The following is a 115,343-nucleotide window of genomic DNA, read 5'->3' on the forward strand; positions in this document are numbered from 1 at the left end:
AACGTCACTGCCTCGCACACCTTCACGCCAGAGTTTTTCCAATCTGCGGGCATTCCCGCGCAGCCGATCCACAACGTCGGTTGCTGCAAGGCCTACGACACCAAAGTCGGCACCCACGTGTTCATCTCCGAGATCGACCTCGACCACCCGCTCAGCACCCTGCTGCGCAAGATCGAGTTTGGCGCCACCACCGGACGCCAACGAATGGTCGGCTGGTACGACGCCGTCGAAAAGGGCGACGCCCTACGCTACGGCGGCTATCAAGACTTGGTGCTCAATAAACTCGATGCCCTCTCGCACGCTGGCGACTGGCAAGGCGATCTACAAATCTGCACCGCTTACCAAGACGAAGATGGCAGCATCGTGCACCACGTGCCACGCGACATTAAAGTCCACCGCCGCCTCAAGCCGGTATTCAAAACAGTGCCCGGCTGGAGCGAAGACATCTCCGGCGTGCGCAGCTTTGCCGATCTGCCCGAAGCCGCCAAGGTCTACGTGGCATGGCTATTAAAAGCCTTAGTCGAAGTCGCCAACCACGGGGATCAGCACAAAGACAAGATCCCTAACCTGCGCTACATCGGCGTCGGCCCCGAGCCCAGCCAAATCATCAAAGACGTGCCGCCCGTGAAGGAACTATTGAAGCTCGCGAAATAAGCGTAGTGACAAGCTTCCAGCTTGTCTGAGCACTCAACTCGTCAGAACTCAATCTATGATGGAACTCCCAGAATCCCTTCAAAAATGGAGCGACGAGGAATTACGTGCGCTCAACCATGCAATCGTTGACCATCTCAAACAGCGCAGAGCCGTCCAAGCAAGGATGGAAATGACTCGCTTTCAACGCGGCTGCAAAGTCGAGTTCTGGTCCTCGGAAGGCGACTTAATCGAAGGCACAATCATCAAATTCAATAAAAAGACCGTAAGTGTCCTCACCGAAGAGGGCACGCAATGGAACGTCTCTCCTTCCCTGCTGACACGAAAAGCCGGCGATATCCCACCCGCTCAAGAGCAAGAAGTCATCGACTTCAAGGACTAGTTCGAGAGCTATGTGAAGCTCCTACATTTCGTCTGGCCCGGGCATCATCGCAAGCATTTCAAATAGCTGCCCGAGCATCGCAAATTCCTCGAATTGTGCCAACCGTACACCTGCCAGCTTCGCAAATGGGGACAACATTTCATAGGCCTCATGCGTCACCACTCGAATCTCAGTCGGACAATAACCGTGTGCATCAATATTCGCCACCAAACACTCCCACAAGGTCTGAGCCTCCGAAATGTCTACATCCGCGGTAAATTGAGGCTTCGGCGGCACATTACCTGTGCCAATCGAACAAGCCATCGCTAGCACTGGCATGACGGGCCCCGAGGCCGTCATCACACCAGTCGGCATACAAAGCGTGCCCACTTCCCAACTGTCTTCCTGTTGCGGCATTTTGGCCAAGCGTGCGCACTCAAATTCATTCGGTTGATACACCGCCTGCTCCGCATGGCAGCGCTCCCAATCGACCGACACATCTTCCAACTGCCAGCCCTCGTTGCCCTCCGGCTCCGCCCCCGCTGCCAAGCGAAATACTTTTAAGCTCTTAGGCATCGTGCCGGGCACTAAATGCGACAACAAAAAGGACTCAGGATGCTTCGACTGCTGCATCAACTCGACATAGCGCAGCGCAAGCCGCATGCCTCGCCGCAAAACAGCCATGTCCTCAGCTTCCGAAAACCATGGGAAACAACGCGGACGGTAACTACGAAACCGTATCCAACGATGACGCCCACGCGGCGGCGTCTGCTGCCGAGTATATTTGTAAAGCTTGAGATCGGGCGCATCCATCCCTGCCTTGTTTAAAAACTCAACCTCGACCATGCTCGACATTTTCAACACCGACTCTGGGTCCAAGGCCGTAGCCGCCGAAAAAGCCGACCTCCAAAATGCCAGCGCCGTCGGGGCCCGGTGCACATGGATCGAGTAAACTTCCTGACCTCGCCCCAACACGGACACAATGTCCAGCTCCTTCGTTTCTGGATCTTCCACCGCAAAGATATCACGATCCCACAGTTGCTTCCACGGCTCCACAGCATGCACGGTTTCTGCCAACTTCAAGGTTTTGGAAAACTCCAACAAGTCACCCTTCGGTAACTCTTTATAGGGTTCAGGAAAAGTCTCCGATTCCGCCTCATCTTCATCGAAGAACTCATCGCTATCGTCATCATCCAGGTCGATCTTTCCACCCGCCAGCGCCGACATGAATTCCTCAAATCCATCATCCTCGTCTTCCAAGTCATAATCTTCGTCCGAGTCAATAAATGGGCCCCCACCGTGCGTTTCCTCCGCGGCGACAGGGTGCAAACCACCACGCTCGGCCGCTTCACTGTAAATATCGCCTAACTCACGATTAATAAACTTCAGATCCGCATTCTCAAAATCCAGCTCTTCCAGCTTATAATTCTCATACGCCTCCCAATCTGCACTGACAGCCCCGGATTCGATCGCTAGCTTAATCTTTCGCATTTCCATTAATCCGTGAGGCCCGCCACAATCCTCAAGCACGTCGCCCCCCTTGGCCTTGACGCAGCGTAAACAATCCCCCTCATCATGCTTCAAAATCTCCTTGAGCGTGATGCGATGATCCCAGCCATCACCAAAATCGTAGCTGTAGCGGAACCAGTCCTTCTCCTTTTTAAGCACCTCAGAGAGCGCCACCTTCGCTTCGTCCCGCGCACCAGGCAGCGGATCTTCGTAGTCGCTGGGTATGTAGTAAATACGACCTTGCTCATACTGGTGTAAATGGGAATCCGTCCAGCCCATAGACTCCTGGATCACCTCATGCAGCCAGCTCAAGCTAATATTCGCCGGCACCACCAACTCACGCCAAATCGGTGGACGAACCACCTGCTCCAGTTGAATACGAATCAGATAACGAGTATTTGCAGCGTGAGCGGACATACCTATAGATAGTACATCACACGCATTTTCCACCAGCTTATAATCCTAAAACAAGCCACAATTGACATCTACATAGTGCGTCAAATAAAGACATAGCAGTCGTCTCACCAGCAGTGACGCCCCCTTCTCTAAATATACAAATCACCATGAACGCAAAAATCATCGCAGCCTGTGAGGCATTTTCAAAGGGCAAGCCCGAAACCGCCCTTCCTTTTCTCGCCGAAAACATCGAATGGCACATCGTAGGCGACCGCAGCATCGACGGTAACGCCGCCGTAAAAGAAATGTGTGCAGACGCTGCCTCGCAAGGCGAGCCCAACTTCGAAAATGGCCGCGTGATCAAGGCCAAGAATCATGTCGTCGTCGAAGGTGCCGACCACGACACTGGCATGCACTACTGCGACATCTACACCATCGAGAACAACGAGATTTGCGAAATCGCCTCCTACTCCCTAGCCGGACCGGAGTAAGCAAAACTCACTCCCCCTGAAAGCTCAACACGATGCGCCGCTGATGGCTCCGCTGGCGGTGCTCCCAGAGAAAGACGCCCTGCCAAGTGCCTAAGCAGAGTCGCCTGTGGACGAAAGGGATCACTTCTGCCGTGCGCGTGAGCGCCATCTTGATGTGACTGGGCATATCGTCGGGGCCCTCGTATGTGTGAGTAAAATGCGGGTCATTTTCCGGCACCAGTCGATCGATAAAGCCCTCTAGGTCACGTCGCGCAGAAGGATCCGCGTTTTCCATAATCACCAAGCTGCAACTGGTGTGACAGCAAAACACCGTGACCGTGCCCTCACTCAAGCCTGACTCTCGCAGCGCGGATTCAATTTGTTGCGTAAACTCTGCCGTAGCTTTGCCTGGTGCGATGACAACGATCTCTTTGGTATATACTGGCATGTGAAGGGAAGCTGTTAGTGTTTCTTGCGCCTGCTGGACTTGGCGCTTTTCCAAGTCGAACCTTGCACGTCCTCGCATAGGTTTCCCATCCGGTCAAAGGCGCGTGGAATGGTGAGCCACAGATTTAAATAGGCGCCTAGTGTTAAGGAAACGAAAATCGCAATCATTATAGCGAGCTGGTATTTAATCGCCACCATTGGTGTGGCCCCGCCCAAGATTTGGCCGGTCATCATGCCCGGCAGCGCAACGATCCCGACCGTCGCCATGCTTGCAAGGTGCTGACGACAGGCATTACTCATCGCCAACGCCAACCAGGGGCGCAAGGCCTCGAAACGTGTGGCCCCCATTGACAGACGTTGCCGATAGACATCTGCATCTTTAGAGATTCCTGCGTAGAAATGCTGCACCGACAGGATGTTACCCCGCAAGCAATTGCCTAAGATCATACCGACAATCGGAATCAAATAGCGCGCATCATACCAAGGATCGGGGCGTATCAAGCTCAGAATCATCACACCCGCCACGGTCAAGGTCGTGGCACTCAGCGCCCACATACAGGGCAAAACGAAACGGCGCAGCCCAATGCCACCATCCCCCAAGATCCTGAAATTGGCCGCGCTCAGCATCACCAACAGCCACAACAAATTGAGCCATAGCGAGTTGGTCCTAAATAAGAATTCCAGATACAGACCGACCAGAAACAATTGCACCGTCATCCGCACAATCGCCCAGAGTAGACTTCGCGTCAGCCCCAGTCCTAAACTATAAAAAATCGCCAGCGGAATTAACAGCATTGTGTAGTAGAGCAGTAAAGCGCCCCAACCAATGTCGATAAATTGCTTATCCATGCTGTCCGTCCTCCCCGACGCGAACCACTCGGTTGAATCGCGCTAAAAACTCTGCATCATGCGAAATGGCCAACACCGTGCGCTCGGGCGATGCTAGTATGCAATCCATGACCGCTGTCTTAGTTTCCGCATCGAGTGAACTCGTCGGCTCATCCACCAGCCACACAGGACGATCCAGCAACAAGGCACGAGCCAGCGCCAAGCGCTGCTGCTCCCCTCCCGACAAACGACGGGCATCGGCCGCCAAATCAAGCGCGGCGAGCCCGACTGCCTGCAACACTTCATGCAGTTTCACATCCGTAAAGCGGGCGGCCAGAGCCTGATTACGCTTAAATTCCAAGGGCAAACAAAGCGCCTCACGCACGGTATCCGCCCCTGGTTCGGCTTGTTGCGGTAGCCAATTAATACACTGGCGAACAGCCGCCACGTTTGCGGCGTCCACAGCCAAGCCCGCAACCGAAAGCGAACCTGCCGCTGGAACGCAAAAGCCCATCAACGCACGCAGTAGAGTCGTCTTGCCCGCCCCGGAACGCCCCGCTAAGGCAACTTTTTCGCCAGCGCGCAGCTCTAAACTAAAATCACTGAGAAGCGGACGCCCCTCAAAAAAAATACTGAGCTCACGAATCATGAGAGCCGGCACAGAGCTATTCATCAATTTATCCAAAACGCTAAAAGAGCAAGCGCATCTCAGCCACAAGACAATCTAAACCGCGCCACAAAATCGACTATTCGTAGCTGTAATAAATACCCTGCGTATTTATTGTAGCTCGTCGCTCCCCAATCGCATCACTAACTGCCGACTTCAATGGATTATTAGCAAAGGTACGTTACAGTGGGTGCATGCGCACAGAAATAGACTCGATGGGCACTATGGAAGTGCCTGAAAATGCTCTCTACGGAGCCTCGACCCAGCGGGCGGTGCTCAATTTCCCAGTCAGCGGGCACTGCATGCCGGCACTTTTTATTCGTAGCTGCGGCTTGTTGAAATACGCCTGTGCTCAGGCCAATCTGGCGCTGGGGCGCTTGGATGCGGAAAAAGCCAAGGCCATCAGCATCGCGGCACTGGAGATCTACGAAGGCAAACACACAGAACACTTCCCCGTAGATGTCTTTCAGACCGGCTCTGGCACCTCGACGAATATGAATGTCAACGAGGTGATCGCCAACCGCTGCAGTCAATTGAGCGGGCAACCGATCGGCTCCAAAATCCCGGTGCATCCCAACGATGACTGCAACCTCGGCCAATCCTCCAACGACACCATGCCCACCGCTCTGCACCTGAGCACGGCCGCCGCCTTGCAACAACAACTACGCCCGGCACTCGTGCAGCTCTCCAAAGCACTCGCCCAGAAGGAACGCACCTTCAATAAAGTGGTCAAAATCGGCCGCACGCACCTAATGGACGCCACACCGATCACGCTGGGACAGGAGTTTTCCGGCTATCTGCGGCAAGTCAAAAAGGGCATCGCTCGCGTGGATCACGCCATCCTCACCTTAAAAGAGCTCGCGATCGGCGGAACCGCCGTAGGCACGGGCATTAATGGCCACCCGGACTTCGCTCAAGCGGTCATTTCGATTCTCAACGAAAAGACTCAGCTGCATTTCATCGAAGCTAAGAACCACTTCGAGGCTCAGGCCGGCCGCGACGACTGCGTGGAAGTCGCGGGCCAGTTACAAGCCATCAGCGCCAGCCTGACCAAGATCGCCAACGACATTCGCCTGCTCGGCTCGGGGCCACGCTGCGGACTGGGCGAGCTACAGTTGCCCGCCACCCAGCCGGGCTCCTCCATCATGCCCGGCAAAGTCAACCCGGTCATGTGCGAGATGCTGGTCCAAGCCTGTCTCTACGCCAACGGCCAATGCCAGACCGTCGCCGCCTGCGGCCGCGACGGACACTTTGAACTGAACGTCACCATTCCCTTGATTGCTTACTCGCTACACGAAGCGATTCAGGTGCTGGCCCGCGGCACGACTCTTTTCACCGAACGTTGTGTGGCCGGCTTGCAAGTCAATGAGGACGCGATTGCCGATAATCTTGCCAATTCCCTGATGCTGGTCACCGCGCTCAACCCGCACATTGGCTACGATAAAGCTTCACATGTCGCCAAGCGCGCCTTCGCCGAAGGCCGCAGCCTACGTGAAATTGTGCTGGAGGAAAAATTAATGAGCCCCAAAGCCCTCGATAAAGCGCTCAATCCGAAGAAAATGGTCTAACAATCAATAGAGATATGCCTTGAAGATTGAAGCTTTGAATTCAGCCTGTAGTCTGCACCGTCATACAATGCCTTCGCTCTTCAAAGAATTTCTGATCATCATCGCGCTCACACTCATCGGCAGCGCCTACTCACTGGTGCACGAGCTGGCGCCACGCCCTTGGGCGGAGCCCACACTCGCAGCCGGTGAAATACAGCTGGCTGACGCACAAGCTATGAACGTGATCTGGTTAGATGCACGCCCGATTGCAGCATTTGAGGCGGCCCATATTCCAGATGCGCTCTTCTTCGACGAGGGCGATTGGGACTCCGGGCTAATGACACTCATGGATGCCTGGCTGACGCAGCCGCGCCCCATTGTCGTCTATTGTGGCAGTGAGAGCTGCGGCACCAGCCAGCGAGTCGCCGAAAGGCTACGCACCGCACTGCCCGATGCAGAAATTTACAGTTTGAAAGGAGGCTGGGACGCATGGCAGCAATAAATGCAAAGGCATACCTACTCCTGATCGCCCGCCTGGTGCTTTCGGCCGTTTTTTTACTGGCAGCATTTCCCAAAATTCAGGATCCAGTGGCTTTTACGGCATCCATTGAAGGCTTCCGTGTAGTGGGCAACAATGCTGCAACATGGATTGCGCTCGGGCTCCCTTGGCTGGAGCTCGTGACTGGCTTGGGCTTGTTAATCCCGCAAATTCGCCGTGCCAGCGCCATGATCATCGCTCTCTTATTGATCACATTCATCGCCCTGCACGCCAGCGCTTGGATTCGTGATCTCGACATCAATTGCGGCTGCTTCGGTGTCAATGAGGCGCACGAGGCCCCCAATTATCTCTGGCTGATCCTTAGAAATGTGGCTCTGCTCGGCGCTTGCCTCTGCACATTGATCCGAGACTGGAGGAACCCACGCCCCCCATCCGTGACAGATGAAGTGAGCACTTCTTGATTTCCTGTTCCACTATAATATCTCAACTTGTCATGTTTTCACGATTCATACTCATCTCACTGCTGCTCTCTAGTTGCGCCTCCCTATTAAACGCCTCGAGCCTGGTCTGGGACAGCACCGAGGCGCATGTCAAAATGGAGCCTGAACAAGAGCAAGCACGGGCGACCTTTACGGTAACCAACGAAGGCGAAAAAACAGTCCGCATCGCTCGTATCAAAACCAGCTGCGGCTGCACGGGCTCCATCTTGGACAAAAAAATAATTAAGCCCGGTGAAACGACAGAAATCATTGCCACCTTTAACAAAGGCAAACGACAAGGGCTCAATCGCAACCGCTTACAAGTCTTCATCGATAGCCAAGCGGAAGCTGTGGTGACACTCGCCATGAATGTCGAGATCCCCACACTGATTAAAGCGGCGCCGCAAATTGTTTACTGGAGCCCGAGTAGTTCGAAAACAGAACGGCGCGTGCAACTCAGCCTCGACGAACAATACATGGATAGTATCCAGAGCATCGATTACGATGAGAGCCGTCTCACAATCACAGAAGAACCAGGCGACGCCAACAAAGGCATTGATCGCGTGCTAGTGATCGAGCCCAAAGACTACAGCACACTCTATCGCGGCACGATTACAGTATACGGCAGCGGCCCGAACAATCGCAAAGCGGAAACTCGCATCCATACATTCGTGCAACCGTAAATCACTGCGGCCTCAATTCGAGCCGCTGAGTTCAACAGCAACATTCAAACGTCGGGGATCGGCCACAGCAGTCACCTCGCCGCTGTGCGTATCGATCGAAACTGCATTGACGCCTCCAAAATAGTAGCGCGAGGGCTCAACGAAGTGAACATCCCAACCGTAAGCTCGTAGCATGTCCGCTCGGTCTTCTCCGTAACTGGGCTCGATTTCCACGTAGCGATCGGACTCGCTACGCGAGAGAGGCCGCCTCAAATGAAAACGTGGCCCTTTGATCGCATCTTCTAAACTGGAGCCATACACCAAAACCGAACTCAGGATTTGAGCCACCGCGGTCGGAATTCGCTGCCCCCCTGGCGCGCCCAAAGCCAAATAAGGCTGACCATCCTTCAAAACCATCGTAGTGGAAATGGTACTACGTGGCCGCTTCCCCTCAGCGATAAAATTAACCGAACGCGTGGAGTTCACAGCAAAGTTCTTCATTGTATTATTTAATAAGAAGCCCGTGCCCGGCGCGATCACGGCGGCCCCAAAACGACTGCTGAGCGACTGCGTGATCGAAGCGACATTGCCCGCTGCATCCACCACCACAAAGTGTGTCGTCGAACGAAGCCCCGACAGTTCATCAGCGCTTTGTGGGCGGTCGTACGATGCGCTGCTCACAGGCAGTGGCTGATCAATCGCACGCTTCAAGTCTCGTAAGGCGCCCGGGCTGAATGTTTCGGCACGCGCATCATCACGTGTTAAATCATCGCCGAAGTGCCGAAAAACACGCGGATAACTCGCGCGCAACACACGCCCCAATAAATCCAAGCGCTCCGCCGAAAAGTTGTCCGTATCATTGCGCACCTGCTCCATTGCCATCATCGACATCAGCACCGTGGCCCCGCCTGCCACCGGCGAGGCGGCAGTATAAATTTCATATTCATTCCAAGGGCTCGACAGTGGCTCAATACGGTGAGCTTGATAAGCTTGCAAGTCAGCCAAAGTAATCCAGCCCCCACCCTCAGCCATCCCCTTGGCCAGCATGCGAGCCGTGGCACCCGAGCGAAATTCTTCGATCCCATTGTAAGCAAGGCGCTCGAGCGTGAAGGCGAGATCTGCATTCGCCATACGTGTACCGACTTCCGGCGCAGCACCATCGACCGTATACCATTTACGTGCCTCTGCGTTCTTACGCAAAGACTGACGGCTACGACTGTAGATGGCCGCCGAATGTGCATCGATCAAATAACCGGCGCGCGCGACTTTAGCAGCAGGCAACACCAGCTCCGCCCATGGCCGCGTTCCAAATTGTTGATGCAAGTCCCACATACCAGGCACCAGCCCGGGAGTGCCTACCGCTTTGAAAGAGCGCGTCTTAGTTTGATAAGACGCATCGCGATAATCATCTACCGGAAACTGCAGCGGCGCTTGATCCAGACTCTCGATAAAACTCACACGCTCTGTCGCCCTGTCGTAATAAAGAATCACAGCCTTCCCGCCCAAACCAGAGCCAAAGGGTTCCGTAACGCCCAGCGCCATCGATACCGCAACTGCTGCATCTGCCGCATTGCCCCCAGAACGCAAGACCTCAGCACCGATTTCAGAAGACTCCCGACTGCCGGAAACTACCGCAGCCCTCGCAATCGAAGCAGCAGGCGCGAACAGCCTGCTAGCCAATAGCAGGATACAAATATAAGTGAACAAAGACATGAGCGAATGGAGTAATGAGAGCTAATTTGAATTAATCGCGCGAGGGATACTCACCTTCTTTGATGAACTCGACCCGCGCATCAAAGAAAGCGTAATGACGCCCCTCCCACGGAGTCAGCGCTTCGCCATTAACAGAATACTCACTGCCACCTGTCGCAGCACTACTGTAATTCTGACTATCCACATTGGTGATCATCCAGATGTTCGAAGCAGGCTCCGAATCCCCCGAACCCTCGGCAATATTGGCGCGTATACTAACGATGCTGACCGGCTGTGTTATTTTATCCAAGGTGTTGCTTCGACGACCAAAGAAATTGGGCGGCTCCGAATATATTGTATTATTCAACAGGTATCCGTGCCCACTGCCCTCAATTCCGTAATCAACAACTGGCTCCCAAAACGCATCATTAGGCGGCAAATAGTCCATGTCCGCCATCGTCGTTGAAAACCAGCGATCACGCTCGTCATCTTCGACGAAGCTAGGCACACGCATCGCTCGATTAAAACGACCCGGCAATTTCCCGTTGACCGAGTTATACAATAGAACCGCCTGTGCCATAGTGCGAATTTTAGAAACATCCTCTGACTTCAATGCCCTCGACTTAACAGCCCCCACAGTTGGAATCAGGATCGCAGCCAATATGACTATAATACTGATCACCATCAGCATTTCAATGAGCGTAAATGCAGCTATTGTTCTTTTTTTGTGATTCATCACAATCACCTTTAGCACTGGTAATGCCAATTATTCTCAATCGCTCTAAGCCAGAATAAAAATAAATCATAAGCAACTGAACTTATTAGACTTACGAAAGCACATTACAGTCATACCAGTAATATCCACAAATCGAATACTACTTCAAATCGATATAAAACTTGCTCAAAACGGCTACGTTGTCTTTTTAACAACCATGCAGCGCGCACTCATCATTGACGATACTCCCTCTCTCATAAGCGAAATTCGTCACATGTTAAAAGGGGAGTATGCAATCACCTCCGCCCGCAGCCCCATCCGTGGTATACGCCGCGCCATCAGCGAAGAAATTGGCCTAGTCATCACCACCTTAAAGATGCGTGAAATGGGCGGTCTGGATGTAATTCGCCGCCTGCGTAGTCGCGGATACCAAGGCTGCATCGTCATGGTCACTGCATTCGGCGATGCCTCAACCGCGCAGGAAGCGATTCGACTCGGAGCTACCGACTATATCACACGCCCTCTGGTTGCTGCCGAACTCATATCACGTCTAGCCCGTGCGTTAAAGAAAACCGACTCCGACAGCATCCCGCCCTTGCAGTCCATCGAAGAAGACATCTGCACACAAGACCCCGAGATGATCGCGCTCCTTGAGCTCGCACATCTAGCCGCCAACACCGACAGCCGCATACTAATTCTCGGAGAAACTGGCACGGGCAAGGAACTACTCGCGAAAGCGATTCATCGCTACAGCCAACGTGTCAAAAAACCCTTTATAGCAATTAACTGTGCAGCGATCCAGGAAAGCCTGCTTGAGAGTGAACTGTTCGGACACGAACAAGGCGCATTTACCGGAGCACTCAGCCGGCGAATCGGACGCTTCGAACAAGCGGGCACGGGCACGCTTTTTCTAGATGAAATCGGGGAAATCTCCCTAGCTCTACAATCAAAGCTTTTGCGAGTGCTACAGGACGGGGAATACTATCGCGTGGGCGGCAATCAAAAACTAAAATCGCGGGCGCGCATCGTGGCCGCCACCAATCAAACACTCAGGCAAAGAGTGGAAAGTGGCGATTTCCGGGCCGACTTATTTTATCGTCTAAATGTAGTTAGTTTAAAACTACCGCCGCTACGTCAACGCCCTGGAGATGTCAGCTTACTGGCAAATTTCTTCTTTCAGCGTTTCAAAAGCGACAGCAGCCTCGCAAAGCGCTTTTCAGAGCGGGCACTCGAACAACTTAAACGCTACAACTGGCCGGGTAATATTCGAGAATTAGAACATCTGGTCGAACGATCCAATATTCTCATCCGTAAGCATGTAATCGAACTAGAAGACCTTCCGCAGCATATTCAACAAGCGCCGCAAAAAACCAATGTCCCGCTGGGACTCAATGTTGAAACCGCTCTCAATTTTTCTGATGCTAAAACACGCTTCGAAAAAACCTACTTCAATAATATTCTCGAGCAATCTGGAGGCAATTATGCACTGGCTGCGAGAATGGCTGGAATGGAGCGCACCGTCTTTTATCGCAAAGCTAAGAAGCTTTTAGCGAACTAAAGCATCCAGTATCTAAAGGTAGACTGCAGCATAGTATTGTTGCTAAAATAGCAACATCGTTGTTTAATTAGCAACAGTGGCACATGCCTATAGCAGCAAAAACATCTAAAGCATAATCAACTGGTATAAAAGGACTTAAATAACAACTTAGCGTTTTATCGAGAGATATTCAAAGGTTGGCACCACACTTGTTAATAGAGGAAACGCATCCTACAAATATTAACAAACATACAAGCAACAGAATATTCTGCTGATACAGCTAAATTATAATGAGTCTCTCAAAGCCTATTAAAGTCGCCCAATTTGGATTGGGCCCCATTGGAATCTCCAGCCTGCGCCTACTAGCTCAAAAGAACTGGGTCGAAATCGTCGGCGGTATCGACATACGACCTGAACTGATCGATCAACCACTTTCAGACGTAGTGGGCGATCCATCTGTGGGAACAGCTAAAGTCTACGCATCATTTGAAGAATTTATTCTGACCAATGAAGTCGATGCGGTCGTGCACACCGCCGGATCTCGCGCCACGGTATCCTTCGAGCAAATACGCCCAATGCTCGAGAAGGGCATCGCCGTCGTCTCTTCATGCGAGGAGCTACTCTACCCCGCACTGCGCGCACCCAAAGAAACTGCTGAAATCGATCAACTGTGCCAAAGCACGGGGGGCCGCGTGCTCGGCACTGGCGTCAACCCTGGATTTGTGTTGGATGTCATGCCCGCCTTTTTTAGCGGCGTGTGCGCTTCGGTATCTGGGGTCTATGGTGAACGCGTCGTAGATGCCTCGACTCGTAGACAGCCCCTACAAAAGAAAGTAGGTAGTGGCTTAGACCCGGAAGTATTCAAAGCACTGGCAGCCGAAGGCAAGGCTGGTCACGCTGGATTCCAAGAATCATTGGCATTACTAGCCAATGCGCTCGGTTGGGAACTGGGACCGATCACAGAAACAATCCAGCCAGTGATTGCCAAAAAGCCAATACGCACGGACTACTTCAGTGTCGAACCAGGCCAGACTGCGGGACTCCACCAAATTGTATCCGCCGAAAGTAAAGAGGGCTATCCGATCCACCTGGATTTAAAAATGTACCTCGATGCAGAAAACCCACACGACACCATTCGCCTAGACTCCAATCCTCCCATCGAGGCAACCGTCACAACTGGAGTGGCTGGAGATATCGCCACTGTGGCTGCATTGGTGAATGCGATACCGAGCCTGCTAATTGCAGCGCCGGGCGTACGCTTAATGACAGAACTATGCGTGCCACACTGCCGCGAAAGCTTATCTGGCATGCAATCTGCGTGTGAGCTCACCCTTAACCACTAAATCAGTAATTATTCGACTACCATTATGAACACAAAAAACAAGCACCACACACACACACACACACACCATAATCGCAGGCACACTACTCGCTGGCTTACTTGCCGGCAGCCATGCCTCAGCTCAAGTTAGTTATGATACAATTAGCTCCAGCTACACGGAAGACTTCAGCTCAGGGCTTCCCGCTGGAGCGGCGACACCGACCTGGACCGACAATAGTATCTTCACGGGCTGGTACGCCTATGAAACTGCAAACAGTGCAGCACCCAGCAACTACCGCATCACCAGCACTGGCGACTCTTCAGCTGCTCAATTGTATCAATATCGTTCCAGCGCCTCGTCAGTCGATGGAGCCTTGGGCACACGCCCCTCAGGTACAACTGGCGACATGATGCTAGCCCTGCGCTTAACAAATAATACAGGTTCCACACTCACAGAGTTTACACTGGGATACACGGGCGAGCAATGGTTTGAGAGCGTGACCGAACAAAATAATCAATATGTCGTTTCTTACCAAATCGGCACGATTGCCGACATCTCCTCTGGCTCTTGGACTGAAATCGAGGCACTTGAATTCAACACCCCCAAAGAAACGGGGGCCGACGATACGCTGATCGGATCTGATGCTGAAAATCAAGTCGTACTATCCGCTGAAACCGTCGCTTCAATCGTATGGGAAGATGGAGAAGACCTATGGATTCGCTGGTTCGACTCCAATAGTAGCGGCTTCGACCAAGGCATCGCGATTGACGACGTCTCCTTCAGCGCAATACCAGAGCCATCCCACTATGCCATCCTACTAGGCATGGGCGCTCTAGGACTGACGGCTTGCCGACGCCGTATGTAATTAAATCGAAAAGCATTCCGGCCGGGGTAGCGAACTAGACGCACCCCGGCCGTTTTTCTATCTTCAACCAAGGACCTTTCAGCAAATGATCTCTAGACGCCTGATATCCGTTTTTCTTTCTACCTTCGCAGCCATGGCACCAATGTGCGCAGACGTTCTTTACGAATGGAACTTCGACGATCTACCAAGCACCAATTTGACCCAGGCAAGTTCTAGCGGAAAGATCAAAGCGGACTGGAATCTCGATTTTGATGACACAATGACCAATGGTTTCGGGCAACTGATCGTCCGCAGAACTCCTGATGGTGCCGCCAATACATATGTCCCAATCAGTGCCAAAGCGTACCGCGAAATTGCAGATGAAGTGTGGATACAAGCCGATATCGATGGCTGGCATTTCAAAGGAAAATCCGCCTCAGAAACAATGCGCCTGGGCATCGTTCATATCACCGACGAAGAGCGTCCACATGTCTTAGCGCAAATCATCCTCGAGCGCACGGACAGCCACCAGGTATCCATCGCGGCGGAGGCTTTTGGCGAAGCATCTAAATCCATGGCTGCGTTGCCAATATTCGACAGTGAACAAAACGATGCTGTCAGCTTCGTGCTCTACGTAAACAAGAAATCAAATACTTTTAAACTCCACTACAGAATCGACGAAGGCCCTTATCTCTACCTCGGCGAGGGCACAACCAGCCCTAATCGTGAAATACGCTATTTGCGCTTGGGCTTCTCCGGCTACTTCAACGCTTCCGGTGAAGCGCTCCGGATCGATCGTATCGCTTACCTTAGCCATAACCCAATCGAGAGCGCACAGTGAGTCATTTACTGAAATCGATCCCGCTATGGTTCTTCATGGGCGCACTGGCGCTGTCTTGGTGGGCGGGGCGCCATTCGTCAACGGTCTGGGTCGTCGAGTCTTATTCGCTGGATCGGGCGACCGCAGAAAAGCGAATGCAAAAGGTCGGCGCACCTTCGTTTTTAGCCGTCGAAGATTCGATGCTGTGGAAACTTAAAGACGCCTCCATCACACGAGCGCCTGAAGTGACTCAGGAATGGGTGATTGAAAGCAACGACGATGGTGACACCTTCTCTCACCTAGAAGCGCGCTACCACCGTGGCATGTGGTCGCTCTTTCCTGCATTTGTCACGATTGTACTCTGCTTCTTAACTCGCGAACCTGTGACTTCCTTACTCGGCGGCATTTTTTCAGGAGCTTTGCTGCTGGGCGCGTACGACATCATGTCCGAGGTCTTGATTCCCGGACTAACGAGTTCATCCGCAGCACTGATCATTGTGCTCTACCTGGGTCTATTGGGTAGCATGCTGGGTATCTGGTCGCGTAACGGTGCGGCACGGGCCTTTGCTGACTGGGTGACTTTACGCTTCGTGCGTGGCCCCAAGACCGCCAAGCTGACTGCATGGATTCTCGGCGCTTTTTTCTTTCAAGGCGGCACCATTAGCACACTACTTGTCGGCACTACTGTTAAACCTGTAGCTGACAAGGAAAAGATAAGTCACGAAGAGTTATCCTATATTGTGGATTCGACGGCCTCCCCGATTGCGGTGCTACTTCCTTTCAATGCCTGGCCGTTCTATGTGCAAGGGCTCATTTTTGTGGGCGGCATTTCCGCATTGGCGACCGAAGAACTACGTGTCGGTTTCTTTTTCTCTTCGATTCCTCTGTTTTTCTATGCGATCCTGGCAGTGCTATTTACATTCCTGCTCAGTATCGATCGTCTCCCTTGCATTGGCCAGTCTTTCAAAAAAGCGATTCGTCGTTCGCGTGAAACGGGTGAACTGGATCGCCCCGGTGCCACTCCGCTACAAGCTTCGGAGTCGTTGCAAGCATCCGATGTGCCCGAGGGCTACCGTCCGGCCGCCTTTGAATTTGTTTTGCCGCTGGTGCTGATTATAGGGATCGCAGTCGGCACCTACGTGGTGCTCGATTCTCCAAATGTGCTATGGGCTTTTGCCGTTGCGGTCTTGGTCGGCGCACTCACTAGCCGCCTGCGTGGTATGACACTTAAGCACTTAATCGAAGGCGTCACTGCTGGACTGCAAGGCGTCGTCTACGGCGCAGTCATTCTACTCTTGGCGGTCGTGATCGGTGGACTCAGTCGCGAAACCGGCGGAGGTCTTTTTCTGGTAGATTCTCTGGGGGCCGCCCTTCCTTACCAAATGCTACCGCTCTTACTATTTGTACTCACCATCGGCATCGCCTTTTCGACCGGGACAAGCTGGGGCACCTTTGCAGTCACTTTCCCACTGGCCATGCCACTGGCATGGAGCCTCGCCCAAAGCGGCGGTCTGGAGCATCCTGTGCTTTTCTTGCAAATTTGCTTTGCCGCGGTGATCAACGGCAGCGTATTCGGCGACCAGTGCTCGCCCATTTCCGATACCACGGTTCTTAGCTCGCTGGCGACTGGTTGTGATCTAATGGATCACGTTAAAACTCAAATCATCCCCTCTTCGATCGCCGCCGTGATTGCTGTCATCGCTTGGACTTTCTTGACCTTCTTTGTATAGCAATCAGTCCGACCACCAAAACTGTCACCATTTTTTTGATACACTTTTATATGAACCTGTTCAGCCCACGCACTCTACTCTCAGTCAGCGCAATTGGCCTAGCTTCGCATATTTACGCGGATACAGTGATCGTCAATGAATCCGATCCGGAAGTCCGTAGGGAAGTCGATGTTCGATTCGGTCCGGGAGCGGATGCTTCCTATTTCGCACGTAATGGAATGGTGACCTCCTCCTCCAATCACGCGACTTTTGCGGGACTGGAAATACTTCGTGCGGGCGGCAACGCCTTCGATGCGGCTGCAGCGGTGCAGATGGTGCTCTGTGTCACCGAGCCATACGCCAGTGGGCTCGGTGGCGGACTCTTTGCCATGGGCTATGATGCCGACTCGGGTGAAATATTCGCACTGGATGGGCGGGAAGAATCGCCCAAGGCATTTCATGCGGGCCGCTTTAAAGATGATGCGGGTAAAGTAATGCCCTTCCGCGACCGTATCACCGGTGGCAATGCAGTCGGGGTGCCCGGCACGCTGGCGGCTTTTATTAAATTACAAAACGAACACGGCAGCATGAGCCTGGCCGAAATCTGCGAGCCTGCCATTCGTATCGCGCGTGATGGCTTTCGCGTGCCCGAGACTTTTGCCGCCAACTTAAAACACCACTGGGACCGTATTTCGCTCTTTCCAGAGAGCCGACGTTTATTCAGCCGCCCGGATGGCAGCCCCCTGCAAGCCGGCGACCTCCATACAAATCCGGAGCTGGCAGATACCTTGACACTCATCGCACAAGAAGGCGCCAATGTCTTCTACCACGGAGCGATCGCCCAAGACATCGTGCGCGCCGTGCAAACAGACCCAGTTCAAGCGGGCGTACTCACGATGGAAGACCTGGCACGTTACCAGCCGCTCGACCGCAGCCCTGTCGCAGTGAGCTTCGATCAATACTCGGTCTATGGCATGCCCATGCCATCCAGCGGTGGTGCCACTCTCGGCCTGATGCTAAACCTGGTGCAAGCCCATGGCCTCGAAAACTTACGATGGGGCGATGCCGATACCTTCAGCCTCTTGCTCAATATTCAAAACCTGGCCTTCGCCGATCGTAATCATTACATGGCGGATGCGGATTTCGTCGATGTGCCAGTGGATGGACTGCTCGATCCTGCGTACGCCAGCGAGCGCGTCGCACTGATTCAATCCACCCAAGCCATCCCCACCCCGATCAAATATGGCAAGCCTGCTGGTGCCGTTGCGCCCCCCCAAGCACAGCAGCTGCAACACGAAAGCCAATCCACCACCCACTTCTCAGTCGTCGATCGTGATCGTAATGTAATCTCCATCACTTCCACCCTCGAGCAACACTTCGGCTCCGGCGTCGCCGTGCCAGGACGCGGATTTTTACTGAATAATGAGTTAACCGATTTCAATTCAACACAACACGACAAGGCAGGCGAACTCGCCGCCAATCGCCCCACACCTGGCTTACTGCCCCGCCGCACTGCCTTAGGCGCGGCGGCCGACACACTCGGCGGCAAGCGTCCACGCTCCAGTATGAGCCCCACTATTATACTCAAAGACGGACAACCTTATCTGGTAATCGGCTCCCCCGGAGGCAGCCGTATCATCGGAGTGGTCTTCAACGCACTGCTCAACACGCTGGTATTCGATTTCGACCTACAAGCCGCCATCAATGCACCTCGCGTGATCGGCCGCAATGGTCGCCCTGAAATGGAATCGCCGCTCTATCGCGATACAACATTACGCCAAGAACTCAAAGAACGTGGTTTCAAAATGGTGGACGCCCAAGCTGCAGGCTCCGTGCAAGCCATCCGCGTGAATCCAAACGGCTGGCTGGAGGGCGCAGCTGACCCACGCCGCGAAGGCCTCGCGCTGGGGTATTAAAGGCCAAAAAATCCACTTGCTCTCGACGCAGCGTTAACATTCTTTCTGTGCCCGATCTACCAAAATGCTCAGGCACTGCTTCAAAATCCTCTTGCTCCTACTCAGCGGCTGGTTACTTACCGGACCGCTGGCTTTGCTGCAGCTGGGTGCCTGGGGCTGGATGCTAGCGAGCTACTCACAGCAAAGCTCCTTAGAGCAAGCCATCGTAGAAACTTTCGGCGATGAGCGCCCCTGCGACCTTTGCCGTGTGATCGACGCGGTCGAAGAGACGGAATCCAATAACGACACGGCTCAACGCAGCGATAGTAAAGACATCAAACTGATGCTCGGCCTCAGTCGAGCCATTGAAGTGATCGTGCCCACACAGGCCTATGCGCCCAAGGCAGCGATTGTATGTAAACCTGAGAATGCCCAGCAAAGGGTGCCCACGCCCCCACCGCGCGTGGCTTAAAGACACACTAGCATTCTCAAGTTAATTGTCCATCCATGGGGAGACAACGCTCTGTCGTTGCCTGCCAATGGACGGAATGCCGCCCTTTCTGACCGCGGCAATCATCAAGCAGGCCCTGTAATCGATTCAAAACGGGCGCTGCTCAAACATTACAAAACACATACAAAATGAAAACTTCTACCCAATTCATCACACTCGCTCTCACACTCACTGCGGCCACAACCGCGCACGCCGCACCAGCCGCACCGGTCTTTAGCTGCTGCAGCACTGAGGAACATCAACACATCGCCCGCCCCGATGACCACGCCCCGATCTCTGTCATGGGCGACCATACTCACAGTAAAGGCGGCTGGATGCTCTCTTACCGTTACATGAACATGCAAATGGACGGCATGCGCAATGGCACAGAGCGCGTCTCTTCCAGCGATGTGTTTGCGGCCGACGGCGGCTATACCGTAAGTCCGGAATGGATGACGATGGACATGCACATGCTCGGCGCGATGTATGCGCCGACCGAAAAGCTCACTCTGATGCTGATGGCCAACTACATCGAAACCGAGATGGAGCACAGCATTGTCTCACAGATGGCGGCCAACATGATCAACGGCGGCGAAACCGAGTTTACCACTCAATCCAGTGGCCTAGGCGATCTAAAGCTGAGCGCACTCTACAGATTCTATTTGCAGGACAACCAAAAGGCCCACTTCGGCCTAGGGCTCAGCCTACCGACAGGATCCATCGATGAAAAAGATACACTGCCCGCCATGGGAGGTGCAGTCAGCCAGCAAATGCCAGCCTCCATGCAACTAGGCTCGGGCACTTTCGACCTACTCCCCTCACTGACTTACGTGCAACAATTTACAAACTGGTCATGGGGCGCTCAGGCAAATGGCACGATTCGTCTTCAGGATGAAAATTCCAACGACTACCGACTCGGACACAAATTCGAGCTATTGAGCTGGGCAGGCTACAATCTCACCGACTGGCTTGGCTTGAATGGCGGCCTCAGCTACGGATATGCAGGTAAACTTAAAGGCGACCAAAAGGATGTAAATCTAATGGGGCCCAATGGACGTTCCGTCCCCACCGCCTTCAATGAAAATAGCGGTGGCGAGCGTATCGACGTCCTACTGGGCATCAACCTACTCAAGCCCAGCGGTCGCTTTGCCGGGCATCGCCTCTCACTCGATCTGCGCCTACCGCTCTGGCAAGACCTGAACGGCTACCAACTCGAGACCGACTCGACCCTCACTCTGGGCTGGTCGAAGGCGTTTTAAAGTAGAACCACCGTGGCGTGTTCGTAAAAGGACTTCCAGTATTTGCGAACACGCCACCATTTCCCGCTTCTCTAAAGCGTTGATCATAGCGCGATAGATTTGACAATTCGCCAAACTGCCACGATGTAGGCAGCTATGTTACGTCGCTATTCCTGCCTGATCAGCACGATCATGGCCTCCATTACTCTGATTCCCCTCGCCGCAGAGGAAGCAATCTCACCTACCCAAATCACTGAACAGGAATCTTGGAATGGCTCGGTCTTTCGTATCGAAGATACCAAAACCCGCGTCAGTATCGCATCGGTCAAGCTATCCGTAAGCGACCTAAAGCCGGAAGACGGCAACCTGGTCGGCGAATACACCATTCAGGTGCCGCTCATGCAGTCGAAGAACGACAAAGGTAAAATCGTGCTACCACTCGAGTTCAGCATGGACGAGCTTGGGGCCAAAGGCGGCACTCTACGCGGGCAAGCAATCAGCTACAAAGAAGGCACCACCCCCAACTTGATTATCTGCGAAATCATCCCCAACAAAAATCAGCGCGTGCTGCTGGATATCACCACCGACGACCGCACCCTATCCTTTAAGTCTCGCTATTCCATAGTAGAGACCTCCAACGACAGCTAACTCACTGCTCACCTCGACTTAAAATGACAGACACCGACCTCGGCCCTACGGGCGAAATTTGCTTCGACCTGCCCTCTCCTTACGAGCCCCACCCCTGTGGCCTGCTGCACTTGCCGCGCTTCATTGCAAAATGCCGCAAGCACTTGGCAGGCGAACTGCCCAAATCCTATCAGAAAAATTTCTGCCGCGGCTTTGATCGCTTTCTCTGCATGCACCTCGGCATCGACCCGAAAGATGTGCTCGAGGCCGTGCTGCAAGCCGGCGACGACGAAGACCTGCTGGATGAATTACTCGATCAGCTCTTTCCCGAAGACTTACAAGTCGTCAAATGGAACCGCGAAGTCGTGCACAAGGGCCAAACTGAAGCCGGCCGCGAGTTTCTAGCAGAGTCCCTCACCAATATGGGCACTCCGGAAATGATCGGCAAAGTCGACAGCGTGATGGACATGATCGATTTCGACGAAGGCCGCATCCCAGGCTTCTCGGATGAGCGCCGCAAAAAGTGGGAAGCAAAGCAGTGAACGTAGGGGCGCCACTTGTGACGCCCGCGTTGTGATAGCTGCGATGGATCGGCGGGCGTGACAAGTCGCGCCCCTACAATTTGCATTGTAATTTGGCAACGACTCGATCAATTCCAGCACACCATTTGACCTGTTGCGTAAATGGCCTGATCTTTAACACCCTATGCAAGCATTTACCTTCGAAACCTCCAAGGGATCGATCTACATTCGTCAAATCGAACATGGGGACATCCCTCACTTAATCGAGATGAACAAAAAGGCGTTTCCGCTCATGGCGGAAGAAAACGTCGTTTGGAGCGAGCGCCAGCTACAAAACCACCTGCGCCTCTTTCCTCAGGGACAATTGGCAGCCCTGATCGACGGCGTCATCGTCGGAGCCACCGCCTCGCTGATCGTCAACATCGGCCGCGATCCCTATCGCGCCCATACCTACGCCGGCATCACCGACGGCGGCTATTTTCACAACCACGACAGCAGTGGCGACACGCTCTACGGAGCCGATGTTTACGTCGACCCCGACTACCAGGGGCGCGGCATCGGTGCGGCTCTCTACGAAGCACGCCGCCGCCTGTGCAAAAGCCTCAACCTACAACGCATTCTCGCCGGTGGTCGCCTGTCCAGCTACGACGAAGCGCCCGGTGAGCTCTCACCGGAGGCCTATGTGCAAAAAGTCATCGACGGTGAGATCCGCGACCGTGTTCTGAGTTTTCAACTGCGTGAAGGCTTCACCGTGCGGGGCATCTTACGCAACTACATCACCGATCCAATGAGCCGCAACTATGCGAGCCTGATCGAGTGGCTGAACCCGAACTACTCACCCGCAGAGCCCTCCTCCAAGGTGCGGATCGCCTGCGTGCAATACAAAGTCCGAAAAATCGACACCTTCGAGGACTTTGCCAATCAAGTGGAGTATTTCGTCGAAACCGCGGCCGACTATCGCGCCGACTTTGTGCTCTTTCCTGAATTTTTCTCGGTGCAACTACTCTCCGTGATCGAGCCACTGCCAGCAATCGACGGCATTCAAAAACTCGCCGACGAGTTCACCGAGCCCTTTGTCGACTTAATGTCGCGCATGGCCCGCAAATACGGAGTCTACATCATCGGCGGCAGCCACCCGATCCGCCACCAAGATAAATTACAAAACGAGTGCCTGATCTTCGATCCAGATGGGCGCTATATCGCCCAGCCGAAACTGCACATCACGCCCGCCGAAAAACGCTATTGGGGCATTTCCGGCGGACACGAACTCATCGTGCTCCCCACGCCCAAGGCTAAGATCGCCGTGCAAATTTGCTACGATGTCGAGTTTCCCGAAGCCAGCCGCTACCTAGCCGACCAAGGCGTAGAAATCCTCTTCGTGCCCTACTGCACCGACGACCGTCACGGCCAACTGCGCGTGCGCTACTGTGCCCAGGCCCGCGCCATCGAAAACCAGATCTTCGTAGCGACCGCCGGCATCATCGGTAATTTGCCCAGCGTGCCAGCCATGGACATCCATTACGGCCAAGCAGCCGTCTTCACTCCGTCGGACTTCGAGTTCGCCCGCGACGGCATCCAAGCCATCGCCGATTCCAACGTCGAGACCTTACTCGTCACCGACATCGACACCGAAGACCTCTACCGCTCCCGCGCCAGCGGCTCCGTCACCCCGCGCCTCGACCGCCGCACCGACCTCTTCGAGCTCAAAGTGAAGCTCAAAAACCTCGAAACGCACAGCGAGCTCAACGAAGCCCCCGAATTCGAGTTGCCGAAGTAAAAACGTAGGGGCTTCATTGATGAAGCCCGCCAACAAGCGCTGAAGCGCTCACTCGTACCCTAAAACCCACGCCCCCTCCAATCCCAATTCCAATTAGCAACAGCCACCCCAGCCAATAAGCAGGCGTAATCATTGGCCAACTAGGTCGATCTACGCTTCAAACAAGCATAAGATTCAGGCAGCTTAACCGCGCCTTTATCATGGATGCCTTTCTTCTATCACGCCTGCAGTTTGCTGCGAATATCAGTTTTCATATCCTCTTTCCCACCATTACGATTACGCTGGGTTGGTTGCTCTTATTCTTCAAGCTGCGCTTCGCCCGCACGCGTGATCCGAAGTGGATGGAGTTGTATTTCTATTTCACCAAGGTCTTTGCCCTGAGCTTTAGCATCGGGGTGGTCACGGGGGTGACCATGTCCTTCCAATTTGGCACCAACTGGCCGGGCTATATGAATACGGTCGGCAATATCGCGGGCCCTTTGCTGGCTTACGAGGTGCTCACGGCTTTCTTCCTGGAAGCGACTTTTCTGGGCATCATGCTCTACGGCTTTCGCCGCGTGCCGGGCTGGTTTCATACCTTGGCGACTTTTCTGGTCGCGGGCGGCACGACGCTTTCGGCCTTTTGGATTCTGGCACTGGATAGCTGGATGCAAACGCCGGCCGGCCATGTCATGATCGACGGCGTCGCCCATGCCGAAAGCTGGTGGCATATCGTGATGAACCCGTCCATGCCCTACCGTCTGGTCCATACGCTACTGGGCTCGGGGCTGACAGTCGCCTTCCTCGCCGCCGGTCTGCTAGCCTACCGGCGACTCAAAGGCGACGATCGACCCGCCGTTCGCACGGGGCTGCGTTGCGCGCTCTTTCTGGCTGTGTTGCTGGGGCCGCTGCAAGGAATCGTCGGCGATCAACACGGGCTCAACACCCGCGACTATCAACCTGCCAAACTGGCCGCCATGGAAGCGCTGTGGGAAACCACCGAAGGCGCCCCGCTGGCGCTGTTCGCCCTGCCCGATGAAGATGCGCGCGAAAATCACATGGAACTGGCCATCCCCAAACTTGGCAGCTTGATCATTACCCATGATCCCAATGGAAAGATTCTGGGGCTGAATGAATTTGAGGGGCTGCACCCACCGGTCAGTCCAGTCTTTTGGAGCTTTCGTATCATGGTCGGGGTCGGCCTGCTGATGATTGCGGTCGCGAGCCTCGGCAGCTATTTCCTGATTCGCAAAAAGGAGCTGCCTAAGTGGCTCTTACGGGTTTTACTAGGCATGACCTTCGCCGGCTGGGTCGGCACCTTGTCCGGCTGGTATGTGACAGAGATCGGACGCCAGCCTTGGTTGGTCTACGGCATCCTGAAGACCGAAGATGCGGTGGCCGACCTGCCGCCCGCGCACGTGGGTCTGACGCTGACGGCCTACTTGGTCACCTATCTAGTGCTGGGGCTCGCCTACGTGGGCTCGCTCTTCTACCTCGCACGCAAGGCCATGAAAGAAGAACCTCAACAAATTCCGGCATGAACATGGAACAACTCACTCAGGGCGAGCCGCTCGCTTTCATCTTCGCATTTTTAATCGGCCTCTCGATGCTGCTCTACGCGATCCTGGATGGCTACGATTTGGGCGTGGGCATCCTCTCTTCCATCGTCGATGAAGCGCATCGCGACCGCATGATCGCCTCCATCGGCCCCTTCTGGGATGCCAACGAGACCTGGCTGGTGCTCGGCGTGGGCCTGCTGCTGGTCGCATTTCCGGCCGCGCACGGCGTCGTGCTGACCACCCTGTATCTGCCAGTCGCAGTGATGTTGCTGGCCTTAATCTTCCGCGGGGTCTCCTTCGATTTCCGGCGCAAAGTGGCCAAGAAAAAGCAAGCCGCCTGGAATCGTAACTTCTTTATCGGCTCACTCCTGGTCGCTCTCAGCCAGGGCTACATGGTTGGACGCTTCATCATCGGCTTCCAAGAAGGGCTCACCGCTCAACTGTTTGCCTGTTTCTTCGGGCTGCTGGTGGTGGCCGGTTATGTGCTGATGGGGGCTTGCTGGCTGATTCTAAAAGCCGAAGGCGAACTGCAAGAGCGCGCCGTAGGCTGGGCGCGACGTGCGATTTGGACCATGGTGCTGGGCGCCATCCTCAGTAGCCTGACCGCCCCCTTCGTAGATACCCGCATCTACGACCGCATGTTTGCCTTTCCGGAAGTCACCCTGTTACTAGCGATGCCGCTAATCTCGATCATGCTGACACTACTCATGCATTTCATCCTAGGGATTCTGCCCATGGAAAACGACCGGCTAGCGTGGATGCCGCTCGCCATTTCCATCGCCATCTTCGTGCTCGGCTTCCTCGGACTGGTCTACAGCTTTTACCCTTACATCATCCCCGGCCAGCTCCTCATAACCGATGCCGCCGCCGCGCCGGAATCGCTCAAAATCATCCTAATCGGCACCGCCGTAGTCTTACCCTTCCTCATCGGCTACACCGCCCTCGCCTATTGGATCTTCAAAGGCAAAGCCAGCGACCTCAGCTACGATTAAGACCGACACATCTCAAAAATCATCACATCTGCCTTGACTTATCGTATATCTACGATATGCGATAAGTAATATGGCAAGTACCAAACACGCTCTTTTCCCTGAAGAACAAGTCTCGCTGGCGGCCTTTGCGGGTGCGCTGGCACATCCGGCGCGCATTGCCATTATCGGCCTGCTACAGGAGCGCAAAGAGGTCTGCTGCGGCGACATCGTGAAGGAGCTCCCACTCGCACAAGCCACGGTCTCACAACATTTGAAAGCGCTGGACAAGGCGGGACTGCTCCACCTCCGCGAATGCGGTCCCAAGGTCTGCTACTCCCTCAATTGCGAGGCGATTCGCAGCTTCTGCCACAGTTTTCAATGCACACTCGGCACCGATCAAGCGGACCACAGTGCAGAACTTGAGCCTGCCTCGGACTGCGCGAACCGCCGCAGCTGATACCTTTCCCCAAAAAACAAAGACAGTCCATATCATGAATACGCAATCGACTCCACAAACCAACACCAACTCTCCCCGCGTGCTCATCATTGGCGGTGTCGCAGGCGGCGCCTCCGCAGCGGCACGCCTCCGCCGCCTGGACGAGCAGGCTTCTATCACTATGATTGAGCGCGGCCCGGACGTCTCTTTTGCCAACTGTGGACTGCCCTATCATATCGGCGGCGAAATCGAAGAACGCGAAAAGCTCTCGCTACAAACACCGGAGACCTTGAAAGCGCAACTCTCGATCGATGTGCAAGCCCGCACCGAAGCGGTCTCCATCGACCGCGCAGCCAAAACAGTGCGTGTCCGAAATCTGGATACGCAAGCCGAAGAAACGCTCGGTTATGACAAGTTGATCCTCTCCCCCGGCGCATCTCCGCTAAGACCACCACTGGAAGGCATCGACCTACCGGGAATTTACACCCTGCGCAATTTGCAAGACATGGATCGCATCAAAGCGGCGGCCGCATCCGCTCAAAGTGCGCTGGTCATCGGCGCAGGCTTTATCGGGCTGGAAATGGCGGAACAATTGATTCACCTGCAAAAGGACGTCACCCTGGTCGAACTGGTCGAACAGGTGCTCCCACAAATGGATCCCGAAATGGTTCGCCCTGTTGAGCAGGAACTAATGGATCACGGAGTCAAACTTCGCCTGGGCGACGGCATCTCCGGCTTCAAAGCTGCCGAAGGCGGCGGGCTGATCGCTCAACTAAACTCAGGGCAAAGCATCGCAGCCGACCTCGTCATCCTTTCCATCGGTATCCGCCCCGAAAATCAACTGGCGAAAGAAGCCGGACTGGAACTGGGCGCGCGCGGCCACATCAAGGCCAGCCCATACATGCAGACTTCCGACCCCGACATCTACGCAGTCGGCGATGCCAGTGAAACCATTGACCCGATTCTCGGCGGCCCAACCGCCATCGCTCTGGGTGGACTGGCCAATCGACAAGGTCGCACCGCAGCCGACCACATCATCCTCGGCGACCAGGCCAAACCCTACCCCGGCTCGATCGGCACCTCGATCGTGCGGGTGTTCGATGTCGCAGCCGGCGTGACTGGTCACAGCGAAAAGCGCCTCCAGCAAATGGAGGTCGATTACCAAAAGACCATCGTCACCGACTTCAACCACGCCAGCTACTTCCCGGGTGCGACCCACCTCACTGTTAAATTACTCTGGGAAAAGTCGACCGGCCGCATTCTCGGCGGTCAGGCCAATGGCTTCGAAGGGGTGGACAAGCGTCTGGATGTATTAGCCACCGCCATCAAGGGGCAACTCACCGTCGACGAATTGGAACACCTCGAACTGGCCTACGCGCCTCCTTTCGGCGCAGCCAAAGACCCGCTCAACACAGCTGGATTTTCCGCCAACAATATCCGCAGCGGTCGCGTAAAGCCGATCTTCAGCCTGCGCGAAGCCGAAGGTACCCAGCTCATCGATACGCGCCCGGCTGCAATGGCGCAGCTCAAACCGATCCCCGGTGCCCGCAACATTCCTTTCCCTGAATTACGCAGTCGTATTGGAGAACTGAATACAGAAAAACCAGTCACCACCATCTGCGCACTCGGCAAGATGAGTTACTTCGCAGCACGCATACTCGCGCAACACGGCTTCGACGTGCAGGCACATGTCGGCGGCTGGAAAGTCGAGCAGCAGTCACAAGCCCCCCAAGCCGACTCAGACAATTCCCCGGACACGAACTCCGCTAGCAACGAGCAAGCCGCAAGGCCCGCCTCCGAAGCAGCCGCGCAGGAAGTCATCCAACTGGACTGCACCGGCATGGCTTGCCCCGGTCCAATCCTGCGCGTCAAAGAAGCGGCTGCACTGCTAGAGGTCGGTCAAGTGCTGGAAGTGCGCGCCTCCGATGCGGGCTTCAAGAACGATTTACCCGCCTTCTGCAAAGCCAACGGTTACGAATGCCTGAGTGTTGCCAAAGACAAAGGCATCGTCACCGGCCGCCTTGCACGCGGAGCGGCATGCCCGGTCGCCAGCGCCGCACCGGCCAAAGCGGCTAATGGCGCGACGATTGTGGTCTTTTCCGGCGAATTGGACAAAGCCATGGCCGCCTACGTCATCGCCAACGGAGCCGTAGCCATGGGCGGCAAGGCCACCCTCTTCTTCACTTTCTGGGGACTCAATGTCTTGCGTAAAGACCCCGCGCCTCAAATCGCCAACAAGAGTTTCATGGATAAAATGTTCGGCTGGATGCTGCCGCGCGGTGCCAACAAACTCCCGCTGTCTAAAATGCACATGGCCGGCCTCGGCACTTGGATGATGAAAGACCGCATGGCCGGCAAAAACTTGCCCAATCTCCCGGGACTCATGGAAGACGCCCGCAAAGCCGGCATCCGCCTGGTGGCCTGCACCATGTCAATGGAAGCCATGGGCATCCGCGAAGAGGAGCTGATCGACGGCGTCGAGCTCGGCGGCGTCGCCGAATACCTGGGCGCCGCCTCCGAAACCAATGCCAACCTGTTCATCTAATGCAGCGCACAGCCATAGACCTCACGTCAGCCAAAGCATCCAATTCTAAGCAATCTCCTCCACTTTGAACATTATAGCATTTCCCAAAAGTCTTTGCGCTTATACTACAACATAAGAATTTAGAATATGCTTAACGGCTAAAGCCCAATGTCTTTAAGGATTGGTGACTTCTATAGTTTTGACAACTCGTTTTGACTGGGCAACTTTAGTTTTTGGCCAGTCTTTTGTGGGTTGTCGTAGGGTTCTGGGGCAAGTTCTAGGTCTTCGTTTTTTAATAACGGCATCATATATAAGATCATCTAAGAGTCGCTGTATCCACTGAGCCAGCGCTTGCGGGGTGATCAAGTCTGCACCGACTTGCAGTAGCTCGCACAGTGCGGCTGTCTTGTGCAAAACCTTGGCAAAGCTGATGCGCAAGGGCTCAACGCCTGCGGCAGAAGCGACGCTTTGGCGCTGCTTGGCGATCAGCGCGGCCGCTAAGAGCATCGCGAGCACTTCTTGGGCTGCGGTTTGCGGAGTGAGTGCGTCAAGTAGTTCTCCGCGGGCGTGCAGGTGGCTTTTGAGTTCTCGGAAGAATAACTCTTCCTCCCAGCGTGCGGCGTAAAGGGCGATCAGTTCTGTGGCTGGGCTGGTGGTGTCATCGAGCAGACTCGTCCACAAGCGTATTTGAAGACACGAACGGTGACCATTCTGGTCTTCATAGCAGACTCGACCATAGATCTCACGTAGTTCGAGGACCCCCACCTTCTTGCGTGTGGATGGATCAACCGCTTTGACTTCGACTAGCCATGAACCATCCGCGAGTTGCCGCGTGCGCTTGGCTTTGAGATTAGACTTTATCCGAACCAGAACGTGACTGTGTGTGCGCCGGAGCATTGACCAGAGTCCCCAGATCAGCGAAGGATAACCGAACAGTCGGTCGGCTAAAAGCAGACTGCGCTCGGGCAGATCCTGAGCCGCAAACAGTTGCCGCGCGAGTGTCAACTCGCCCTCGCCTTGCCAGCCTAAACGGGTGCCCAAAGGTTGGTGCATACCCAATTCCACCAGGACAACTGCCAGCAAATGCGCGAAAGCAGGTTCACCGCTACCGCGGTTGCAAGCCACTTTTGAAGCCTGTTCATTAATGGTTCCGGTATTACGTAAATTGAAACGAGTCCCGTCGATGGCCACCAACCGATATGCATGATAAAAGGCCTGCACATCTCGCTCACGGTCGGCTAACGGACGTAGCGCGATAGGCAGTATCTCTTCGATCAGCTTCTCGCCAATCGACAAGGCCCGCTGGCTGAGCGCGCTGTCCGAGATGCGCACTCCGGATACGCCTTGGTATTAGACGAGAAAGTACCCGAACGTGCCAACTCATGGTAGACCCTGGACATCAACCATTCCCAGCCATTTAACTTGGCTTGGCCACCACCGCGAGGACCGTGCTGCGCGAAAATCAGAGCGCAACTCTCACGGCTAAATAGCTCCTCAAAGGCAGCTGGAAAATTAGAAAACAACGGGAAACACAAGGAGGTGGATGCGCTCATTCATACAAAAGAAGCAATCGTACTAAAAGTACGAGTCTTAAATGATTGCGCTAACTAAAATCCAATCCTTAAAGGCATTGGCCTAAAGGCGGGACTCCAACGCTTAGCTCTCAGATTTCAAATCCCGGGTCATCAGCTGCTGCATCGCAGTCAGTGGCTCTAGGCCTTCGTAAAGGATCGCATGAATCACAGCAAGAATCGGCGCTTCGACTTTCTGCTCCTGACAGATACGATATAAACACTCGGTCGCCAGGTAGCCTTCGACTACCGATTTTTGACCATCGACAATCGCCTGCGGCGCTTCGCCCTCGCCGACTCGTTGTCCAAAAGTGCGGTTACGACTCCACTGCCCCGCGCAAGTCGCGACGAGGTCGCCGAAGCCGCTGAGTCCAAAGTAAGTTTCCTTTTGCCCGCCCAGCGCGACGCCCATCCGCACCATTTCATTCAGACTGCGAGTGAGCAGGGCCGCCTTGGCATTGTCGCCCATCTCCAGACCATCACATAGACCGGATCCGATGGCATAGACATTCTTCAAGGTGCCGCCTAGTTCGGTGCCACGCACATCATCGGAAAGATACGCGCGCAGGCCGGTATTACTAAAAGCTTCCTGGTAGCGCTCTGGCTGCTCACAGTCGCTGCCCACAGCCAGCACCACTGCGGTGGGCTTGCCAACGGCCACCTCGCCCGCGAAGGTAGGGCCTGAAAGCACGCCACAAGCAAGACCTGGCAATTCTTCGGCGACGATTTCAGCGGGTGTCTTCAGGCTGTCTAACTCCAAGCCCTTACACATAATTAGAGCAAGCTTGAGCTGCCACGCCGCCTGCAAATGCGGCTTGATAGATGCACAAAGTGAGCGCAGCGCCTTGGACGGGCAGGCGAGGAAGATCACTTCCGCCTCCATTAGCACCGGCCCGATCTCACAGCCGATCTGGATCGTGTGTGGCAATTTGTAACCAGGCAAATAATCTCGGTTTTCCCGTCTCGATGCAATGTCGAGCGCGTGTTCGATGCGCCGCGGCACCAATGTGACAGAATGACCACAACGATCGAGATGTAGAGCCATCGCGGTGCCCCAAGCACCGGCCCCTAAGATACAACAATTCATAAAAGTTTGGTTGGTGAATAATTAACGTAAATTTACGCTTATTAACGATTGAAAATGCGGCGTGAAAAGCGAATCTGAATACTTGAACTTCGTTTGACAACCCTTTGTCTTCTCCGAAACCAATGCTCCGTTATATTTACCGTTGGCGCTACCGGCGTGCTCAAAAAGCCGGCTCCTATAAGGTACCGTCGGATCGCAACGGCTACTCAAATGGTCGTGTCAACTTGGGTAGCTACATGTCACAACCTTCTGTGCGCGGACGCACCTTTGATCGCTTCGATCTGCCTCGAAAACGGCGCAAGGGCTTGGCGATCTTGATCGTGATTCTGCTCGCCTGCCTCTTCGGATGGATCGTAGTTGAAAGTATTGCAGCCTTTACGATTTTAAAAAACTAGCGAGGCTCCACCTTCTTAATCTTATCCAACTCCGGTTTTACCTTATTGGTATAGCAGGTAGGACAGACGCTATGACTGAAGCTGGTGCCGGTGCGCTTGGAAAGGTATGTTTCCACCTGCTGCCAGTAGTTGTTATCGTCGCGCACCTTTTTACAGTAGGAACAAATCGGGAGCATGCTTTCCAAATCCTGAATCACGGTCGCATATTTCAAAATACGCTCAGCCACCCGTAGTCGCATCCAAATCTGATCGCGGTCGAGCGGCTTGGCTAAAAAGTCGTCGATGCCGGCATTCATCGCCTCCATATAGGTATCCTTGCCCTGCACATTCGCAGTCAGCAAAATGAAATAAGTGTATTCCGTTGCAGAGCGCTTGCGCACCTTACGGCAAAAGTCGAGCCCGTCCAGTTTGGGCATCAGCCAGTCACTGACGATCACACGCACCGGCGACGCATCAAATGCGTCCCAAGCATCGGCACCATTATCGAAAGCCTGCACCTCATGACCAAACTGCTTAAGCGTCGTGCTCAATAACTTGCGAGAAATTTGATCATCTTCGGCGACTAGAATTTTCATGTAATAGTTAGATTAAAGGCCGAAAGACCGAGGTCAAGTTATCTGGATTTACGAAAGCGCCCCGATCAGCGTCTCAAAATCTGCGGGCAGGGGCGCTTGAAACTGCATCAACTCGTCGCGGTCGGGGTGCTGGATATGTAATTCAGTGGAGTGCAACATGACCCGTGGCACCGTAATGCCCACCAAACGGGCGGGCTTAAAGCCATAGGTGGTGTCGCCTAGCAAAGGGAAGCGAATTTCGCTCATATGCACACGTATCTGGTGGGTGCGCCCCGTATGAATCACACAACTAATCCGCGAAGCTTTCTGCTTATAGCGCTCTTCCACTTTCCAGTCGGTATGCGCGGGCTTTCCGCTATGCACCACTGCCATGCGAGTGCGCACCACGCGATGCCGTCCGATCGGTTCCTGAATCGTACCACGACTCACTTTAGGCTGCCCGAAAACTAAGGCAGTGTAGCGCTTATACGTTCGACGCTCACTAAATTCAGCGGCCAACTTATGGTGCGCGGTGTCATTCTTCGCGATGATGATGAGTCCGCTGGTTTCTTTGTCCAATCGGTGCACGATACCGGGTCGATTGGGCGCACCGATCGTGCTCAAGTTCTCTCCACAGTGGTGAAGCAGGGCATGGACGAGGGTATTATCGCCCGTGCCGCTGCCTGGATGCACGATCATACCAGGAGCTTTATTGACCACTAGGATCGATTCGTCCTCGTAGATAATATCAAGCGGTAAATCGACCGCGATCGGTGAGGCATCAAAAGTGGGCTCTTCTAAAACGGCTCGCAGTACGCCCTCGCGGTTGACTTTAAAACGCTTATCAATGGTCACTCCATCGAAGGTCACTTGCCCGGCATCGAAGGCACGCTGCAAGCGAGCACGGCTAATGTCGTCAAATTCGGAGGCGAAGATCTTATCTGCGCGTCCAGCTTTGGCCCCCGCAGGCACCGTAAATTCTATGATTCGATCAGACATTGATATTATTTAGCCAGCTCTCGCGCGGTTTCGCAATCTTTCGTGATCTGTGCCTTAAGTTCATCCAAGGATGCAAACTGTTGCTCGGGGCGAATGAATCGCAACCACTCGACCTCGATGGCGTCCCCTGCGGTCAAATCGCTCGTTTCCAAGCCGTGCACTTCAATCGCGGGTGCTTGCTCGGTGGCGGCCACAGTTGGTTTCACCCCATAGTTCGCCACACCGGCGTGCCATGCTTGGCTACCGCACTGACGAAAGCGCACATAATACACTCCGAAACGAGGCTGACACTCGGGTTGCCATGGGAGATTCAGTGTCGGAAAACCAATCGTGCGGCCTAGCTGTGCCCCGCTCACGATCACGCCCGTCGCCGTGTAATTGTAACCGAGTAAATCATTCACCGCTAAGATATCGCCAGCTTCCAGCTCTTGCCGAATACGGGTGCTGCTGATCGGCTCGCCGTTATGTTTAATGCGATCGGCACTAAACACCCCCAGCCCCAACTCTCGCCCCGATCGAATCAGGGTAGCCACATCGCCCGCACGTTTCTGCCCGAAGCGGAAGTTTTCACCCACATAAATTGATTTCAATGCTGGCAAAGCAGCTTTCAAACGCCCCAAAAACTGATCCGCTGGTATAGAGGCAAAGTCGTGGTCAAAATGTTTACGAATCACGCAGTCCACTCCGACCTCGTGGAGCATCCTGGTCTTGGTCTCGATCGGCATAATCAGTCGAGTCGGATCTTCCGGACGAAAGAGACGACTCGGATGTGGATCAAAAGTCAGCACCCCACAGAGTCCCCCGGAACGTCGTGCTGAAAACACCGCCGACTCAATCACCGCTTTATGCCCAAGATGGACACCATCGAAGACGCCTATCGCCAAATGCAACTCCCCCTTAAGCTCGGAAAGGGCTTCGAAGTTGTCGACTGCAGCGGGAAAGTTCATGCTGATCAAAGAAAACGCCTGAAGACAGAGCACGCAGCTTACAGCGCGTGGCTCGGCACCGCTTGAATCACGGGGATCAACTGTTTACGCAGAGTGGACGGCGACATGTTCTCCAATTCCTCGATGGTAGAGGCATTTTCAATACGAAATTGTCCAACAGCTGTGCGGCGCAGTTCGTTTAAATGCCCACCACAACCGAGGCGCTCCCCCAGATCATGCGCGATGGTGCGAACATAAGCGCCTTTGCTCGTGCCGACGATGAATGAGATTTCGGGCAGTGCAAACTGAGTAATATCGAAGCGGCTGATATGAATGACACGCGGCTCACGCTCAACCGTCTTACCTTGGCGAGCGAGCTTGTAGAGCTTTTGACCATTGATTTTCTTGGCCGAAAACATTGGAGGCGTCTGATATTGATCACCGATAAAGGTCTTCATTTCCGCTTTGACTTGCACCTCAGTCAGCTCGGGCACGGGTCGCTCTTCAGTGATCTCACCATCGGCGTCCTGCGAGTCGGTGATCACACCGAGCTTCACACGCCCCGTGTATTCCTTGTCCATACTCATCAAATACTGCGAGGCCTTGGTGGCCTTGCCGATCAGGATGAGGAGCATGCCAGTCGCCATGGGGTCCAGCGTGCCAGCATGGCCGACCTTTTTCATGTGAAAGACACGACGCATCTTCGCCACGACATCGTGCGAAGTAATGCCCTGCGGCTTATCGACTAAGAGGATGCCTTCCGGCGCGTCATTGGTGAGTTGAGACATGATAGGTCCTAAATGCTAGGTGCCATTAATCAATGGTATCCAGGTGTGCGCCAATGGCGGCCATCAATTGCGGATAAAACTCTTGGATCGAACTGTCCGCGACATTCAGCCCGGCAGCACATGCATGGCCGCCCCCACTAAATTGCTTGGCGATCTGATCCACGCGATATTTAGGATCTTTAGCACGGAGGCTGCCTTTAAGTGCACCTGCGCAATCTTCAATTAGCACACCGATATCCACACCTTCGATGGAACGGGCATAATCCACAAGTCCTTCAGAGTCGTCGATAGTGGACCCCGTCTCTGCATAAACACCATCTTGAATCAAGCCGACGCATACGCGATTGTCGAACTCCATGGTCAGAGAATCGAGAAAATGCTGCAGCAACTTAATCTTGGCGAAGCTCTCGCGCTCATAAAGCTCGTGCGCGGCGGCAGATGGGTTGGCACCACACTCACATAGGCGACGCGCAATCTCAAACGTGGCTGGAGTGGTGGAAGGAAAGCGGAATTGCCCAGTGTCAGTAGCAATGCCGACATAAAGCGCTTGCGCGGTCACGGCGTCGATTTCGTAGCCATTGTCCAAGTAAAAACCAGCCAAGATCTCGGCGGTGGCACATGCGGTGGCGATCACCAAATTCTCAGCACCATACAGCTTATTGGAAATGTGGTGATCCACATTGAGTGCGACTTCGGGAAAAAGCTCGTTGAGGCGGTCCCCCACGCGCTTGAAATCCGCACAGTCAACCGAGACCGCGATGTGACCATCAGGTGTAAAATCCTCAGCCAATGCCATCGGCGTATCACCGACGAAGGCTTCCAAAGTATTGGGAGTCGCATCGCGGTTGAGGCCGATCGCCTCAATGCCTAGACTCTTCAATACGCGCACAACCGCCACGATCGAACCGATACAATCTCCATCCGGACGTTGATGCCCAAGCACAGCAACCTTTTGGCCTTTGAGTGATTCAATTGCAGCCGCAAAACGTGCGCTGTCTTCGGGATAAAATTTATTGTCCGGCATTTTGGTCTTTATCGAGTTGGTCTAGTATTTCATTGATTTCGGCCCCACGCTCCAGTGAAGGATCGTAGATGAAGTAAAAGGTAGGAAAGTATTTTAAAGTAATCTCTCGACTCACGCGCTGACGAATATCCTTACCGATCTGGCGAAAGAGCTTTCGTGTCGCGCGAATATCTTCTTCGTCGCCTAGAACGGAGTAATAGATGCGTGCGTTGCGCAAATCAGCCGAGCAATCGACTTCACTGATCGTGATAGCGGCGGTATCGGCGCGATAATAGCGGCGCATTTGCTCACTCACTTCACGGCGAAGGAGTGCGTTGATACGTGTGATGCGTTGAGACATGGCGAAGCGCCGCAAGCGGCGAATTAATTTTGACTAATAAATAAGAACTAAGCCGGAGGGAAATGCGACATCCTTGCCATCTATCGGTGAATACCGGCTAGATCTGCGACAATGACGGGGCCCTTCCCTCCAGCAAAAACTTAAAGCGACGGACGCTGCTCTTCGACGGCGAAACACTCGATGTGGTCGCCCTCTTGATAGTCGTCGTAGCCTGCCACGTTGATACCACATTCGTAACCGGCGCGAACCTCCTTAACGTCGTCCTTGAAGCGCTTAAGTGTATCGATCTTGCTCTCGTGAATAAGCTGACCACCACGCATGAGACGCGCGATACAGTTGCGCTTGATGGAGCCTTCGGTGACCATACAACCAGCAACGTTGCGTGTTTTGCCCACAGAGAACACTTGGCGCACTTCGGCCGCACCTGTCTTCTTTTCGGTGTATTCCGCATCGAGCAGATCGGCCATGGCCTCTTCGACTTGGTCGATCAGTTCGTAGATGATTGCGTGCTGTATAATGCGAATGTCGTGGTGCTTCGCGAGGCTCTGCACTCCGTTATCAAGTTTGACATTAAAACCAACAATCATAGCACCGCCCGCACTCGCAAGCGTGATGTCATTCTTGGTAATATGACCGACGCCCTTGCTGATCACATCGAGGTCGACCTTATCACTCTTAATTTCCTTAAGTGCCTGAACCAGCGCTTCTGTGGAGCCGTGCACATCAGACTTAACGATGACACGCAAACACTTCTTCTGCTGGTTTTCGATGGCTGCGAAAAGATCTTCGATGGTCGCTGCGCCCCCTTCAGTATTTTTCTGCTGGGCTCTGGCCGCATCGTGGAGCTTGCGCACTTGCATGTTCTCCTCCGCGTTGCGCTTGGCAGTCTTCTCGTTCTTCTCGGTGTTGAACTTGGTGCCCGATGCAGGCACATCCGACCAACCAGTGACCTTTACAGGTGTCGCCGGTGGAGCCGACTTGAGGACCTTACCATCGGCATCGGTCATCGTTTTAACTCGGCAGTAAACTTCGCCACACAGCAATGCATCGCCGCGCTTTAATGTGCCACGTTCGACGATCACAGTGGCAGTCGCACCGCGACCTTGTTCAACTTGTGACTCGATAATGGTGCCCGATGCGGGGCAACTTGGATTCGCCTTCAGCTCGAGCACTTCTGCTTGCAGCAGAATCATATCAAGCAAGTCGTCAATATTCGTGCCCTTGAGCGCGGAAACTTCCACTGCAATTGTTTCACCGCCCCAATCCTCGGGTGCGATGCCCTTTTCCTGCATCTGTTGCTTCACGCGGTCAACATTGGCCCCCTTCGCATCGATCTTATTGATCGCAACGATGATGGCGTTGTTGGCCTCTTTGGCAAATTTCAGTGCTTCATCCGTCTGCGGCTTAAAGGCATCGTCCGCCGCGACCACAAGGATCGAGACATCGGTCACATTGGCACCACGCTCACGCATCATGGAGAAAGCAGCGTGACCAGGCGTATCAATAAAGGAGATCTTGTGGCCATTGTGCTCGATCTGGTAAGCACCGATGTGCTGTGTGATGCCACCGGCTTCACCACTGACCACATTGGCTTTGCGAATGGTATCGAGCAAAGTCGTCTTGCCGTGGTCCACGTGCCCTAGGATACAAACCACAGGAGGGCGTGGCTTGAGGAATTTAGGATCATCGTCATCCGGCTTTTCCACCTTAGGCTTCGCCGAGCCGGTTTGCTCGTTTTGCTCGCCGCGATGATGGATTTCGAGCTCACAACCGTGACGAGTCGCGATCTGAACCGCCACATTCTCTTCGATGGTTTGATTCATCGAAGCAAAAATGCCCAATTCCATCAACTCGGAGATCAATTTGAAAGGTTTGAGACCGATCTCACCCGCGAAGTCGCGCACGACAATCGGAGGCTTAATGTGAATCTTCTTAAGCTCACTTGCGGGTGCTTCCGCAGTTTCGCCTTCAGCCAATTCAGCGTCCGCAGCAGGTGCTGCGGCTTCTTCCTTCTCTACTGGCTTCGCCGCAGCTGGCGGCTTCGGCGGCCCGGCAGGTGTGGGCGCTGCAGGCGGCTTTGGTGGTCCAGCAGGTTTAGGCGCAGCGGGCGGAGTCGCTGCCACTGGTTTGGGCGCGGCAGGTGGGCTTGATGCCACCGGTTTAGGTGCCACTGGTGGTGTGCTGGGCTTGGGGGCATCCTTAGGTGCCACCACAGCCTGTGCTGGAATCGACGCCGCAGGCGGTGTCGCACTCACAGAGCTTTTCGGCGGAATCGCAGCAACCGGTGGGATTGAAACAGCTGGCGCTGCGGGAGGCTTGGGTGGACCACCAGCCGGTGGACGCGGTGGGCCGCCAACAGGAGGGCGTGGAGGACCGCCTGCGGGAGGCTTCGGCGGGCCGCCTGCCGGTGGTTTCGGTGGGCCAGCCGGTGTCACCACTTTCGGTGCCGGCGGCGGTGTCACTGCTTTCGCGGGCTCGACAGGCTTGGGGGCCTCTGCGGCTTTCGCTGCCTCAGCTGCGGCAGCCTTTTCCTGATGTTCACGCTCGATATCAGCTGCCGATTTGACGAAAACGCCTTCGGGCAACTGAGGCGCAGCTGGTGTCGCCGCTGCAGACGAAGCCTCGGATGCTGAACTTTCGTCAGCTTTAGGCTCCTCGGCTTCAGTCGCGAATTCTTCGCGAAGTGCGTCGGCAGAGATATTATCAATCGTGCTGGATGCGCTCTTCACCTTGAAGCCACGACTTTTCAGGAGCTCAATAAGCTCCTTGTTCTCCATTCCGATATCTTTGGAAAGTTGGTGTATACGAACACTCATAAATGAGTTATTTTTTTAAGTCTGGTTGTTGGTTGGAACGGCGCGCAAGCGACTAACCGTTTTGCTGAAAGAATGCTTGGACCTTCGAGATCACATCGACTGCCTCGTCGCTGCTGAAACCAGCACCTACGAGATCATCCGCGGTAACGCCCTCGAATACTTCCGGGCTGGCGAATCCGATCGCGACCAAGCGAGAGGCGACATCCGGATCAAGTCCGTCAATGGCGTTCAGCCCTTGGACTGCCTTGGCCACCTTCTCATCGAATCCGACCGCTTCCTTCTCTTCCTTGGCGATGTCGAGCTTCCACCCGAGCAGTCGAGATGTGAGCTTGGCGTTAAAACCACGACGACCAATCGCAATCGAAAGATCGTCCTCCGCAACTTCGAAATGAATACGGCGGTCACTTTCGTTGACCTTGATGTTCTTAGGCACAGCTGGCTTCAATGCTTCTTCCAGAAGCTGCAGCGGATCTGAAAAATAACGAATAATATCAATCTTCTCGCCACCGAGCTCACGCACGATGGTTTTGACACGCGCACCACGTGCACCGACGCACGCGCCGACAGGGTCCACCTTGGGATCGCTGCTGTTCACCGCAATCTTCGTGCGATAGCCAGCTTCACGTGCCATCGCCTCGATGGTGACGGTGCCGTCTGCAATCTCAGTGACCTCCAGTTCGAAAAGACGGCGCACGAAATTTAAATTCGAGCGAGAAAGAATAATATCGGGACCACGATTGGTCTGCTCGATCTTCAGCAAGAGACAACGAATGCTCTCGCCCGGGGCGTAATCTTCGCCTGGCACACGCTCACGTGGTGGTAAGATCGCCTCAGCTTTACCCAGATCGACAATTAAATCACCGCGTTCACGACGACGCACGGTGCCAGTGACGATGTCACCGACCGTATCCTTATAATCGTCATAAATACGATCTTTCTCAAACTGGCGAATGCGCTGCATGATCGCTTGGCGAGCCGTTTGCGCAGCAATGCGCCCCAGATAGGCAGGATCGACTTCTTTTTCAATACTGTCGCCAATTTGCGCATTAGGATCGATTTGGCGTGCCTTCTCGATGTGGATTTCAACATCCGCATCCCCAACAGAGTCAACCACTTGCAGCTGGCTCCAAGCCTTGAGAGCACCCGTCTTGGGATTGATCACCACGCGGATGTCTTGCCCTGCGCTAATGCCTTTCTGGGCAGCGCTCGCGATGGCACTAGAGATGGCCTCGATCATGTCTGGACGACTGATCCCCTTCTCCTTCTCCATATATTCTAAAACTGATAGTATCTCGTGGCTCATTTGGGTGCTAAAAATAAAAAAAGCAGGCTATGCCCGCTTTTAAAGTGTTGCTGGGTTTAAAAGTGAATCCGGCACATTAGAGGGCGCTTAGTGCTTGTCAAGGTACCTTGTAAAGCGGTTTTGAGGAGAGGCGGATGAAGGTCGAACATCGAACGCTCAATGTTGAATGATGCCGATGCACCTACAGCGATTCAACATTCGACGTTGGACGTTCGATGTTCGACGTTCTCCTCAAAACCGCTTTGTACTTGCGTCCAAACCACGCCTCAACATCTTCCGCATCATTTACAGTCGCCCTGCTCGCTGAATTCCCAGGGCATCGCCATTCCGGCACTAAACCACTGAATTCATGAAAACTGTCATCGTATACTCTGGAGGACTCGATTCCACCGTCCTGCTTTATCACTTACGCGACGCAGGCCACGAACTGCACGCACTGTCCATCGACTACGGACAGCGACACCGTTGCGAACTGGACCGGGCCGCCGCCATCTGCGCCGAATTGGGCATTCCACAGCCCATGGCCGACCTGTCCGCCATTCAACCGCTCCTAGCTGGCAGCAGCCTGACCTCGCCGGAAATCGAAGTCGCCGAAGGTCACTACACCGAAGAATCGATGAAAAGCACCGTCGTGCCCAATCGAAATATGATCTTTCTAGCCATTGCGACTGGCCACGCACTCTCTATAAAGGCTGGCCAGATCGCCTACGCGGCTCACTCCGGTGACCATGCCATCTATCCCGATTGCCGCAACGAGTTTGCGGACGCGATGGCCACCGCCATCGAACTGGCCGACTGGGAACAGGTCAAACTCAGTCGTCCCTTCGTCGACTGGACCAAGGCCGACATCGTGCGTCGCGGCGCCGAACTCGGCGTCCCCTTCGAAAAGACTTGGTCCTGCTATAAAGGGGGCGAAGTCCACTGCGGCCGCTGCGGCACTTGTATCGAACGCCGCGAAGCCTTCGATCTCGCTAAAGTCGAAGACCCCACCCTCTACGCAGACGATGCTCCTAAATTAGAAACCCTCCGTGCCCACAGCTGGCGACTCTAGGAGGACTGTTTTCCAGTTATCGGTTATCCAGTTTAATTCCCAATTCCTAATTGTTCCTTCAGCCGCCCTAAGGGCACCCACTTCAGTTCCCCCCTTCGGGGCAAACCGTTCAGGTTCACCATCTTCGCGCTCACGCGCTACGTCCTAATTCTCCCTCCGCCGTGCTCACTTGCAAGAAATCCTATCGCGACATCCCGTTCGCCCACCGTCAACACCATCACAATGGCCATTGCGCCCTCATCCATGGTCACAATTGGGCGATCACACTCACCTTCGCCTGCAATCAAACCGATGAAAATGGATTCGTACTAGACTTTGGAAAAGTAAAGTACCTTAAGAAGTGGATCGAAGAGAACCTCGACCACGCTTGCCTCTTTAATGAGAGCGACCCCGAAAAAGACGCCTTACTGCAGCAATTCGGCCACCTATTCAAAGCCTATACCCTCCCCAGTTGCTCTTGCGAAGGCCTCGCCGAGCACATCTATCATGTCTTCGATCCAATGGTGCGCACACAAACCAATAATCGCGCCTGGATCACCGAAGTCGAAATCGATGAAGACAGTAAGAACAGCGCCGCTTACCGCCCCACTTAAGCCAAAAATCTGAAGTTTAAAAACTGGGAAGTTCGCATGAATTTAACAGTCAAATGTCTCGAATAGAAAAGAGATCGCTTCATAATCGCAGTTTCGGCACAATTCTTTCTAATAGGGAGCCATGAAACCGCGCAACAGACTACCCAATACGCAAGCCCAAGGTGGCTTCGCGCTTGTCATAGCGCTCACACTGATGGGCTTCGTCTTGGTACTCTTAGTGACTATCACTGTGCTGGTTAATGTGGAAACTGCCAGCAGTCAGACTGCGCTCACGCAATTACGCGCCCAAGAAAGCGCCCGCCTCGCCCTAATGATGGCCCTCGGCGACCTGCAACGCTACGCCGGCCCCGATCAGCGAGTGACCGCACGTGCAGAAATCCTGGGCAATCGTTTAGTCGACGAAGATCCTCACTGGACAGGCGTGTGGGACACTACATCCCCGACAGCCACACCACATTGGCTAATATCAGGGCAGAATGGATCGTCACAAACTAATGCGACACTATTCGAAATAGTAAGCTCAGGCACCGTCACTTCGTCACAAGACTTCGTCACAGTCCCATCCACACAAATCTTAAGCAGCAACAATACTGTCTCCGATCGAGTAGGCTGGTGGATCAGCGGTGAGGCTTCAAAAGCTAGTATTCAACTAGTAGATAACTCACAAAATTTGGCAGAAGAATTCTTCACAGACTACACTAGCACTGGTCTGAGTATCGAAGAACAGCGACAAATCCGCCAGCAAACATCGCCCAGGAGACATCGAACTGAAATGATTCATGGCACAGACAGTAACTTTATACCTGGTGAAATTGAAGATATAAATAATGCGAGCGTATCAAATAAGATTGACCAGTCACTGTCCTACCTTGAACGCATTCAAAGCTACAGCCAGCTCTCAATACTAGATGGAGTATCTGCTTCTGAAATGTCAGAAAGCTTCCACGACTTAACCAACATATCAAAAGCGCTACTCACAAATACAGAATCAGGCGGCTTAAAAAGAGACCTTTCTGACAAAACCTACAACTCAAGCAGTAGTGGGCTATCAATTGATTCCACCGTCCAAGAATTCCTTTGGTCGAGCCTTCCGAGCTCAAATGGAGACATTCCCCTCAAAGGACTATCAGAAACAATAGTGGAAAACCTTGCGGCAGGCGATGCAATCAACACCACTCCACCAATTATCACTGAATTTGGCCTATTCTTTGTAGTTTCAGGCCAAAGTAAGAGCTCTACAACGGCACGCGCGTTCCTGAGGCTGGAGATTGAAATCTGGAGTCCCTACGGCTTCCGACACAACTTTGAAGGAGCGTCTGGCTCAGATACACCTGAGCTATTTGTAGAATTCGAATCACTCCCTGACATAACACTTCAATTTTACGACAAAGACACAGAAACATACACCAGTTCTACCATCTTGGATTTTGACGATATAAGCCCACGATTCAGCCTCGACATGTCTGAAACTCACAAATCTGGAGAAATTAGAAAAATCATCGCAGACTGGCCAATCAACTCGAGTAGCAATCAATCGAATTTTTATTATACAGACCAATGGAGTTGGACTATTACAGACCCTAGCTATAACTCCTCGCACAGAAATGTAAGCTTCCCAGACGGTGATTCTATAAACTACACGTCCAGTAGCGCTGACATTACACTCACACTAACGAACACAGATGGGGAGATCCTACAAAGGATCGATAATATCCCCGTCGGAGACATCGTTGCCGATTTCTCATACTACGAAGACAGCCCTTCGGGATTAGGCTCTGGAGATGCGCCCATAGTGTTTTCATACAAAATGAAAGACACAAAATATTACTTGGAAAAATGGCTCACTGAAGTTGACCCCAGATCTATTATACTAGATGCGAGCGAGTCTGCAATTTACGACCTATTAGACGTCAACGATATCAATGGAGACGGAAGAAGTGATGCCGACCCCTTGAGTGCTATTTACTTCGACAATTTAGACCTCTTCCACGGGCAAATAAATAACAATTTTTATAGACTCTTTGATCTACCAGCAACAATCCCCCACTCGCTAGGTGTCTTACAGCACCTACAAATCAAAGACACTCGCCCCTTTTCAATTGGCAACGCTTGGGGCGGCGACCTGAACGATCTCTTTGATAAGTTCTTCATTTCAGGCATTCCCAACGATCCCAGCGCAACTTATTGGAATCCTGATATTCACGAAGAACGCGACAATCTACCAAACCCTTTCATTGAAGTCTCAACAATAGATAATCAGTCGCTAAGTCTAACAGATTTGAATAATTCCGAGTCTTCAAAGAATCTACTGATAAAGGGAGCATTTAATATCAATTCGACATCTATTGATGCATGGTCAGCAATGCTAGCTGCAAATTCGATTTACGACTGGGATTACTACGTGAATAAAGGTACGAGCAGCCAAGTAGATTCAAAAAGGATAAACCTTGAAAATGCGTTCTTTCGACTCCCCAACTCGGGACACATGCGTTCTGAATCTTATACAGAATGGAAATTCCCGTTTGAGGATTATGAAAACGAAACCACACTTGGCGACGACTACCCTCGACTTGAAGATGGGGAAAAAGATCTCACCTATAAAAATTCCAACGGTTACAACCCAAACTCTGACTGGCGCCCGAGCTTGTCACTCGGACATCGTGAATACGACATCGCGACAATTAGTAATTTAGCAGCGAAAATAGTTGAGAATTTAAAGTTACACGAACGCCCATTTATCTCGCTTAAAGAATTCATCAATAGCGGCATTCTACAAACAAGCATTGATCAAACTGCGATCAATACGATCGAAGAAGGAAGCAATTATGACAGTGCTGGGGACGATGTAAAAATGCCAATCAATGCAACTTCATATCTAAGTCAGGCTGATATCATTTCTGCACTAAGCCCAGCGATGGTCACTCGCAGTGATACTTTTCGCATACGGGCAATCGGTCAATCCGTTGACCCAGTAACAGGAGAACCCATTGCGACCGCGCAATGCGAAGTGGTTGTTCAACGCACGACAGAACGGTTCGATGGCTCAAGCAGTCAAATTATGGACAACGCCAACGGATTTGGCAGAAAATTCAAAATAAATGATATAAAATGGTTAGATTCATCACAGCTCTAATTACCGCGATTGTATTTGGAGCATCGATTCTCCACTCTCAACAGGCTCCAACTACCATAGAGTTCGAATTCCGTGTATTCGGAGTTGGGAGTGACAGCTTTAAAGGGTTATATTACTTCGATGGAGATACCCACAGAGAATTAAAATTCCACAAATCCAGCCGCTCAATCGACACATATTCCTATAAGGGAATTTTGAATTTCGCACTGTTCATCAGGAATCCTAGCTACGTACCGACTAATCCAAATTCCGAACCATACACACAGATAGCCCAAGCAAAGATTCCAACTAATATAAGAGAGAGCCTCCTCATCATCCAAGCCCATCCAAACAATAATCTTGCCGATCAAACTGATAGAAAATTTGAACTATACTTTATCAATGATGCAGATTCTCATTTCACTAGAAATAGCATATTAATCGTTAACGCCACAGGAAGAGACTTAATTGGCCGTGTGGGAACAACTGACTCAGCCTTTCCGCGCGGAATCTCATCCCCAATCTCTTATCCAGATAAAGAAAAAAGCAAGACGACGCGCTTAGCATTCGCACTAGAAACAGAGCAAGGCCCACGCTTAGTTATGTCTTACGACATCCAGCTATCGAATAATCGAAGAACTGTATTAGTATTGTTGCCACCTCGTGATCCTAAATCAACACGGATTAGCATGCGGAAGCTCTCTCAATCAATCCACGAAGAAGAGGAACCTTCCCAATAAAGCTCTACCCTCGATTCTGAAACTTAGCCCACAGGTGACTGAATGACCAAGCGAAATCACGTGGGCGCTCTTTCAGCCAGTGATTGAGGTGCTTCACATCAATCCATTGCCCCTCCATAACTTCGGTCGGGTCCAGCACGAAAGGTCCCTCCGCCTCGCAGGTATATACCCATACAAATTCGTTTCCCGTCTGTTTGCAGGGTGCCTCCTTAAAGATGCGCTTGAGCCCAGTCGGATCGCTTAAACCAATCTCTTCATACAGTTCACGCGGCGCGGCATCATCATAGTCTTCCCCTGTATCCACGTGCCCCGAACAGGAACTCACCCACTTTCCCGGCGCCGTATCTTTCGTCAGCGAGCGACGCTGTAAGTAGAGTTGCCCCGCTTGATTAAATACAAAAACATGTACTGCACGGTGCAAGAGCTTCTCGCGATGCACCACAGAACGCGGCTCTTGGCGAAGAACGTTATCGTCCATATCGACGACATCGAAAATATCAGTTACGGGCATGATCACAACAAAACAGAATTATATAGGGTATACAGAATGCATAAAACGTGCCGAAAACAGACCTTTGGGCGAGCATAAGAACACGTCATTTCGTTAACAATATGTGAAAGGACTCCAGACTCTAACGTGGCATCCTAAACATCCATGGAATCACACCAGAGTTCACTTTCACCTCTTCTATCCTCAGTGAGCTCCTCCACTCACCCTCCTCATAGCTCTCAACCTGCTTCGCGAGCGGCATGCCTGCCTCCCTCTCGTAATCCCGATAAACCACACTGTTCACCACATTATTCAGCAAGTCGGTACTAACTGATTTAATTGCCAGATGACTCCGAATATCAATATAGTAGTCTACCTGATAATCTGTAGCGAGAGTCACACGGATTTGGTGGCAGATATTCCCATCCGTAGGTACGGTATCGATATACTCGATCGTCTTTCCAAGTGCGAAGGGATACAGTAAATGACTGCCAAAGAAACCATTATGTATAAAGCGCCGCCCCTCAACCTCAGACATAGGCTCGGCCTTCACATTACGCCCCGGCAACTTGCGCCAAGCCACCTCCCCATCATAGCCCAATACCATGTCACGCTGATCACCACGAATAATCAACTTAATCAAATTTGGCTTTTTTTGATAGGCCTTCAACTCATACTCACCACTCTCCAGCTTCAAAGTGCCCACAAGCTTTAAGCTTGAAATTTGCTCCCAAACGGACTTTCCCCCAAGTCCCTCTTCATAATAGCGCTGAATAATCTTAGCCAACTTCCCTTCTCCCAAATCTGGCATAGCCGTCTCACGAGTCGTTGCTGTGATTTGATCGGCAGGCACCTGCAGGAAATTGTCCACAGCTTCTTCAACAGCAGTCGCCACATGGGCCACGCATATAATAAGGGCTCCGAAAATACAAAAGAGAGGTCGCGGTAGAATCATGAGTCTAAATAGGTAAACACCTTAGTTCAGCACAGTGCAATATTTGTTCCAGCAATTCGCAACCATCCCTCCTCGTCGACGATCCTATATTCGATCACGAAAATGGTGGACTTACTGTCTGCTAAAAGACACTCATCAAAATCGTATTATGGCAGTTTTTAACTACAAAGCGCGTAAGGCAGATGGCACCATTGTAAGCGGTTCAATCGAAGCTGTAGAGCGTCGCTTGGCCATGCAACGCCTACAAGCCCAAGGTCTCAGCCCCATGGCACTGAAAGAAGGCAACGCCGAAGCGCCTTCGATTTTCTCCAAACTCAGCGAGCGCACAAAATCTTTGCGAAGCAACAATGCCTCCAAAGACGGCAGCGACCAAGCAGTGAAGCAACGGGGCCCCAAACGCGAAAATATCGGTCTGACCGTATTGAAGCGCCTAATGGAGCTACATAGCTCTGGCCTCCCCATCGGCGATTCTATTCGTATTCTGAGCCAACGCCTCAGCGATAAAGAGCAACGCAGCATCGTGCAAACTCTATGGCGCGATCTAAGCGAGGGCTCTACACTCGCAGGTGCCATGTCACGCCAACCGCGCTACTTCCCCAACTCGATCAGCTATGTGATTGAGGCGGGTGAAGCCACCGGAAACCTCACCCCCATCCTGCGTAAAGTCATCGATTACCTGGAAGAAAAGGAAGCCATCCGCAAGAAGATGATCGCCAGTATGATGTACCCAGCCTTCATCTGCACCGTCGCCGTCGCCGTTGTGGTGCTATTCATGACAGTGCTACTGCCACAAATTCAAGGCATGCTCGATCGCCTCGGGGGTGAAATGACCTGGAGCGCACGTATCTTAATTGATGGCTCTTCACTGGTCGCAACTGCTGGCCCCTTCCTCCTCATCGGCATTATCATTGCTATCATCGGTTTCCAACAATGGCGCCGAACAGAACCCGGCCTACGCCGCTCAGACTCTTGGCTCTTAAAAATTCCCCTGCTGGGTAAGATCTTTCTCTACAGCGATTTATTTCAGGTCGGCAATTTGATCACCACCCTCCTGGAAAGTGGCATCAACACCACTGAAACGCTTCGCCTGACAGAACGCACCGTAAAAAACACCGAACTCAAGGAGCGCTTCAACACCGCCCGCGGCCAAGTCAACGAAGGCCTTTCTATCGCACAAGCCTTTCAGCGCAACCATTTCATGCCCGACCTTGCAGTGGACATCTTAACTGTCGGCGAAAATACAGGCAACCTCGCACATAGCATGAATGAGATCACCAAGGGCTTCCGCAACGAATTAAGCGCACGCCTGAGCAAGCTAACTACGCTTGTATCAACTGGTGCTTTAATTTGTGCCTTCATTCTGGTTGCCCTTATCGCAATCGGCATCGTCACCAGCGTATTCCAAGTCAGCCGCACACTTTCATAGCCGCACACAACACACCCCAATCCGCGACACTCGCAGAGTTTTTATCAGCTTTTTTCTGAATAAGGCGCTAGCCCACAGGGCAGCGTAAACGACATACGCGTCCCCTTCCCCAGCTGACTTTCAGCCCGCACCGTGCCGCCATGTAACTGCACGATATGCTTCACAATACTCAAGCCAAGGCCCGTGCCCCCAGTTTCACGTGAACGCCCCTTATCGACCCGATAGAAGCGCTCAAAAATATGTGGCAAATCCTTAGCTGGTATCCCGGGACCGTCGTCAACCACCGCACAGCGCACCTGTTGACCATCCGCCTCAAGACACGCCTCAAGCTGGATACGGGTAAAGTCTGGCGCGTAGCGAAATACATTTTCGATAAAGTTATCCAACACCTGATGAATCCGATAACGATCAAAGGGCAAAGAGTGAATCCCTGCGTCTACCTGAACCTCGATCGCCTGCGTTTGCGGATCAATTCGAGAACGATAATTTTCAGCAACTTCATCAAGCAAGCCGTGTAGCGGTTGATCAATCGGTTCGATTTGGTCTGGACGCGACTCCAAACGCGAAATGGTAAGCAGGTCCTCTACTAAGACATGCAAGCGCTCTGCGTTATTTAAAATCTTGGTAGTAAAGCGCAACCGCGCCTTCGGCTGAATGCTGGCCTCATCATCAATCAAAGTCTCTGCAAAACCTTTAATAATCGTCAACGGCGTGCGCAACTCATGCGATACATTCGCCACAAACTCCCGCCGCATGACCTCAAGTGCTTTTAGTTTGGTAATATCATGCAAGACCAGAAGTGTCGACTGCGAGTCTTCTGCCCCCAAACCAGTGACTTTCGCACACGAGGCCTCAAACCAGAGCGTTTCACTCCCCTGCTCAATATGAATTTGCGTAGGCTCCGTCCGCTCCACCTTGGCGGCCACATCCAACAATTCCAACAAAGTCAAAGAGCGTAAAACTCCCTCCAAGCGTAAGCCCTGAATCGATTCTCCCCGGCGGAAAAGTTTTTCGGCCGAGCGATTCGCATACTCCACCACCCGATCTTCATCGAATACAATCACCACTTCCTGCACCGCCCCCAGCATCGCCTCAACCTGACTGGAGTAGCCGCTCTTCTGCGCAGAAGCATCGTTGTGCGAATCGATTAGCTCATTTAAAGACTCGACCAAGCCCAACGCCCCCATTCGCTTCAATGCATCCGTAGAATCCTCCGACAACAGCCGCCGCCGCGTGCGCACAGCCCCCTCCATTCCTTTCAATAAACGCCGCAAACGCAACACTCGGAAAAATAAAACCAGTGTCGTAAACAGCAATACAATCGTAAAGAACCAGAGCATGATAAAAGAAAGGATAAGAACTAAGTAGCAAGGATATGCCTAATCACAAGCAACTAAGTCCTCGCGTCCAATCAAGCTCACACAGCTCACTACACATCCACCGCACGATAGCCGACGCCACGCACTGTTTCTATCAAATGCGCATACGCACCCAATTTCTCGCGCACACGACGCACATGAGTGTCCACAGTACGAGTTTCAATATCTGTGTCGTAGTGCCAGACATTAACCAACAGATGCTCACGTGACTGCACACGCCCCTTGCGCTCCATCAACAATTTCAACAAGCGAAACTCAGTCGCCGTCAAAACCACAGGCACCCCATCCACTGTCAGTTCATGCAAATCCTCATCGATCACGACACCAGCAATCTCGATCCGCGACTGCCCACTAGACTCCACCGGCGCGCCCATGCGATTCAGCATATTACTAATACGCAACAACAACTCCTTTGCATTGAAAGGCTTAGACAAATAATCATCCGCACCAGTCTCTAGCCCCTTCACACGATCCTCCGCTTCGCCACGAGCACTTAAAAAGATAATTGGTATATCCTTCATCGACGGATCCGAACGCGCAATACGACATAGCTGTAAGCCATTCAGCTCCGGCATCATAATGTCCAGAATCATAAGATCCGGCTCAAAATCACGGACCTTGGCCACAAAAACAAGTGGATCATTCAAAACTTCCACGCGATAGCCCTCCTGCTCAAGTTTATACTCAAGCAACTCTGTGACGTCAGGCTCGTCGTCTAAAACTAAAATTCGGTGCACTTTCGGGGCGCTCATTGGATTGTATGTAGGCTGACAGCCAGTGTGTTTATGCAGGTTTTTAAGAGAATCTCAAGTGTCTGTAACAAGGATCAAGACCTATTACATCCTATTACGGGTCAACGCTTAAAGCTATTTCCAAGCGCCCAAGAATCGTTTTTAACCTACACGAAACACGACCGTATCACAACCGTAACATTTGCAGCAAAAGGCCACTAGCTCGATCACTTCACCCCACGTGCCTCTAAATGCACCATTAAAATGCTAATATCGGCCGGATTCACCCCACTGATACGACTGGCCTGCCCCAAAGTAAGCGGCGCAATCGCAATCAATTTTTGAGCACTCTCACTGCGCAAGCCCTTGACCTCCGTAAAATCAAAACCTTCCGGCAGCTTAATCTTATCGATGTGCTTCATCTTTTCAATCTGCTTCTGCTCCCGCTCCAAATAGCCCTTGAATACGACGCGATAGTGCACCTCATCGCGCACCTCCTTGGATTCCCCACGCAAGGCCTCCGGAAAGTCCTGCTGTGAGTGCGAACGACGCAAATGCAATGCATAGGTATCCCCCGCACGACGTTCCACCTCTAAGCGCTCGGTCCACTCGGTAACCTTGGACGCCTTGGCCTTCATACGAGCTAAGCGCGCTTCTCCGACCAACTTCAAACGATCCACCGAATCCAACAAGCGCAGCTCCGCACTAGGATGATTAAATAGCAAACGATGCTCCGCACGGCTGGAGAACATACGATACGGCTCCTTGGTCCCTTTAGTGACTAAGTCGTCAATCAAAACGCCCAGGTAGGCCTCGTGCCGCTTCAACACCAGCGGCTCCTCACCGCGAATCTTCTGCACAGCATTCACGCCCGCAATTAAGCCCTGCCCCGCAGCCTCCTCATAGCCTGAAGTGCCATTGATTTGGCCCGCAAAGAACAAGTTTTCCACTTTTTTAGACTCTAGAGACGGATACAACTGCGTCGGTGGCGCGAAATCATATTCTACCGCATAGGCGGGGCGCAGCATGTGCACATTCTCAAGCCCATCAATACTGCGCAACATATCCAGCTGCACCTCAAAGGGCAAACTCGTCGAAAGCCCATTGATATACCACTCGTTGGTATTACGCCCTTCCGGCTCCAGAAACAACATGTGCCGCTCCTTATCTGCAAAGCGCACAAACTTATCCTCAATACTAGGACAATAACGCGGCCCCGTGCCTTCAATTTGCCCCGAATACATTGGAGACATATGCAAATTATCCGTCACCACCTGCCGCGTCTCCGGCCCGGTATAGGTCATCCAACACGAAACCTGATCCTTACCAGGCAACCAACCCAACTTGCGCTGGCCCGGATGTTCCACGTGGAACAATGCATGGTCCGAATTCACTGCCCCCGAAGCCGAATGTTCCACGTGGAACATTCCTGGTTCCGCTCCGCCCGACGCATCAGATTGTTCCACGTGGAACACATTCTCGATTCCACGCGTGTCATAGAACGCAAACAGCGTGGGCTCGGGATCGCCCTTCTGCTCTTCCAACTGACTAAAATCGATACTACTTCCCAAAATGCGCGCGGGCGTGCCAGTCTTAAGCCGCTCCAACTCAATACCTGCTTCCAAAAACGAACCCGACAAGCCCTCAGCCGAGAAGTCTCCCATGCGCCCCCCCTTATTGGTATTCTTCCCAACATGCATCAAGCCGCGTAAAAAGGTGCCAGTGGTCACAATCACGGTCTTGGCATAAAAATCGACTTCCAAGTTTGTTCGCACCCCCACGACTTTATCGCCCTCAAAGATGAGTCCTTGCACCATGGCCTGAAAAAGATCCAGGTTCGACTGCAACTCCAGCACGTGCTTCATACGATACTGATACGCCTTCTTGTCGCACTGCGCGCGTGGCGCTTGTACAGCGGGCCCCTTGGATGCATTCAATAAACGGAATTGAATCGCGGTGGTATCCGTATTCACTGCCATCTCGCCACCGAGGGCATCAATCTCACGCACCATGTGTCCTTTTGCCTGACCACCAATGGCAGGATTGCAGCTCATCTGAGCGATCGTATCCAGGTTCCCCGTCAGCATCAGCGTGTCCGCGCCTAAACGCGCAGCCGCCAGCGCGGCTTCACAACCTGCATGTCCCGCACCACACACGATAACATCGTAGGGCTGGTGCTTACCAAATTTTAATCCCGAACTCATTTTCCAATACAAAACTGTTTAAACAAACTGTCGAGCATTCGCTCATTATCCACGCGCCCCACAACCTGACCAATCGATTCCACCGCGTCACGCAAATCCGCTGCAATCAGCTCCGAAAGTTCCCCATCCCGCAACTTAGCAGAAGCCAACTCTAAAGCCTCGACGGCTTCTCCCAGCGACATGGCATGACGCGCATTCACCACCACACCATCGCTCTGGGGCTGCGTCAAACTGGCATCGATTGACTGTTGCCATACTTCACGCAGCTCAGCGATGCCTTTGCGCTCCAGCAAAGAATACGCACATGCTGCAAGGCAGGCAAGAAATCGGAGCGCTCCGCGGCCCCCGGCAAATCGATCTTATTTTCAATAACCAGAGTATTCGCCGGAGTCATCCGCTGCAATAAAGCATCAGGCAGAGTAGGGCAGGGTGCAGTGACATCCAAGACCAGCAAAAAGAAATCTGCAGTTTCCGCCTGCTCAATGGTGTGATCGATGCCAAGTTGCTCAATCGCGTCGCCCGCTTCATGCAAACCAGCAGTATCCAGAATTTCAATACGCCAGGGACCGACCATCATGAATGCTGAAATGTAGTCGCGCGTAGGACCGGGAATATCACTCACAATCGAACGGTCTGCCCCCGTCAAAGCATTGATTAAACTGCTCTTCCCGACATTGGGTTCACCAATGATCAAAGTCTTAATGCCTTCGTGAAGTAGGGCGGAGTAGCGCTGAGTCTCAATTAAATCACGAATCTCTTCTATCAATTGACGCAATTCAGATGCAGGGCCCGCCTGATCTTCACCGGGCAGGTCTTCTTCAGGAAAATCAATATAGGCCTCCAAATGCGCCATTACACTCAATAAACGCTCAGTCAATTCACTCATTTTGCGCCCCACAGAGCCGTGCAACTGACGCTGAGCCACCTCAAGACTGCGATCGGAACGCGCACGAATTAAATCAGAAACGGCTTCCGCCTGACTTAGATCCATACGCCCATTCATAAAGGCGGTGCGGGTAAATTCACCCGGCTCTGCAGGGCGACACCCGCGCGCCATCAAATCCGTCAAAATCTTCTGCACGATCAAGGGATTCCCGTGCGGCGCGATCTCCAACATCGCCTCGCCAGTAAATGACTGCCCCTCGGCGAAAAAGGTAAAGACACATTCGTCGATCTGCACTCCTTGTAGATCGATGTAATTGGCGAAGTGCGCAAAGCGCTTTTTCAAAGGCTTAACACGCTGCGTAATCGCAAGCGCGAGTTCCGCACACGCGGGACCGCTCAAACGAATCAAGGCAATCGCAGATTCACCCGCAGGCGAGGAGAGGGCGACAATAGTATCATTGGCAGGCATAATACCCGCTAAATTCACTGAATCCGCCGCTGGGTCAAGAGTGAGTATGCGTCAGCTCAACCGTAGGGGCGCGACTTGTCACAATGCGCAAACAACTACAGCAGTTCTCTGACAGATTCCCGAAAGCGATCCAACTTGGCATCCACAAACTTTCGAATTGTAGGCGCATCTTCCTCAATCAATGGAGTCAGATCCATCGCAAACCACAGTTGATCGACCGTATCCACTGAGTGAGAATCATAAAAAGTCGCATTCGCGCGGCGACGCCCCAGCACGGCTTGGCCATAATCCTTGCCGCCCGCGATCTGTGATTCGAAACAGGCATTCAATTTTTTGGCTAATTCAGGGTGACCACTTACATCCAGCGCCACCTTGTCTTCAGGCGACAACCAGTCTAAATCACGCCAAACTTCGCAGCCATAAACCTTCTTAGGACGCGAGTAGGGAGGCACACGCTGTAGCGCTGCCATCACCGCATGAAACACGGCCACATGGCTCGCATGCTGATCCGCAGGATTGTGCGTATACAAAACCTCCGGTTGTGTCATGAGTAAATAGCGTTCCAACTGATCTACCAATTCCTCGCGTCCTTCAGGATCTTTAACTTGCGCACTGGAAAAGCCGAGCTGCGCCATAAAACTATACTGGCCCAACTCTGCCGCGCGACGTTGCTCTTGCAGGCGAATCTGCTGCATCTCCGCATCAGTTTTATCCGCAAAAGCTCCAGCACGGGCACTCCCCGCACCATCAGTACAAGTGATGCCACTAAACCACGCACCTGCTTGCTCGTAACAGGTAGAAATACCATGAAAAGCCATAAACTCTAGGTCGTCCTGATGCGCTCCGATTCCAAGATGCGAAGTGCGCGCCTGCGCCTCAGGTGCACACACATTGCCAGGTATAAAGAGGTCTGTTTGCTGTGACATAAGATTCTATTTCTGCAACCCAGCCCATACAGGTGCAAGCCAAGCTTGCTAAACTTGACATTAAACAGAGCGACACTGAGCATCCCGCGATGGCAAATTTTACGATTGGACAACGCTGGATCAGCGAAACAGAACCAGAGCTCGGGCTCGGCATTTTAGAAGAGGCCGATCGGCGCCAAGTGCGCATCGTTTTTTCAGCGGCCAATGAGGCGCGCATCTACGCAACGGCCAATGCCCCCATCAAGCGAGTAGAATTCCACGTGGGCGACAGCATCCATTCACAACAAGGCCAGACCATCGTCATAGAGGAAGTCAAAGAAGAAGCGGGAATCCTGACCTATATTGGCGGGGGCGTCGAAGTGCCTGAAATGGAGCTGGCCGACAGTATTAGCTTCAGCAAGCCTGAAGATCGCTTAATCGGGGGACAAATCGATCAATCCGCTGCGTTTAAACTGCGCTACGAAGCCATTACACGCCTCGCTCATGCCAGACAATCGGATGTAGCTGGCTTTGTCGGAGGCCGCATCGACCTAATCCCGCACCAGCTCTATATCGCATCCGAAGTGGCCAATCGCTACATGCCACGCGTCCTCCTTGCCGATGAAGTTGGCTTGGGTAAAACAATTGAAGCCTGCCTGATCCTACACCGCTTACACCTGACTGGCCGCGCAGAACGCATCCTGATCGTACTCCCTGAATCGCTGGTGCACCAGTGGTTCATCGAATTACTGCGCCGTTTTAATCTCTGGTTCACACTCATCGACACAGAACATTGCGAAGCTGTAACCGCGGTGGACCCAGATACGAACCCTTTTAACGAAAAGCAACTGGTCATATGTAGTATCAAGACTCTGACCGAACAGTCGCGCTGGCGAGAATGTGCACTCAACGCTCGCTGGGATATGCTAGTAGTCGACGAAGCACACCACTTGGAATGGACTCCAGAATTCGTCAGCCCTGAATATAAACTCGTCGAGAGCCTGACCCAAAAGAGCCACGGACTACTACTGCTGACCGCCACTCCGGAGCAACTTGGCGCCGAGGGGCACTTCGCGCGCTTACGCCTGCTCGACCCAGAGCGTTACCCTGATTTGGACAAATTTCGCAAAGAGCAAGCCGGCTACTCAAAGGTGGCCGCAGTTGCCAATAAGATCGTAGGCCGCGAACAATTAAACGATGAAGATATCAAATATCTACGCGAGGCTTTCGCTGAACGCAGCGACGACGAATTCCAGCAGCATCTACAAAAGCCACAAGCACTGCTGCAAGAATTAGTGGACCGCCACGGAACAGGACGCGTCATCTTCCGAAATTCACGCGACACCTTAACTGGATTTCCAGAGCGCAAGGGCTCCCCTTGCCAACTCAAGCCACGAGCTAAACTAGCCAAAGCCGAACTGGAGCAGCGACTCTTGCGCGAATTCGACCTGGAAGCTACCGGTTCTAGCACCCCAGAACCTTATGACTTCCGACATGGCCCTCGTATCCTATGGCTGTCCAAACTTCTCAAAGAACTCAGCGACAATGAAAAAGTGCTGCTCATCTGCCGCACTCGTGAAAAAGTCCAAGCCATCTACGATGCACTATTGGAAGAAGTTAATGTCAAAGCGGCACTCTTCCACGAAGAACTCACACTGGTACAACGTGACCGCAATGCTGCATGGTTTGCTGAATCCGACGGCGCAAAAATACTACTCTGCTCTGAAATTGGCAGCGAAGGCCGCAACTTCCAATTTGCCAATCACTTGGTGCTGTTCGATCTCCCCCTCAATCCAGAACTACTGGAGCAACGAATCGGTCGACTGGACCGAATAGGGCAGACCAAGACCATCCAAATCCACATGCCTTACCTCAAGCATAGTTGGACGGAACTACTCATGCGCTGGCACCACGAAGGCTTAAATGGAGTCGAACACTCACTCAAAGGTGGCTATGCCTATATCAATAAATTCGGCGAGTCGATACGCTCACTTGGCCCACGCTATCATATCGCCGACGCTGCGACACTGAAAGAAGCCGATCAACTCATCAAAGAAAGCGCAAGCTTTCGAGAAGACTTGGAACGGAAACTCAGTCAAGGACAAGACAGGCTGATCGCACTCAACTCTTTCCGCGAAGAAGCCTCGGCCGAACTGGTGAGTCACATCCGCACGCTGGATGCGGATCGCACCTTAGACCAATTCATGAACCGAATATTCGACCATTTCGGCGTCAACGTAGAGGACATCGATGCACGCACCTTCCGCCTAGAGCCTGGACAACTCTTTACCGATTCTTTCCCAGAACTACCAGAGGAAGGCATCACAGTCACCTGCGAGCGCACCAAAGCCCTCGGCCGGGAAGACATCGCCTTCTTAACTTGGGACCATCCAATGGTCCGCGGTGCCATCGACCTCACTCTCAGCTCAGAGAAGGGCAATAGCTCAATAGTCGTCTGGTCAGAGCCGGGCATCAAAGCCCCAGCGATCCTAATTGAAGCCATCTATGTACTGGAAAGCGTAGCCCCGCCACGCCTACACGTAGACCGCTTTCTGCCCCCCACACCTGTAAGGGTGTTAATCGATCTAAGCGGCAAGGATTGTAGCGAGGAATACAGTCACGATTACATTAATAAATACTGCAACGACGAAGAGGCCTTCCGCCTGAAACAAGATCCAACACTACTCCAAGCACTGGTCCCACAGATGCTGCGTGCTGCCAAAGAACATGCCCGCACACAAAAATCCGAGCTATTACAAGCTGCCATGCACCAAGCTCACGAACGTCTCGATGGTGAAGCAACACGCCTGAAAGAGCTACGCAAGGTCAACCCCAACGTTCGTGAAGAAGAAATAAGAATCGCAGAAAATGTGATTACCGACGTCACTAAACACATCGCCAAAGCACACCTACGCCTCGATGCCGTGCGCCTGATTCTAGGCGAGCCCGGCTAAAAACCTAGCGAAATCAAAGCACCTAATACACCCGCAGTTAAACCAAAGATCATGTGCCCCAGAAGGTGCAACACCCCCTCCTGCATGGTTGCTTTGCGATAATCTTCCAAAGGGTGCCGTTCACTCGCGTAGAACATCAGCGCATAGCTGGTGATGAGCCCATGAAAGAAACCAAAGCCAAGGCCTAAAAAGATCGCCTGCGGAAATACCAGCGCCCCCATACTCTGCATGATCACGAAATATATGATGCCAAAAACCACGCCGGCACAGGCGTGTATTGCGGTACCCACCGCAGCAGCGTTCTCCAGTTTGCCGGTAAAGAAGCTCCCGAGCGCACGCACCATGTCCGCTCGTCGATCGAAGGAGCGCCCCACAGCACGCATAAATAAGTTCATAACAAAAGCGCCGATCAAACCACAGATCGCACCGAGAATGAGGGCAGTTAGAATATCCATAAGCTAAGCTTAAGGTAGGCAAAACTTATAATAATGTCAAACAAGGCCAACGACTTAGTGAGCACCCGCTTGGGCGCCCCCTAAAACCACAGAAAATGCCGACTCCTCATCGCTTAAAATAGCTCTTTTTGAGTGGCTCCTTTGTTCTCCACAAAACCCTCACGCTCGTCCTCATCATGCAAATGCCTAGGTGCGCGCCTGACTTTTTCATTCAAACTGGCCTCGCATTCCGCCACAATACCCTCACAGATGGTGCGCACGTGTAGTCGTAGCCACTTCGAAGTGGTGCTATTCTCAGTGTAATCGGCAGGACCATACGCATGAATACGTCCCGCTCCCAACAAAGCATCGTTCTGCGCAAACTCAGCTTCGCTGTCGGGATTAAAGACCGCAAAGGCCTTGCCTCCATTACTTTTCACCACCGAAAACACAGGCACATCACTGGGGCCGTCCGCGGTGTATATCATCCGGTCAATCGGCACACGACGATCGACTCGATCCATCGACGCATTGACGTCGATCTGCGGATTCTTGTTACAGCCCTTATTGATCTCAAAAATGAAACGTGTCTTAATGGTATTATCAACGATTGTGCCAATCTGACTAATCTCAAACTCCATGTGGAGTGGTAACTCATTTTGAGTTGAATAATTCGGGGGCAGGGGAGCTTCAATGAATTCACAGCCGAAAATCCCATCCACATAAGGTGCTATCAAACTGCCCTTGATCATCTCCGCTAAGCCTGTGCTGATAATATAGTGCTCCAGCTTGATATTGTGCTTCTTATACTCAGGACGTGACTCGACCACCGCTTGCAAACGCGTGAACAAATCAGGCAGCCCTGGATAAAAACGTAACTCCTTGCCCAACTCGCGCAATCGTTGATTGGTTAAGCCTTTTAAGCAGCCATTCTTCACAAAACTGATCAAGTGATTTAGATAAATGGTATCCTGCGAAACTCGCGTCCCACGCTTCGCATAAATATCGGGCAGCGCATTGACCTCTTTCCAAAACTGCTCTTCGTCGATACCAAAGGTCTCGAAAATAGGTGCCTGCATGTAGCCAGGAATGAGCGTCTTGTCAAAATCCCAGATACAAGCGACAATGTTTTGGCGATGAAGGTTCTTTTTCGTCATTGCAGGTAGAACTCGACTGTTGTGATCTATGTCATTCACTGCAACGCATAATTCAATAGCAGTATTTTTCCCATGCACAAAATTCCCGACATCGCACCTTTCCGTAAAAAGCTCGACGAGCTAAACGACCAGATGGCCGCCCCAGATTTTTATTCTGACCAGCGACGCGCCGCCGACATCTCGCGCGAACAAGTGCGGCTAAGCACCTTGGTCGAAAAATTCGAAGCTTGGCACAGCACGGTGCAACAACTCAAAGAGAACAAGGCCATGGCCGAGGACGAATCCGTCGACGAAGAACTACGCGAGATGGCTCAGGAGGAGCTTGAAAGCCTAGCCGCTCAACGCGACAAGCTAGCCAACGACGTGCTCCGCTTTATGATTCCGCCCGATGCCACCGACAGCCGTAACTCGGTGATGGAAATCCGCGGGGGCGCTGGAGGCGACGAGGCCAACATCTTTGCGGGCGATCTATTCCGTATGTATAGCCGCTACGCCGAAACACGCGGCTGGCGCGTCGAAGTCATGAGCTCCAGCCCCGCAGATGTCGGGGGCTTCAAAGAAATCATCTTCATGATGACTGGTGAGGAAGCTTACAAATATCTCAAATTCGAGAGTGGGGTGCATCGCGTGCAACGCGTGCCCGCCACCGAAACCCAGGGACGCATCCACACCTCCACCGCGACGGTGGCCGTGCTGCCGGAAGCCCAAGAGGTGGACGTCGAACTCAACATGAATGATCTCGATATCTCCACCATGCGCGCCAGTGGGGCAGGGGGCCAACACGTGAACACCACCGACTCTGCGGTCATGATGGTGCACAAGCCCACCGGTGTCACCGTCTACTGCGCCGATGAACGCTCCCAAATTAAAAATCGTGCCAAGGCCTTAACCGTCATGCGCTCCCGCCTGCTCAAGGCGAAGGAGGAAGAAGAGCACGCCAAATACGCCGCCGAGCGTAAGGGCCAAATCGGAACCGGCGACCGCTCCGAGCGCATTCGCACCTACAATTACCCACAAGGACGCCTCACCGACCACCGCATCGGCCTAAGCCTTTCCCTACCCACAGTGGTGGACGGCGATCTCGACGACCTGATCGATGCATTGCAAAATTACGATTACGAAGCGCGCATTCAGAACTTACTTGATCAGCAGACCGCATAACACGAACTTTAAATGCAGCTCTTGAAGAAGGATCAAATTCTACGCGCGCTCCACCGATTAGGCGAAGTTGCCAAATCAACAGCCCACACGACATGCTAAGCATCCGAGAAATCAAAGCGCGCACGGAAACCTTTTTCAAAGAGAAGGGCGTGCCCAATGCGAAGCTCGATACCGACATCTTAATCGCACATTCACTCGGAATGAAGCGCCTCGAGCTCTATCTCGATCTCGATCGCCCGCTGACCGAAGCGCAGCTGTCCGCACTGCGCCCCTTGGTCAAGCGACGCGCCAATCGCGAACCGCTACAGTATATTGTCGGCAATACCGACTTTTATGGTCTGCAGCTCAAAGTGGATCGACGCGCGCTCATCCCGCGCCACGAAACCGAAGAACTGATCGAGCTCATCGTCGAACGCCTCCAGGCCACGCCACAGCGTATCCTGGATTTGGGCACCGGCAGTGGGGCACTTGCCCTCGCGCTAGCCACCCAATATCCGGAAGCCCAGGTCGTAGCCGTCGACCAAAGCACAGAAGCTCTGGAGCTCGCCCGCGAAAATGCCAGCGCGCTGGAGCTCAACGAGCGCGTTCAGTTTCTCGCAGGTAGTTGGTGGACCCCGCTGATGTCCGAAAGTCCTTTCGATCTCATCGTCTCCAACCCTCCGTACCTAACCGAAGCAGAAATGCAGACCGCGGAACCAGAAGTCATCCAACACGAACCACACAGCGCCCTGGTTGCTGGCACCGACGGACTCGACGATTTCCGTGTCCTACTCGAAGGGGCCCCGAAGTTTCTTGCTCCCGGAGGCTTACTGGCGATGGAAACCGGCATCGCACAAAGCGAAGCGCTCAGCGAGATGGCCCAATTAGCCGGCCTGCAAGGTCAAAGCATCGAAGACCTCAGCGGCCGCCCCCGCTTCTTCTTCGCTTCATAAGTTGAATTATCAACAAAGCCTCGCTACCATACGAGTCATGAAAGATAAAAAAATCGGATTCGTTGGCCTAGGCCGCATGGGTGGTAATATGGCTCGCTGCCTCAATGACAAAGGCTACAAGATCACCGCGCTCTACGACATCAACAAAAATGTCGCCACCGAGCTCGCCCAAGAAGTCGACGCGACCGCGTATCAAACGCTCGCCGAAGTCACCGCCCATGCGGACATCATTCTGACTGTCGTGACCAACGATGCCGCAATGCACGCCATATTCTTCGGCGAAGACAACCTCCTCACCGGCGCCGAAGGACGCACCTTCATCAACTGCGCCACCCTCACACCCGCCCTGCATGGTAAGCTCGAAGCCAACGCCGCACAAGTCGGTGCCAAATGCCTCGAAGCCTGCATGGCCTCCAGCATCCCACAGGCACGCAAGGGCGAACTCTTCCTCATGGTCGGTGGTGATGAAGCCGAATTCAAAGCCAACAAAGCTCTGCTCGACGACCTAAGCAAAGCGCTTCACTACGTCGGCCCCGCCGGTAAAGCCTCCGAGGTCAAAGCACTCGTCAACATGGTCATGAACATCAACACCGCCGCCCTCGCCGAAGGCCTCGGCATCGGTGACGCCCTCGGCCTCGACCTCAAAATGCTCTGCGATATCTTTAGCCAGACCGGAGCCAACTCGCGCGTGCTTGAGACCGATGCCGAAGACATGATTCTCCGCGATCACGACTGCTACTTCTCCGCCGCACACGCCGCCAAAGACTCCGGCATCGCACTCGGCCTCGCCGCCAATGCCGGCATCAACGCCCCCCTAGCGCAAGCCACTTTCGAGCAATACACCAAGCTCACCGAAATGGGCAAAGGCGAACTCGACAAGTCCGGCATCGCCGAACTCACCTTCAAAGGCCGCATCTAAAAAAACGTAGGGGCGCCATTTATGACGCCCGCCGAAGCTAAGCCAGAACACCGCGGGCGTCACAAGTGACGCCCCAACTTCCCAATGAATCAAACAATCCAAAATTCCCTCGGCGAAACGCTCGACTACAGCTTCGCCCCCGGCAACTCCGACACCGCAAAAAACGACTGGCTGGTCATTCTCGGCCACGGCGTCACCGGCAATAAAGATCGCCCCCTCATTGTCGATACCGCCAAGGCACTCAATGCCGCAGGTTTTGACACCCTACGCTTCTCCTTCGCTGGCAATGGCGACTCACAAGGTGACTTCCGAGACGCCACCATCTCCAAAGAAGTCGGCGACCTCGCATCAATCCTCGACGCCGTCACCAGCTCGTATTCAAAAATCGCCTACATCGGCCATAGCATGGGCGGCGCTGTCGGCGTCATCCAAGCCTCGCGTGATGCACGCATCAACGCACTCGTGTCACTCGCTGGCATGGTCGATACCAAAACTTTTGCGCAAACCGAGTTCGGCCAAGAAACACCAGACCAAGGTTTGATGTGGGACGAAGCAAGCTGCCCACTCTCCGCAAAGTTTATGCACGACCTCTGCCATACCATCGACAACGTCGCCCCACTGGCCGAAATGATTCATGCCCCTTGGCTGCTCTTACACGGCACCAGCGACGATGTCGTAAGCCCCCAAGACACCGACCTCGTCCAAAGCTTAAAAGGCGACAGCGTCAAAGTCATACGCATAGACGGAGCCGACCACAGTTTCAATCAAGCCGAACATAAAATTCAAATGACTCAAGCCGTCGTCGACTGGCTCAACAATCAGGTCTAACTCCACACAACTGCTCCGCAGCCGCCAAGCCATCTTCAAACGGCCAAGTCGCTTTAAGATTCTGAGCTTCAGTCATCGCGCCCGAATAGAGTAAAAACACCGCGGTTCCAAGACGTTGAGCATCCTTTGCATCCACCAGTGTGCCCACCAACTCAATGAAAAATTTACGCTGAGCACGCTTATATTGATCAATCAAATAAGCCATTTCCGGCTCAGCTTCCGCATCAATACAAGCCGCTGTATTTGCAAACTGACACGCCCGCCAGCCGTTCGCCTCCACCCAGCTGCGCATCGAGAAAAAATACTTTTTCAAGCGACGCTCCCGCTCCCCTGGCCGCTCCATAAAAGTCTCATGCATGATCCGCATGCGCTTCGTTAAACGTTCCAACCAAGCCTGACCCAAGGCAGACTTATCACTGTAAGCACGGTAAAATTCTGATTTCGGCAATCCACTTGCGGCAATCACCTCTTCAATGGAAACAGAGCTATAGCCTTTACGATGAAAAAGCTCGCCAGCTTTCGCCAAAATGATTTCGCGTGGTGGAATATCGGACATATACCTGCACCACATATTGCTAGTCTAGCGTGGTCAAGAAGACACCCGAACAACTATTTCTTTTAAAAATTCCTTACATGTTTTTAACATCCAAAGAGTCGCAGTTGAAACCCAACTGCACTCCGCCTACAAATTAATACAACTAAAACATAATCGTAAAATCAGGAGAATAGCCGTTCTCGCTTTCAATATTTACAACACAGCACATCTCAGCATGCTCCGCCCTTCTTATGAACCGAGTCTATATCAAAACCTACGGCTGCCAAATGAACGAACGCGACTCCGATGCGGTCGCAGCGATGCTTCGTGGCAAAGGATATTCACTCGTCGATAACGAATTCGATGCCGACGTCGTGCTCCTCAACACCTGCAGTGTACGCGACCAGGCCGAGCAAAAAGCCATCGGCAAGGCTGGGCACCTGGCCAAGCGCAAACGCAAAGACCCCAACTTTATCCTAGGCATCATGGGCTGCATGGCCCAAAACCGCGGCGACGAACTCGTCGACAAACTACCCGACCTCGACCTCGTCGTCGGCACACAAAAATTTCACCGCGTACCCGAGCACCTCGATTCCATGATCGCCACGCTCCAAGGCCAAGGGCCGCGCCCCGACACCATTGTCGACCTCGCCGAAGAGCTCGACTCGCAGAACACCATTAAGTCACACGTTGATGACAAGCTGCAAGTCACCGCCTTCGTCAGCATCATGCAAGGCTGCAACATGAAGTGCTCCTACTGCATCGTGCCCAAGACCCGCGGTGCCGAGCGCGCCCGCCCCATGGATGAGATCGTCAAAGAAATCAAAGAACTCGCAGCCAAAGGCACCCGCGAGGTCACCCTACTCGGGCAAATCGTCAATCAATACGGCATCCGCGAATTTCCCTTCGTCGACAAAAAGAGCCCCTTCGTGCAACTCCTAGAGAAAGTGCACGAGATCGATGGCATCGAGCGCATCCGTTTCACCAGCCCGCACCCAGTCGGCTTCAAAGACGACCTCATCGAATGCTACGGCCGTCTGCCCAAGCTCTGCGAGTATTTACACTTCCCCATGCAAAGTGGCAGCGACCGCATACTCAAAGCCATGCGGCGCCCCTACAGCATCGAAAAATTTCGCAGCATCATCAAAAAGATGCGCGCCGTGCGCCCCGACATGTATATTTCCACAGATGTCATCGTCGGCTTCCCCGGAGAGACCGAAGAAGACTTCGAGCTCACCCGCAAGCACTTCGAAGAAATCGGCTTCGACATGGCTTATTTGTTTAAATACAGCGTGCGTCCCGACACCACCGCCGAGCCCCTCGGCGACCCCGTCACCAAAGAGCAAAAAGAAGAGCGCAATCAGATCCTGCTGGAGATCCTCGGTAAACGCTCCCTAGAGCGCAACCAAGCCCTAGTCGGCACCGTCGAAGAAGTCCTCTTTGAAGGCCCCGCCAAAAAAGGCGAAAACATGTTCCTAGGCCGCACCCGCGGCAACCGCGTCGTATTAGTCAAAGCTAGCCCCCGACTAGTCGGGCAATTCGCCCCCGTAAAATTCGAACGCGCCACCGCCAGCACCCTCTTCGGCGAGCTAGTGCTCGAAGGCGTCGAAGCGCAAAGCGCCTAAACACCCATGCCAAAAGTCTCCACTCAATATTTCTCAACCTCTATTTTATAGACCTGTCCCTTATATTGAGGCTTGTAATTAGATAATTAAAAGAGCACTATCTTATTATGCGAACGAAACGGATCACGGCTCAAGGCACGGGGATTTACCATTGTATGTCCCGCACTGTGAACGGGCAGGCGCTTTTTAAACTGAGAGAAATGGAGGTCTTGCGAAAGATGATCCATCAGGTCGCAGATTTTTCGGGCGTCGAAGTGCTTACTTATTGCCTGATGAACAATCACTTCCATGTGCTGGTTCGTGTCTGTCCGGAAGCTAAGGTCTCCGACTCGGAACTGATGCGACGCTATCGGGTGCTCTATGCGAAGCCTTCCTTATATCAAACCGTTTCTGTGATGGAGCAGGAATTAAGAGATGGGGGAGCGGAGGCGGACTTGATTCGACAAAAGCTGCTGGCTCGCATGAATGACGTCTCGGCCTTCATGAAAACCTTAAAACAACGCTTTTCAACTTGGTTTAACAAGACCCATGAGCGCTTTGGGCCCTTATGGGCGGATCGCTTTAAAAGTGTTTTGGTCGAGGGTAAGGGCAACGCGCTGCTGACCATGGCGGCCTATATTGACTTGAATCCTGTGCGAGCGGGACTGGTGAAAGACCCGAAAGATTATCGTTTCTGCGGCTATGCGGAAGCAGTCAGTGGACAACAAAAGGCTCAGCGAGCGTTGAAGTTTCTGACTTTCGGAGCATATGAAGCTTCTAGTAATGAGGCACTTGCGACCTACCGTGAACTGCTCTTTGGCAAAGGTAGTGCGGCTGTGGAACATGCGGCAAACATCGACCGCAAGGCGGCGGTGCGTGTATTGGAAAAGCAGCAAGGTGTCTTGCCGAATGCGGTGCTGCTGCGATGTCGTATCCGCTACTTTACGGAAGGTGCTGTGCTGGGCTCGCGCGAGTTTGTGCAGTCGCATGCAGAGCACTGGAAACGTAGCACAGGGCGCAAACATCCTATAAAACCATCAACTATACAAATGAAAGATAATGAAGCTCTGACTGTGATGAAGCTTTTACGCGGTAAGGCTTACTCTTAATAATCAGGATCTCGAATACTATCAACTTCCACAGTTACTGGGAGAATGGCCTGTTTTTAATTTATAACGACCTTCTATAAAATCTGAAAAATAACAATTAATTCGAGGATGACTGATTGGTTTTCCGCTAGTATCTATTGCTAGGTTTGATTGCGCCACATAAGTACTTAGTCCACCACTATCGTGGACTAAGACATGATACCAGGGCTGCTCTCGTGGAGGCTGAGTTTTATTGGATAGATACCAAGTTTCTCCAGCCATACAACGTGGATCTACAGCAACAATGACTCCGCGATATCCGTAGATCTGATGAATCACTACTAGCCCGAGATCATAATAGATACCCGGTGCCGCTCCACCTTCCATATCTGTAAGTCCTATCAACACAGTCCTTACCTTAGTCAGCTAAAGCGAATCTTCAAGTATTCGACCCAATTGCTTCTAGGATATCCTCAACTGGCCGAATACTGTCAGGGGGAAAAAAACCGTTTATACGATGTATGACTTGCTGGATAATTCCATCGGGGCACGACGCACCTCCAGTTAGCAGGATCCTTGGTTTATCGATCGGTTTTCGAAAGAGCGGCCTATCTTCTTCAACTGTAGACGGCACATTTGTTAAATTGTATGGAAAGATGTAATGACGAACTGCTTCCAGAGATAAGATATTCTTCTCTGACTGAATGTAATGTGCGCGTTCTCCAAAGCGCTCTGCGCATACACGATATAGTTGAAAGGTGTTTGAACTATTTTTTCCACCGACCACAAGGGCTGCATCGATGTTTTGTTCCACAGCTTTATGTAGAGCATCTTGATTAACCTGGGTGGCGTAGCAAAGAGTATCTCCTTTACCTTTGGACCAAAGATGATTCGCAACCTCTGTTTCCCCATACTTACTGGCGATGACATCGCGTAAGTAGTCGATAATACTCAGGGTTTCATTTCGTAAAAGTGTGGTTTGATTCACCACTGCAATTTTTTCCAGATCCTTAAGTGGATCGAAGCCTTTAGAATAAAGCCCAGCAAAAGAGGCTTCGAATAGGGCTAGCTTTTGACTTGGGTCTGCCTGAATTACTTCGGCTAAGCGACGGGCATGCTCCATATTTCGTAGCATCAATGCGGGGCCATAGCTGGAACTATTTGAAAAGGTCGCTTTGGTTTCTTCGTGTTCTGATTTACCGTGTATGAGCACAGTGTAACCTTCTTGCGCGTATCGACGGGCCGCCTTCCAGACTTTCTCAACCAACATACAAGTCGCATCATTTTCGCGTATGGAAAGTCCGCGACGAATAAGGCGGGCCTTATCTTCATTGGTCGCACCAAATGCTGGAATGATTACAATATCATTTTCTGTAAGCTGATTCCAAAGAGCTTCAGGTGCGTCTACGCCAGATGCGATCTGACCATCCGCGCAAAGAGGTAAACCTTTATCCGTCTGTAAATAGCGTAAGCCGCGCGCTAATAAATCCTCGTTTACAAATGGATTATGGATCAACTCGCTAAGCATGAAGACACGCTTATCTGGATGCATAGCTACTGTCTCATAGGCGCGCTCAATCGCATTTTGCACACCGAGACAAAAACCAAAATGGCTGGGAATGACATAGCTAACTGCCCCGAAATCGAGCACTGCAGGTTCTCCAGAGGATTTCTCTTTGGTCCGTCGAGCTTCTTTAATCGCAAGACATAGCGCGCTTTGATAGAGTGCTTCAGATTGTCCATCGATATAGATCGACCGATTGCGCTCTTTAGTCGTGCGGAATCGATAAATATACTCATTCTCTCCCATTCCTAGATAGGGAATACGATATAATTGATCATCAATGGATTTGAGAACCTGCTCCAAATCAGTCGCTTTCGGAAGGGAATTCAGATTATGAATCGTCTGCCAATTACCTTCAGCGTGTTGTGAACTGCTAAGCAATGCACATAGAATCGGTTGCGTGCCAGCGGATGTTTCAAGTTTGGCAAGTTCGTGCCAGCTGTGATCACTTGCATCCATAGACGCGAGTCCATAAAGACCATCCGCCCTTAGTGTCACTAAAAGGTGATTGCTGGAATCAAAAAGCAGTCGAATCGGTTCCATAAGGATATTCTTAAAGCCAGTGAAAGGTAACAGGCTTATCGATCTCTGAACTGAGACTGTGGTGAACGGGGCAACCTTTAGCCGCCAGTTCGATTTTGCGCTTCGTTTTATCATCGAACTTAGCAGGCAGCCACACCTCAGTGCTTAGTCTAATAATACGGCGAGGCTTGTATTTGGACATCTCTTTATTCACTTCGATACGCATACCAGTAAGGTCAAACCCAAGCTTCTCCATTTGCATACCGATAATTGTAGCCATACAGGAGCCTAGCGCCGCCGCACACAGATCTGTGGGCGAGGCTGCTTCGCCTTTGCCATTATTATCGATGGGCGCATCGGTGGTGAAAGATTGACCGGAAGGCTCATGGCTAACTTTGCAGCGCAGTGAACCTTCGTATTTAACTGTCATTTGAACCATTTGAGCGAGATTGCTAAAGAAACCGAGCGGGTCAATCCGTATGCTGCTCAAGATTAAGAAAGACTAAAAAATAATAGCTCCTATTCAAAATTAACGCCGTCTTTAGCGGAATCTTTCAAGCCACATTCTGCGATTGCACAGAGCGCTAAGGGAGCTACAGTGATGGCTTATTTCGAGATCCACTCACGATACCTTAACATGTTTCAAGTCAATTTCAGCGAACAAAGTATGCACGAGCTCAACCAGCTCGACACACGCTCTCAAATGCTACTGGTCGAAGTAGTGAGTACTCTTAAGCAGGAGCAGCTGGACAATCCCAACGAGGACCTTGGCTGTTTCCATCGTAATGGGAAAACATATTATCGCGTGCGGGCAGGCGAATTTCGCATCTATTTTGAGCAAGATGGGGATGCGCTCTTTGCGCACTATATTTTGCACAAAAACACGCTTTCCGACTTTATTTTCCGTTTCAAGCTACCTTTCACTGAAGAATTTATGCTCGAACAGGAAGATTCCTTCTGGAAATACCTCGAATCACTCCGACATAAGGACGAGGTCGAAGATTAAATTGCCCTCTCCATCTCTATGACTCAAGCCAACGAAGAGCCCGAAGAACCTGAACCATCGCGTCATAAATACGCAGATTCCGGGGAAGCCAGCCACATTTATCTCCTCCCCAACAGCTTAACCGCTGGGAATCTTTTTTTTGGCTTCTTAGCCATATTGCGTTGCATACAAGCTAACTACGCCACCGACCCCAGCGTTGTCTCTGACAATTACAAACAAGCTGTTTGGTTCATTCTTTTTGGGGTTATATGCGATGCCTTGGATGGACGTGTTGCTCGATTAGGTGGCCGGGAATCATTATTTGGCAAGGAGTTTGATTCGATCGCAGATATCATCTCCTTCGGTGTCGCGCCCGCTCTCATGATGATCTTTCTGGTGCTGACGCCTACGGTCGAAAAATATCCGATCTTTTTACAAATTAGCTGGCTGATTGGATTTGTATACTTGCTATGTGCAGCCGTTCGGCTCGCGCGTTTTAACGTGCTGACTCACCCGATGCTTCCTCCGGCCGAGAGGTTGAAAGGCACCAATGACTTTTTGGGCCTGCCGGTGCCTGCGGCGGCTGGGATGATTGCCTCGATCGTATTAGTCATCACCAGCCTCAAAACCCCCACATACGACTCCCGTAGCCTGGCGCTACTGATCCCTCCCTTCATGCTAGCGATCGCTTATCTGATGGTGAGCAATATACAGTATCCCAGCTTCAAAAACGTCGATTGGCAAACACAGACAAAGTTTCGCTCCTTCATCGCTCTGATTCTAGGCTTGGGCACTGCTTTCTTCTTCAAGGAATTCTTTTTTGCGCTGCTGTTTTTTACTTACATAGCCTATGGGCCCATCCGTCATTTCGTCCGCATCTACCGTGCTCGTAAAAATCTCAAGTTAGGCCCCAATAAAGGCAGTGAATAACTTGGGAATAAGTGCGAATAGTCTGTGGATTTCTAAAAAGTTATTCCCATTGTTCACTCTCCTCATTTTTAATTCACCCTCTTTTACACATAAAATTTATTTCGCAAATGACTTGTCGGCAGAGACTTGATGAGTTGTTCTACTTAATCCACCCCCTTACTGTTACTAAGAGATTTAAATATATAAAAAGAACTATTATATAAGCATTGCCAGTAAGTCCAAAAAAACGCCAAATTCTCCACCATGAAGTTCAAGATCAACCAGGATCATTTTAGCAACGGCCTCCAACAAGTTCTCAACGTTGTTGCGACTCGTTCTACCATGCCCATCCTCAGCAATGTGCTGATCGAAGCCGAGGAGGGTCACATTTCGCTGACTACAACCAACCTTGACCTTGGCATTCGTTGCCGAATCAAGGCTGAGGTTTCTGAACCTGGCAGCACGACATTGCCAGTTCGCAAATTGGCGACAATCGTGCGTGAGCTTCCGGTCAACGAGGTATTTGTTGAAACCAGTGATAGCAACCAGGCGAAGATTACATCGGGTGGTTCACTTTTCAAAATCATGGGTTTGAGTGCTGAGGAGTTTCCACCGTTGCCTACTTTTGAGAATCGTAAAGTCTTTGAGCTTTCGCAGGACAAAATCGTAAACATGCTCAAGAGCGTGTCTTACGCTCAATCCACGGATGAGAATCGCTACATCCTCAACGGTGTATACTTTAACTTTGCGGATGAGAAATTGACGCTGGTGGCGACGGATGGACGCCGTCTTGGTTTGACTGCGCTGGAACTAGAAATCAGCGAAGACAATGCGGGCAGCCTAATTTTGCCTGCCAAGACAGTGGGCGAGCTGGAGCGTTTGATGGGCAAGGGAGAAGCTGTGAAGGTCGCCTTCAACGATCGTCAGGCAGCTTTTGAAATCGCGATCGATGAAGCGGGCGATTCCGGTTTGATTGACCACCTCTATCTCGTATCCAAGATTGTAGAAGGTAACTACCCGAATTATCGTCAAGTCATCCCTAAGGAAACAGAGCACCGAGTCAAAATCGAGCGTGAGTTAATGCTTGAATGCGTGCACCGTGCAGCTTTGGTGACATCGGACAAGAGTAACTCTGTAAAGCTTAAGGTGAGTAAGAACCTGCTGGAAATCTCTGGCTCGTCGACTGAATATGGTGAATCGCACGAATCGATGGCGATCGCTTATGATGGCCCTGAGGTGCAAGTCGCGTTCAATCCACAATTTTTAATGGAGCCGCTTAAGGCTTTGACTAAGGATGAGGTCTTCTTCGAGTTCAAGGATGAGCTCAGCCCGGGGCTATTCAAGACATTGGATAACTTCATCTGTGTGATCATGCCACTGCGCTTGAACTAATTTAAGCGACCATAACACATTTTATGAAGGACGGTCGTTCAGGCCGTCCTTCTTTGTTTTAGACTATGTTTACTGAATCTTCAGAAATCTATCAATGGCTACTATTTATGGTGGCGATCGTGACAGTCTTGTTACCAATGCTTGGTAACCGCCTATCGATGCCTGCTTTTATCGTGTTAGGGCGTTGGACGCGGTGGTTCCTCTTCGCTGCTTTATTTGCCTATTTTCTGAAAGTATTTGGTCTCTCCTATCGTCCAGACTGGGTGCATTTTGTGACAGGGCTGGCTCTTTGGTTTGTATTGGAGACGGGGTATAATTGGATCGCAATTAAAGCGCTCAGCCGCAGTGAATTACCGCTATTTCCAGAGTTTTATGAGAATGTTGACGGCGATGAATGGCCGGCAGATGCACGTTTTATTGAACTCAAGGATTGGTTGCGCACTGAAAAGTATAGTCGGCTTAAAGCTCTGAAGGCAGAACTGTTTGAAGGCACCTTTTTACGTGCATCAATTTATGAAAGCACGGATGGGCTGACGCGCATACAAATCTTATTTTTACCGAAGCGCAAAGGCGGTGCGATTGCTTGTTATACGATCAGCACGCAGTCAAAAGATGGTGAGCGCTTGATTACGGATAATCTTTTCCTTCCATATGGAGGCTATTATCCAGAGAGTTGGAATATGTGCCGCAAACCATTAATTGGTTCTTTAAAACGCCTGCTACTTTTACATCGAAAACGTTTGTTGGCTTCTGGTTTTGAACCCGTTCCAGTCGAAGAGGATGCTTTAGTTGAGTTAAATGATCAGCAACGCATACTTGAGCGGCTCAATGTAGAGACTGGGTTTTTAGTGCCACGTCCGCGCCAGGAAGAGGATGGTAAGATTACCTATGAAGGCCGCTACAGGCTTTGGAAGGAAATGTGGATGTTAGCTTACCTGGGCAAATCAGTGGCCTAGTCGGGAGACCTCTCTGATTACAGCGAATCTTTTATAGGCACAAAAAAGCCCCCTAAAGAGGGGGCTTTGAAAGTTGAAAGCGTTTAGCTTCTATTTATGTGACCGCTCGTTGCGAGCAATTACATTTCCAATTGTGGGCGATCTGCCTTGGGCCAGTCGATGTGGTAGAACTTGCCACGAGGCTCATCGGTGCGCTCGTAAGTGTGGGCACCAAAGTAGTCACGTTGAGCTTGCAGAAGGTTTTGCGGCAAGCGCGAGCTACGGTAGCCATCGAAGTAAGACAGCGCGGAGCTGAAGGTTGGGATGGATACACCGTGTGTGGCGGCTAGAGCCACGACTTTACGCCAGCTCTTTTGGGCGGTGTGGATGGCTTCGCTGAAGTATGGGTCCAGCAGAAGGTTGGCGAGATTCGGATCACGCTCATAGGCTTCTGTGATCTTTTGCAGGAAGGCCGCACGAATGATGCAACCACCGCGGAAGATTTGTGCAATCTCACCGAAATTGAGCTTCCAGCCATATTCCTCTTGAGCGTAAGCCATCAATTGGAAGCCTTGTGCATAGGAGCAGATCTTGGAGGCGTAAAGAGCCTCGCGGATCGCTTCGACCATTTCAGCCTTGTCGCCAGTGAAGGCTTCGGCCTCAGGGCCTTTAAGGATCTTTTCCGCAGCAACACGTTCGTCTTTAACGGCTGATAGGCAGCGAGCAAAGACGGCTTCGGCTACGGTGGGTGCAGGTGTGCCCATGTCGAGCGCATTGACAGAGGTCCATTTACCTGTGCCCTTCTGACCCGCTGTATCGAGCACGATGTCGACGAATGGTTTGCCAGTTACGGGATCGGTTTGCTTCAGAATGTCGGCTGTGATTTCGATCAGGAAGGAGTCGAGGTCGCCCTTGTTCCACTCAGTGAAGATGTCGCCCATCTCTGCCGGAGAGAGTCCCAACACATTTTGCATGAGGTCATAAGCCTCGCAGATCATCTGCATGTCACCGTATTCGATGCCGTTGTGGACCATCTTAACGTAGTGTCCGGCACCGTCTGGACCGATATAGGCGGTGCAACTGAAACCACCTTCGACAGGCTTGCCAGCTTCGGCGCCTTCGAGTGGTTTACCAGTTTCTGGGTCTACTTTGGCTGCGATCGCTTTCCAAATGGGCTCTAGGTGCGACCAAGCTTCCTTGCTGCCGCCTGGCATTAGAGACGGACCAAAGCGAGCGCCTTCTTCTCCGCCGGATACTCCGGAACCGATGAAACGAAGCCCTTTTTCTGTAAGCTCTTTTTCGCGCCGGATGGTGTCGTCCCACTTGGCGTTGCCACCGTCGATGATGATATCACCTTCTTCAAGAAGGGGAATTAAGCCTTCGATCACCTTGTCTGTCGCCCAACCTGCTTGCACCAGAATGATGATTTTACGAGGACGTTTGAGCGAGGCGACAAAGTCTTTGAGCTCGGCTTGACCGACTAGGCCACCCGGCGTGTCGGGGTTAGCCGCGACGAATTCTTCCATTTTGGAAGTCGTCCGGTTATAAACGGAAATCTTAAAGCCATGGTCGGCGATGTTAAGAGCCAGATTTTGGCCCATTACTGCGAGGCCAATCAGGCCAATATCGGAGGTTGCTTCAGACATAATTTGTATGGATTAAAAGTTGAATTAGGAAATCCAGCTCCAAAGTCTACGCAAGGGCAGACTGGGAAAGAGGCATGAATTATCGTCATATCTGGGATACATTTGATTAAAACGAACCAAAATAGCGCGTTATACTATGAATGAAAATTATATAATCCCGAGATTTTTTGCATAAATGCGCAGTTTGAGGTCCATTAGTAAGCTCTGATTGAAGCGTTACAGTCATGCGTAAATTGACTATTTGAATTGTCATTCAGAAAAATGCCTTCAAACGTAGGCGCCATGGAAGTAGTGGCAGGTATCTCTAAAGAATGGCGTCGTCGTATGCTATTTATGTTTTTTATGATCTTCGGTATGGCTGCCTGGTTTTTATCGGATGGCTATATCATGTGGCCGAACGAGGCGCAGCGCTATGGAGAGTATGCAGAAATCAAGGATGCTTTGATTGAGTCAGGAGACGCGGTAGATGAAGAAAGTTCTTCAGTAAAGCTCGCTTGGCAACGCCATGCCCGCGAGGCAGGTTATCGCAGTAATGTGCCAAAGGAGCGCACTGATGCAGATATTCATGAACAGCGCGTTATTGGCTGGGTGATGATGTGCGGCTCTTTGTTATTTGGTGCATGGATAGCATGGAATCATACCCGTAAGGTGCGCGCAGAGGGAGAGCTAGTGATCGGTGCTTCTGGTGAGCGTGTCGAGTTGGACTCCATTACAGGCATGGACCGTAAGAAGTGGAAGAATAAGGGGATCGCTTATGCCATTTACGATGATGGGGGGAAATCCCGCCGGCTATGCTTGGATGAGCATAAGTTCAAAGGCTGTGAAGCGATCATTTTAGAGGCAGAGAAGCGTATCAAAGCGCGTGCTGAAGCAACACAGTCAGCGTCCAATTAGAGTTTAACGTGGGTGCTAGTAAGGATGCTCGTTTTTGGGCTGAACTATAAATTTACTTTGCCTAAATCGTGAGAAAGTGCTGAGGCTTGTACTTTGCGGTCTCTGTTGGACCGTTCTGACAACTTATGAAGCCACACGCTTACAAACCACGTTTCCTTGAATTATTGTGCAATCGTCCTAGTGGCGCCGACATCGGACGCGAGGCCGCCGCGGGGCTCACGGTCGGTTTAATTGCTCTACCGCTGGCACTTGCCCTAGGCATTGCGAGTATTCCAGTCGGGGCGGACACTCCTTACTCCGCGCCGGCATTGGGGATCTATACGGCGATTATCGCTGGTTTTTTAATTTCCGTATTCGGAGGTAGTCGGGTGCAGATCGGCGGGCCGACCGCGGCCTTTATCCCGATTGTGCTACTCATTGTGCAAGCGCATGGCTATGTCGGCCTGTTGTTGGCGACGATGATGGCTGGCATCATATTGATTTTAATGGGCTTTGCGCGGCTGGGCACTTTGATCAAATACATTCCTTGGCCCGTTACCTCGGGCTTTACCACTGGTATTGCGGTGGCGATTATGGTCACTCAGGTGGTTGATTTTAGCGGTATTCATGGAGAGACTGCGATCCCGGGCGAGTTTTTTGAAAAAGTAGAATGGCTGTGTCACCATTTGGGAACTTTAGATGCGATGACTGTTCTGGTCGCACTACTTTCCTGTGCGGTTATATTCTTTTGGCCGCGTATAGGTTGGAAGCGCCTTCCAGGTTCGATTGTGGCCATGTTGCTCGGCACCTTGGCGGTGTGGGGCTTGAATCAGCTGGAGGGCGTTCAGATCGCCACTGTGGGCTCGCGATTCGGCGATTCGGCGATTCCGGCGCATTTGCCCAGTTTTATGATGCCTGCAGTTTCGGTGGAAATGATACGGGAGTTGATTATGCCAGCCACGGCGATCGCGATTTTGTGTTCGATTGAGTCTTTGCTCTCGGCGGTGGTGGCCGATGGTCTGACTAATCAGCGGCATGATAGTAACTCGGAGCTGATCGGCCAAGGTATCGCGAATTTGATTTGTCCCTTCTTCGGAGGTTTGCCTGCGACCGGCGCGATTGCACGCACTTCGGCTAATATTCGTAATGGCGGCCGTACTCCTTTGGCTGGGGTTGTGCATGCGCTTTCATTGTTGGCTATTGTACTGCTCTTTTCCTCTTTTGCGCGATATATCCCGATGCCGACCATGGCTGCAGTGCTGGTGATGGTGGCCTTGCACATGGGGGAGTGGCGGGCTTTAAAGGAAATCAAGCGCATGCAAACGGGGGATGCTTTGGTTCTATTGACGACTTTTGCGCTAACGGTGATCTTTGATTTGGTGGTGGCAATTGAGATTGGTATGGTCTTGGCAGCCTTGCTGTTTATTCGTCGCGTTTCAGAGACTACGGAGGTCAGCCGTGTGACGCACAATGATGTCTTGGAATCGCCCGAGCACGTTGCGCAAGGTAAAGCGATTCCCGAGGGCGTGCTGGTGTATCGTATTTTTGGCCCCTTCCTATTTGGTGCTGCCGATAAGATGCAAGACGCGCTGGAGGAATTGTCCGACTATCCTAAAGTGATCATCTTGCGCATGCACTTAGTGACCGCAATGGATACCACTGCGCTTTATGCCTTAGTCAATTTAGTCGAACGGATGCGGGAGAGAGGAACGTCGATCGTTGTGAGCGGAATCCATCGGCAGCCCTTGGAACTTCTACGTAAATCGGATTCGCTGAAAACGCTGGGAATCGATAATTTCTGCGGCCACTATGACGAAGCGCTTAATCGTGCGCAGCAGTTGATCGCCGAGAGCAAATAGCAATTTTAGCGGGCATGGACTTGCGGGATCAGTTTGTTGGTCAAAGTAAGGCCGCCGGAACTGACGCCTTTGCATGCCAGCATTTGATTTGTCAGTTCACGCAGGTTCTGCACCGGGCCCTGGGCTAATACCACTTCCATTATGTACTGGCCCTCAAGTAATACATGTTGGCTACTGATGCACTCTTGCACGTACTGACGTTGGATTTTGGCTAGCTGCTGTAGCAGTCCCGTCTTTCCCGTGTCATAAATAAGAGTGATCGTTCCGGCCATGATGGCCGAGTTGTCTTCTTGTTTATGTTGGATGAGGCTCTCCTCAATCATCTCAGCAATGGCTTGCGAACGGTTTTGAAAGCCACGGGAGTCCACCATGTCGTCCAGCGCAGTCGCCAATTTCGCTGGCAGTGAGATACTTATGCGCTGAGCGAGTGTTCTGTTCGTTTTTTGTACAGTCTTCATACGATTTATATTTAAAATTCAAATCGTAATACTTTTTGCAATAATAATATTACTATTTTTAACACTTATGTGTATTGGCATGCTTCGTGCAAGACTGCAGTGGATCGTTGGCAGCTTCTGTTGACGGTATGTTCTTCTCACTGACACTCACCATCAAAAACACTAGGATTATGTTGAAACTAAAAAATTGGGCTGGAAAAGCCACACGGACAGGACTCTGCGCACTTGCACTGATCAGTGCAAACATGCTTTCAGCCAAGGAACCTCTTAAAATTGGCTACAGTGACTGGCCAGGATGGGTGGCATGGCAAATCGGTATCGATAAGGGCTGGTTTGAAGAAGAAGGTGTCGACGTGGAATTCCTGTGGATGGACTATGTGGCATCGATGGATGCCTATGTTGCTGGCCAGGTGGATGCTGTCACGATGACCAATGGGGATGCGCTGGTCACCGGTGGCACAGGTAAACCTTCCGTTGCGATTCTTATCAGCGATTACTCGAATGGTAACGATATGGTGGTGGCTGCACCTGGAATCGAAACTTTGGCGGACTTGAAAGGTAAGAAGATCGGCCTGGAAGAGGGCTTTGTGATTCACCTGCTATTGCTAAAGGGCGCTGAGATGGCGGGTATCGACCCTTCGGAATTTACCATCGTTAATACACCGACCAATGAGACACCACAAGTGCTGGCTTCGGGTGCCGTCGATGCGATCGGCGCATGGCAGCCAAATTCTGGACAAGCGCTCAAGACGGTTCCCGGGTCGAAGCCGGTGCTGACTTCGGCGGATGCTCCTGGTATCATTTATGATTTGTTATCCGTTGATCCTGAAAGTTTGGAAGCGCGTCGCGATGACTGGTCGAAGGTCGTGAAGGTTTGGTATCGTATCGCCGACTTTATCAAGGACGAAGAGAACATTGATGAAGCGCTCGAAATTCTTTCGAAGCGTGTCGCCATCTCTCCGGAAGAGTATGAGCCATTTCTTGAGGGCACATACATCCTATCCCTGGAGGAAGTGCTTCCTATCTGGAAAGAAGCCGAGGGCCTGGGGTCGGTCTATGGATCGACTAAGATTGCAGATGATTTCAATGTCGAGCAGGGCGTTTACGATGAGCCGCTCAACACCGTCCAATACCTAGACCCAAGCCTGACGCTGGAGTATGCTGAGTCGGTGAAGTAAGGCGGACTGGCTCTTTGCCAACTATTTTCAAAGGCGGGCCGAGATCCCGGCCCGCCTTTTTTCTACCTAATTGCTTTCCATCAGGCACTACGCTCAACCAAAATTACTGAATGAAGAATAGTTCCCAGTTTAAGGCACCCACCACTCCATGGTTTGCCGTGCGCAAAGAACTCAGCGCCAAACGCCGTTCACTACTGATTGCTGCATCTTTTATCCTTCCGATCTTACTTTGGAGTATCGTGAGTTATACGCCATTTATCTGGCATCCGGATATTAAGCTCGAGATTTCAGCGGACCGGGAGAATGTGACGACGGTCTTTACTGCCGGTAATCATCTGTCCAAGGAATATTTCCCAGGATTTGTCGAAGCTGTCGAAGCAGAGAATAGTGAAATCCTGGCAGCACGTGCCAGTGGTGAGTCGACGAATTCAGGCTTTCGTGCGCGGCGTGCAAATTTGAAAATCCTGCGACACATGGCGCCCGTGGCGATTGCTAATGGCTGGCTGACGCGCGAAGAAGCTGAGGACGACAGTCAACTGTATCAGGTCTGGCAAGGCGTGGCCGAAGGCTCGCTGGTCGGGACTAAGGTGAAGTTGAGCGATCAGAACATTGCGCTGATTAAACGAAATTGGGAGCTGCTGAGTGCCAAGAGCCCGACCTTTGTTTCGAAATCATTGCCGGAAACGCCACTGGAAAAATTGGTGCCTCAAGGACGTCCAGCGAATCCAGTCTATCTGCCCGCGCCGCATGAGGTGGTCATCCAGGGCTATCATGACTTCACTCAAGAAACGGATCCCGACAAGCCTAGCATGTGGCAGCGCTATAAGCACTCACTGCGCATTGTCTTTTTTGGATTTATGCTGTCGGCCTTTGTGGGGGTTCCTATGGGAATCCTTTGCGGCACTTTTGATTTCTTTTCGAAACTCTTTGAGCCATTTATTGATTTCTTCCGCTATATGCCGGCTCCCGCTTTTAGCACATTATTAGTGGCGGTCTTCCTTGCCCACGATGCGCCTAAGATCGCATTGGTTTTCTTAGGCACCTTTTTTCAAATGGTATTGGTGGTCTCAAATACCACGCGCCAACTGGATGCCTCTTTGATTGAAGCGGCTCAAACCTTGGGTGCGAAAACTTTTACCATGATTCGACGTGTTATCATTCCTGGTATCACGCCAAATCTTTATAACGATATGCGAATTCTACTTGGCTGGTCATGGACTTGGTTGGTGATCGCAGAATTGATCGGTGTGAAGAGTGGTCTGACGGAGTTTATCGAAACTCAGGGTCGCTGGCGTAACTTTGACAGTGTCTTCCCTATCATTATTATGATTGGGGTAACTGGATTCGTGACCGATCAAATTCTCGCATCCTTACGTAAATATTTTTTCCCGTGGACTCCCGAATCATCCGAAAAGAAACACGGCTTTATCGGTCGCTTTGTGCTCTGGATGCTAGATCGCAAGGTTTATGATACACCTAAGAATGGAAAGGCTTAAAGACGATGAGTGATATTATAGAACTACCCAGTTATAAAGAGCAGAGCGATTCTGTTCGCGCTCGTTTTGCGGATATTTATCAGCGTCCCATTAAGCTCGAAGTGAAGGATGTCAGTAAGAGCTTTAATACTGCCAAGGGGCAAATCGATGTATTGAGTCCGATCAGTTTCAATGTGCATCGTCGCGAGTTTATCTCTGTGATTGGTCCGTCGGGCTGTGGTAAGTCCACTTTGATCCGCATGCTGGCCGGCTTGGAAACTGTATCCGGTGGACAGTTCTTATTGGATGGAAAAGAAGCTTCCGGCCCCGGTGCAGATCGCGGTATGGTCTTTCAGGGCTACACTTTGTTCCCTTGGTTGACTGTTAAAAAGAACGTAATGTTTGGATTGGAAGTCAATGGACATTCTGGCACTGCAGTGGAACAAGAAGCGATGCAATGGATCGAATTGGTCGGGCTCGGGCATGCCGCAGAATCTTATCCGAGCCAACTTTCGGGCGGCATGAAGCAGCGGGTGGCCATTGCGCGGGCGCTGGCAAATCAGCCACAGATCTTGTTTATGGATGAGCCTTTCGGGGCTTTGGATCCGCACACGCGTTTACAGATGCAGTCGCACCTGTTGCAAATCTGGCACAACGTAGATGTCACAATCATGTTTGTGACACACGATTTAGATGAGGCGATTTATCTCTCCGATCGCATTCTGGTTTTGAAAGCCAACCCTGGTGAAATACAGGAGTTCATCGAAGTGCCGGTGCCACGTCCGCGCACGCCGGAACAAATGCTGAGTCCGGAGTTTCTCGCGACCAAGCAACGCCTGGAAGAGCTCATTCACCCGAAAGAGCATACCAGCACGCAAGATCTACCCATCGTTCGTATGACGAGTGTAAATGACAATGTTGAATAGATACTGCATCGAATCGCTGACCTGGCCCAAGGTGCAAGCTTTGCAAGCGGAGTGTCCGCTACTGGTCTTGCCGCTTGGAGCGACCGAACAGCATGGCCCGGCCCTGCCGATCAATACCGATACCGTGATCGCCGATGCGCTGTGTCGCGACGCCTGTCAACGTGCACAAGTCGCGATGGCTCCGGTCATCCCTTATACTTCGTCGGCAGCGCACACGGATAAGTGGCCAGGTACGTTTTCACAAACGCCGCTTAGCTTTATCCAAACACTGGTGCAATATGCAAAATGGGCGGAAGCGACAGGTTGGAAAAAACTCTACATCGTCAATGCCCATGCCGGCAATGACGCGCCCTTGCGGGTGGCTGTCGATCAGGTGCGCATTGAACTGATGGGCCGCCTGCAGATTGGTTTTCTCAACACCTTCTTTATCACACCCGAAATCGAGGCGCACTTTACCCAAGATGCCAAGGATCTGCACGCCAACAAGGGCGAATGTGATCTGATGCTACACCTCGCACCCGATACCGTCGACCTCGATGCGCTTGAAAGCGCCGATGATCCGGATCGCACCGAGGACTTGATTTTCAGCTACCCGGTATCGCAAACCAGTTTGACCGGTGGCACCGGCTATCCCTCTCGAGGCACGGCGGCAGATGGACAAATGCTCTTTGAGAAAATGTGCCTCGCAATCGCCGCCAAGCTAGAGCAAGCCAAACTCGAACAAGCGCCCTTAGCTGAATCAGAATGGGGCAGCGCACCTGATGGCTTTTATTCTTAATCAATAACAGCATGTGGCATATTTTTTGCATTATTCAGTAATACTTTTTGACTAATTCGTAATATTTACTAAACCAAAACATACAAACCAGATGGAAGAACTAAAAAACAAACTCAAAGCCCAAGGGGTTAAATATTGTGTCGGCGCTTACGTAGACATTCACGGCGTGCCAAAGGGTAAGTTCGTACCCATCGATCATTTCGAGCATTTTGCAGAAGGATCGGAGCTCTATACCGGCTATGCCCTCGACGGCTTAGGCCAGCGCCCAAATGACGACGAGATTGCCTCCTTACCGGACACCAATCACATCATCCAATTGCCATGGCAACCGGAAGTGGCATGGATGCCAGCAGACAACACTTTCAAGGGCGAGCCCTACGAGGTCAACACCCGCGTCGCACTGAAGAAGGTGCTGGCGCAGGCTGAAGCAATGGGCTTCACCGTAAATCTGGGCATCGAGTGCGAAGTCTACGTGGTCAAAGAAACGGAGAATGGCGGCATCGAAATCCCCGACCAAAACGATCATTTGGACAAGGTTTGCTACGATGTGAAACGCTTCATGGATCGTTTCACCTGGCTGGACAAGGTGTCCACCACGATTAATGACCTCGGCTGGGACCTTTACTCACTCGACCAGGAGGACGCGACTTCGCAATTCGAATTCGATTTCAAATACGCCGATGCGCTCACTATGTGTGACCGCTACATCTTCTTCCGCATGATGGCGAAGCAGTATGCCGCCGAAGAAGGTCTCTTGGCCACCTTCATGCCAAAGCCTTTCGCAGATAAGACCGGTAGTGGGGCTCACTTCAATCTATCGCTGGCCGATTCTAAAACAGGCGAAAACCTGTTTAAGGATGCCAACGATCCGCGCGGACTGGGCTTATCAGAGCTCGGTTATCAATTCAGCGCAGGCATCCTCAAGCACGGTCCGGCGCTGTGCGCGGCATTTGCACCAACGGTCAACAGCTACAAGCGTCTCGTGCGAAAGGGCCTGATGTCTTACTATTCATGGGCTCCCGTATTCAATTCATACGGCAGTAACAATCGCACCAATTCGCTGCGCGTGCCGATGGGCGGCGGACGCATCGAATCGCGCAATGCCGATGCGTCTTGTAATCCATACCTAGCCGCCACATTGATGCTGGCTGCAGGCTTACAAGGGATCCAAGAGAAATTAAATCCCGGCGAGGCTCAGGAGGAAAACCTCTACGAATTCACCCCAGAGCAGTTGGCCGAACGCGGGATCAGCGAACTGCCACGCTCGCTCGACGAGGCGGTGCATGCCTTTGCCTCCGATCCCTTTGTCGAAGAAGTGCTCGGCAGCACATTACGCGACGAATTCATTCGCTATAAGAGTGAAGAATGGCGTCAATATCACCAACGCGTCACAGACTGGGAAGTCGATCATTACGCGCGTCGGTTTTAGTTAAAAGAATTCTTCTCTCTTAATTCCTAATTCTTAATTCATTATGATACACTCAGAAAAACTCCACGGTGGCACGATGTGGTCGAAAGTGATCGGTCGTGGTAAAACACTCCGACTCACGGATATTGATGGCAAAGCCAATGTTGGCATGTTGCTCTACAATGCACTGGAAAAAGAGGAGCGGTATAACATGCCGGATACATTGAAGGGGCAGCATATCTTCTATCTGACCGCGCCCTTTTGTGTGCATTCCGACATGGGCCGTCTCTTTTGTTCCATCACTGCCGACACTGCTGGGTGGCATGATACAGTTTGCGGCTGTTCGGATGCCGCACTGGTGGCCAAGAAATATGGCAGCAAGCCTTATCAAGAAGCGCATAATGATTGCTATCGTGATGCGCAGCGTGCCTTTCTAATTGAACTGGCCAAGTGGGACATGGGTAAACGCGACTTGGTGCCAAACCTTAATTGGTTTTCCAAAGTCGTATCGGACGAAGCTGGCAAACTGAGCTATGTGCCGGGTGCATCCAAGCCAGGTAGCTACATCGACCTGCGCTTCGAAATGGATACACTGGTGGTGCTCAACACTTGTCAGCACCCCCTCGATCCAAATCCCGAATACGACCCAGGCGATGTGCAGTTAGAGGTGTTTAAATCTGAAGCGCCCACCGCAGACGATGCATGTTTTCAATCACGCCCGGAAAATCTCCGCGCTTTTGAAAACACTGAAACCTATCATAAACTTCGATTCTAATAAACCGTAGGGGCTTCACTTGTGAAGACCGCCGATCCCAAGCACCGAACCAACACGCAAACCACTGCGGTCTTCACAAGTGAAGCCCCTACAAGTTAATCATCATGTCCAATTTAACTGAAAGCACTCTCAATCCTGAAAAAGCTAGCTACCGCGAGGTGATTCCCGCCGGCGAATACTGGTTGCACGAAATCAAAAAAGGTCAGACGCTGCGCATCCTCGACATGGAGGGCAATCAAGCGGCCGACACCTTATTCTACGATGCCAAGGATCCGGAAAATCGCTATAGCGCCTCCGATACCATTCAACGTCAAGCGGCACTGTATTTAACCACCGGCACGAAGCTCATCTCGAGTCAGGGCGATGAGCTGTTAACGATTACCGCCGACACCTGCGGACGTCACGACACAGTCGGCGGCGCCTGCTCGCGCGAGAGTAATACGATGCGCTACGCGCACGACAAAGAGCACATGCACGCCTGCCGCGATAGCTTTATCTGCGGCATCCAACATTGGGGTCCCGATCTAGGGAAGCGTGACATCACTTGTAATATTAACTTTTTCATGAATGTGCCCGTCACACCTGAAGGAAAGCTCACATTCGAAGACGGCATTTCCGCTCCAGGTCGATACGTCGAAATGAAGGCAGAGCGCGATGTGATGTGCCTGATCTCGAACTGCCCACAGCTGAATAACCCATGTAACGGATACAACCCGACCCCCGTCGAAGTGATCATCTGGGATCAGTAAAAATTGTATTTGTAGGGGCGCCACTTGTGACGCCCGCCGAGAACCTGAACCGAACCAACAACACTGCGGGCGTCACAAGTGAAGCCCCTACAGAAAAATGTTCCAAAAAGTCCTGATAGCCAACCGCGGCGAAATCGCTTGCCGTATCATTCGCACACTCAACGAGCTCAAAGTGGCTTCCGTCGCGATCTACTCCGACGCGGATTGTGATGCGCCACACGTATCCATGGCCACGGAGAGTTATCGCATCGGCCCACCAGCCGTGAGCGAAAGCTATCTACAAGCGGATAAGATTCTGGAGATCGCGAAACAAAGCGGGGCTGAGGCGATTCACCCTGGCTATGGTCTACTGAGTGAGAACGCAGACTTCGCCGCCGCCTGCGAGGCCGCAGGGCTGGCCTTTATTGGACCCACCGCAGCGAGCATGTTGGCTTTTGGACTCAAGCATGAGGCTCGCCGCTTGGCGCAAGAGAATGCCGTGCCGCTCTTGCCAGGCAGCCCTTTGCTGAAGAGCTTGGAAGAAGCCAAACCACTCGCGCTGGAGATTGGCTACCCCGTCATGTTAAAGAGCACCGCCGGTGGTGGTGGGATCGGCATGCAGATTTGCGCGGACGAATCGGAACTGGTCGAAGCCTACGATCGAGTGGAGCGTTTGAGCCAAAGTCACTTCGGGCAAGGTGGCATCTTTCTTGAGAAATTCGTGGTGCATGCGCGTCACCTGGAAGTGCAAATCTTTGGCGACGGACACGGCCACGTGGTCTCACTGGGCGTGCGCGATTGCTCGACCCAGCGTCGCAATCAAAAAGTGATTGAAGAAACACCACCAGCCAATGTACCGGAATCGGTGATCGATGGTTTGCAGCAGGCTGCCTTGCAACTAGCAAAAGCAGCCAGCTATCGCTCTGCGGGCACGGTGGAATTTATCTACGACAATGATAGCCACCAATACTACTTCCTCGAGGTCAATACACGGCTACAAGTAGAGCACGGTGTCACCGAACTGGTCACGGGCGTCGATTTAGTTAGTTGGATGGTGCAACTCGCTGCAGGCGATATGAGCCTCTCCGAAGAGTCGAACATTGTGCCACAGCAGGGCCACGCCATTCAGACCCGTCTCTATGCCGAAGACCCGAACAAAGACTTTCAACCTTCGAGTGGACTGCTCACCCAAGTGGTCTTCCCCGAGGATGTGCGCTGCGATCACTGGCTCACTTCGGGCACCGAGGTCAGCCCATATTACGATCCCCTGTTGGCAAAGCTACAGGTGTATGCGGAAGACCGTCCGCAAGCAGTGGCTGCGATTAAGGAGGCGCTCGATCAAACACGCCTGGATGGCATCGAAACTAACTTAAACTACCTGCGTTCGGTGGTGGATGCAGAGGTCTTTATCAAGGGCGAAGTCGTGACAAAGACTCTGGCCTCGCATGTGTATCAACCACGCAGTTTTGAAATCCTACGCTCTGGAACCATGACCACAGTGCAGGATTTTCCCGGTCGGGTGGGCTATTGGGAAGTCGGCGTGCCACCTTCGGGGCCGATGGATAGTTTGGCTTTTCGCTTGGGGAATCGCTTGCTGGGCAATGATTTTGATGCCGCGGGCCTTGAGATCACTGCCAATGGGCCACGTATCCAATTTAACACTACCTGCACAGTTGTGCTTACAGGTGCAGCGATGGAGACGCAGCTGGATGGCGAATCCGTCGATTTCTATAAGCCTTTTGAAGTGCCAGCCGGCTCCATCTTGGATATCGGCAAGACAACCGGTGCCGGCGTGCGCAGTTATCTTAGTATTCTAGGAGGGATCGATGTGCCGAAGTATTTGGGCAGTCGCTCGACATTTACCCTTGGCCAGTTTGGCGGTCATGGTGGCCGTGCTTTACGACTGGGCGATGTTCTCTATATCGGTGCAGAGCCTGAAGATGCATCGATCACAACTTTCGCAGACGAGGCCGCGGTCCCTCGCCTCTCCAATGTTTGGGACATCGCCGTCTTGTATGGCCCCCATGGGGCCCCCGAGTTCTTCACGCCAAAGGATATTGAAACCTTCTTTGAAAATGAATGGGAAGTGCACTACAACTCCGCGCGCACAGGTGTGCGGTTGATTGGCCCCAAGCCAGAGTGGGCGCGCACCGACGGTGGCGAAGCGGGACTGCACCCTTCCAATATTCACGACAATGCTTACGCCATCGGCGCGATCGACTTTACCGGCGACATGCCCGTGATCTTAGGGCCCGATGGCCCCAGCCTGGGTGGCTTTGTGTGCCCCGCTACAATCATCCAATCCGAGCGCTGGAAAATGGGGCAGCTTAAACCGGGCGACAAGGTGCGCTTCTGCTGCGTCACTCGTGAAGAAGCGGAGCACTTGCGCAGTGTGCATGAGGAAAGCATCCTGACGCTGGAGACAGACTTCTCCGTGCCGAATTCCCCGCGCATCCCTGCCCCGCAAGAGGCGATTTTACACGACGAGGGCGAAGGTGCCGATCGCATAGTCATCCGCCAGGCCGGCGATGCTTACATACTCGCGGAAGTGGGCCCGATGGCACTCGATTTCAAATTACGCTTCCACATTCACGTGCTCTACGAGGCCTTGAAGAAAGAGACCTTTGAGGCGGTGCAAGACATCACTCCTGGCATCCGCTCCTTGCAGGTGCATTTCGATCCTGCCAAGGTCAGCGCAGAATCGGTGGCCGCGTGGATTGCTTTGGTCAATGCAAAGTTGCCACCACTGGAAAATGTGACAGTGCCCTCGCGTGTGGTGCATCTGCCACTCTCCTGGGATTCACCTTCCACCAAAAAGGCGATCGACATCTATATGCAGTCCGTGCGCCCCGACGCACCATGGTGCCCGGATAATATAGAATTCATTCGTCGTATCAATGGATTGGATACACGAGAAGACGTTTACAATGTAGTCTTCAACGCTCGCTACGTAGTGCTGGGACTCGGCGACGTCTACCTCGGCGCACCCGTTGCGACGCCACTGGACCCACGCCATCGCTTAGTCACGACTAAATACAATCCCGCCCGCACATGGACTCCAGAAAATGCCGTCGGCATCGGGGGCGCTTACATGTGCATCTACGGCATGGAAGGCCCCGGCGGGTATCAGTTTGTTGGCCGCACAGTGCAGATGTGGAATCGCTACCGCAGCACTGCTTCTTTCGAACCAGGCAAACCTTGGTTGCTACGCTTCTTTGATCAGATCCGTTACTATCCTGTCAGCGAGGATGAGCTGAATCAAATGCGGAAGGACTTTCCGCACGGCCGTTTCGAGCCAAAGATAGAAGATGGCGAATTCAGCCTAGCTGATTATCAGGCCTACCTAGCTGAGAACGATGACAGCATTCGTGAATTTAAGACCAAGCAACAAGCCGCATTTGAAGATGAGCGCGCCCGCTGGAAAGCTGCCGGACTGGATTCCTTCGTGGAAGAAGAAGTCATGCAAGCAGAAGACGATACCGCTGGCTTGCCCGCAGGCGCAGAGCCAGTAGAAAGCCCTGTGGCTGGAAGTGTTTGGAAGATACTCTTAGAGGAAGGAGCGACAGTCGCCGTCGGTGATACCATCGCGGTCTTGGAATCCATGAAGATGGAAATCAAACTCGAAGCCCCGATTGCTGGCACTTTATGTGCTATTCTCTGTAAAGAAGGCCAAGCCGTTCAGCCAGGGCAATCACTCTTTGGTATCACGCCTAATGACTAATTTACAATTATAACGTAGGGGCTTCATTTATGAAGACCGCATCTGATCAGTCCTTGGCACGGCGGTCTTCACAAGTGAAGCCCCTACGATTTTTACCATGAATATTTCCTTAGACATACAGAACCTTACTACACTCTACGCATCGGGTGAATTGAGCCCACGTGAGCTGTGTGAAGCTTTGCAAAAGCAGGCGGATCGGGTGGACAATCCTAAGATTTGGATTCATCGCTTAAGCCCTGAAGAATTAGAGCCTTACCTACTGCGCTTGGAATCTGAGGATCCGGCCTCGCAGCCGCTCTATGGCATTCCGTTTGCAATTAAGGACAATATCGACTTAGCCGGCGTGCCCACGACGGCAGCCTGCGCGGCCTACGCCTACACCCCAGAGAAGTCATCACCTGTAGTGGAAAAACTCATACAAGCAGGCGCGATCCCAATCGGTAAAACCAACTTGGATCAATTCGCGACGGGCTTAGTTGGTGTGCGCAGCCCATACGGCGTGCCACGCAATCCACTCGCGCCAGATCGCGTGCCCGGTGGCTCCAGTTCGGGCTCGGCAGTGGCGCTATCGGAGAGCTTAGTCAGTTTCTCGCTCGGCACAGACACCGCGGGCTCCGGACGTGTGCCCGCCGCCTTCAATAAACTCTGGGGTGTCAAGCCCAGCAAGGGACGGCTCAGCACCAGTGGCGTCGTGCCCGCCTGCCGCACCTTGGATTGCGTTTCGATCTTTGCGCTGAACGCAGCAGACTCACAAGCCGTACTAAAAGTAGCCGAAGGCTTTGATAGCAGCGATGCCTACTCATTGCCCACAGCAGACCAATCCCTGCCCGTATCCAAAAAGATCGGCGTGCCGAAGCCCGAGCAATTAATGTTCTTCGGCGATGCGGGTTATGAAGCCGCATGGAGCCTAGCCCTACTGGAGCTCGAATCGAAAGGCTGGGAAATTGAAACCATCGATTTTGAGCCCTTCTTGCAGGCCGCCCGTTTATTGTACGAAGGCCCCTGGGTCTCTGAGCGCACTGCTGTGCTACAAGATTTCCTCGCATCCAATGCCGATGACTTCTTTCCGGCCACTCATAGCATCATAGCTGGCGGCTTAAACAACACTGCCTGCGACGCCTTTTCGGCCAGCTATAAACTGGCAGCACTGCGGCGCGAAAGTGAATCCGTCTGGCAGGGGCTGGCCGCAATCGTCACGCCCACCGCAGGCGGTTTTCCCACATTAGCGGACTTAGCAGCCGACCCGATCGGACCAAATTCGCAGCTTGGTTACTACACCAACTTCATGAATCTGCTGGACCTCTGCGCCGTGGCCACCCCCGCCGGCGAAACAGAAAGCGGCCTGCCCTTTGGCATCACATGGATCGCACCGCGCGACACAGACAAGGCCTTGATCGAGATTGCCGATAAAGGTCCGCGTGCACTAGAGGCCGATAATGACACACTGCCCATTCTCCTCTTCGGTGCACACATGCAGGGCTTGCCCTTGAATTCGCAAATTTTGGAGTTGGGTGGAAAATTCGTGGCTCAGGTCGATACGGCCGCTCAGTATAAAATGATTTATTTGCCCGAGCCCGCCCCGCATCGTCCTGGTATCATACGAGTCGGTGAAGGCGGTTCTTCCATCGCTGCCGAAGAGTGGCGCTTACCGAAGGCTTCGTTGGGCGCTTTGTTATCCAGCATTCAGCAACCACTTGGACTGGGGCAAATTGAACTCAGCGATGGTCGCAAGGTGCACGGCTTCTTATGTGAAGCGGCGGTAGCCCAATCCGCTCAGGACATTTCAGCCACAGGCGGTTGGCGCGGGTTCTTGGCGCAGGCTTAGGGCGTTTCCTTATACCCATTCGAAAAAAGTTTGGTCCTAATAGATATGTCTTTTGTAACCTCGGTTCTCGGAACCGGGGCAATGCCGATCGTCCCCGACTGTGTCCTACATAGCCGAAGGCGACGCATGGAAACAAAGTTTCGAGGCTACGCAAAGGCCAAGCTTATAGATCATATATTCTTAGAAGTGGTATTAGTCCAGCCCCTGTATCTCGTCGGCGTAGTCCTAAATTTGGCAGTCGGCTAAGGCTCGGCTTCTTAAGCCGTTAATTTACATTAATTTACGTAACTATGGCCAGTCGCAAAACTGGCGAATTAAAATACCTCTCGTTTCTTAAACGCATAATTATCAGTGGTTTGTGTCTTTATAATTAACGAAAATTTACGTAATTAACGGTTCAACTCATTTATTTAGGGTAATTAATCGTGTTCGCTCAGATTGATTATATCGAATGCCTCAAGCACTGAAAAATCACGAGCATTTGTGGTCAATAAGGTTCGCGCTCCATGTTGATAGTAAACTGAGGCGATACGTGTGTCGTTGATTCGTTTGCGTCCAAGACGATGCTCTAGCATCCAGTTGAGATGGTTGATACTCAGAATGTTCTAGCACGGTATGCGCGATTAAAACGGCGTATCAATGCCGACTAGGGTTGCTTGTGCCTTTTTGTATCTTTTTTTTCGAGATAGAGATCCATCGCCTCGCGTGGCAGTTCGGCTGTCTTACGATCTTGGCGGCGCTGGCTGAACTAAAAAGTAGGAATTTCAAATCCTCTGTGTCAGTTGGAATACGGGCAAGAGAGTTATCAACCAAACAACGCGCTGTGTGAGCCAGTGCGGACAAGGATCAACTCGGTTTCAGTTATTTGGTAGATCAAAAGCCAATCGGGCGAGATATGGCATTCACGATGATCGGCATAATCTCCGATCAATAAATGATCTATGTAGTGTTCTGCTAGCGGCTCTCCGGTCGCAAGTATATCGATCAAAATTGCGAGTTTAGAGAGGTCTTTACCTGATGATTTAAGCTTTTTGTAATCTTTGCGGAAAGAACGCTTGTCCTTAATCTCTAACATTCGTCTTCGGCTTCAATGGAAGCAAATAATTCGTCAGCGCTCTTAAATGAACGACCTTCTGCAACCGGCTCACGCATAGCTGCAAGCGTCTCCGCGTTAGGCTGATGGCTCAAAAACTCCACGATCTTCCCTTTCTCATCTTCGGGTAAGCGTGAAATCTCTTCGATTATTTCTGCTGCGTTCATATTGATAAGTATCGTTTAGATTTTAGAACTTTCAAGCTCGGAGATTTAGAGCGTTTCTCAAAAGTAATGAGGTAAATCGTATGATGAAATGAATAAATCTAAATGAACCGCCTCGTGTCCAAAAGCGCTGAAGCGCTCACTCTTACCTGAGGATATACAGTCTAAGGTAAGAGTGACGGCTTTAGCCCAATGTCTTTAAGGATTGGTGACTTCTATAGTTTTGACAACTCGTTTTGACTGGGCAACTTTAGTTTTTGGCCAGTCTTTTGTGGGTTGTCGTAGGGTTCTGGGGCAAGTTCTAGGTCTTCGTTTTTTAATAACGGCATCATATATAAGATCATCTAAGAGTCGCTGTATCCACTGAGCCAGCGCTTGCGGGGTGATCAAGTCTGCACCGACTTGCAGTAGCTCGCACAGTGCGGCTGTCTTGTGCAAAACCTTGGCAAAGCTGATGCGCAAGGGCTCAACGCCTGCGGCAGAAGCGACGCTTTGGCGCTGCTTGGCGATCAGCGCGGCCGCTAAGAGCATCGCGAGCACTTCTTGGGCTGCGGTTTGCGGAGTGAGTGCGTCAAGTAGTTCTCCGCGGGCGTGCAGGTGGCTTTTGAGTTCTCGGAAGAATAACTCTTCCTCCCAGCGTGCGGCGTAAAGGGCGATCAGTTCTGTGGCTGGGCTGGTGGTGTCATCGAGCAGACTCGTCCACAAGCGTATTTGAAGACACGAACGGTGACCATTCTGGTCTTCATAGCAGACTCGACCATAGATCTCACGTAGTTCGAGTACCCCCACCTTCTTGCGTGTGGATGGATCAACCGCTTTGACTTCGACTAGCCATGAACCATCCGCGAGTTGCCGCGTGCGCTTGGCTTTGAGATTAGACTTTATCCGAACCAGAACGTAACTGTGTGTGCGCCGGAGCATTGACCAGAGTCCCCAGATCAGCGAAGGATAACCGAACAGTCGGTCGGCTAAAAGCAGACTGCGCTCGGGCAGATCCTGAGCCGCAAACAGTTGCCGCGCGAGTGTCAACTCGCCCTCGCCTTGCCAGCCTAAACGGGTGCCCAAAGGTTGGTGCATACCCAATTCCACCAGGACAACTGCCAGCAAATGCGCGAAAGCAGGTTCACCGCTACCGCGGTTGCAAGCCACTTTTGAAGCCTGTTCATTAATGGTTCCGGTATTACGTAAATTGAAACGAGTCCCGTCGATGGCCACCAACCGATATGCATGATAAAAGGCCTGCACATCTCGCTCACGGTCGGCTAACGGACGTAGCGCGATAGGCAGTATCTCTTCGATCAGCTTCTCGCCAATCGACAAGGCCCGCTGGCTGAGCGCGCTGTCCGAGATGCGCACTCCGGATACGCCTTGGTATTAGACGAGAAAGTACCCGAACGTGCCAACTCATGGTAGACCCTGGACATCAACCATTCCCAGCCATTTAACTTGGCTTGGCCACCACCGCGAGGACCGTGCTGCGCGAAAATCAGAGCGCAACTCTCACGGCTAAATAGCTCCTCAAAGGCAGCTGGAAAATTAGAAAACAACGGGAAACACAAGGAGGTGGATGCGCTCATTCATACAAAAGAAGCAATCGTCCTAATACGAGTCTTAAATGATTGCGCTAACTAAAATCCAATCCTTAAAGGCATTGGGCTTTAGCCGTTAAGCATATTCTAAATTCTTATGTTGTAGTATAAGCGCAAAGACTTTTGAGAAATGCTATAACCTCTCCTTAGCCGACGATAAGCAGTCGAATGAAAGGCAGATTTTAAACATTATGGAGTTTCTTGTGATTGCTTAGGTTTCTGGAACGGCTGTTAGAAATTTAGTCCAGCCCCATTACCTCGTCGGCGAAATCTTCCATCATCTCAAAGGCACGCTTGGCGGTGCGTTTGTCGTAGCGTGAGCCATCTGACTGAGCTTCTGGATTGGTGAATGAGTGTACGGCGCCGCTAAATTGAACCAGTGTCCAATCGTCGACTTCATTGCTTTTCATGGCTTCGATAAAAGTTTGCACATCTGCTTGTGGCACGTAGGGATCGTCTGCGCCGTGGAGCACTAGGGCTGGGATTTTGATTTGCTGAGTGTCAGCTGCCAAGGTGGGCGATTTGAGGTCTCCGTGAAAAGATACGACGCCTTGAATCGACTTGGTGCCGGTGCGCGCAAGCTCCAGCACCGTGCCGCCGCCAAAGCAGAAACCAATGGCGATTGTCTTGTTTGGGTCGATCGGCTGCTGTCGTGCGAGTGCGTGGAAGACATCGACCGCTTTTTGGGCACGCGCTCGCATGAGTGCTCGATCGGAGCGCAAGGCGCCTGCGGCCTTGCCGGCTTCGGATGCGTTACTAGGGCGTACGCCGACGCCATACATGTCGGCGACAAAAACGGCAAAATCATCGCCAGCGATCATACGTGCTTTGGTGTAGGCGTTCTCACTGGGCCCCATCCAGTTGGGAATCATGAGAATGCCCGGCAGTGGCTCGTCCTGATCTGCGTCATCATCGTAGATTAAGGTGCCTTCAAATTCTACACCATCGAGCTGGTAAGGAATCGTCTTTTGCACCGTATCAGCGCTGGCATAATTTGTGATCGAGGCGGCGAGAAGTAGGAGGAGGGCGTGTAGTTTCATAGCCCTGCACGATGAGGACTTTGTGGTTAAATGCAAAAAATCCGCTCGGTTTCCCGAGCGGATTTTGAAAATTACCACTCATGTACAAAAGCGCTGAAGCGCTCACTCTTACCTTAGGAGATACCTCAGGAGATCGAGTCTAAGGTAAGCGATCCGGCTTTTAGCCGTTAATCAGATTTTAAACGCTTAGTAAACGTTGGTCGTTTCCTGACTGATGATGGGATCGTTTAGGAAGTCGGCGCTGAAGTTCATGACTGCGCGACCAGGGCCAATGTTCGCACCTTCAGCAGTGATGCTGAGGTTGGTGTCCTTGCCAGGCTCCAATGTCGTGCGTGGGAAGGTGACGGTTTGACCATTGATCGTGCCTTGGGCGTCGCCCGCGACGGCGGTAGGCTTGATCTTGTCGTTGAAGGTGACAGTTACGGTGCCGCTGACAGGCTCGAACTCACCTTGGTTGCGCACTTGGATGCTGTAAACTGTGGTTTCGCGCACACGAACCGGGTCTTTGCTGTCGGTGATCGAAACAGTCACACCAGGAACAGCGAGCCAGTTTGTGGTGACGCTATCGGAGGCCTCCAGGCCGTTGGCGCTGACCACTTTGACGGTATTGGTGGATTCGCCCTTACGGGTCGCTGCAATCTCGGTGCGAATTAATTGGCTAGAACCGGCGGGGAGGTTGGGAATCATCCAACCGATGGCATTGCCAGAAACACGGCCACGGCCGTTGTCGGCGACAGAGGCTCCCTTGGGCAGAATATCGGTGATGCGGACATTCTTAAGGTCGGTGTCGCCGGTGTTTTCAATCGTGATGTTGAAGACTTCAGGCTTGAAGACATAGGCTTCGGAAGGGCCGGCCTTACGGACACGGATGCCAGACTGCACGACTGCGATTGGAGAGCTCGCGACTTGGCTTTGACCTGGGCCGCCGGTTTGGCCGCCGTCATAGCTGGCGACGGCACGATTGCTGAAGTTGCCCTGTTTCACGGCTTTTGCGGTATAAGTGACGCTCTTAGTCTCACCTGGGGCGAGGTTGCCAATTGGCTGGCGCAAGTTGCTGGTAGGCGTAAAGGCGTCGGGCAGAGTGTCGGTCACCACGACATTGGTCGCTTCGGCCGAGCCGTTATTAGTGACAGTGACGGTCCAGCTCGCTTCTTCGCCCAGTTCGATGCTTTGTGGGCCCTTTTTTACGACATCCAATTTGGGCTGGCCAGCGAAGAAGTCCAAGCAGAAGGCATTGTCCACGGTAACGGTGGAGCATATCTGGTGGTTACCTTCGGTGGTTGGTTTGACAGTGATGTCGATATCCTGACTTTGTCCTTTACGCATGGAAGGGAAGTTCCAATTGGCATTGCTGCCAGCGAGCGAGGCTGCCGGGTTGGCCGATTGAAATTGGACGCCCGCAGGAATGGTTTCGGTCAGGCGGACATTGTTTACATCATCAAGAGCATTGATCGTAATGCGGTATTTAAGAGATCCGCCGACAGAAGCAGCTTCGAGCACACGCTTGGTGACTTTGATTTGATTGGTGCGCATAATCACGTCCGAGCCGCGGCTGGGCGTGGCAGGAATGGCCTGCCGAGGAGGAGACACGACAGGATTGCTAGCGTTATTCGCCGCCGGAGCCTTGTTATCGGCGCCTTGCCATTGAATTTGCGTGGAAGCCGGCTGAGCAGGAGCGGTGTAACCACGATCTATTTGGGTCGGGGCAGTTTGACAGCCAGTAAAGGCGAGCGCGAATAGGCTCAATGTCGCGAATAAAATGGAGCTGAGTCGTTTCATATATTCTCAGTTCTAACGGATCGCGAGCTCATGTAAAGAAATCGCTGCACTCGCGGGATTTGCATGATTTTAAAATAAGGGACAGGTCTTTATTAGTTTAATAGAGTTATATTTCGCAGATATGTTCTCTAATGTCTCATTCAGTGCTTATCCTCGCGGATTTGTCGTTTGCGGAATTGGACTGTCGTTATAATGGAGTCTAAGACTGCGTTTAGCTCTTTGGAAATATCGAGGGTCAAAAAGCGCATGACCAGATAGTTGTTTCGCTGCAGTAGGAGGTCCTTACGTCGATCGCTGCGCCATGCGGCTGCGTCTTTTAGGTGTTGTGAGCCGTCTAGTTCGATTACTAATTTGAGTGGTTCACATAGAAAATCGACTTCCATGCGACTGCGTTGATTGAAAGGGATGGGTAATTCTACATTGAGCTGAAAATACCCTTTTGTGAGATCTAAAGATTCTAGTCGTTTGTGAAGGAAGGCTTCCGAGGCGCTCCGAGCGCGCGTAACATCATCTGGAGCTTGTGCTGCGTGCATGAAGAGCTCTGCCAGTGGTTCATCGACACCGTCTTGTATCAGGCGTTTTACGCTGCCTGAATAATCCTTTTTCCAAGCGGGATCGACGGGTAAGGGCACGCTCTGTGGCCAGCCTGGGAGTGCACTTGCCGGTAACAAAATTGAGTAGCCCACTGCTTCGTAGCCAGCACAGCGTTTGTTGAACATTCGTGCGAGCATTGAGGTGTCTAAATCTGCATAATCGTAAATCTGAACGACCTTTTTGCTCTCATGTAAACGATGAAGTCGACCGGCATATTGGGCGATCGTTCCGCGCCAGGAAACTGGCATGGTTACGAAGAGTGTATCGAGTTGCGAATCGTCGAAGCCTTCTCCGACGAAGCGTCCGGTCGCTAAAACTACAGCGGGTCGCTGCGAGGCAGCATCCGGCTCCAGTTGTGTCAGGGCTTCGGCTAAGCGCTTTTTGCCCATGCCGCCCTGCAAACAAATATAGCGTATGTTGTATAGCTCCAGCAGCTTGGTGAGATATTCCAAATGTTCGGTTCGTTCCGTGATGATTAGTGGCGAGCGGCCATCGCTTACGGATCGGACTACATCATTTATAATCAGACGGTTGCGTTCTGAATCTTCGATCAGAGCTTGGCAGAGTTGTTGAAATTCGATGCGGGCATCATCTTCAGGTTCATGGATCGGGCGGAAGCGAGTTGGGCGCACGATAACATGGTGTTGGAAGGGGCGTGCCGCAGCTTGGTCTTTTGCATGCACTCGGTGTCGAATTGGCCCACACTGCATTAAGATGATAGGGTGATGTCCGTCTTTTCGTTCAATGGTAGCGGAGAGTCCCAGGACGTATTTAGCCTTCGCTCGGCTCACTGCTCGTTCAAAACTCTGAGCTGATAGGTGATGGCACTCATCTACGATTAAATGTCCATAATCCGCAATGCGATCATCCACAACATCCTTGCGCACCAGACTTTGGATGAGAGCGATATCAACCTGCCCTTTGAGTTTGCGTCGTCCACCACCGAGGCGACCTATAGACTTTTCAGGAATATCGAGAAATTGGGAGAGCCGTTCGACCCATTGTAGCATGAGTTGCTGGCGGTGCACGAGGATGAGTGTATTTACACCTCGTTCTGCGATCAACCATGCGGCTAAAACAGTTTTTCCAAATGCTGTGGTGGCGGCTAACACGCCCATTTCATGTGGAAGCAGAGCTTTCGCTGCAGTGGTTTGATCAGGTCGTAATTCGCCAGAGAAAGCGAGATTCAAGGGAGTCCCTTTGTTTCGTAAGTCTTTACGTCTGTAGCGAATGTTACACTTTCGTAAGAGAGTTTTCAAATCGTCTAAGCAGCCACGGGGCAATGCGATATGTTCCTGGTGCGCTTCTGCGCATGCAATGACACGAGGTTTATCGTAGGTGGGTAGACGCATTGCCTGCGCTTTATAAAATTCTGGGTTTTGAAATGCGGCTAAGTGGAGGATGCGGTTACGCAGAGAGGGCGGTAAATTGTTCTTCGGTATATAGATTTTATCGGAAAGCACTATTTCGAGGCTGTCTGGCAATGTGCCAGAAATCGGAGGCTCTTGCTGCTGACGGGAAGGCGGGGCTTGCCAAGGTGTGAGGGCAAACTCTTCATTTGGTGCGATACGTACAGGCAAAATGCGACGTGTGTGCTCTGCACTTGAAACGATCTGCGTGACTGTTTCCGGTGGAATCCGATTCAATTGTCCAAGAAATTTCCATTGATCATCGAATGGCTCAAAAGTGTCGTTTAAGAATACCGAGTTGCCAGTATTTCGAGCAGCTTTTTGCAAAGGCAGTGCGATCAAATTACCAAAGCCACCCTTGGGTAGTGTATCTTGATTCGGAAACATACGGTCGTAGGAAGACAGGCCCATCTCTGGCCGTAAGTCTAATGCTTCGGTCAGTATGTGGGTTCCCAGTCGCCTCGCTTGGATCGCTGGAATCGCGCGCTCAAAGAATAACCACAGATGGGCTCCATTGCCTGAGCGCGAACGTTCCAGTGCAATCGGTAAGGCTAGTTTTCGCAGCACTGTGATTAGAGCGGACGCATCGTCCTGCCAACCAATGCCGTCTAGATCGATTGCCAAAAAGTGGCAGGTCTCATCCAGCAGCATGGGATACACGCCCATTACAAAAGTTTGCCCACTCGCGTCCTTGCCCGAAAGATGCCAAGCGATTAGTCGGTCATTAATTGGAATCCAATCTTGGTGAGGACAATTGGAGCATTTGATGCGCGGCTTCTCGCAAATACCTCGCACCCATTCATTGCTACAAGCAGGCGAGTAGCCTGCCCGACCAGTGCGAACACTTTCAAAGCGCTGTGGAAACACATCCGTACGTCCCCGAAACAGAGAGCGGAAACATGCAATCTTATCCTCAGGTGCTGAGTGGTAATTTAAGCCAGAAAAAGAATGCTGATGAGGAAATGCCATAACAGAAATCCTGTGATGACGCGCATTCTAGCACTGTGTGCGCTTGAGGACAATAAGCGAGTGTTCGCGGCTTAATCTGCCCGGCTATGTAAACGCAGCGCCCCGCACGCGTTTCATTGCAACCAGATCACTCTTCGCTTCTGCAGGAATATCCTGAGGTTTATAGCGATGTTTGCGCCCTGTGCTACGTTTCCAGTGCTCCGCATGCGACTGCACAAACTCGCGTGAGCCCAGCACAGCGCCTTCCGTAAAGTAGCGGATACGACATCGCAGCAGCACCGCACTCGGCAAGACGCCTTGCTGCTTTTCCAATACACGCACCGCCGCCTCGCGGTTGATGTTTGCCGCATGTTGCACAGCCGCACTACCTTTGCCAAAGAGCAGTTCACGGTAGGACGCAAGTGCCTCATTACTAGACGCTTCATATGCTCCGAAAGTCAGAAACTTCAGCGCTCGCTGTGCCTTTTTTTGTCCACTGACCGCTTCTGCATAGCCGCAGAAACGATAATCTTTCGGGTCTTTCACCAATCCCGCTCGCACAGGATTCAAGTCAATATAGGCCGCCATGGTCTGCAGCGCGTTGCCCTTACCCTCGACTAAAACACTTTTAAAGCGATCCGCCCATAAGGGCCCAAAGCGCTCATGGGTCTTGTTAAACCAAGTCGAAAAGCGTTGTTTTAAAGTTTTCATGAAGGCCGAGATGTCATTCATGCGAGCCAGCAGCTTTTGTCGAATCAAGTCCGCCTCCGCTCCCCCATCTCTTAATTCCTGCTCCATCACAGAAACAGAAGCGGTTTGATATCAGGAAGGCTTCGCATAGAGCACCCGATAGCGTCGCATCAGTTCCGAGTCGGAGACCTGGGCTTCTGGACAGACACGAACCAGCACATGGAAGTGATTGTTCATCAAGCAATAAGTGAGCACTTCGACACCCGAAAAATCTGCAACCTGATGGATCATCTTTCGCAAGACCTCCATTTCTCTCAGTTTAAAAAGCGCCTGCCCATTCACAGTGCGGGACATACAGTGGTAAATCCCCGTGCCTTGAGCCGTGATCCGTTTCGTTCGCATAAAAAGATAGTGGTCTCTAAATTATCTAATTACAAGCCTCAATATAAGGGACAGGTCTATATAATGGGAGAGCTTGACGATGAGAGGGTTTTGCTTAGATTGGGGATATGTCACGGTTTCCCTTAGGGCGGCAGATGCTGGATGTGTTTTTCCCGCGTAGTTGTGTGCATTGTGGCGATGCGGTGGAGGATTCGGATTATCAGTTTCTTTGCCGGGATTGTAGCCGGGAGCTCTTTCTCTCTAAGCCGCCGACTTGCACGACTTGTGGCTACCCTTTCTTTGGCATGCTGGCGGGGCCACGGACTTGTCCGCATTGTGTGGAGTTGAACCCGCTGTTTGAACAGGGGAAGACTTTGTTTTTGGCGAAGGGGCCGGCGCGCTCACTGATTCATGAACTTAAATATAAGTCTGGTTTTTATGTGCTGCAGGATGTGCAGACGATGATCGCGTCCGCGCCTTACTATCGGGACTACTTTAAGGGGTCGATCTTGGTCCCAGTGCCCTTGCACGCTACGAAAGAACGGGAGCGGGGCTTTAATCAGAGTCGTGTGATTGCGGAGGCTTTGTTGCAGGCGACGGAGGCGCTTGAGGTGCAAAATATGTTGCTCCGAAGGCTCTATACTCAGACGCAAACGCGCCTGAGTCGAAGTGACCGTCACCAAAATGTAAAAAATGCCTTTGCTTTGGTAACCGATGCGGTTGTAATTCCGAATCAAACATATATTCTGATCGATGACGTGTTCACTACGGGGTCGACGCTTAATGCTTGTGCCGCCGTCCTTCGCGGGGCAGGTGTTGATTCAATCAAAGTCGCGACTCTCGGACACGGATAGTCTATTTACTAACTCTTAATTCTTAATTTTTAACTCCTACTTCTCTTATGGCACTCTTTGGAAAACCTCAGTACTCGACCGTCACCGTTAAGAAAAAGGACATCCCTAAGGATCTTTGGACGAAATGCCCGAAGACGGGCGAGATCATTTACAACCGTGTATTGAAGGAAAATTTGATGGTGGTGCCAAGCAGTGGCTACCACTTCCCACTTAAAGCACGTGATCGTATCGCTTCTATGCTGGATGAGGGGACTTTCGAAGAGATGGACATGGGGGTGCATTCGCTGGATCCTTTGGAATTTAACGCGACTTCTTCGTATCCTGAAAAGTTGAAACAGAATCAGGATAAGACGAAGGAGACGGATACGGTCATTTCTGGCATGGGCACAATGGGGGGCATGCCGGTGAGTATCGCGGTGATGGATTTCCGCTTTATGGCGGCTAGCTTGGGTTCGGCAGCGGGTGAGAAAATCACGCGTGCGATTGAGCGTGGCGTGGAAAAGAAGTGTCCTGTCATTATCGTTTCCGCTTCGGGGGGCGCTCGTATGCAGGAGGGGATTTTAAGTTTAATGCAATTGGCGAAGACCAGTGCTGCGCTTGCGAAGTTAAGTGAGGCGGGACTTCCTTATTTCTCAATTTTGACGAATCCGACGATGGCGGGTGTGATGGCTAGTTACGCATCGTTGGGGGATGTGATTATCGCGGAACCCGAAGCGTTGATCGGCTTTGCGGGTCCGCGTGTGATCAAGGAAACCACGCAGCAGGATTTGCCGGCTGGCTTTCAAACATCTGAGTTTTTACTTGAGCATGGTTTGGTCGATTTGATCATTCCTCGTGGTGAAATGCGCGACCGTATGATTAATTTAATTAAGGCGCTCTACGGCTCTAAGAAGTCGGCGTAGGGTTTGTAGGGGCGTGATTAGTCACGCCCGCCGAGCAACAGCAGCTTTTAGACGCGGGCGTGAAAAGTCGCGCCCCTACGTTTTATGTCTCAATACACCAACACCCTCGACTATCTCTATGCGCTGAAGAATCGTGGTTCTAAGTATGGAATTGATCGGATGCGGCTTTTGGTGGAGGCGCTGGGCCACCCGGAGCGGCAATTTCCGGTGATTCATGTGGCGGGGACCAATGGTAAGGGCTCGGTGTGTGCGATGCTGGAGGCGCTTTATCGGGATAATGGTTATCGCACGGGGTTTTTTAGTTCGCCGCACTTGGTGCATTTGGGCGAGCGGGCGCAGGTGAATCGGCAGATTCTTTCGGAGGCTGAAATTGTGCGCTATACGGAGCAGTTAAAGCCGATCGCTGCGGAACTGGGGCGGGATGACCCGGAGCTACATCCGACTTTTTTTGAATTTGTGGCGGCAATGGCTTTTCAACGCTTTGCAACGGAAGCTGTGGACATTGGGATCATTGAGACGGGCCTCGGTGGTCGTTTGGACGCTACAAATGTGGTGGATCCTGCACTGTCGATTATCACAACGATCAGCTTGGACCATACAGAAATGTTGGGCGATACGCTGGCGGCGATTGCGGGTGAAAAGGCGGGCATTATTAAGGCCGGCAAGCCGGTGTTGATGGGCAAATTACCTGCGGAGGCGGAAGCTGTCGTTCGTCAGGTGGCTGAAGAGCGTGGTTGTCCGTTTTATGCATTGACAGATCGTTTCCCGGAGGGATCTACCCTGCCCTGCACAAATCTTGCGGGCAGTTTTCAGCGTTGGAATGCGGCCTTGGCGGTCTATGCGACGGAGATCCTGGCGGAGCAGTTTCCGCTACAATCGACGCAGGCGCTCTCGCATGTAGATTGGGCGGGGCGCTGGCAGGTGCTCGAGTTGGATGGGCGGCAATTGATCCTAGATGCCTCACATAACCCTGAAGGCGTGGCTGCGCTGGAGGAAAACTTGGCTAAGTTGGTCAAGGCTGAGGGGTGCGAACCGATTATGATCGCTGGGACATTGGGCGAAGATCGTGCCCGCAGTTTAATGTCAGTGGTCGGCCGTTATGCGGATGAATTGTATTTGGTGGCAGCTCAACAAGAACGGGCAACGCCTACTGCTTTTTTAAAGAGCTGTCTTGAGCGCGATGCGGTGGAAACGGACCTTACGGCCCTTTTCCCTACTCCGGGGCGTTGTGCCATTGGAGAGCCGGGCGACACAGTGGTGCTGACGGGCTCGTTGTATTTGATCGGAGAAGTGCTGGAGCGTATCCAGGGCCGGGCGAAACTAGCTGGGAGCGGGCTGCAGGATAAGGTTTAGTGTGGGGGGGATGTCTTTGTACGGCTCGTTCTTTTCTGGCTTGTCGAGACTGCGTAGGATCTGTGCCTGTAAATCGGCGGGCGTGACAAGTCGCGCCCCTAGCTTAACCAATGCTAGAAAGTCGCGTCGTAGAGTGTTTCTACTGGGGCTCCGTCAATATCTATGGTTTGGACTTTGAGCAGTTTCATGCCGGGGAGTGGCTCGTGTAGCAGGCTGTTGAGGTGCTTTAGGTCGGTGGCGTTTTGTTCGCTGGTTTGGCCTTTTTCTGTCCAAGTGATCTGGTAGGCGACCTCATCTGGATTGAGGCGGCGAGGTTTGAATGCGACTTGCTTGGCTTTGCTCTTCTTGGGCTTGGCGGCCTTTTTCTTGATACTTGAGGGCAAGGTGACGCTGGGGGCTTCGAAAGGGTAGTTTTCGCCTAGCAGTTCGTTGATTCGGCTCTCCGTTATGTGCACACGCGCAAGCTCAGCTTCCCGTTGTATCAGGAGGCTGTTGATGGCGATGAGCTCTTCGGGAGAGGCCGACATGCAGGCGAACGCTTACGCGTCGTCGGTCTTTGACTCGTCTTCCTTGGCGCTGGCTGCGTCGTCGGATTTGTCGGATGTGTCAGACTTAGCTGCGTCGTCTGCAGGCTTTGGAGCTTCCTCTTCCTTTTTCACGACAGGCGCTGGCTTGGGAGCCGCCTTTTTCTTTACGGGCGAAGCGGATGCAGTAAAGGTTGCGACGGGCATGGGTGGCTCTGGGAATGGGAAGACGCCGTCTTCGCCGACGATTTCGCAGACTTGAGTTTCGAGTTCGGCGATGCGTTGGTAGGCGGCCTCGCGTTCTTCCAGCAGTGTATCAATCTGGATACGGGCTTCGAGTGCCTGGCGGATCGTCTCAGCGTCGCCGCGGAGAATGATCTCTGTCATCGTCAAGGGGATGAGCTTTTGTGGTTTTTTAGCCATAATTTGATTGGTTGAAATTAGTCGTTAAAGAAATTGGCGATTTTATTAAAGAGGGCTCCTTTACGTGGGCGCTCTGCTTTGGAAGTTGTTTGTTCGGGCTTAGGCTCAGGTTGTGGGGCGTCTGTTTGTGTTTGTTCGCGTTGTTGCTTGCGGATGCGCTGGGCAAAGTTTTCTTCGGCGGCAAAAACTACTTTGCGGTCCGAGTCGTTGAAAAGGCTGCGCAGTAGGTGTTCACTTAGGCTGGGGTTACTGGCGAGTTGACGGCGAACTTGCGGGCTGGGGTCCTTGCTGAGTGTATTTTTGAGTGCTTCGGTGAGTTGAGCCGAACGAGCCACGAAGGCCCGCACACTGGGTGCGGGGTGTATGGCGAGCTGTTGTGCGACTTTTTCGCTAAAACGATCGTAGTTGATTTCTTGATAGGCGAGGTGCTCGGCTACGACCAGTGACTCTCGATGGTTGATGAGCAGATCGTAGTGATCGCTGGCCAAGTCATCGCGATAAGCAACCAGCAGGGCAATGTCGTCGTCGGGGTGTTGGCAGAGCTCGCTGAGGGTGGCATCGCTGGTCGCGCGGTTTTTCGCCAGAGTGCGAATCGCGTTGAGATCGTTGGAGGCAGCAATATGGAGTGCGATCGCCTCATGGATGGCGTGGTTGCCAGCTAAGCGACGGCGCACGCGCGGCGAAGTGTCTTGTGCGAGCAGGCGTTGAATGCTGGCTGGTAGGTCCGCTTGTTCTGCGAGAAAGATGCGATCCCGGGTATCTTCTGATTCGGCGAGATAGAGCATTTCGGGGCCGGATAGTTCGCTGCCTTTGAGCGCGGTGCGAGATACGAATGCGTGGGGCGAGGTGCGTAAGGCTGCGCTAACAGGTGCTGGTAGCGCTTTATTACGTCGTAGCAGGAGCAATTGTTGGTGTTGTTTATTTTGATCGGCCCAGAGCTGGAGTAGTTCTTCGTCGGATGAGAAGTTGAGGATGGTGGCAGCGCTGACTAGGCTGTCGTCGCTATTGGCAAGGTGCACGGCCACATCGGTATCGAGGTTTTTACGTTCACTCAGAGCGATGCGCACGGCGCTGGAAGCGTCGTCCGCCAGTAAGAATTGCAAAGGATTGGGCAGAGCCGAGTTTTGCGCGAGTGTGGCGCGGACGAACTCGTTTTCGTCGGTGACCAGCGTTTGAAATTCCTTAGGCGTGAGGTTTGGGTTCGCGGCGAGGGCGTGGCGGACGGCGACTTGTGGGTGTTGGGTCAGGCGTTGCAGTGATTGCTGCGGACACCGCGGATTGCCGGCCAAGCCAATCGCGATGTCGACCTTCTCCGGATCCAAGCTGCTGGCGATCTGCTCAGCCAGATCGGAGGGAATCAGTGGATAGTGCGCGAGAAAGCTGAGGTAGCGGTCTTGATCGTGATAGAGATCGTAGAGGTCGCGCAAGATACGCGTGAGCAAGGGCGGCTTGCGATGCGCCCGCACGGTCGCCTCGACGCCAAGCTCATCAATTTGCGCCACCAAATCCTCGCAGGTTTCTATTTCTTGCACCATTCGACCTCCTCAGGGGTGATAAAGACCTCACGCGGCGTGGAGCCATTTTGTGGGCCGACATGCATGCGGTCTTCCAGCTCTTCCATTAGGAGCGCGGCGCGGTTGTAGCCGATACGCAGGCGACGTTGTAGGAAGCTGGTGCTGGCCTTTTGGCTTTCGGCCACGGTGAGCATGGCTTTCTTTAGGAGCGCTTCGTCGTCTTCGCCCTCGATACTTTCGATGCCCATTTGGGTGCCGCCTTGATCAACCGGCGCGACCGTGCTGAGGTCGACGCGGAATTCCGGCAGGCGTTGACCCGAAATGTGCTCCACCACTTGAATGATTTCATGATCTTCCACCATCGGGCTTTGGATACGAATCAGCCGCGCAATGCCCGGCGGATTGAAGAGGAAGTCACCACGGCCTAAGAGGCTTTCGGCGCCCTTGCAGTCCAGAATGGTGCGCGAGTCCACATTGGAGGAGACTTGGAAAGCGATGCGTGTGGGGAAATTGGCCTTAATGATACCCGTAATGACGTTCACACTCGGGCGCTGGGTGGCCACGATGGTATGGATACCGACGGCGCGCGAGAGCTGAGCGATCCGAGCCAGTGCGCCTTCGGCGTCGCCCTTGGAAGTCATCATCAGGTCGGCCAACTCGTCGATAATCACGACCGTAAAGGGCATCTTCTTAAAGCCTTCGGCTGCGGCTTTTTCATTATAACCGGCAATATTACGCACCTGCTTTTCGGCCAGCACTTCGTAGCGGCGTTCCATTTCGGCCACCACCCACTTGAGCACTTGCACGGCGGGCTTGGCATCGGCCACCACGGAGTGAATCAGGTGCGGCACTTGGCGGAAGAGGCCAAATTCCACCCGCTTGGGATCGATCAAGACCAGCTCTAATTCATCCGGTTTGAATTTGTAGAGCATACTGAGGATCAGCGTGCTCATACAGACCGACTTACCACTACCGGTGGCCCCTGCGATTAGCAGGTGGGGCGCTTTGGCTAGATCGGTGATGATCGGCTTGCCCTGGATGTCGAGGCCCATGATTAGAGGGATCTCGTAGTCGCAGTCACGCCACGCCTTGGACTGTAGGAGTGTGCGCAGAGCGATCGGCACGGAATTACTATTACCGATTTCGATGCCGACAAAAGGTTCGCCCGGGATGGGGGCTTGCATGCGGATATTGGTGGTGGCTAGAGCCAGTGCGATATTCTTTTGTAGGGCGACGATCGACTCAACCCGCACGCCCATGCCTGGCTGCACGCGGAATTGAGTAATGCGCGGGCCAATCAGGGCGTCATAGACGTGAGCATCGACAGCGAAGCTATCAATCGCATCTTGTAGCGCATTTTTCTGAGCTTCCAGCGCTTCCGGTGTGACCAAAGTGACCGAGCTAATATTCGGCTTGTCCAAGAGTTCAATGGTCGGCACCTGGTATTCGGAAAGATCAACCGGTTGTACGATCGGTTCCGGTTCCGGCGCCGCTTCGGCGGCTAACGCGTCCTCGGCAGCCACTTTAGCCGCTTCTTCGGCGATTTCACGCGAGCGTGGATCTTCGCCAGCCAGTTGGGCACGGGTGTTTGCGAGCATGCGCTGAAAGCGAGCTTCGCTATCGCTTAGGTAGGTTTTAAAATATGCGCTGCGTTCTTCGCGGTCTTTGAGTAGTGCGTCGAGCTCCGTGCGCCAGGTGGCCAGTTCAGCCGCTTCGGCCGCCATGACCGCTTGTTCTTTTTCCGCTTCGCTGGCGATGGTGTCAGGCAAGGCATCGTCCTCATCTTCTTCGAAGGTTTGGTCAGCTCCGTCTTCGTCAATTTCGTCAGAATCTACCAGATCTTCAGCGAGGACTTCGTCGTCTTCCAGCACATGGTTGTCGTCGACCTCATACTCCACCCACTCGTATTCGATTTCTTCTTCCTCTTCGTCAGCGCCCGCAACGCTCTCCTTCATCGCCTCGATGGTATCCACCAAGCGACTAATCCCCGCCTTCATCAGGCGGAGGGAGCTTTTTTTTCTGGAGAAAGGGAGAGCCATGAATGTGGAGCAAAAGGCCCTGCGAATAGTATGTCACAGGGAAACGCGCTACGCTGAAATAACTCTGCAAGGGTTCAAGGCTGAATTTTCTGGGGAATGCGAATTCTTTATAAAGGAGAGAATGGATCTTAAGCGACACTAGCGTGTGATTGCTGTTTTGCGTCGCTTTTGGTTTTTGAGAACGTAAGGCGCAGTTGTTGACGATTAGGTTTTAATATGGAGGCTGCCATCTCGTAGGGACTTCACTTGTGAAGACCGCAGTGGACCGGCTCTTAGGCTCGGCGGGCGTCACAAGTGAAGCCCCTACATTTTCTACTTATGAAAACTAACTCTTCTACCGCGCTCCCCAAGACCTTTTGGTGGCATAACCTCACGCAGTTTGGTGGGGCGATGAATGATAATATTTTCAAGCTGCTGATGGTCTATGCCCTGATTGCTTGGAAGGGGGAGGCTTCCTCGGCGGGTATCCTGGCCTCGGTGGGACTGGTGTTTGCCCTGCCCTTTTTGCTGATCGTGCCGATTGCGGGCAACTTTGCGGATAAATTTAGTAAGCGTAAGCTGATCGTGATCCTGAAGCTGGTGGAACTGGTGGTGATGGGCTTTGGGATTGGTGCGCTTTCGCTTCAAAGTCCCGCGATGTTGTATGTCACGATGTTCTTGATGTCGGCGCAGAGTGCTTTCTTCGGGCCTTGTAAATATGGCATCTTGCCGGAGCAGGTGGATTCCGAGCAGCTCTCGAAGGCGAATGGCTCGCTGCAGTTGTTTACCTTTCTCGCGATTATTTGCGGCACCGTGCTGGCGCCGGAGTTGAGCTTGCTCAGCAAGGGCAATTTCAGTTTGGCGGCATGTGTGTGTCTCGTGATTGCCGGGCTGGGCTTGTTGGCGTCTTGGCAGATTGCGCGCACGCCGGCGCATCCGATTCGTCGGTTGAGCCTAAATGGCTTTGGCTCGGTCTTTCGCACAAGTTTGGAAATTCGTAAGGACGGCTTTCTGACACTGGCGGTCTTGGCCTTGGCGGTCTTCTCTTTGGCGGCCGCATTTATTCAGCTGAATGTGCTGGATTACGGGGAGCAGCACTTGGGGCTGACGCCTGAGGCGGCGACGCGCTTGTTTCTGCTGACCGCGATCGGGATCGGTGTGGGCTCGACCACGGCGGGCTGGTTGAGTGGGCGCGGGATCGAGTTTGGCATCGTGCCGGTGGGCGCGCTGCTGATGAGTTTAAGTCTCGGCACCTTGGGTTTGATGGCAGAGGGTAATGTTTGGCTCTCGGCCATCAGTATGGCAGTGCTCGGCTTTGCGGCTGGGCTGTTCATCGTGCCGCTGCAGGCCTTCATTCAATACCGCAGCCCCGAGGATCGTGTCGGGGCGATTCAAGCGACGAATTCCTTTATGAGCTGGTTGGGCATCCTGTTGGCGAGTGGCTTGATCTATTTGAACGGGGCCGTGTTGGGCGGCAGCGCGCAGAATGGCTTTTTGTTGTTGGCTTGTTTGATTCTCGGCTTGGCGATTTTCAGTTTATGGGTGCTGCCGGACTTTTTTATTAAGTTCATTGTGATGCTGATTACGCATGCCTGTTACCGCTTTCAGGTGCGTGGGCTGCATAATTTGCCAGCAAATGGCCCAGGATTGTTGGTCTGTAATCATGTCAGTTTGATGGATGCAGTGCTGGTGATGAGCAGTCAACAGCGACGCATTCGCATGCTGATGTCGCGTGAGCAATACGAGGGCTACGGGCGATTGACGCGCAAAGTGATCGATCTGGCGCAGGTGATTCTAATACATAGCCAGGACAATCCCAAGAAACTGCTGCAATCGCTCAAGACCGCCCGGCAGGCACTCGATGATGGTTATCTCGTTTGTATCTTTGCCGAAGGTTCGCTGACCCGCACCGGCATGATGCGTCCCTTTAAGCAGGGCTTCGAACGTATCGTCAAAGGAACGGACTACCCCATCATCCCCGTCTATATCGGTGGCGCCTGGGGCAGTGTGTCCAGTTTCTATCAAGGCATGCCCAAAATCCGCCTGAGTGAGGATTTTCGCTATCCCGTCAGTGTGCATTATGGGGAGCCCCTGCCGACCCGCTCCAGCGCTTTCGAGGTGCAGCAGGCCGTGAGTGAGCTCTCGGTGGAGTCCTTCGAACTGGTCAAAGAGCGCCGCAAGAGTCTCGGGCATGAGTTGGTGGCCTCCGTGCGTCGCAACTGGAACAAGCTCGCCAGTGCCGATACCACGGGGCGCGAGATGAAATTTGGCGAACTACTGATTGCCAGTTTACTACTGCGAGATCGCTTGCGGGCCCAGACCGATCCCTCCGAGCGCAGTCTTGGCATTTTACTGCCGACCGGCACCGCTGCCACATTGGCCAATCTCGCTACAACCCTTGATCGACGCATTAGCGTGAATCTCAATTACACCGCGCCGGCCGCCAGTGTCGCTTCCGCGCAAGCCCAATGCGAGATCCGTACTGTGCTGACCTCTCGTAAATTTCTGGAACGCCTACCAGAGTTACCATTAGGTGACAATGTGCTCTATTTGGAAGACCTACTCGCCGACCTGAGTGGTCCAGCCAAATTACTCGCCTTCGTAAAGGCCCGATTGTGGCCCGCCCGTATGTTGATCGCCGGTATCTCGCCGGTGCAGCCCGACGAGGTGGCGACGATACTCTTTTCCAGTGGCTCCACCGCCGAGCCCAAGGGCGTGATGCTCAGCCATCATAATTTACTGTCCAACATCGAGTCCTTTCGCTCCGTCGTGACGCCCAAGCGAGAAGACGTCATGCTGGCCACCCTGCCCTTCTTCCATTCTTTCGGCTATACCGTGACGCTTTGGTTTCCTTTACTTTCCGGTATCACCACCGCCTGCCACAGCAATCCACTCGAAGGCGAAACGATCGGCCAGCTCGCCGAGAAATACCGAGCCTCGATTCTGTTGACCACCCCTAGCTTCTTGCTGGCCTACGTGCGCAAGATCAAGCCCGAGCAGTTGCAGCATTTGCGTTACACCTTCACCGGAGCCGAAAAATTACAGCCACGAGTGGCACAGATGTTTGAAAAGCGCTTCGGCGTGCAACCGCTCGAAGGCTATGGGGCGACCGAGCTCTCGCCCGTGTGTGCGCTCAGCCTGCCCAATGTGACTGTCGATAATCTCGAAGAGACTGGCAATCGCGAGGGACGCCTCGGCCGAGTATTGCCCGGCATGGCGATGAAGATCGTGCATCCCGAGAGCAAGGCCACACTCGGGCCCGGCGAAGAAGGCCTGATTTATGTCAAAGGGCCCAACGTCATGTTAGGCTATTTGAACAAGGAAGCGCTGACCGCATCGGTGCTGCAGGACGGCTGGTACGACACCGGCGACATCGGCCTGATGGATGTGGACGGCTTTTTTGCCATCACCGGGCGACTCTCACGCTTCAGCAAGCTCGGGGGCGAGATGATCTCGCACGGCGCAGTGGAAGAGGCCCTGCAAGGTGCCTTCGGGCTCGGGGCGGATGCACTGGTGGTCGTCGCGATCGAGGATGCCCGCAAGGGAGAGAAGCTCTGTGTCTTCCACACCGAGGCAGCCTTGAGCGAGGACAGCATTCGCGAGCAGCTCAAAGCACTCGACATTCCCAATTTATGGAAGCCCAATCCGAAGGACTGGCAGTATTTGGAGGCCTTACCCTTGCTCGGCACCGGTAAGCTGGATTATCGTGAGTTGAAGGCACTGGCGGCAAGGTAGGATCGACACTCTGTCTGTCTCTGTATCTGTATCATGAGCCACGGCGGCACTTTGCAAGCAAAGGCCCTACTTTTGACTAAATAAACTCAGTTCGGCTTCGATATTGCTTCACGCTGTCGAGTCCCTGACACTCTCTATTCATGCACGCCTCCGAACTCACACTTTTGCTCAACCTTGGCTTCATAGTCATTACGGCGGCGGTGTTTGCCTTCTTAGGCAAGCTGGTGAAGATGCCCTCGATTGTGGCCTACATTCTAGCGGGCATGGTGCTGGGGCCTGGCTTGGGGATTGTGCAGCTGGACCATTCTTTAGAACTAATTTCGGAGTTAGGCATCGCGCTATTGCTGTTTCTAGTGGGGCTGGAACTGAGCTTGCAGAAGATCAAAGACCTGGGGCGAGTGGCTCTTATTTTGGGCGGCTTACAGGTTGTATTCACTGCCTCGGGCGGATTTCTGATCTCGATGCTGATGGGCTTCGAGCTGATGGAAGCAGTCTTTTTGGCGGCGACCGTGACCTTTAGTAGCACGGTGGTGGTGATCAAACTGTTGGATCAGAAGGGGGCCACTGGTCGCCTCTTTGGGCGGATCGCGATCTCGCTGTTTTTGGCGCAGGACATCGTGGTGATCATTGGACTGACGATTTTGAGTGGTCTGGGCTCGGGCGAATCGATCGAGTTGTTAGAATTGGCCAAGGGGCTAGGCGTGGCTTTTGGAGGAATGATCGTGCTGTTGTTGGTCACGCTATTAGCTTCGCGCTATGTGTTGCCGAAGCCCTTTGCCTGGGCTTCGCGCTCGCCAGACACGGTCTTTATCTGGGCACTGTGTTGGTGCTTTTTGGTGGTGCTGCTGGCGCATCAGTTTCATTTGTCAGTGGAGATCGGTGCCTTCTTGGCGGGCATCGCGATTGCGCAGTTACCGATTCATGAGGATCTGCATCGTCGTTTGCATCCTTTGATGACTTTCTTTGTGGCGGTGTTTTTGGTGACGCTCGGGGTGAAGATGGATCTATCAGTGCTGGGGGAGATCTGGGGCTATGCTTTGGGGCTGAGTGCTTTTGTTATATTTGCCAAGCCGCTGATCGTCTTTCTGATTTTGAGCCGTATCCGCTACAGTGAATACACCGCTTTCCAGACGGCCATTGCCAGTGGGCAGGTCAGTGAATTTGCTTTTATCCTGCTCGGGCTCGGTGCAGGGGCGGGCTTGATTGAGGGCGTGGTGGTATCGCTGGGCGGTCTGGTGGGGATTCTGACTATTGCGATCTCGTCCTATCTGATCATTTATAGTGAGCCGCTGTATCTGCTGGTGCGGCGCTTGCAGCTACTGAAGCTCTTTAAAGCGAAGCAAACGCCCGACGTGGAGGAGCTGCATTCACATGCGGGGCATTTGATCGTGGTCGGTATGAATTCGTTGGGGCGTGAGCTGGTTAAAAAGATGCTGGAGCGTGGTGAGACGGTGCTGGCGATTGATACCGACCCGCGCAAACTTGAGGGCTTGCCAGGGGCGATCACCGTCATTGGTAGTGTGGAATACGAATCGGTGGTGGAAGAGATCGGGCTGCGGCGAGCACGCTTGGTGATCTCGGCGCTGCAGATCGAGGATGCCAATCATCTGCTGGCCTATCGTTGCCGCTCGGCCGGGGTGCCTTGTGCGATCCATGCCTTCGATGTTTCGGTGATCGATGATCTGCTGGAGTTGGATACCAATTATATGTTCATGCCCGCCGTGGATGGTGTGCGGGCACAGTTGGCTTTATTTGATGCGATAAATACAGATACCGGCAAGGGGGCGGTTGATCCGACATGACCGCACTTGCGATTCTCCTCTTGGCGGCGGCCATTGCTTTCGGACTGTCTAAGTTCTTACGCTTGCCTGCGATTCCTTTGTTAATGCTCTCTGGAGCCGTCTTGACTGCGCTGGCTAAGTATCAAGCGGTGGAAGTGCCACAGGAGATCATCAGTCAGATGATCCAGATCGGACTGGCGGTTTTGGTCTTTACCGCAGGTGTCGAGCTGAGTCCACGCCGTATGCGCGGGCGCACTCGGGCGATCACGATACTGGCGGTTTCGCAGTTTGTGACACTCGGTGTGTGCGGTGTGCTGACGGCGATCTTTCTCGGTTATGGGTGGACGACGGCCTTGTACCTTGGCTGTGCGCTTTCTGCGAGTTCCACCTTAGTGGTGGTGCGGCATTTGCAGCAACGGCGACAGATGTTTGAGCCTTATGGGCGGCTGGTGCTGGGAGTGCTTTTGTTGCAGGATATCTTTATCGTTCTGATTATGGTTGCGCTGTTAAAGTCGCCCGACGGCTGGTTGGTGGTGTGTAATGGCGTCGCGAATGCTATTGGGCTGGGCATTCTGGCGCTGGGATTTCACCGCTGGGTGGTGCCTTTTGTGGTGAAGCGCCTGAAGCTCGACGACGAGGAGTTGATGTTGGGTGCCTTGGCGGTGCTTTTTGCCTTTTCGACGATGGCTTACCTCTTGCATTTGCCGTTTTTGGTGGGAGCATTTTTCGCCGGCTTTGCGATTTCGGCCTTTCCAATGAATGGCTTGGTGCGCGGAATGTTGGGTTCGTTGTCTGGCTTTTTCTTGGCCTTGTTTTTTATCAGTGCAGGCGCGTTTTTGACGATGCCAGGTCTCACCATGCTGGGGCATAGCCTGATTTTTATCGTGGTATTGATTTCGGTCACGGTGCTGCTGGTGGCGATTGTAGCAGAGGTGGTTGGCTACTCCAGTCGCGCTGCGGTGGAGACCGGCTTGCTGCTTTCACAGACCAGTGAATTTTCGCTGTTACTGGCGCTGACCGGTGTGGCATCGGGGCAAATTACAGAAGAACTATTCTCGATGATCGCAT

100 protein-coding genes (2 of these 100 only partly in view) are annotated in these 115,343 nt (G+C 52.5%); 56 read left to right on the plus strand and 44 right to left on the minus strand.

Features of this window, described 5'->3' with window-relative positions:
- Nucleotides 1-654, plus strand: the 3' end of a protein-coding gene (locus tag SH580_RS11355; protein ID WP_319830994.1) for an adenylosuccinate synthetase. It extends 894 nt beyond the left edge of the window; only the last 654 of its 1,548 coding nucleotides appear in the window; its start codon lies beyond the left edge, outside the window; it ends in the stop codon at nt 652-654.
- 55 nt (nt 655-709) lie between these two features.
- Nucleotides 710-1,033, plus strand: a complete 324-nt coding sequence (locus tag SH580_RS11360) for a hypothetical protein (protein WP_319830995.1) — start codon at nt 710-712, stop codon at nt 1,031-1,033.
- Between the two features lie 21 nt (nt 1,034-1,054).
- Here SH580_RS11360 and SH580_RS11365 read toward each other — a convergent pair whose 3' ends face one another.
- Complete coding sequence (locus SH580_RS11365) at nt 1,055-2,938, minus strand: plasmid pRiA4b ORF-3 family protein (RefSeq protein ID WP_319830996.1); 1,884 nt, start codon at nt 2,936-2,938, stop codon at nt 1,055-1,057.
- A 146-nt stretch (nt 2,939-3,084) separates the two neighbouring features.
- Between SH580_RS11365 and SH580_RS11370 the strand changes: the two genes are divergently transcribed.
- Nucleotides 3,085-3,408: a nuclear transport factor 2 family protein gene (locus SH580_RS11370; protein WP_319830997.1), complete on the plus strand. Its 324-nt coding sequence runs from the start codon at nt 3,085-3,087 to the stop codon at nt 3,406-3,408.
- 7 nt (nt 3,409-3,415) lie between these two features.
- Here SH580_RS11370 and SH580_RS11375 read toward each other — a convergent pair whose 3' ends face one another.
- From SH580_RS11375 to SH580_RS11385, 3 genes are read right to left on the minus strand one after another with little or no spacing between them, the layout of a single operon-like run.
- Nucleotides 3,416-3,835, minus strand: a complete 420-nt coding sequence (locus SH580_RS11375) for a secondary thiamine-phosphate synthase enzyme YjbQ (protein ID WP_319830998.1) — start codon at nt 3,833-3,835, stop codon at nt 3,416-3,418.
- A 14-nt stretch (nt 3,836-3,849) separates the two neighbouring features.
- On the minus strand, nt 3,850-4,683 hold the full coding sequence (locus SH580_RS11380; protein WP_319830999.1) for an ABC transporter permease: 834 nt from the start codon (nt 4,681-4,683) through the stop codon (nt 3,850-3,852).
- On the minus strand, nt 4,676-5,335 hold the full coding sequence (locus SH580_RS11385) for an ATP-binding cassette domain-containing protein (RefSeq protein ID WP_319831000.1): 660 nt from the start codon (nt 5,333-5,335) through the stop codon (nt 4,676-4,678). Before SH580_RS11385 ends, SH580_RS11380 begins: the two co-directional genes overlap by 8 nt.
- Nucleotides 5,336-5,523: 188 nt before the next feature.
- Here SH580_RS11385 and SH580_RS11390 point away from each other — a divergent pair, with 188 nt between their 5' ends.
- From SH580_RS11390 to SH580_RS11405, 4 genes are read left to right on the plus strand one after another with little or no spacing between them, the layout of a single operon-like run.
- On the plus strand, nt 5,524-6,897 hold the full coding sequence (locus tag SH580_RS11390) for a class II fumarate hydratase (protein ID WP_319831001.1): 1,374 nt from the start codon (nt 5,524-5,526) through the stop codon (nt 6,895-6,897).
- A gap of 19 nt (nt 6,898-6,916) precedes the next feature.
- Complete coding sequence (locus SH580_RS11395; RefSeq protein ID WP_319831002.1) at nt 6,917-7,378, plus strand: rhodanese-like domain-containing protein; 462 nt, start codon at nt 6,917-6,919, stop codon at nt 7,376-7,378.
- Nucleotides 7,366-7,836 carry a MauE/DoxX family redox-associated membrane protein gene (locus tag SH580_RS11400; protein WP_319831003.1) on the plus strand — a complete coding sequence of 157 codons (471 nt, stop codon included), beginning with the start codon at nt 7,366-7,368 and terminating at the stop codon, nt 7,834-7,836. The genes SH580_RS11395 and SH580_RS11400 overlap by 13 nt, the downstream gene beginning before the upstream one ends.
- Before the next feature lie 32 nt (nt 7,837-7,868).
- Entirely contained in the window at nt 7,869-8,537 is a 669-nt protein-coding gene (locus SH580_RS11405; RefSeq protein WP_319831004.1) for a DUF1573 domain-containing protein, read from the plus strand.
- Nucleotides 8,538-8,549: 12 nt separating this feature from the next.
- Here the strand turns inward: SH580_RS11405 and SH580_RS11410 are convergent, their stop codons facing one another.
- Nucleotides 8,550-10,229 (minus strand): gamma-glutamyltransferase family protein, encoded by a 1,680-nt coding sequence (locus SH580_RS11410; protein WP_319831005.1) that lies wholly within the window; start codon nt 10,227-10,229, stop codon nt 8,550-8,552.
- 31 nt (nt 10,230-10,260) lie between these two features.
- The gene (locus SH580_RS11415; protein WP_319831006.1) at nt 10,261-10,944 is read right to left on the minus strand and encodes a type II secretion system protein; all 684 of its coding nucleotides are present in this window, start codon (nt 10,942-10,944) and stop codon (nt 10,261-10,263) included.
- Nucleotides 10,945-11,140: 196 nt separating this feature from the next.
- Between SH580_RS11415 and SH580_RS11420 the strand changes: the two genes are divergently transcribed.
- The 15 genes from SH580_RS11420 to SH580_RS11490 all read left to right on the plus strand — a co-directional run bounded on the left by SH580_RS11420 (nt 11,141) and on the right by SH580_RS11490 (nt 29,193).
- Nucleotides 11,141-12,481 (plus strand): sigma-54-dependent transcriptional regulator, encoded by a 1,341-nt coding sequence (locus tag SH580_RS11420; protein WP_319831007.1) that lies wholly within the window; start codon nt 11,141-11,143, stop codon nt 12,479-12,481.
- Between the two features lie 269 nt (nt 12,482-12,750).
- Complete coding sequence (locus tag SH580_RS11425; protein ID WP_319831008.1) at nt 12,751-13,803, plus strand: NAD(P)H-dependent amine dehydrogenase family protein; 1,053 nt, start codon at nt 12,751-12,753, stop codon at nt 13,801-13,803.
- A gap of 385 nt (nt 13,804-14,188) precedes the next feature.
- On the plus strand, nt 14,189-14,647 hold the full coding sequence (locus tag SH580_RS11430) for a PEP-CTERM sorting domain-containing protein (RefSeq protein ID WP_319831009.1): 459 nt from the start codon (nt 14,189-14,191) through the stop codon (nt 14,645-14,647).
- 85 nt (nt 14,648-14,732) lie between these two features.
- On the plus strand, nt 14,733-15,467 hold the full coding sequence (locus SH580_RS11435) for a hypothetical protein (RefSeq protein ID WP_319831010.1): 735 nt from the start codon (nt 14,733-14,735) through the stop codon (nt 15,465-15,467).
- Complete coding sequence (locus SH580_RS11440; protein ID WP_319831011.1) at nt 15,464-17,176, plus strand: Na+/H+ antiporter NhaC family protein; 1,713 nt, start codon at nt 15,464-15,466, stop codon at nt 17,174-17,176. The genes SH580_RS11435 and SH580_RS11440 overlap by 4 nt, the downstream gene beginning before the upstream one ends.
- Nucleotides 17,177-17,226: 50 nt before the next feature.
- Nucleotides 17,227-19,071 (plus strand): gamma-glutamyltransferase, encoded by a 1,845-nt coding sequence (gene ggt, locus SH580_RS11445; RefSeq protein WP_319831012.1) that lies wholly within the window; start codon nt 17,227-17,229, stop codon nt 19,069-19,071.
- Nucleotides 19,072-19,162: 91 nt separating this feature from the next.
- Nucleotides 19,163-19,522, plus strand: a complete 360-nt coding sequence (locus tag SH580_RS11450; protein WP_319831013.1) for a hypothetical protein — start codon at nt 19,163-19,165, stop codon at nt 19,520-19,522.
- A gap of 167 nt (nt 19,523-19,689) precedes the next feature.
- The gene (locus SH580_RS11455) at nt 19,690-20,799 is read left to right on the plus strand and encodes a transporter (RefSeq protein ID WP_319831014.1); all 1,110 of its coding nucleotides are present in this window, start codon (nt 19,690-19,692) and stop codon (nt 20,797-20,799) included.
- A gap of 135 nt (nt 20,800-20,934) precedes the next feature.
- On the plus strand, nt 20,935-21,426 hold the full coding sequence (locus tag SH580_RS11460; RefSeq protein WP_319831015.1) for a hypothetical protein: 492 nt from the start codon (nt 20,935-20,937) through the stop codon (nt 21,424-21,426).
- Nucleotides 21,427-21,449: 23 nt separating this feature from the next.
- On the plus strand, nt 21,450-21,947 hold the full coding sequence (locus SH580_RS11465) for a DUF5069 domain-containing protein (RefSeq protein WP_319831016.1): 498 nt from the start codon (nt 21,450-21,452) through the stop codon (nt 21,945-21,947).
- Nucleotides 21,948-22,110: 163 nt separating this feature from the next.
- Nucleotides 22,111-23,703, plus strand: coding sequence for a GNAT family N-acetyltransferase (locus SH580_RS11470; RefSeq protein WP_319831017.1), 1,593 nt, complete (start codon nt 22,111-22,113; stop codon nt 23,701-23,703).
- Nucleotides 23,704-23,903: 200 nt separating this feature from the next.
- The gene (locus tag SH580_RS11475; protein ID WP_319831018.1) at nt 23,904-25,223 is read left to right on the plus strand and encodes a cytochrome ubiquinol oxidase subunit I; all 1,320 of its coding nucleotides are present in this window, start codon (nt 23,904-23,906) and stop codon (nt 25,221-25,223) included.
- 2 nt (nt 25,224-25,225) lie between these two features.
- Nucleotides 25,226-26,233 (plus strand): cytochrome d ubiquinol oxidase subunit II, encoded by a 1,008-nt coding sequence (locus tag SH580_RS11480; RefSeq protein ID WP_425607160.1) that lies wholly within the window; start codon nt 25,226-25,228, stop codon nt 26,231-26,233.
- Between the two features lie 70 nt (nt 26,234-26,303).
- Nucleotides 26,304-26,669 (plus strand): ArsR/SmtB family transcription factor, encoded by a 366-nt coding sequence (locus tag SH580_RS11485; RefSeq protein ID WP_319831019.1) that lies wholly within the window; start codon nt 26,304-26,306, stop codon nt 26,667-26,669.
- A gap of 34 nt (nt 26,670-26,703) precedes the next feature.
- Nucleotides 26,704-29,193 (plus strand): FAD-dependent oxidoreductase, encoded by a 2,490-nt coding sequence (locus SH580_RS11490; RefSeq protein ID WP_319831020.1) that lies wholly within the window; start codon nt 26,704-26,706, stop codon nt 29,191-29,193.
- 153 nt (nt 29,194-29,346) lie between these two features.
- Here SH580_RS11490 and SH580_RS11495 read toward each other — a convergent pair whose 3' ends face one another.
- Nucleotides 29,347-30,504, minus strand: a complete 1,158-nt coding sequence (locus tag SH580_RS11495) for an IS4 family transposase (RefSeq protein ID WP_319831021.1) — start codon at nt 30,502-30,504, stop codon at nt 29,347-29,349.
- 324 nt (nt 30,505-30,828) lie between these two features.
- A complete protein-coding gene (locus SH580_RS11500; protein WP_319831022.1) occupies nt 30,829-31,830 on the minus strand; it encodes an NAD(P)H-dependent glycerol-3-phosphate dehydrogenase in 1,002 nt (333 codons plus the stop codon).
- A gap of 122 nt (nt 31,831-31,952) precedes the next feature.
- Between SH580_RS11500 and SH580_RS11505 the strand changes: the two genes are divergently transcribed.
- Nucleotides 31,953-32,225 (plus strand): hypothetical protein, encoded by a 273-nt coding sequence (locus SH580_RS11505; RefSeq protein ID WP_319831023.1) that lies wholly within the window; start codon nt 31,953-31,955, stop codon nt 32,223-32,225.
- Here SH580_RS11505 and SH580_RS11510 read toward each other — a convergent pair.
- From SH580_RS11510 to nusA, 8 genes are all read right to left on the minus strand, one after another.
- A complete protein-coding gene (locus tag SH580_RS11510; RefSeq protein WP_319831024.1) occupies nt 32,222-32,800 on the minus strand; it encodes a response regulator in 579 nt (192 codons plus the stop codon). The genes SH580_RS11505 and SH580_RS11510 overlap by 4 nt on opposite strands.
- Nucleotides 32,801-32,848: 48 nt before the next feature.
- A complete protein-coding gene (locus tag SH580_RS11515) occupies nt 32,849-33,778 on the minus strand; it encodes an RluA family pseudouridine synthase (RefSeq protein WP_319831025.1) in 930 nt (309 codons plus the stop codon).
- 5 nt (nt 33,779-33,783) lie between these two features.
- A complete protein-coding gene (gene ribF / locus SH580_RS11520) occupies nt 33,784-34,725 on the minus strand; it encodes a riboflavin biosynthesis protein RibF (protein WP_319831026.1) in 942 nt (313 codons plus the stop codon).
- Nucleotides 34,726-34,763: 38 nt separating this feature from the next.
- On the minus strand, nt 34,764-35,492 hold the full coding sequence (truB, locus tag SH580_RS11525) for a tRNA pseudouridine(55) synthase TruB (protein ID WP_319831027.1): 729 nt from the start codon (nt 35,490-35,492) through the stop codon (nt 34,764-34,766).
- Between the two features lie 25 nt (nt 35,493-35,517).
- Nucleotides 35,518-36,516 carry a DHH family phosphoesterase gene (locus SH580_RS11530; protein ID WP_319831028.1) on the minus strand — a complete coding sequence of 333 codons (999 nt, stop codon included), beginning with the start codon at nt 36,514-36,516 and terminating at the stop codon, nt 35,518-35,520.
- Entirely contained in the window at nt 36,503-36,856 is a 354-nt protein-coding gene (rbfA, locus tag SH580_RS11535) for a 30S ribosome-binding factor RbfA (protein ID WP_319831029.1), read from the minus strand. Before rbfA ends, SH580_RS11530 begins: the two co-directional genes overlap by 14 nt.
- 140 nt (nt 36,857-36,996) lie before the next feature.
- Nucleotides 36,997-39,672 carry a translation initiation factor IF-2 gene (gene infB, locus SH580_RS11540; RefSeq protein WP_319831030.1) on the minus strand — a complete coding sequence of 892 codons (2,676 nt, stop codon included), beginning with the start codon at nt 39,670-39,672 and terminating at the stop codon, nt 36,997-36,999.
- Between the two features lie 52 nt (nt 39,673-39,724).
- Nucleotides 39,725-40,975 (minus strand): transcription termination factor NusA, encoded by a 1,251-nt coding sequence (gene nusA, locus SH580_RS11545; RefSeq protein WP_319831031.1) that lies wholly within the window; start codon nt 40,973-40,975, stop codon nt 39,725-39,727.
- 349 nt (nt 40,976-41,324) lie between these two features.
- On the opposite strand from nusA, the gene queC reads away from it, so the two are divergent.
- The 4 genes from queC to SH580_RS11565 all read left to right on the plus strand — a co-directional run bounded on the left by queC (nt 41,325) and on the right by SH580_RS11565 (nt 46,471).
- The gene (queC, locus tag SH580_RS11550; RefSeq protein ID WP_319831032.1) at nt 41,325-42,026 is read left to right on the plus strand and encodes a 7-cyano-7-deazaguanine synthase QueC; all 702 of its coding nucleotides are present in this window, start codon (nt 41,325-41,327) and stop codon (nt 42,024-42,026) included.
- 161 nt (nt 42,027-42,187) lie between these two features.
- Nucleotides 42,188-42,619, plus strand: a complete 432-nt coding sequence (locus SH580_RS11555) for a 6-pyruvoyl trahydropterin synthase family protein (RefSeq protein WP_319831033.1) — start codon at nt 42,188-42,190, stop codon at nt 42,617-42,619.
- Nucleotides 42,620-42,740: 121 nt separating this feature from the next.
- The gene (locus SH580_RS11560) at nt 42,741-45,752 is read left to right on the plus strand and encodes a pilus assembly PilX family protein (RefSeq protein ID WP_319831034.1); all 3,012 of its coding nucleotides are present in this window, start codon (nt 42,741-42,743) and stop codon (nt 45,750-45,752) included.
- Nucleotides 45,728-46,471 carry a hypothetical protein gene (locus SH580_RS11565; protein WP_319831035.1) on the plus strand — a complete coding sequence of 248 codons (744 nt, stop codon included), beginning with the start codon at nt 45,728-45,730 and terminating at the stop codon, nt 46,469-46,471. Before SH580_RS11560 ends, SH580_RS11565 begins: the two co-directional genes overlap by 25 nt.
- 4 nt (nt 46,472-46,475) lie before the next feature.
- On the opposite strand, the gene SH580_RS11570 is transcribed toward SH580_RS11565, so the two are convergent.
- Both SH580_RS11570 and SH580_RS11575 read right to left on the minus strand, forming a co-directional pair.
- Nucleotides 46,476-46,982 carry an NUDIX hydrolase gene (locus SH580_RS11570; protein WP_319835007.1) on the minus strand — a complete coding sequence of 169 codons (507 nt, stop codon included), beginning with the start codon at nt 46,980-46,982 and terminating at the stop codon, nt 46,476-46,478.
- A gap of 121 nt (nt 46,983-47,103) precedes the next feature.
- On the minus strand, nt 47,104-47,916 hold the full coding sequence (locus tag SH580_RS11575; RefSeq protein ID WP_319831036.1) for a hypothetical protein: 813 nt from the start codon (nt 47,914-47,916) through the stop codon (nt 47,104-47,106).
- 148 nt (nt 47,917-48,064) lie between these two features.
- On the opposite strand from SH580_RS11575, the gene SH580_RS11580 reads away from it, so the two are divergent.
- Nucleotides 48,065-49,342 carry a type II secretion system F family protein gene (locus tag SH580_RS11580; RefSeq protein ID WP_319831037.1) on the plus strand — a complete coding sequence of 426 codons (1,278 nt, stop codon included), beginning with the start codon at nt 48,065-48,067 and terminating at the stop codon, nt 49,340-49,342.
- 44 nt (nt 49,343-49,386) lie between these two features.
- Here SH580_RS11580 and SH580_RS11585 read toward each other — a convergent pair whose 3' ends face one another.
- The 6 genes from SH580_RS11585 to SH580_RS11610 form a co-directional block, all read right to left on the minus strand.
- Nucleotides 49,387-50,682, minus strand: coding sequence for a sensor histidine kinase (locus tag SH580_RS11585; protein ID WP_319831038.1), 1,296 nt, complete (start codon nt 50,680-50,682; stop codon nt 49,387-49,389).
- A gap of 89 nt (nt 50,683-50,771) precedes the next feature.
- On the minus strand, nt 50,772-51,473 hold the full coding sequence (locus SH580_RS11590; protein WP_319831039.1) for a response regulator: 702 nt from the start codon (nt 51,471-51,473) through the stop codon (nt 50,772-50,774).
- Nucleotides 51,474-51,679: 206 nt separating this feature from the next.
- Complete coding sequence (locus tag SH580_RS11595) at nt 51,680-53,656, minus strand: tRNA uridine-5-carboxymethylaminomethyl modification enzyme MnmG/GidA (protein WP_319831040.1); 1,977 nt, start codon at nt 53,654-53,656, stop codon at nt 51,680-51,682.
- Complete coding sequence (locus tag SH580_RS22295) at nt 53,653-53,949, minus strand: tRNA modification GTPase (RefSeq protein ID WP_319831041.1); 297 nt, start codon at nt 53,947-53,949, stop codon at nt 53,653-53,655. The genes SH580_RS11595 and SH580_RS22295 overlap by 4 nt, the downstream gene beginning before the upstream one ends.
- The gene (mnmE, locus tag SH580_RS11605; protein WP_319831042.1) at nt 53,883-55,010 is read right to left on the minus strand and encodes a tRNA uridine-5-carboxymethylaminomethyl(34) synthesis GTPase MnmE; all 1,128 of its coding nucleotides are present in this window, start codon (nt 55,008-55,010) and stop codon (nt 53,883-53,885) included. The genes SH580_RS22295 and mnmE overlap by 67 nt, the downstream gene beginning before the upstream one ends.
- A 95-nt stretch (nt 55,011-55,105) precedes the next feature.
- Entirely contained in the window at nt 55,106-55,936 is an 831-nt protein-coding gene (locus SH580_RS11610; RefSeq protein ID WP_319831043.1) for a PIG-L deacetylase family protein, read from the minus strand.
- 89 nt (nt 55,937-56,025) lie between these two features.
- Between SH580_RS11610 and rapA the strand changes: the two genes are divergently transcribed.
- Complete coding sequence (rapA, locus tag SH580_RS11615) at nt 56,026-58,869, plus strand: RNA polymerase-associated protein RapA (RefSeq protein ID WP_319831044.1); 2,844 nt, start codon at nt 56,026-56,028, stop codon at nt 58,867-58,869.
- On the opposite strand, the gene SH580_RS11620 is transcribed toward rapA, so the two are convergent.
- Together SH580_RS11620 and SH580_RS11625 are read right to left on the minus strand one after the other, a co-directional pair.
- The gene (locus SH580_RS11620; protein WP_319831045.1) at nt 58,866-59,324 is read right to left on the minus strand and encodes a hypothetical protein; all 459 of its coding nucleotides are present in this window, start codon (nt 59,322-59,324) and stop codon (nt 58,866-58,868) included. The genes rapA and SH580_RS11620 overlap by 4 nt on opposite strands.
- A 113-nt stretch (nt 59,325-59,437) precedes the next feature.
- Complete coding sequence (locus tag SH580_RS11625; RefSeq protein ID WP_319831046.1) at nt 59,438-60,460, minus strand: HAD family hydrolase; 1,023 nt, start codon at nt 60,458-60,460, stop codon at nt 59,438-59,440.
- Nucleotides 60,461-60,532: 72 nt separating this feature from the next.
- On the opposite strand from SH580_RS11625, the gene prfA reads away from it, so the two are divergent.
- The 4 genes from prfA (at nt 60,533) to SH580_RS11645 (ending at nt 64,300) form a co-directional block, all read left to right on the plus strand.
- Nucleotides 60,533-61,621, plus strand: a complete 1,089-nt coding sequence (gene prfA / locus SH580_RS11630) for a peptide chain release factor 1 (protein WP_319831047.1) — start codon at nt 60,533-60,535, stop codon at nt 61,619-61,621.
- A gap of 92 nt (nt 61,622-61,713) precedes the next feature.
- The gene (gene prmC / locus SH580_RS11635) at nt 61,714-62,553 is read left to right on the plus strand and encodes a peptide chain release factor N(5)-glutamine methyltransferase (RefSeq protein ID WP_319831048.1); all 840 of its coding nucleotides are present in this window, start codon (nt 61,714-61,716) and stop codon (nt 62,551-62,553) included.
- Between the two features lie 37 nt (nt 62,554-62,590).
- Nucleotides 62,591-63,472, plus strand: a complete 882-nt coding sequence (locus SH580_RS11640) for an NAD(P)-dependent oxidoreductase (protein WP_319831049.1) — start codon at nt 62,591-62,593, stop codon at nt 63,470-63,472.
- Between the two features lie 84 nt (nt 63,473-63,556).
- Complete coding sequence (locus SH580_RS11645) at nt 63,557-64,300, plus strand: alpha/beta hydrolase (protein ID WP_319831050.1); 744 nt, start codon at nt 63,557-63,559, stop codon at nt 64,298-64,300.
- Here the strand turns inward: SH580_RS11645 and SH580_RS11650 are convergent.
- Nucleotides 64,284-64,856: a TetR/AcrR family transcriptional regulator gene (locus tag SH580_RS11650; RefSeq protein WP_319831051.1), complete on the minus strand. Its 573-nt coding sequence runs from the start codon at nt 64,854-64,856 to the stop codon at nt 64,284-64,286. The two genes, SH580_RS11645 and SH580_RS11650, sit on opposite strands and share 17 nt — an antisense overlap.
- Nucleotides 64,857-65,086: 230 nt before the next feature.
- Between SH580_RS11650 and miaB the strand changes: the two genes are divergently transcribed.
- Both miaB and SH580_RS11660 read left to right on the plus strand, forming a co-directional pair.
- The gene (gene miaB, locus SH580_RS11655) at nt 65,087-66,460 is read left to right on the plus strand and encodes a tRNA (N6-isopentenyl adenosine(37)-C2)-methylthiotransferase MiaB (RefSeq protein WP_319831052.1); all 1,374 of its coding nucleotides are present in this window, start codon (nt 65,087-65,089) and stop codon (nt 66,458-66,460) included.
- A gap of 107 nt (nt 66,461-66,567) precedes the next feature.
- The gene (locus tag SH580_RS11660; RefSeq protein WP_319831053.1) at nt 66,568-67,548 is read left to right on the plus strand and encodes a transposase; all 981 of its coding nucleotides are present in this window, start codon (nt 66,568-66,570) and stop codon (nt 67,546-67,548) included.
- A gap of 21 nt (nt 67,549-67,569) precedes the next feature.
- Here SH580_RS11660 and hspQ read toward each other — a convergent pair whose 3' ends face one another.
- The 3 genes from hspQ to SH580_RS11670 are packed head-to-tail and all read right to left on the minus strand — an operon-like array spanning nt 67,570 to nt 70,043.
- Nucleotides 67,570-67,914 (minus strand): heat shock protein HspQ, encoded by a 345-nt coding sequence (gene hspQ / locus SH580_RS22030; protein WP_345786226.1) that lies wholly within the window; start codon nt 67,912-67,914, stop codon nt 67,570-67,572.
- 52 nt (nt 67,915-67,966) lie between these two features.
- Nucleotides 67,967-69,634 (minus strand): 4-hydroxy-3-methylbut-2-enyl diphosphate reductase, encoded by a 1,668-nt coding sequence (gene ispH / locus SH580_RS11665; RefSeq protein WP_319831054.1) that lies wholly within the window; start codon nt 69,632-69,634, stop codon nt 67,967-67,969.
- A gap of 10 nt (nt 69,635-69,644) precedes the next feature.
- Nucleotides 69,645-70,043: an OsmC family protein gene (locus tag SH580_RS11670; protein ID WP_319831055.1), complete on the minus strand. Its 399-nt coding sequence runs from the start codon at nt 70,041-70,043 to the stop codon at nt 69,645-69,647.
- A 207-nt stretch (nt 70,044-70,250) separates the two neighbouring features.
- Between SH580_RS11670 and SH580_RS11675 the strand changes: the two genes are divergently transcribed.
- From SH580_RS11675 to SH580_RS11690, 4 genes are all read left to right on the plus strand, one after another.
- Nucleotides 70,251-70,619: a type II toxin-antitoxin system RelE family toxin gene (locus tag SH580_RS11675; RefSeq protein WP_319831056.1), complete on the plus strand. Its 369-nt coding sequence runs from the start codon at nt 70,251-70,253 to the stop codon at nt 70,617-70,619.
- 18 nt (nt 70,620-70,637) lie between these two features.
- Complete coding sequence (pssA, locus tag SH580_RS11680) at nt 70,638-71,528, plus strand: CDP-diacylglycerol--serine O-phosphatidyltransferase (RefSeq protein WP_319831057.1); 891 nt, start codon at nt 70,638-70,640, stop codon at nt 71,526-71,528.
- Nucleotides 71,529-71,771: 243 nt separating this feature from the next.
- Nucleotides 71,772-72,899, plus strand: a complete 1,128-nt coding sequence (gene dnaN / locus SH580_RS11685; RefSeq protein WP_308951805.1) for a DNA polymerase III subunit beta — start codon at nt 71,772-71,774, stop codon at nt 72,897-72,899.
- A gap of 65 nt (nt 72,900-72,964) precedes the next feature.
- The gene (locus SH580_RS11690) at nt 72,965-73,855 is read left to right on the plus strand and encodes a hypothetical protein (protein ID WP_308951806.1); all 891 of its coding nucleotides are present in this window, start codon (nt 72,965-72,967) and stop codon (nt 73,853-73,855) included.
- Between the two features lie 119 nt (nt 73,856-73,974).
- On the opposite strand, the gene gndA is transcribed toward SH580_RS11690, so the two are convergent.
- Complete coding sequence (gene gndA / locus SH580_RS11695) at nt 73,975-75,480, minus strand: NADP-dependent phosphogluconate dehydrogenase (protein WP_319831058.1); 1,506 nt, start codon at nt 75,478-75,480, stop codon at nt 73,975-73,977.
- Between the two features lie 261 nt (nt 75,481-75,741).
- On the opposite strand from gndA, the gene SH580_RS11700 reads away from it, so the two are divergent.
- Nucleotides 75,742-76,374 (plus strand): hypothetical protein, encoded by a 633-nt coding sequence (locus tag SH580_RS11700; RefSeq protein ID WP_319831059.1) that lies wholly within the window; start codon nt 75,742-75,744, stop codon nt 76,372-76,374.
- A 125-nt stretch (nt 76,375-76,499) separates the two neighbouring features.
- A complete protein-coding gene (locus tag SH580_RS11705; RefSeq protein ID WP_319831060.1) occupies nt 76,500-78,212 on the plus strand; it encodes a SulP family inorganic anion transporter in 1,713 nt (570 codons plus the stop codon).
- Nucleotides 78,213-78,217: 5 nt separating this feature from the next.
- Here SH580_RS11705 and SH580_RS11710 read toward each other — a convergent pair whose 3' ends face one another.
- Nucleotides 78,218-78,670: a CopG family ribbon-helix-helix protein gene (locus SH580_RS11710; protein WP_319831061.1), complete on the minus strand. Its 453-nt coding sequence runs from the start codon at nt 78,668-78,670 to the stop codon at nt 78,218-78,220.
- Between the two features lie 170 nt (nt 78,671-78,840).
- Here SH580_RS11710 and SH580_RS11715 point away from each other — a divergent pair, with 170 nt between their 5' ends.
- The 9 genes from SH580_RS11715 (at nt 78,841) to atzF (ending at nt 91,484) form a co-directional block, all read left to right on the plus strand.
- Nucleotides 78,841-79,848 carry an ABC transporter substrate-binding protein gene (locus SH580_RS11715; protein ID WP_308951814.1) on the plus strand — a complete coding sequence of 336 codons (1,008 nt, stop codon included), beginning with the start codon at nt 78,841-78,843 and terminating at the stop codon, nt 79,846-79,848.
- 110 nt (nt 79,849-79,958) lie between these two features.
- On the plus strand, nt 79,959-81,344 hold the full coding sequence (locus tag SH580_RS11720; protein WP_319831062.1) for an ABC transporter permease: 1,386 nt from the start codon (nt 79,959-79,961) through the stop codon (nt 81,342-81,344).
- A 5-nt stretch (nt 81,345-81,349) separates the two neighbouring features.
- Nucleotides 81,350-82,249: an ABC transporter ATP-binding protein gene (locus SH580_RS11725; protein WP_319831063.1), complete on the plus strand. Its 900-nt coding sequence runs from the start codon at nt 81,350-81,352 to the stop codon at nt 82,247-82,249.
- Complete coding sequence (locus SH580_RS11730; protein WP_308986496.1) at nt 82,239-83,027, plus strand: creatininase family protein; 789 nt, start codon at nt 82,239-82,241, stop codon at nt 83,025-83,027. Before SH580_RS11725 ends, SH580_RS11730 begins: the two co-directional genes overlap by 11 nt.
- Nucleotides 83,028-83,118: 91 nt before the next feature.
- Nucleotides 83,119-84,456: a type III glutamate--ammonia ligase gene (gene glnT / locus SH580_RS11735; RefSeq protein WP_308986497.1), complete on the plus strand. Its 1,338-nt coding sequence runs from the start codon at nt 83,119-83,121 to the stop codon at nt 84,454-84,456.
- A gap of 43 nt (nt 84,457-84,499) precedes the next feature.
- The gene (locus tag SH580_RS11740) at nt 84,500-85,210 is read left to right on the plus strand and encodes an urea amidolyase associated protein UAAP1 (protein ID WP_319831064.1); all 711 of its coding nucleotides are present in this window, start codon (nt 84,500-84,502) and stop codon (nt 85,208-85,210) included.
- Between the two features lie 104 nt (nt 85,211-85,314).
- Entirely contained in the window at nt 85,315-85,959 is a 645-nt protein-coding gene (locus tag SH580_RS11745; RefSeq protein WP_308986499.1) for an urea amidolyase associated protein UAAP2, read from the plus strand.
- Between the two features lie 97 nt (nt 85,960-86,056).
- Complete coding sequence (uca, locus tag SH580_RS11750) at nt 86,057-89,659, plus strand: urea carboxylase (RefSeq protein WP_319831065.1); 3,603 nt, start codon at nt 86,057-86,059, stop codon at nt 89,657-89,659.
- Nucleotides 89,660-89,756: 97 nt separating this feature from the next.
- Nucleotides 89,757-91,484 carry an allophanate hydrolase gene (atzF, locus tag SH580_RS11755; protein WP_319831066.1) on the plus strand — a complete coding sequence of 576 codons (1,728 nt, stop codon included), beginning with the start codon at nt 89,757-89,759 and terminating at the stop codon, nt 91,482-91,484.
- An 805-nt stretch (nt 91,485-92,289) separates the two neighbouring features.
- Here atzF and SH580_RS11760 read toward each other — a convergent pair.
- The 8 genes from SH580_RS11760 to SH580_RS11795 all read right to left on the minus strand — a co-directional run bounded on the left by SH580_RS11760 (nt 92,290) and on the right by SH580_RS11795 (nt 101,192).
- Nucleotides 92,290-92,559, minus strand: a complete 270-nt coding sequence (locus SH580_RS11760; RefSeq protein ID WP_308986789.1) for a type II toxin-antitoxin system YafQ family toxin — start codon at nt 92,557-92,559, stop codon at nt 92,290-92,292.
- On the minus strand, nt 92,553-92,744 hold the full coding sequence (locus SH580_RS11765; RefSeq protein ID WP_308986790.1) for a hypothetical protein: 192 nt from the start codon (nt 92,742-92,744) through the stop codon (nt 92,553-92,555). Before SH580_RS11765 ends, SH580_RS11760 begins: the two co-directional genes overlap by 7 nt.
- A gap of 195 nt (nt 92,745-92,939) precedes the next feature.
- A complete protein-coding gene (locus tag SH580_RS11770; RefSeq protein ID WP_319831067.1) occupies nt 92,940-94,097 on the minus strand; it encodes an IS4 family transposase in 1,158 nt (385 codons plus the stop codon).
- 472 nt (nt 94,098-94,569) lie between these two features.
- The gene (locus tag SH580_RS11775; RefSeq protein ID WP_319831068.1) at nt 94,570-95,370 is read right to left on the minus strand and encodes a dienelactone hydrolase family protein; all 801 of its coding nucleotides are present in this window, start codon (nt 95,368-95,370) and stop codon (nt 94,570-94,572) included.
- Between the two features lie 186 nt (nt 95,371-95,556).
- Entirely contained in the window at nt 95,557-97,149 is a 1,593-nt protein-coding gene (locus SH580_RS11780) for a CARDB domain-containing protein (protein ID WP_319831069.1), read from the minus strand.
- A 140-nt stretch (nt 97,150-97,289) separates the two neighbouring features.
- Entirely contained in the window at nt 97,290-100,121 is a 2,832-nt protein-coding gene (locus tag SH580_RS11785) for a TOTE conflict system archaeo-eukaryotic primase domain-containing protein (RefSeq protein WP_319831070.1), read from the minus strand.
- A gap of 84 nt (nt 100,122-100,205) precedes the next feature.
- On the minus strand, nt 100,206-100,898 hold the full coding sequence (locus tag SH580_RS11790; RefSeq protein WP_319831071.1) for a hypothetical protein: 693 nt from the start codon (nt 100,896-100,898) through the stop codon (nt 100,206-100,208).
- Between the two features lie 24 nt (nt 100,899-100,922).
- The gene (locus SH580_RS11795) at nt 100,923-101,192 is read right to left on the minus strand and encodes a transposase (RefSeq protein ID WP_319831072.1); all 270 of its coding nucleotides are present in this window, start codon (nt 101,190-101,192) and stop codon (nt 100,923-100,925) included.
- Nucleotides 101,193-101,299: 107 nt separating this feature from the next.
- On the opposite strand from SH580_RS11795, the gene SH580_RS11800 reads away from it, so the two are divergent.
- From SH580_RS11800 to SH580_RS11810, 3 genes are all read left to right on the plus strand, one after another.
- Complete coding sequence (locus SH580_RS11800) at nt 101,300-102,025, plus strand: double zinc ribbon domain-containing protein (RefSeq protein WP_319831073.1); 726 nt, start codon at nt 101,300-101,302, stop codon at nt 102,023-102,025.
- 47 nt (nt 102,026-102,072) lie between these two features.
- A complete protein-coding gene (gene accD, locus SH580_RS11805; protein WP_308949373.1) occupies nt 102,073-102,927 on the plus strand; it encodes an acetyl-CoA carboxylase, carboxyltransferase subunit beta in 855 nt (284 codons plus the stop codon).
- Between the two features lie 84 nt (nt 102,928-103,011).
- A complete protein-coding gene (locus SH580_RS11810; RefSeq protein ID WP_319831074.1) occupies nt 103,012-104,280 on the plus strand; it encodes a bifunctional folylpolyglutamate synthase/dihydrofolate synthase in 1,269 nt (422 codons plus the stop codon).
- A gap of 113 nt (nt 104,281-104,393) precedes the next feature.
- On the opposite strand, the gene SH580_RS11815 is transcribed toward SH580_RS11810, so the two are convergent.
- From SH580_RS11815 to SH580_RS11830, 4 genes are read right to left on the minus strand one after another with little or no spacing between them, the layout of a single operon-like run.
- Nucleotides 104,394-104,807, minus strand: coding sequence for a hypothetical protein (locus SH580_RS11815; protein WP_308949371.1), 414 nt, complete (start codon nt 104,805-104,807; stop codon nt 104,394-104,396).
- Nucleotides 104,808-104,819: 12 nt separating this feature from the next.
- Nucleotides 104,820-105,227: a hypothetical protein gene (locus SH580_RS11820; protein WP_308949370.1), complete on the minus strand. Its 408-nt coding sequence runs from the start codon at nt 105,225-105,227 to the stop codon at nt 104,820-104,822.
- A 17-nt stretch (nt 105,228-105,244) separates the two neighbouring features.
- Entirely contained in the window at nt 105,245-106,762 is a 1,518-nt protein-coding gene (locus tag SH580_RS11825) for a hypothetical protein (protein WP_319831075.1), read from the minus strand.
- Nucleotides 106,747-108,780: a DNA translocase FtsK gene (locus SH580_RS11830; RefSeq protein ID WP_319831076.1), complete on the minus strand. Its 2,034-nt coding sequence runs from the start codon at nt 108,778-108,780 to the stop codon at nt 106,747-106,749. The genes SH580_RS11825 and SH580_RS11830 overlap by 16 nt, the downstream gene beginning before the upstream one ends.
- Before the next feature lie 318 nt (nt 108,781-109,098).
- Between SH580_RS11830 and SH580_RS11835 the strand changes: the two genes are divergently transcribed.
- The 3 genes from SH580_RS11835 to SH580_RS11845 all read left to right on the plus strand — a co-directional run.
- A complete protein-coding gene (locus SH580_RS11835; RefSeq protein WP_319831077.1) occupies nt 109,099-112,494 on the plus strand; it encodes an acyl-[ACP]--phospholipid O-acyltransferase in 3,396 nt (1,131 codons plus the stop codon).
- 140 nt (nt 112,495-112,634) lie between these two features.
- Nucleotides 112,635-114,296 (plus strand): cation:proton antiporter domain-containing protein, encoded by a 1,662-nt coding sequence (locus tag SH580_RS11840; RefSeq protein ID WP_319831078.1) that lies wholly within the window; start codon nt 112,635-112,637, stop codon nt 114,294-114,296.
- Nucleotides 114,293-115,343 carry the 5' portion of a cation:proton antiporter domain-containing protein gene (locus SH580_RS11845; RefSeq protein WP_319831079.1) on the plus strand. The gene runs 542 nt beyond the window's last position, so only the first 1,051 of its 1,593 coding nucleotides appear in the window; its start codon is at nt 114,293-114,295; its stop codon lies off the right edge, out of view. The genes SH580_RS11840 and SH580_RS11845 overlap by 4 nt, the downstream gene beginning before the upstream one ends.

The sequence above is a fragment of the Coraliomargarita algicola genome (genome assembly GCF_033878955.1).
GTDB classification, from domain to species: Bacteria; Verrucomicrobiota; Verrucomicrobiia; order Opitutales; family Coraliomargaritaceae; genus Thalassobacterium; species Thalassobacterium algicola.

Coding starts and splice junctions, on each gene's coding strand:
- SH580_RS11360 (WP_319830995.1), top strand. CDS start 710: ATGATGGAACTCCCAGAATCCCTTCAAAAATGGAGCGACGAGGAATTA.
- SH580_RS11365 (WP_319830996.1), bottom strand. CDS start 2,938: ATGTCCGCTCACGCTGCAAATACTCGTTATCTGATTCGTATTCAACTG.
- SH580_RS11370 (WP_319830997.1), top strand. CDS start 3,085: ATGAACGCAAAAATCATCGCAGCCTGTGAGGCATTTTCAAAGGGCAAG.
- SH580_RS11375 (WP_319830998.1), bottom strand. CDS start 3,835: ATGCCAGTATATACCAAAGAGATCGTTGTCATCGCACCAGGCAAAGCT.
- SH580_RS11380 (WP_319830999.1), bottom strand. CDS start 4,683: ATGGATAAGCAATTTATCGACATTGGTTGGGGCGCTTTACTGCTCTAC.
- SH580_RS11385 (WP_319831000.1), bottom strand. CDS start 5,335: ATGAATAGCTCTGTGCCGGCTCTCATGATTCGTGAGCTCAGTATTTTT.
- SH580_RS11390 (WP_319831001.1), top strand. CDS start 5,524: ATGCGCACAGAAATAGACTCGATGGGCACTATGGAAGTGCCTGAAAAT.
- SH580_RS11400 (WP_319831003.1), top strand. CDS start 7,366: ATGGCAGCAATAAATGCAAAGGCATACCTACTCCTGATCGCCCGCCTG.
- SH580_RS11405 (WP_319831004.1), top strand. CDS start 7,869: ATGTTTTCACGATTCATACTCATCTCACTGCTGCTCTCTAGTTGCGCC.
- SH580_RS11410 (WP_319831005.1), bottom strand. CDS start 10,229: ATGTCTTTGTTCACTTATATTTGTATCCTGCTATTGGCTAGCAGGCTG.
- SH580_RS11415 (WP_319831006.1), bottom strand. CDS start 10,944: ATGAATCACAAAAAAAGAACAATAGCTGCATTTACGCTCATTGAAATG.
- SH580_RS11420 (WP_319831007.1), top strand. CDS start 11,141: ATGCAGCGCGCACTCATCATTGACGATACTCCCTCTCTCATAAGCGAA.
- SH580_RS11425 (WP_319831008.1), top strand. CDS start 12,751: ATGAGTCTCTCAAAGCCTATTAAAGTCGCCCAATTTGGATTGGGCCCC.
- SH580_RS11430 (WP_319831009.1), top strand. CDS start 14,189: ATGATGCTAGCCCTGCGCTTAACAAATAATACAGGTTCCACACTCACA.
- SH580_RS11435 (WP_319831010.1), top strand. CDS start 14,733: ATGATCTCTAGACGCCTGATATCCGTTTTTCTTTCTACCTTCGCAGCC.
- ggt (WP_319831012.1), top strand. CDS start 17,227: ATGAACCTGTTCAGCCCACGCACTCTACTCTCAGTCAGCGCAATTGGC.
- SH580_RS11455 (WP_319831014.1), top strand. CDS start 19,690: ATGAAAACTTCTACCCAATTCATCACACTCGCTCTCACACTCACTGCG.
- SH580_RS11460 (WP_319831015.1), top strand. CDS start 20,935: ATGTTACGTCGCTATTCCTGCCTGATCAGCACGATCATGGCCTCCATT.
- SH580_RS11465 (WP_319831016.1), top strand. CDS start 21,450: ATGACAGACACCGACCTCGGCCCTACGGGCGAAATTTGCTTCGACCTG.
- SH580_RS11470 (WP_319831017.1), top strand. CDS start 22,111: ATGCAAGCATTTACCTTCGAAACCTCCAAGGGATCGATCTACATTCGT.
- SH580_RS11475 (WP_319831018.1), top strand. CDS start 23,904: ATGGATGCCTTTCTTCTATCACGCCTGCAGTTTGCTGCGAATATCAGT.
- SH580_RS11480 (WP_425607160.1), top strand. CDS start 25,226: ATGGAACAACTCACTCAGGGCGAGCCGCTCGCTTTCATCTTCGCATTT.
- SH580_RS11485 (WP_319831019.1), top strand. CDS start 26,304: ATGGCAAGTACCAAACACGCTCTTTTCCCTGAAGAACAAGTCTCGCTG.
- SH580_RS11490 (WP_319831020.1), top strand. CDS start 26,704: ATGAATACGCAATCGACTCCACAAACCAACACCAACTCTCCCCGCGTG.
- SH580_RS11500 (WP_319831022.1), bottom strand. CDS start 31,830: ATGAATTGTTGTATCTTAGGGGCCGGTGCTTGGGGCACCGCGATGGCT.
- SH580_RS11505 (WP_319831023.1), top strand. CDS start 31,953: ATGCTCCGTTATATTTACCGTTGGCGCTACCGGCGTGCTCAAAAAGCC.
- SH580_RS11510 (WP_319831024.1), bottom strand. CDS start 32,800: ATGAAAATTCTAGTCGCCGAAGATGATCAAATTTCTCGCAAGTTATTG.
- SH580_RS11515 (WP_319831025.1), bottom strand. CDS start 33,778: ATGTCTGATCGAATCATAGAATTTACGGTGCCTGCGGGGGCCAAAGCT.
- ribF (WP_319831026.1), bottom strand. CDS start 34,725: ATGAACTTTCCCGCTGCAGTCGACAACTTCGAAGCCCTTTCCGAGCTT.
- truB (WP_319831027.1), bottom strand. CDS start 35,492: ATGTCTCAACTCACCAATGACGCGCCGGAAGGCATCCTCTTAGTCGAT.
- SH580_RS11530 (WP_319831028.1), bottom strand. CDS start 36,516: ATGCCGGACAATAAATTTTATCCCGAAGACAGCGCACGTTTTGCGGCT.
- rbfA (WP_319831029.1), bottom strand. CDS start 36,856: ATGTCTCAACGCATCACACGTATCAACGCACTCCTTCGCCGTGAAGTG.
- infB (WP_319831030.1), bottom strand. CDS start 39,672: ATGAGTGTTCGTATACACCAACTTTCCAAAGATATCGGAATGGAGAAC.
- nusA (WP_319831031.1), bottom strand. CDS start 40,975: ATGAGCCACGAGATACTATCAGTTTTAGAATATATGGAGAAGGAGAAG.
- queC (WP_319831032.1), top strand. CDS start 41,325: ATGAAAACTGTCATCGTATACTCTGGAGGACTCGATTCCACCGTCCTG.
- SH580_RS11560 (WP_319831034.1), top strand. CDS start 42,741: ATGAAACCGCGCAACAGACTACCCAATACGCAAGCCCAAGGTGGCTTC.
- SH580_RS11565 (WP_319831035.1), top strand. CDS start 45,728: ATGGTTAGATTCATCACAGCTCTAATTACCGCGATTGTATTTGGAGCA.
- SH580_RS11570 (WP_319835007.1), bottom strand. CDS start 46,982: ATGCCCGTAACTGATATTTTCGATGTCGTCGATATGGACGATAACGTT.
- SH580_RS11575 (WP_319831036.1), bottom strand. CDS start 47,916: ATGATTCTACCGCGACCTCTCTTTTGTATTTTCGGAGCCCTTATTATA.
- SH580_RS11580 (WP_319831037.1), top strand. CDS start 48,065: ATGGCAGTTTTTAACTACAAAGCGCGTAAGGCAGATGGCACCATTGTA.
- SH580_RS11585 (WP_319831038.1), bottom strand. CDS start 50,682: ATGCTCTGGTTCTTTACGATTGTATTGCTGTTTACGACACTGGTTTTA.
- SH580_RS11590 (WP_319831039.1), bottom strand. CDS start 51,473: ATGAGCGCCCCGAAAGTGCACCGAATTTTAGTTTTAGACGACGAGCCT.
- SH580_RS11595 (WP_319831040.1), bottom strand. CDS start 53,656: ATGAGTTCGGGATTAAAATTTGGTAAGCACCAGCCCTACGATGTTATC.
- mnmE (WP_319831042.1), bottom strand. CDS start 55,010: ATGCCTGCCAATGATACTATTGTCGCCCTCTCCTCGCCTGCGGGTGAA.
- SH580_RS11610 (WP_319831043.1), bottom strand. CDS start 55,936: ATGTCACAGCAAACAGACCTCTTTATACCTGGCAATGTGTGTGCACCT.
- rapA (WP_319831044.1), top strand. CDS start 56,026: ATGGCAAATTTTACGATTGGACAACGCTGGATCAGCGAAACAGAACCA.
- SH580_RS11620 (WP_319831045.1), bottom strand. CDS start 59,324: ATGGATATTCTAACTGCCCTCATTCTCGGTGCGATCTGTGGTTTGATC.
- SH580_RS11625 (WP_319831046.1), bottom strand. CDS start 60,460: ATGACGAAAAAGAACCTTCATCGCCAAAACATTGTCGCTTGTATCTGG.
- prfA (WP_319831047.1), top strand. CDS start 60,533: ATGCACAAAATTCCCGACATCGCACCTTTCCGTAAAAAGCTCGACGAG.
- prmC (WP_319831048.1), top strand. CDS start 61,714: ATGCTAAGCATCCGAGAAATCAAAGCGCGCACGGAAACCTTTTTCAAA.
- SH580_RS11640 (WP_319831049.1), top strand. CDS start 62,591: ATGAAAGATAAAAAAATCGGATTCGTTGGCCTAGGCCGCATGGGTGGT.
- SH580_RS11645 (WP_319831050.1), top strand. CDS start 63,557: ATGAATCAAACAATCCAAAATTCCCTCGGCGAAACGCTCGACTACAGC.
- SH580_RS11650 (WP_319831051.1), bottom strand. CDS start 64,856: ATGTCCGATATTCCACCACGCGAAATCATTTTGGCGAAAGCTGGCGAG.
- miaB (WP_319831052.1), top strand. CDS start 65,087: ATGAACCGAGTCTATATCAAAACCTACGGCTGCCAAATGAACGAACGC.
- SH580_RS11660 (WP_319831053.1), top strand. CDS start 66,568: ATGCGAACGAAACGGATCACGGCTCAAGGCACGGGGATTTACCATTGT.
- hspQ (WP_345786226.1), bottom strand. CDS start 67,914: ATGGAAGGTGGAGCGGCACCGGGTATCTATTATGATCTCGGGCTAGTA.
- ispH (WP_319831054.1), bottom strand. CDS start 69,634: ATGGAACCGATTCGACTGCTTTTTGATTCCAGCAATCACCTTTTAGTG.
- SH580_RS11670 (WP_319831055.1), bottom strand. CDS start 70,043: ATGACAGTTAAATACGAAGGTTCACTGCGCTGCAAAGTTAGCCATGAG.
- SH580_RS11675 (WP_319831056.1), top strand. CDS start 70,251: ATGTTTCAAGTCAATTTCAGCGAACAAAGTATGCACGAGCTCAACCAG.
- pssA (WP_319831057.1), top strand. CDS start 70,638: ATGACTCAAGCCAACGAAGAGCCCGAAGAACCTGAACCATCGCGTCAT.
- dnaN (WP_308951805.1), top strand. CDS start 71,772: ATGAAGTTCAAGATCAACCAGGATCATTTTAGCAACGGCCTCCAACAA.
- SH580_RS11690 (WP_308951806.1), top strand. CDS start 72,965: ATGTTTACTGAATCTTCAGAAATCTATCAATGGCTACTATTTATGGTG.
- gndA (WP_319831058.1), bottom strand. CDS start 75,480: ATGTCTGAAGCAACCTCCGATATTGGCCTGATTGGCCTCGCAGTAATG.
- SH580_RS11700 (WP_319831059.1), top strand. CDS start 75,742: ATGCCTTCAAACGTAGGCGCCATGGAAGTAGTGGCAGGTATCTCTAAA.
- SH580_RS11705 (WP_319831060.1), top strand. CDS start 76,500: ATGAAGCCACACGCTTACAAACCACGTTTCCTTGAATTATTGTGCAAT.
- SH580_RS11710 (WP_319831061.1), bottom strand. CDS start 78,670: ATGAAGACTGTACAAAAAACGAACAGAACACTCGCTCAGCGCATAAGT.
- SH580_RS11715 (WP_308951814.1), top strand. CDS start 78,841: ATGTTGAAACTAAAAAATTGGGCTGGAAAAGCCACACGGACAGGACTC.
- SH580_RS11720 (WP_319831062.1), top strand. CDS start 79,959: ATGAAGAATAGTTCCCAGTTTAAGGCACCCACCACTCCATGGTTTGCC.
- SH580_RS11725 (WP_319831063.1), top strand. CDS start 81,350: ATGAGTGATATTATAGAACTACCCAGTTATAAAGAGCAGAGCGATTCT.
- SH580_RS11730 (WP_308986496.1), top strand. CDS start 82,239: ATGTTGAATAGATACTGCATCGAATCGCTGACCTGGCCCAAGGTGCAA.
- glnT (WP_308986497.1), top strand. CDS start 83,119: ATGGAAGAACTAAAAAACAAACTCAAAGCCCAAGGGGTTAAATATTGT.
- SH580_RS11740 (WP_319831064.1), top strand. CDS start 84,500: ATGATACACTCAGAAAAACTCCACGGTGGCACGATGTGGTCGAAAGTG.
- SH580_RS11745 (WP_308986499.1), top strand. CDS start 85,315: ATGTCCAATTTAACTGAAAGCACTCTCAATCCTGAAAAAGCTAGCTAC.
- uca (WP_319831065.1), top strand. CDS start 86,057: ATGTTCCAAAAAGTCCTGATAGCCAACCGCGGCGAAATCGCTTGCCGT.
- atzF (WP_319831066.1), top strand. CDS start 89,757: ATGAATATTTCCTTAGACATACAGAACCTTACTACACTCTACGCATCG.
- SH580_RS11760 (WP_308986789.1), bottom strand. CDS start 92,559: ATGTTAGAGATTAAGGACAAGCGTTCTTTCCGCAAAGATTACAAAAAG.
- SH580_RS11765 (WP_308986790.1), bottom strand. CDS start 92,744: ATGAACGCAGCAGAAATAATCGAAGAGATTTCACGCTTACCCGAAGAT.
- SH580_RS11775 (WP_319831068.1), bottom strand. CDS start 95,370: ATGAAACTACACGCCCTCCTCCTACTTCTCGCCGCCTCGATCACAAAT.
- SH580_RS11780 (WP_319831069.1), bottom strand. CDS start 97,149: ATGAAACGACTCAGCTCCATTTTATTCGCGACATTGAGCCTATTCGCG.
- SH580_RS11785 (WP_319831070.1), bottom strand. CDS start 100,121: ATGGCATTTCCTCATCAGCATTCTTTTTCTGGCTTAAATTACCACTCA.
- SH580_RS11790 (WP_319831071.1), bottom strand. CDS start 100,898: ATGGAGCAGGAATTAAGAGATGGGGGAGCGGAGGCGGACTTGATTCGA.
- SH580_RS11795 (WP_319831072.1), bottom strand. CDS start 101,192: ATGCGAACGAAACGGATCACGGCTCAAGGCACGGGGATTTACCACTGT.
- SH580_RS11800 (WP_319831073.1), top strand. CDS start 101,300: ATGTCACGGTTTCCCTTAGGGCGGCAGATGCTGGATGTGTTTTTCCCG.
- accD (WP_308949373.1), top strand. CDS start 102,073: ATGGCACTCTTTGGAAAACCTCAGTACTCGACCGTCACCGTTAAGAAA.
- SH580_RS11810 (WP_319831074.1), top strand. CDS start 103,012: ATGTCTCAATACACCAACACCCTCGACTATCTCTATGCGCTGAAGAAT.
- SH580_RS11815 (WP_308949371.1), bottom strand. CDS start 104,807: ATGTCGGCCTCTCCCGAAGAGCTCATCGCCATCAACAGCCTCCTGATA.
- SH580_RS11820 (WP_308949370.1), bottom strand. CDS start 105,227: ATGGCTAAAAAACCACAAAAGCTCATCCCCTTGACGATGACAGAGATC.
- SH580_RS11825 (WP_319831075.1), bottom strand. CDS start 106,762: ATGGTGCAAGAAATAGAAACCTGCGAGGATTTGGTGGCGCAAATTGAT.
- SH580_RS11830 (WP_319831076.1), bottom strand. CDS start 108,780: ATGGCTCTCCCTTTCTCCAGAAAAAAAAGCTCCCTCCGCCTGATGAAG.
- SH580_RS11835 (WP_319831077.1), top strand. CDS start 109,099: ATGAAAACTAACTCTTCTACCGCGCTCCCCAAGACCTTTTGGTGGCAT.
- SH580_RS11840 (WP_319831078.1), top strand. CDS start 112,635: ATGCACGCCTCCGAACTCACACTTTTGCTCAACCTTGGCTTCATAGTC.